This is a genomic window from Bradyrhizobium sp. USDA 3311 (assembly GCF_054062495.1).
Genome location: NZ_JBSSFI010000001.1, coordinates 2784008 through 2892017, shown reverse-complemented (window position 1 = coordinate 2892017; position 108010 = coordinate 2784008). Strand labels below are relative to the sequence as shown.

The window sequence follows — 108010 nt, the reverse complement described above, 5'->3', positions numbered from 1 at the left end:
GCATCCTGGTCGACGTCTCCAAGCGCGACACCTCGACCACGATCCTCGGCGAGACCTCGACCATGCCGCTGGTGCTCGCGCCCGTGGGCCTGCTGGGCATGCAGCATGGCGACGGCGAGATCCACGCCTGCCGCGCCGCACAGGCCGCCGGCATCCCGTTCACGCAGTCGACGATGTCGATCTGCTCGATCGAGGACATCGCCGCCAGTGTCGAGAAGCCGTTCTGGTTCCAGCTCTACGTGATGAAGGACCGCGGCTTCATCAAGGCGCTGATCGAACGCGCGATCGCGGCGAAATGCTCGGCGCTGGTGCTGACCGTCGATCTCCAGGTGATCGGCCAGCGCCACCAGGACATCAAGAACGGCATGACCGTGCCGCCGGAATGGTCGCTCTCGAAGCTGATCGATTTCGCCACCAAGCCGGCCTGGGTGTCGGGTGTGTTGCAGGGCAAGCGCCGCACCTTCGGCAATCTCGCCGGCCACCTGAAGGTCAGCGACGACATCACGTCGCTGTCGACCTGGATCAACTCGCAGTTCGACACCTCGCTGAACTGGAACGACATCGATTGGATCCGCAGCATCTGGCCGGGCAAGCTGGTCCTGAAGGGCATTCTCGATGTCGAGGACGCCGAACTCGCCGCGAAGACCGGCGCGCAGGCGATCGTGGTCTCCAACCATGGCGGCCGGCAGCTCGACGGCGCACCGTCCTCGATCGAGGTGCTGCCCGAGATCGTCGATGCTGTCGGTGACAGGATGGAGATCATGTTCGACGGCGGCATCCGCTCCGGCCAGGACGTGATGCGCGCGCTCGCGCTCGGCGCAAAGTCCTGCATGATCGGCCGCGCCTATGCCTATGGCTTAGGGGCCGGCGGCCAGGCCGGCGTCGCCAAGGCGATCGACATCATCCAGAAGGAACTGCTGACGACCATGGGCCTGTGCGGCGTCAACAGGATCGAGGAGATCGACGATCACATCATCGCGGTGTGACCGCAGCGTCGGTGCCGTAGGGTGGGCAAAGCGAAAGCGTGCCCACCATCCTGCAGGTCTGCGGATCGATGGTGGGCACGGCGCAGGCACACCTTTGCCCACCCTACGATTCCGAGGCGCTCGAAAGCCTCCACAATCTCGGCTGTCGTCCCGGCGCAGGCCGGGATCCATAACCACAGGCAGGCGCGGTTACGGGGACTCGGAGTGACCTGCTTCGCGCAACAACTTCATCTTGTGGTTATGGATCCCGGATCTGCGCGCGCCTAAGGGCGCGCTTGTCCGGGACGACGGAATTTGTGGCAGTAGTCGCGCCTCATATCTCGCCCCCTCACATCGGCGGCGTAATCCCGTCCCTGCCGACGTTGACGCGGTTCGCTTCCAGCGAGCCGTCCTCCTTCTTCGCCGCGCCGAAGATGATCAGCTTGGCGCCCGGCTTGATCTCGGACCTGTCGCTGGCGACGAAGCTGACGATCGGGGTATCCGGCGGCACCACGACTTTCTTCTCGCCGTCCTTGTATTTCACCGTGATGTTCTGACCGTCGGTGCCCTTCACGGTCTGCGTCACGGTGGCATTGGTCATGGTCGAGTTGGCGCGCGCGTCCCAGGGCCGAAAACCTTCGGCCGCGCCGCGCTGGTTCTCCGGGAAGATATGCACCGCGATCGCCCTCTGGGTGCCGTCGGGCTCCGGCATGGCGGTGACGCCGATATAGGAGCCTTCCTTGATCTCCGACAGCTCCGTCTTCACCACGGCGAAGACCGCGACGTTGTCGGTCATGCGCACATTCACGTCGCTGCCTTCACGCGTCTTGATGTCGAGCATGTTGCCGTCGACGTTCGCGATGGTGCCGCGGATGCGCACCGTCGGCGCCTGCTGCGCCGAGACAGAGGAAACAGCGATAAAGGTCGCGAAGGCTGCCGCGACGGCACGCGGCATCCAGGTGTTCAGCTTCGGCATGATTATCCCCTCCAGGGAGTTGCGACGGTCAAACACGGCAACCCCGTGTGACCGCCGCTATTCCCGGCCGTGACGATCACATCGGCGGCGTGAGGCCGTCGCGCCCGACGTTGACGCGGTTGGTCTCGAACGAGCCGTCCGGCAACTGCTTCATGAAGGCGATCACCTTGGCGCCGGCCTTCAGGTCGGTCTTGTCGCCGGGCACGAAGGTCACCACCGGCGTGTTGTCGGGGACGAACACCTTCTTCTCGCCGTCCTTGTACTTGACCAGCAGCGTATGGCCGTCGCTGCCGACCACGCTCTCCGACACCGTGGCGTTGGTCATGCTCGAGTTGGGCTTGAGGTCATAGGGGCGCGAGCCTTCGCCGGTGCCGCGCATGCTCTCCGGAAACACATGCACCTCGACGGCATTGTCGCCGCCGTCAGGTCCCGGCACGGTGGTGGCGCCGACGAAGGAGCCGGGCTTGATGTCGGCGAGTGAAATTTTGGTAATGCCGGACACGCGCACATCGGAGGCGATGTGGAGCTTGACGTCCTCGCCGCTGCGCGACTTGACCTGCAGGATGTCGCCGTTGACGCTCTCGATCGTGCCGCGCACCCGCGTCGGCACCGGCGCCCTTTGCGCGAAGGCATAGAGGGTGGAAGCGGCCACCATCGCGACGGCGATGAGCGGACGTGTGAAAGTTGCACGTTGAACAGACATGATGGTCTCCGATTGTCCCCACGGATAGAGAACTCCGAAGACCGCGCGCTATTCTTTCAAGACTTTGTGAGATCGGCCTCGACCAATGCGCGCAGCTCGGCCGTGACCCGCGGCCGCCGGCCGAACCACAGCTCGAAGCCGCGCACGGCCTGGTGCAGCAGCATGCCGAGACCGTCGGCGGTCCTGAGGCCGCGTGCCTTTGCTGCGGCGAGCAGCGGCGTCACCAGGGGAACATAGACGAGATCGGCGACGACGGCCGCCTGCGGCAGGCGTGCAACATCAACATCGAGTGAAGGCTGACCGCGCATGCCGAGCGAGGTCGTGTTCACGAGAAGTTTTGCACGCGGCAGCACGTCGTCGATCCCGTCCCACGTAACGGGCTGCACGTTCGGCCCGAACTGCTTCGCCAGCGTCTCGGCCCGCGCGATGGTGCGATTGGCGAGATGGATGCGTTTGATGCCGCGCTCGCGCAGGCCGAACACGACCGCGCGCGCGGAGCCGCCGGCCCCGAGCACCAGCGCCTCCTCGGCCGTGTCCCAGCCGGGCGCGCTGGCATCGAGATTGTTGATGAAGCCCTCGACGTCGGTGTTGGTCGAGCGCAGCTCGCCGTCCTCGAACCACAGCGTGTTGGCGGCGCCGACGGCCTTGGCGCGCGCATCTGGCGTCGACAGCGCCAGCACGCCCTCCTTGTGCGGGATGGTGACGTTGGCGCCGACGAAGCCGCGCAGCGACAGCCGCAGCACGAAATCGCGGAGATCCTCGGGCGGGACGGCCTCGATGACATAGCCGCCGGCGATACCGAGCGTGCGCAGCCAATAATGATGGATCAGCGGCGAGCGCGAATGCGCGGCGGGCCATCCGATCAAACAGGCTGCGGGAGCCTTGGTCACGGTCATCTTCTCCCCGGATCGTATCGGAGGCGATCCATTTCGCGTCCCGCGGGCTCTGTCAAGCGCGCGGGCACGATTCCCGCACAGCGCTTCCGCAAGGCCGTGATGCGGCGCCGGCTTGAGAAGGTGCGCGCCGTCAGGTCGCGGCCATATCATCGGCCGCGGACAGAGCCGCGCCGCCCTTGATGTCGGCGACCGCGCGCGCGATGGTCACGCGATAGCGCGCGCGGGGCGGGGTGACGCCAAGGGTGAGCAGCGCGCGGCGGACGGCGGGCGAGGCGCCGGTGATGAGCAGCCGGATGCCCCGGCGGTGGGCCTTGGCGGCGACGCGACCGAGCACGTTGGCCGCCGTCGAATCCAGGAACGGCACCGCGGCGAAATCGACCACCAAGCCCTTGCGCTTGTCGGCGATGCCGTCGAGCACGCTTCCGATCGCGGAGGCGGCGTCGAAGAGAAACGCGCCGGTGATGCGATAGACCAGCACGTCGCGATCGACCAGACAGTCTGGATTGCTTCGCTGCGCTCGCAATGACGGAGAGGAGGAGGCTGCGTGAGTCCAACTTTCGCCGTGCGCGTGGATACAGCCCCTCACCCCACCTCTCCCCGTAAGAACGGGGAGAGGGAGTGAGAGAGCGTGCTTCCCTCACTGCGCGAGAGACAGAGTCACGCCGCGTGCTGATGCGCGGCGATGATCTGGTCGGCGGCGCGGCCCGTGACTTCGGCCATGTGGTCGAACGTACGGGTGAAGCTGCCGGCGCCAGCCGTGGCCGAGCGCAGCTCGACGATCAGCTCGCCGATCTCGGCTTCCGGCATCATGGCGCGGACGCAGTCCCAACCGCTCCAGCCGTCGCGGGTGTCGAAGCCGAGGATCTGGCCGCGCCGCGCCGACAGGATCGCGTTGATCTTGGCGGTGGCATCCGTCGGGCAGACAATCTCGACCACGTGGATCGGCTCCAGCAATACCGGCTGGCATTGCGGCAGGCCTTCATTAAGTCCGACCCGCGCGGCGGTGCGGAAGGCGAGATCGGAGGAATCGACGCTGTGATAGGAGCCATCGGTCAGCGTCACCTGCACGTCGGTAACGGGGAAACCGAGCGGACCGCGCGTGAGCCCGTCGACGACACCTTCTTCCACCGCCGGGATGTAGTTGCGCGGCACCGCGCCGCCCACCACCTTCTCGGCGAATTTGAAGCCGTCGCCACGCGGCAGCGGCTTGATGTCGAGCACGACATCGCCGAACTGGCCGTGGCCGCCGGACTGCTTCTTGTGACGCCCGCGCTGGGTGATCGGCTTGCGGATGGTCTCCTGATAGCCGATCGCGGGCGGCTGCGAGGTGACCTTGACGCCGAAGCGATCGCGCAGGCGTTCGCTGGCGACGCGCAGATGCATCTCGCCCTGGCCCCACAGCACGGTGTCGTGGGTCTTTGCGTTCTGCACGACCATGAGCGAGGGATCCTCCTCATGCAGCCGCGTCAGCGCCTGGCCGAGCTTGACGTCGTCCTTGCGGTCGGTGGCCGCGACCGAGATCGCAAGCACTGCCGATGTCGGTTCTGCCGTGACCAGCGCCGCCGGCTGGGTCTTGCCGCTCGAGACCATGTCGCCGGTCTTGACCGGATCGAGCTTGGCGAGCGCGACCGTGTCGCCGGCTTCCGCCGCGGCGCGCTTGGTGTCGTAGGCACCGTTGACGGCGAGGATGCCGGAGATGCGCCCCGCGCCGCCGGAGGAGGATTGCAGCGTGGCACCGTCGTCGAGATGGCCGGCGAGCAGCCGCGTCAGCGACAGCTTTCCGCCATGCTGCGAATGCAGCGTCTTGAAGACGTAGCCAAGCGCGTCCTTGCTCTCCGGTGCGCCGAGACGCTTTGCAGTCTCCGCAACACCCGGCGCCTCGTGGCGCAGCGCCTTCATCAGGCGCAGCACGCCGTTTTCGCGCGCCGCGGCGCCGAGCAGCACCGGGCAGATCAGCCCTTCGCGCAATTCGCGGGCGAGATCGTCGAACACGGCGTCGCGCGGCGGCTGGATGTCTTCGAGCAGTTGTTCCATCAGCGCATCGTCGTGGTCGGCGAGCTTCTCCAGCATCGAGAAGCGGGCCTCCTTCTCGCGGTCGCGATCGCCGCCTGCGAGCGCGATGACCTCGGAGGCCTTGTGCTCGCGATAGATGAAAGCGCGCTCCAGCGCGAGATCGACGAAGCCCTCGATCAACTCGTCCTTCCAGATCGGGATCTGGCGCAGCACCAGCGGCACGCGCGAGGCGGGCTGGAGCGTTGCGAGCGTCTCGCGGATGCGCTTGTTGGCGCGGTCGATCTTGTTGAGGAACAGGAAACGCGGAATCTTCAGCTCCTCCAGCTCGCGCAGGATGATCTGAAGCTGGGGCAGCTTCTTCTCGTCGGCTTCGCAGACCACGACCGCGGCATCGACCGCGGGCAACGCGGCGCGCATGTCGTGGGCGAATTCGACGGAACCGGGACAGTCGAGGAAGGTGTAGCTGTCGCCCATGAAACTCGTGGTGGCGGCAGTGAGGCCGACGGTCATCTTGTGATGACGGGCCTCGGGCGTCGCGTCGCCGACGGAAGTTCCGGCATCGACGCTGCCGGCACGCGGGATTGCGCCCGTTCGTGCCAATATCGCTTCAAGAAGTGTGGTTTTACCGCTTTGGAATGGGCCCACCAGCGCAATGCACCGTGGACCTCGGGGACTTCTGACGTCTTGTCCCATTCGCCGCCTCCTTGGTGTGGAGCTCGGCCCATGATTGGGTCGGCAAACGCGGATGCTCTGCCCGTCCCCGAGATTTGGCAAGCGTCAAACGTCGCTGCGGTGCGTCCTTGTGATCGCGCCGGTGGAACGGCGCGATCACACGCATAATTGTTAACGGCCGGGGCGGAGTTCCAGGCTTTCGAGGCCGGCGGCGACGTTGAGTCCGACCTGGCCCTGCACGCTGAGCGGCTGGAGCGCGATCGAATTGTTGGAGCCGCCGACCAGCGCATTGCCACCGATACCGACGCCGACCGAAGCGCTGCCCTGCGCGCCGGCATAATTGCCGGAGAGATCGCCGGGGCCGAGCCGGTCGACCGGCGCGAACACGCCCCAGGCCAGCGTCGTCTCCTGGGTGATGCCGATGTCGAGACCGACTTTGCGGATGGTCGCGACATAGCGATCCTCCGGCAAACCGTCGGCACGCAGGACGCAGCCGAGATTGGTCACCGATCCCACGATGAAGCCAACGCTGGCACCGCCGCGGCATTCGAGCACGCCAACCCGGACCATCCGCTGCTGCTGAGCGTCGCTGTTTGCGACGGAGGCAACGAGGCTGGCGGCAGTGAGCCCGGCGAAGATGAACGAACGGCGCATGAATGTCTCCGGCGATGAATGTGATGCGAGCAGAGAGTCGCGCCTGCAAGCGAGGCGCGACGTTCTATGCCACAAGAGTCGTAGTGGTGCCAGATCACGCGTGACGATAAGCGTGCAAACAATAAAAAGGCCCGCCAGAGGCGGGCCTTTTCGATAGGTATTTGCGACAGGCTCAGCGGAGATTGCCGCAGAAGCGCTGGATGCGCTTGCAGGCGTCTTCGAGGTCCGAGGTCTTGGTCGCGTAGGAGATGCGGAACGCCGGGCCGAGGCCGAAGGCCGAACCCTGCACTACGGCGACGCCTTCGGTCTCCAGCAGCTCGGTGACGAACTGCTCGTCGTTGGAGATCACGTTGCCCGACGGCGCTTTCTTGCCGATCGTGCCGGCGCAGGACGGATAGACGTAGAACGCACCCTCGGGGCGCGGGCACTCGATGCCGTTCGCCTGGTTGAGCATGGAGACGACGAGGTCGCGGCGCTCCTTGAACACCTTGTTGTTGGCGGGGATGAAGTCCTGCGGACCGTTCAGCGCCTCCACCGAGGCCCACTGCGCGATCGAGCACGGGTTCGAGGTCGACTGCGACTGGATGGTCGCCATCGCCTTGATGAGCTGGGCAGGGCCGCCGGCATAGCCGATGCGCCAGCCGGTCATGCAATAGGCCTTCGACACGCCGTTCACGGTGAGCGTGCGGTCGTAGAGGCTGGGCTCGACCTGCGCGACCGTGGTGAACTGGAAGTCGTCATAGACGAGGTGCTCGTACATGTCGTCGGTCATCACCCACACATGCGGGTGCTTGACCAGCACGTCGGTGAGCGCCTTCAGCTCGGCCCTGGTGTAGGCAGCGCCGGTCGGGTTCGACGGCGAGCACAGGATCACCCATTTGGTCTTCGGCGTGATCGCGCGCTCGAGCGCTTCGGCCCCGAGCTTGAAGCCGGTCGCCGCGGTGCAGACCACCGGCACCGGCTCGCCGCCGGCGAGCGCCACCATCTCGGGATAGCTGACCCAGTACGGCGCCGGGATGATCACCTCGTCGCCCGGATTGATGGTCGCCATCAGCGCGTTGTAGAGCACCTGCTTGCCGCCGGTGCCGACGATGACCTGGTTCGGCTTGTTAGACGACGCCGTTCTCGCGCTGAAACTTCGCGATGATGGCTTCCTTCAGCTCGGGGATGCCGTCGACCGCGGTGTACTTGGTCTTGCCGGCTTCGATGGCGTGGATCGCCGCCAGCTTGATGTTGGCGGGCGTGTCGAAGTCGGGCTCGCCGGCACCTAAGCCGATGACGTTGCGGCCCGCCGCTTTCAGCGCGCGTGCTTTATCCGTGACCGCGATGGTCGCGGACGGCTTCACACGGTCGAGCGCAGCGGCAAGGAAGGACATCGTCATCTCCTGACAAGCGTCGTGACCCATGGGTCGTCACGACTCTGATTGTGGGAATGAAGCCACCCTAAAACGTGTGCCGCTGCGCCGCAAGAAACTTCGGCCCGATCTCGAAAAAGTTTACGGATTCCGGCGTTTCGAGGCGGGATTTCCCGCAATATTCCGTAACTTTGCCGTCCGAATCCCTCATATCCGGCAAGGCCTGTCCTCGGAGCAATTTTGCGTGTTTGCCGTCGCCAAACCAGACCGTCGTCATGCCCAGGCTTAGCCGTCCGAAGGACCCGGGCATCCACGTTCTTTCTGCCGTGCGGCGAGGCGTGGATGGCCGGGACATAGGCGAGCGAAAGCGACGCCGTCCTTCGGACGGCTATGCCCGGCCATCACGATGTGGAAGCATGGCGCCCTGAACCGATCGCCCCTCTCGCGGAGCAACGCATCCACACGTTGACGCAAGCGTGATCTGATTTGCATCGTCGCGTGGAAATGATCTTCCGTGGCGTTGCAGTGCGGTAGGGTTTTCGAGTTTTTCTATTGGCTGGCTCTTGCGGCGGATTCGCATCGGCATCATTGTTTAGCCGCGTTGCGGGGCAACAAGCGCCGCGCCTTCCCGTCCTCGGTTTAGAACTCCCAGAATGTACAAGCTCTATTCGATGCAACGCTCCGGCAACAGCTACAAGGTCCGCCTTGCGCTGGCGCTGTTGAACTTGCCTTACGAAGCGGTCGAGGTGGACATTCTGCGCGGCGAGAGCCGGACGCCGGACTTTCTGTCCAAGAACCCGTCAGGCCAGGTGCCGCTTCTCGAGGTCGACGGCAACCGTTATCTCGCCGAGTCCAACGCCATCCTCTGGTACGTCGCCGTCGGCACGCCGCTCGCGCCGGAGAACCGCATCGATCGCGCCGAGGCGCTGCAATGGATGTTCTTCGAGCAGCACGCGCTCGAGCCGAACATCGGCGCCGCCTATTTCTGGCTGTCGCTGGTCAAGGGCGGCCGCGACCTCCAGACCCATTCGCTGGAGGACTGGATGGAACGCGGCTATGGCGCGCTCCAGGTGATGGAGAACCATCTCAAGACCAACGCCTATTTTGCCGCGCGCCAGCTCACGGTCGCCGACATCGCGCTGTACGGCTACACCCATCTCGCCGACCGCTGCGATTTCGACCTTTCGACCTTCCCGGCGATCCGGGACTGGCTGAAGCGCGTCGAGGCCGCGCCCGGCTTCGTCGCGATGGACTGGCGGCCGGCCGACATCGACGACCCCGCCAGCATCGCCGCCAGCGCCTGATGGCGCGGGCCCGGGCGAATAGCGGGCATAAGGGTCGTCTTTGCCGCAATCCCGCCATTTTCGTTGCGGCAGCCGCCGCAATATTGCCGGTTGAAACTGGGAAATTCTGGAACGTCGCGGGTGATTCGCTCGCACGTTGAAGGATTTAGACCCATGATTCGGGCGTCCGGCACGGCAGGCTTTCAGGGCCAACCCGCTACCGTTTCGTCTTCCCGGCTGACCAACGCGGTCGCGGCCTCGCTCGCCGTCGCCGCGCTCTCGCTGTGCCTGATCGTCACCCTGACGGTGCTGTCGACCAAGGCGACCATGGCGATGGGCCTGCCGGTCTGATTCCCGTTTCATCCTGGACCAGCCTTCAGGGCGCCGCGTGACCCGCGCCGACCGGCATCGCGACAGGACGTCGATGAAGTCACCTGTGGTAGTCGTTGCAATCACCCTGACTGCGGCCATCCTGGTCGCGGCGTCGCTGTTGATTTTCACCGGCATGCGCAAGAGCTCGGGCACCTCGACGCTGAATGCGCCCGCGTCGCAGCAACGCGTCAGGCACGCGCACTTGGTCTAAAATCATCCGAAAGCTTTGCGCACCGCCGCAAGCCGCCCTTAAGCACTTCGCACGAATTCGCACCGCACCGGTGCAACCATCAGTCACTGTTGCCGCCTTACCTCGTTCAGGGAGGAACGAGACAGGCCCATGCGATACGGATGGCGTGCGATCTGTGGTCCGGTGCTGACAGCGGCGACCCTGCTGCTGGCGATCCTTTTCGATCGCGCCATCCCCTCGCCCGCACCGCTGCTCGTCTGCATCGTGGCGCTTGCCGGCGCGCTGTCGGGTTTCGCCTCCGCCATCACCAGCGCAGCCCTCGCCGTGACCGGCACGGTGCTGCTCCTGTTCTTCCACCGCGCCATGCCCTTGGCGACCGCGGATCTGGCGCAGCTCGGCCTCCTCGCGGTGACGACCGCCGGCACTGCCGCGATCAGCGGCCTGATGCGCGAACGGCTGCTCGGCACCTTTGCCGCCGAGCGCCAGAGCCACGCCACCGCCGCGCGGCTGTCGGCCGCGCTCGACCAGGTCGATATCGGCATCGTGCTGCTGGATGCCGAGACGCGCGCCGAATTCATCAACTGCGCGTTCCGCGATTATTTTGCGGTGCCGGACGACATCGCCGACGGCAAGCCGCCCTTCGTCGCGCTGATGTATCACGGCCGCGACACCGGCGCGTTCGAGCTGCCGGAGGACGAGCTCGCCACCTTCATCGCGCAGCGCATGGAGATGGTGCGCATCGGCGATGCCACGCCGATCAACATCGCCTTGCGCAGTGGCGAGGTGCTGCGCTTCGTCTGCGCCGCGCTGCCCGATGGCGGGCGCATGCTGAGCTACACCCCGGTAACCGACCTCGTGCGCCACACCGATGCGCCCTCGCGCGCCGACTATTACCGTTCGCTGCGTGACCCCACCGGCCGCAGGCTGATCCGGCACCTGCGCGCCGCGGAATAGCGTCACAGCACGATTGATCGACGCGCCCTTCATCACGTATGAAGGTTGCTTCATCGATCGCGGAATTTCCAGATGTCGCTCACCGTTCGCTCCGTCACCAAGCAGGACTACGATCAATGGCTGCCGCTGTGGGACGGCTACAACGCCTTCTACGGCCGTTCGGGCCCGACCGCGCTCGCGCCCGAGATCACGCGGATGACGTGGCAGCGCTTCTTCGATGCCTATGAACCCGTGCATGCGCTGGTCGCCGAAAGCGACGGCCGGCTGCTCGGGCTGACGCACTACCTGTTCCATCGCAGCACCACCGCGATCGAGCCGTCCTGCTATTTGCAGGATCTGTTCACGCTGGAGGCCGCGCGCGGCAAGGGCGTCGCCTCGGCGCTGATCCATGGCGTGTACGAGCGGGCGAAACTGGCGGGATCGCCGCGGGTCTACTGGCAGACGCACGAGACCAACGTCACGGCGCAGCGCCTGTACGACAAGGTCGCGGAGCGGTCCGGCTTCATCGTCTATCGCAAGCTGTTCTGATCCTCGCACGCAGCCTGTGGATAACTCCCGCTGTCACCTACGCGTTACATAGCGGGACTAGGCTCCACCTGCGTCTGATCAGGCCCCCCGTCACCGATCAAGCGCCCCAAAGCGGTCCCCGTCAGTCGCCGCGTCTGACAGGGGCCGCATTTTTTTGTCCGCTCTGCCGGCATGGCAGCAGCGCGGCGAGCAGCTTGCTGGCGCGGTGCACCGCGGTCACAATGTGCTGCTGCTCGTCTGACAGGATCTCCCATGGAAATTCGCAATCTCGGCGCCTCCGGCCTTCGCGTGTCTGCGGTCGGGCTCGGCTGCAACAATTTCGGCCAGCGCACCGACCTCGAGACCTCGCGCAAGGTGATCCATCGCGCGCTCGACCTCGGCATCACGCTGTTCGACACCGCCGACATCTATTCGAACATGGGCGGCTCGGAAAACGTGCTCGGCACTGTGCTGGGCGATCGCCGCAAGGACATCGTGCTGGCGACGAAATATTCCAAGCCGATGGCGGAGGACGGAACCAAGCAGGGCGCCTCGCGCCGCTACATCATGGCCGCCGTGGAAGCGAGCCTGAAGCGGCTGAAGACCGACTACATCGATCTCTACCAGCAGCACGACTATGACCCGCTGACGCCGATCGAGGAGAGCTTGCGCGCGCTCGACGATCTCGTCCGGCAGGGCAAGGTCCGCTACATCGGCAATTCGAACTTTCCGGCCTGGCGGATCGCCGAGGCCGAGTACGTCGCACGCGCGATGAATGTCAGCCGCTTCGTCTCCTGCCAGGACGAATATTCCCTGGTGGTGCGCGACATCGAGAAGGACTTGCTGCCGGCAGCAACGGAATACAAGCTCGGCCTGTTGCCGTTCTTCCCGCTCGCCAGCGGACTCCTGACCGGAAAGTACCGGAAGGGCGAGAGCGCGCCTGACGACACCCGCTTCGGCAAGGTGCCGCGGCTGCGCGACCGCTACGTCACTCCGCGCAACGAGGACATCGTCGAGAAGCTCCAGGCCTTCGCCAAGGCGCGCGGCCACAGCATGCTCGAGCTTGCCTTCTCCTGGCTCGCCGCGCGCCCGCAGGTGTCGAGCGTGATCGCCGGCGCCACCCGCGTCGAGCAGATCGAGGAAAACGTCAAGGCGATCGCGTGGAAGCTCAGCACTGATGATCTTGCCGAGATCGACACGATCACCCTGGGCTGACGTTTGAAGCGCGGCGCTATTTCGCGCCGCGCCCCACCGTCTGCATCACTTCGAAGCCTTCGAATTGCGGATGGCCGAGATAAAGCGGCTTGTTGTCGCCGGCCTTGTGATGCGCGGCCCGAAAAGCCTCCGACTTGGTCCACGCCTCGAACGCCGCGTGGTTCGCCCACACGGTGTGCGAGGCATACAGCGTGTGGTCCTCGAGCTCGGGGCCGCGCAGCAGATGGAATTCGACGAAGCCCGGCACCTTGTCCAGATGCGTGTCGCGCGAGAGCCAGACCTGCTCGAAGGCGGCCTCGGAGCCCTTGGCGACGCGGAAGCGGTTCATGGCGATGTACATGGGTGGTCTCTCCTGATGCTCAGGCGATTATCTCGTCATTCCGGGATGCGCCGCAAGGCGCAGGCCCGGAATCCATAACCCCGATCGGGAGTATGGATTCCGGGCTCGCGCCAAGAGGCGCACCCCGGAATGACGGCGTTTGTGGATTAGGCCACCAATCCCTTCATCGGCCTTGCGCTTGCGCTGTCCGGGAACACCGTCTCGGCCAGCACGCGATCGGACAGGCCAAACTGGCCTTGCAGCACGCCCTTGATCACGGAGCGCAAGTCCGTGGTGGGCTTGAGGTCGCGGGCCTCATAGAGGTTGGCGGGCTTGAGGCCCGGCCAGTCGGAGATGACGCGGCCGCCCTTCACCGCGCCGCCGGCGAGCAGCGCGACGGTGGCGGTGCCGTGATCGGTGCCGTCGGTGCCGTTGATGCGCGCGGTGCGGCCGAATTCGGTTGCGACGACGACGACGGTGTCGCGCCAGCGCTCGCCGAGGCCGCTCTCGAATTCGGCGAGCGCGCCGTCGAGCCCGCCGAGCAGGAAGGCGAGACGCCCGACCGGGCCGCCTTCATTGGCGTGCGTATCCCAGCCGTCGAAGGCGAGCGCGGCGATGCGCGGGCCGTCGTCGGCCGCCATCAGCTTGGCTGCGCCGCGCGCGACCTGGCGCATCTGCGCGACCTGATTGCCGCCCTTCGGCTTCATGTCGTCGCCGCTTGCGGCCTTCTCCAACTGGAGGCCCTGCGAGAGGGCCATCGCCAACGCGGGATCGCGGTGACGGTAGAGATCGACGAGCCGCATCGCGGTGTCGTCGTCGGCCTGCGGCAGCGCCACCGGCGCCCAGCCGACGGTGGGCGCATTGCCGCGCAGCACCAGCGGCGTGGTCGGCCCGACCGCAAGGCCGCTCGAGACGCGCTCGCCGCGCGGCAGCGCTTCCAGCGCGCGGTTGAGCCAGCCGGACTGCACCCGGCCGGGGCCGGCATAGCCGCTTTCGAGCACGTCCTGGCCGTCGAAATGCGAACGGTCGCGGTAGGGCGTCGCCACCGCGTGGATCACCGCGCCATGCATGTCGCGATACATGCGCGCGAACTCCGGCATAGCCGGATGCAGCGCGAAGAAGGAATCGAGCATGATCGCGGGATGCGCGCCGTCCGCCGCGAGCGCGATCGACCCGTGCAGGCCGGCATAATCGGGGTCGCCGACCGGCGCGACGGTCGAGAGCCCGTCGAGCGCACCGCGCAGGATCACCACGATCAGCCGGGGATCGCGACCGTCGGCCGCGCGCGCGAATTTCGGCAAATAGGCCCAGGCCGCGAAGGAGGCCCCGCCGAGCAGGAGGCCGCGGCGCGAGGTGAGGAGCCGGTTCTCGACGCAGTCGATCATCATCATCTCCTCTGCATTTCCGGCGACATCAGCAGCAGCGCCAGCGCCTGCTGGCGCGATTCCGCGCGCTCGATGGTCCTTCGCGTTTCGATCGACGCCGCGTCTGCCGCTGCGAATTCCAGCAGGTCGAGCGGGTCGATGTTGTTGCCGAGCCGCGCGCCCATCTGCGCGGCGATGTCGAGCCGCAGCTTCATGCCTTCGGGCGCGGCCCAGGCCGCAACGGTGTCCGGGAAACCGTTGGGACCGGACGGCGACCACAGCGGCTGGCCGAGCAGATTGAGACCGTTCAGATAGGCGCCGGGATCCTCCGGCACGCGCGCGAGCAGCCGGCCGCTCGCGACCAGGAAATCGTAAGGGCTGCGCATCTTGGTCAGCGGCGCCTTCCAGACCTCGTCAGAATCGACCAACGCGGTCGCCATGGCCTTGAGATCACCGTCGGTCTTGACGAAGACGTCGCGCAGGCGCGCGACCAATGCCTGAGGCGGATCGTCGGCGACAAAATGACTGACGAGCTTGGTCGCGATGAAATTCGCGGTCGAAGGATGCCGGGCGATGTCGGCGAGCGCCGCCTCGCCCTGCGCCAGCCCCGTCGGCTCGTAGGTCTTGCCGAGCAGCACTTGCGGCCCGGGCTGGTGTGCATTGACGTTGAAGGCGAAGGAGCCGGGTGTGCCGAGCCCGCCTTGCCTTCCGGCAAAGGTCCAGCCCGTGATGATGCGCGCGAGCGAGGTGACGTCCTCCTGCGTGTAGCCGCCGCCGACGCCGAGCGTATGCAGCTCCATGATCTCGCGCGCGAGATTTTCGTTGAGCCCGCGCTTGCGGTTCTGCCCCGCCCGCGAGTCCGGCCCGAGCGATTGCTGGTTGTCGAGGAAGAACAGCATCGCCGGATGCTGCTCGACCGCCTTGAGCATGTCGGCGAAGCGCCCAAGCACGTGCGGCCGGATCGCCTCGCGCTCGAACGCGCCGGCCCAGATTCGCGCCAGCTCGCCCTTGCTCGCGGAGATGCAGAAATGGTTGGACCAGAACACGACCAGCCGCTCGGTGAAGCCGCACTCGACCAGCGTCGCACGCTGCAAGCGCGCCAGCGCTTCGGCACGAAAGGTTTTCTGGATCACGTTGAGCGGCTGCGGTGCAGGTTTTGCGGCCGGCGGTGCAGCCATGTTCGGCTGCATGGTCTCGGGCTTCGCCGCAGCGTCGGCCGGCTTGGCTTCGGCCATCTGGCCGGCGATCTCGGTCGCAGCCGTGTTCAGCGAGAGATTGCGGCGGGGCCCGGGCTTCTGATCGGCCGGCGGCTGCGGCGGCTGTGCTTCGGGCGGCGTGCCGGCCTTGGCGGCGGCCTCGCGCGCCTGCTTGACCTCGTCCTGATAGGCGAACACGGCCTGGCCGAGTTGCGGCGTCGATAGCAGGCCGGGCGCTTCCAGCAGCACGCCGTTGGGGCGCGCCAGTTCCGCCTTCACGAAACCGCGCGGATCGGACGCCGCGTTGATCAGATCGCCGGATGCCCCGCCGCGGGCGCCGAAGCCGAAGCGGTTGAGCGCGACGAGGGCGGCTTGCGAATCGCGGGCCATCGATTTGTCCTTCGCGGATTGCCAACCGCTTTCCTGGTCTGTGCGCGGCGGATAATATACCGCGGCGGGAGATGAACCCGACATGAAAATGACGGCACAGCTTTTGCGCAAATCATGACAATTCCGAAAGAATCCTCAATGCAGGAACCGCGCCGTCTCACCTGCTCCCGCTGCGGCACCGAGTTCGGCTGCGACCTCTCAGGCACCTGCTGGTGCGCGGAGGAAACCGCGCGACTGCCGATGCCGGTCAAGGGCGAGGACTGTTTGTGCCGGGACTGTCTGCGCAAGGCGGCGGCGCGTAGCCCGGATGGAGCGCAAGCGTAATCCGGGCTACGGCAGTATCGTAGGGTGGGCAAAGCGAAGCGTGCCCACCATTTTCATTGCGCGTGTGGGGAGATGGTGGGCACGGCGCTTTGCGCCTTTGCTCACCCTACGAAGCGACAAAACTTACACCGCATGCCCCGGCGAGGTCCGCGCCATGCCGTCGAACGCATCGAGCAGCTTCTCGCGCCAGGCGTAGACCGGATCATCCGCCTCCAGCAGCTTGAACGGGCTCGTCACGCGCGCCCACTGAAAACCGCCGAACACGATGTAGTCGGCATAGTTCGGCGCGCCGCCGCCGATGAAGGGCTGCTTCTTCAACGTTTGCCGCATCATCTCCAACGATTTGCGGAAGGCGACCACGCCGGCATCGCGGCTGGCCATGATCTCTTCCAGCGTCTTGCCGCCAAAGCGCGCCTCGCGCGATTGGCGGAAATAGGCGGCATCGACGTCGGCGAGATTCTTCGCGATGTCGGCGATGATCAGCGGAAAGATGCCGCCGACGATGGCGATGTCGCCGAAGGCGTTGATCATGCGCGCCATTGCGCGGCCGCCCTCGCCGCCGAACAGCGACGGGCGATCCGGAAACCTGTCTTCGAGATAGTTCGCGATCGTCCAGGAATCGACGACGGGCTTGTCATCATGCAGGAGCACCGGGACCTTCTCCGAGCCGTGCGGCGCGATCGCGCTCTTCTCGGTGAAGCGCCAGGGCAGTGATTCCGCCGCCAGCCCCTTGTGCGCCAGCGCCATCCGCGTGCGCCAGCAATACGGGCTGAAGGGACGCGAGGCGTCGGTGCCGACGAGTTCGAACAGTTTGAGCGACATGGCCGGTGCTCCGTCATCGCGAACGCAGCGAAGCAATCCAGACTGCCGCCGCGGAGACATTCTGGATTGCTTCGCTGGCGCTCGCAATGATGATGTGGAGACCTCACCGCCCGTGCGTGCGCAAGAACCTCTCGCCTTCCTCCGTGACCGCGATCACCAGCCCGAGGCCTGCAACCGTCTCGCGCGCGACGTAGCCGCGGTCGGCGGCGTCTTCCCAGATGGTGAGGCGCGGGCACGAGGTCTTCCAGGTCGAAATCACCTCGGCATAGGCGCGCGGCTCGCGCGCGACCCATTCGACGAAGTCCAGCACCAGCGGATCGGCAGTCTCGCTCATTGCAAACCTCCCTTGTCGAAGGCCGCCAGCACCGGGGTGCGAACCAGGAGCCAGCCGCCATAGGCGACGTAGTAGCAGGCGATGGTGGTGATCAGCTTGTTCGACCAGACGATGAATTGCTGGTCGGTCATGGCTTCGAGAATGCGGCGCGCGAGCGTGGTGCCGAGCATGGATGCTGCGATCGCGACGCCGGCGAGCACGGGATCGAGGCTCGCGGCCTGGTCGATGATGCCGCCGAAATAGATCAGCTTGGTGAAGTGGCTGACGAGCTGGCACATCGCCTTCGTCGCCACCTTCTCGCGCCGGCCGGAATCGCCGCCGAGGAAGAAGGTGTCGAGCAGCGGCCCCGACACGCCGGTCATCAGCATCAAGCCCATGCAGATCGTGCCATAGACGGTGCCCTGCCAGAGCCTATCAGGGTCCGGCTTGATGTTCGTCGGCAGCAGCCGCGCCATGAACGGGGTGATGCCGAGCAGCAGCAGCGCCATCGGCTTGTCAGGCACGTAGCGGGTGAGCGACCAGGCCGCGAGCGCGATGGTCGCGCCGACCATATAGTTCGCGACCGGCCGCCAGCGGATATGCGCCCGCCACAGGAACGCACGCCAGCCGTTCGAGGCCATCTGCGTGATCGCATGCAGCACCATCGCGGTCGGCAGCGGCATCAGGGCCAGCAGCACGCCGATCAGGATCAGCCCGCCCGCCATGCCGAACAGCCCCGACAGGAACGCGGTGGCGACCATCAGCAATCCAAGGGCAGCGATCATCATGGGCGTCACGCGGGGTCTCCGTGGCAAGTGAGGGACGCAGACTCTGCGCTCTCCCTCGCCCCGCTTGCGGGGAGAGGGTGGGGTGAGGGGGAGCCTCCACAAGGGAGGTGGCAGTTGGACTCGCGGAGACTCCCCCTCACCCGGAATTTGCTGTCGCAAATTCCGGCCTCTCCCCGCAGGCGGGGAGAGGCGAAGAAGCAGCCTCCCGCTCGACAAAATCAGCGTGGATTACGCTGATATTTCTGCCTCGCTTGCTCCCCTCGCGCAAACTGAGTTATCTTGCCCTGGCATCAGCTTTCCTGAGGGTCGGTCATTTGCGGCGGCTGCTCTTTCTCAACGGCATCAAGGCATTCGAGGCGGCGGCGCGGACCGGCAGCTTTGCTGCGGCGGGCGTCGAGCTCAACGTGTCGGCGGCCGCGGTCAGCCGCATGGTGCATCTGCTGGAGGAGCGGCTCGGCGTCGCGCTGTTCGAGCGCAAGGCCAACAGGCTGGTGCTGACGCAGGCGGGACGCGCCTATCAGAGCGGGCTGACGCCGATCTTCGATGCGCTCGCCAGCCTGACCGCGCAGGTGACGGCCCCCTCCAGCGTCCGCGTGCTCACCATCGGCGTCGGCCACACCTTTGCGATGCGCTGGCTGATCCCGCGCCTGTCGGAGTTTCGCAACGAGGAGCCCGACATCGAGGTGCGCTTCACCACCGGCGGCGCGTCGGTGCCGTTCGGCGAGGACTGGAGCTGCGGCATCAAGCTCGGCACCGGCGACTGGCCCGGTCTCGTCGCCGAGCCGCTGTTCGCCGGCGACCTCACGCCGGTCTGCGTGCCCCGTCTCGCCGCGAGCCTGAAGCGCCCGGCCGATCTCAGGGGACCCAGCCTGATCCGCGTCGCACATTCAGCCGAGGACTGGCCGATCTGGCTGAAGGCCGCCAACCTCGCGCGCATCAATGCGCGCGGGCCGGAATTCCAGTTTTACGGCCAGGCGCTCCAGGCCGCCGCCGACGGGCTCGGCATCGCCATGGGCATCCGGCCCTACATCGACGACGATCTCGCCGCCGGGCGCCTGGTAGCGCCGTTCGACCTCTCGGTGCCCAAGGGCATGCGCTGGTATCTGGTCTATCGCAGCTTCCAGACCGAGCAGCGCGACTTTGCCGCGTTCCGCCGCTGGATCATGCGGGCGGCGTCGGAACCCGCCGCCCGTCCGGCGAGGCGCACCGGCCGCACCACCGCGCGGAACTGAAATTCAGCGGTTCCGCGGGCAAAAAACCCCGTCGCATGTGAACCGCTTCACATCCTGAAATCCGCAAACGTGGTCCCCTGACCCTCCAACAAGGCGCTCGAGCAACAGACTCGACCAAGACACTCCGGGGACTACCAATGACGACCATCTACGACGGCTTTGACATCGAATCCTTCGAAGCTGGCAAGGGGCTGTGGCACGCCCGCATCCGGCGCGCCGATTTCAGCCTGGTTGCCATCGACGGCGTGCTGTTTCCGGCCATGGAGGTCGGCTTCGCCTGGCCCGATCGCGACGCCGCGATTGCCGATGCCAAGCACCACATCGATCGCTTCCGCCGGCGGGCCGACAGCGACGACGAATAATCGGTCAGGGACGGCGAAGGGGAACCGGTCATGTCAATCACCGAATTCGACGACGGAGCGCGGCCTCGGATCTACAACCGCGCCGTCCTGTCGAATTGTCCCGAATGCGACGGCGATCTCACGGTGCTCCGCGTGATCGGCGGCCGCGCCGGGTGCGAGTACTGGACCATGCGCTGCACCGATTGCGGCGGGATCCACCTCGACATCCTCAAGCCGCATGGGACGGCCGAGGACAACGAGGGCCCGCTGCCGGCGGCGTGACGTTTCGGCCTGCTGCCAACCTGCTGTCAGCAGCCTGCGCACGGACGGGCATTCGCCCTTTCCTGAGGGGCGGACTCGTCCCATATTCGCCTCATGGCGAAGAAACCTGCATCCTCCGAAAAATCCGGCAAATCCCCCAAGTCCAAGGCTCCGTCCAAGGCCCCGAACTCGAAGGCGCACCGCCCTGACGTGCAGCCGATCGGGCCGGCGCTGGCCGAGCTGCTCAATCCCGCCATCAACCGCGGCGATGCCGGGCTTGGATCGGGCACCGGCCTGCAGCCGCCGCCGGATAATTCGCGCGACCGCCGCGCCGGGGGCGAGGCCGCCGCGCATCGCGCGCGCGCCTCGACGCCGAAGGACTTTCCCAGTGACCGCCCGGCGGGACTCGACGAGGCGCCGCAGGCCAATTACGGCACCGCGGCCACGATCCCGACGCTCGATCCGGAACTGGCGCGGCAGCTCGGGCTGCCCACCGAGGAGGACGATGCCGAGGCGCTGGCGCGTCCGCCGCGCAGCAAAATGGAGGCGCTCGGCGTCAAGGCGACCGCGGATGCGCTGGAGTCGCTGATCCGCGAGGGCCGGCCGGAGTTCCGCAAGGACGACGGCTCCACGAAGGTATGGACCCCGCATCGGCCGCCGCGCCCGGAAAAGTCCGAAGGTGGCGTGCGCTTCGAGATCAAGTCGCACTACGAACCGCGCGGCGACCAGCCGACCGCGATCGCCGAGCTGGTCGAGGGCATCCAGCGCAACGACCGCAGCCAAGTGCTGCTCGGCGTCACCGGAAGCGGCAAGACCTACACCATGGCCAAGGTAATCGAGGCGACGCAGCGCCCCGCCATCATCCTGGCGCCGAACAAGACGCTGGCCGCCCAGCTCTATGGCGAGTTCAAGAACTTCTTCCCCCACAACGCGGTCGAATATTTCGTCTCGTATTACGACTACTACCAGCCGGAAGCCTACGTGCCGCGCACCGACACCTATATCGAGAAGGATTCCTCCATCAACGAGCAGATCGACCGCATGCGCCACTCGGCGACGCGCGCGCTGCTCGAACGCGACGACGTCATCATCGTCGCCTCGGTGTCCTGCATCTACGGTATCGGCTCGGTCGAGACCTACACCGCGATGACCTTCGCGCTGAAGAAGGGCGAGCGCATCGACCAGCGCCAGCTGATCGCCGACCTCGTCGCGCTCCAGTACAAGCGCACCCAGGCCGATTTCACCCGCGGCACCTTCCGGGTCAGAGGCGACGTCATCGACATCTTCCCGGCGCACTATGAGGACCGCGCCTGGCGCGTGAACCTGTTCGGCGACACGATCGAGACCATCGAGGAGTTCGATCCGCTCACCGGCCACAAGCAGGACGAGCTCGAATTCATCAAGATGTACGCCAACTCGCACTATGTGACGCCGCGCCCGACGCTGGTGCAGGCGATCAAGTCGATCAAATCGGAATTGAAGCAGCGGCTCGATCAGCTGCACGACCAGGGCCGCCTTTTGGAAGCGCAGCGGCTGGAGCAGCGCACCACCTTCGACCTCGAGATGATGGAGGCGACCGGAAGCTGCGCCGGCATCGAGAACTATTCGCGCTATCTCACCGGACGCCTGCCCGGCGAGCCGCCGCCGACGCTGTTCGAATACGTGCCCGACAACGCGCTGGTGTTCGCCGACGAAAGCCACGTCACCGTCCCCCAGATCGGCGCCATGTTCAAAGGCGACTTCCGCCGCAAGGCGACGCTCGCCGAATACGGTTTCCGCCTGCCCTCCTGCATGGACAACCGCCCGCTCCGCTTCGAGGAATGGGACATGATGCGGCCGCAGACCATCGCGGTGTCGGCGACGCCGAGCGGCTGGGAGCTGAACGAGAGCGGCGGCGTGTTCGTCGAGCAGGTCATTCGCCCGACCGGGCTTATTGATCCTCCGGTCAACATTCGCCCCGCCCGCACCCAGGTCGACGATCTCGTCGGCGAAGTCCGCGCCACCGCGCAGGCCGGCTATCGCTCGCTGATCACGGTGCTGACCAAGCGCATGGCCGAGGACCTCACCGAATATCTGCACGAGCAGGGCATTCGCGTCCGCTACATGCACTCGGATATCGACACCATCGAGCGCATCGAGATCATCCGGGATCTCCGGCTCGGCGCCTTCGACGCGCTGGTCGGCATCAACCTCCTGCGCGAGGGCCTCGACATTCCCGAATGCGCGCTGGTCGCGATTCTCGACGCCGACAAGGAAGGCTTTTTGCGCAGTGAAACGTCCTTGATCCAGACCATCGGCCGCGCCGCGCGCAACGTCGACGGCAAGGTGATCCTCTATGCCGACCAGATGACCGGCTCGATGGAGCGCGCCATCGCGGAGACCAACCGCCGCCGGGAGAAGCAGGTCGAGTACAACACCGCCAACGGCATCACGCCGGAGAGCGTGAAGAAGCAGATCGGCGACATCCTCAACTCCGTCTACGAGCGCGACCACGTGCTGGTCGAGGTCGGCGGCCACGACATGACCGACGACGTCATCTCGATCGGCCACAATTTCGAAGCCGTGCTCGCCGATCTCGAAACCCGCATGCGCGAGGCCGCGGCCGATTTGAACTTCGAGGAAGCCGCGCGCCTGCGCGACGAAGTCAAGCGCCTGCGCGCCACCGAACTCGCGGTGGTCGACGACCCCACCGCCAAGCAGCGCACCGTCCAGGGCAAGGCCGGCGCCTATGCCGGCACCAAGAAGTACGGCGACGCGGCGAACCTGCCCGTCAGCGCGATGAAGAGGAAAACCGTGAGCTCCGCGCTGAAGGCCAGCGGCGTCGGCAGCGGCTCGAAGGTGCACAAGCCGCATCTCGACGAGATGCACGGCCCGGAATCGCTGCCCTACCGCGAGAAGCCGAGCCTGCCCGCAAAGCCGTTCGGCAGCACGAGCCGGATCATCCAGCCGACGGACTCGCGACAGTCAGGACCGGAGTTCGGCCCCACCCCGCGCTCCAGCGGCGGCGCGCCGGGGCATCGCGGCGGGTGGAAGAAGAGGTAGGGGGCGCGGGGTCATCCGCGTTGTTCGTGGTTATGGATTCCGGGCTCGCGACTTCGTCGCGCCCCGGAATGACGAGGGAGAGATATCTCCCTCACCCCACGCTCGCCGTCACCACGGCCATCACCGACAGCAGCAGCACGATGGTCACGGGCTGGAGCGAGGCGACCGGCTGGGTGCGCCAGGCGGTGATCTTCTCAGCGAGCGATAGGTGGGCCTCGAAGAACTTTGGTTCGTAGACGGTCTTGAAGAAGGCGGGGAAGCTCGGACCCACGGCCACCGCGAGCAGCGCGTGGGCGAGCGAGGCGATTGCGACGAAGATGGCGACGCCGGGGTCGCCGACGAGGTCGTGGTTGCCGAGCAGCTTGAGCAGCATCGCGGCGGTGGCGAAGGTCGGGAAGCTCTGGAGGGTCGCGGTCAGCGCGAGGCCCTCGATCGCGTTGTGCAGGCGGGACTTTGGGGATGACGTTAGTCGCGATGCCGCGCGGGTGATGTGAGTTGGGTCACGCGCCTTTTTGGCGCCGGAACAAGAGGCGAGATGGATTCCGGGTTCGCGCCAAGTGGCGCGCCCCGGAATGACAGGGAGCTACAGCTTCCCCTGCCCGTTCACCTGGCCCTGCTGTTGCCGCTGCCTTTCCTGTTCCTTGGCGTGGTGCCGGCCGTAGAGGCAGCCGGCGGCGGCGCCGAGGACGCCGTGATGGCCGGCATAGTGGCCGGCGACGCCGCCGACGACGGCGCCCTTGATGCAGCCCTTGGCGTTGGCGGTGGAGGTCGCACCACAGATGAGAAGCGCGGCAGTGACGGCGAGAAGGAGGGATTTCATGGATCGATGTCTCCGGATTCGGTGTCGGCGTCTCAACGGGCGCGGGCGCATCGCGGTTCCACGCGCCTGCGCGGCCCCGGCATTGCGCAAGGCGATTTCGTGCAGGCGCACGGGCGCTCAACCCATAATTGCAGCCATGAACCTGGCATTGCGCTTGCGCGTCATATCGACTGCAACACTCCTGTGGTTTCGCGGATTGCCGGTGCGCGAAACCGCGCGTTAGCGTTGCGCAACGCCATGCGGCCAATGAGGACGGGCGGAATGACAGTCGAGAAGCTCAATCGCCAGCGCGTCGTGCATCTGCTCGACGCCTTCGCGCGCGGCGACATCGAGGCCGCGCTGTCGTGCTGCACCGACGATGTCGACTTCCTCACCCACGCGCCGATCGACATCCTGCCGCACATGGTGCCGCGCCACGGCAAGGCCGAATTGCGCGCGCTCTGGCAGACGGTCTGGGTGCGCTATTCGGAGATCCGCTACAAGGCGCCGCATATCGTCGCCGAGGGCGACGAGGTCGCCACCTACATGCAGACCTATTTCAGGAAGCGCAGCAACGACCGCGTCGTGCAGTTCGACATGGCGGTGTTCTACACCTTCCGCAACGGACAGGTGGCGCAGATCCGCGAGATCATCGATTCCTACGATCTGGTGCAGCAGGTGCTGGAGCGCGAGATCGGACCGCTGATCGTGGGGGCGCGGGTGGACGGGGGTTAATCCCGACCGCGCTCTTCGCGACGTCGTCCTGGCGAAAGCCAGGACCCATTACCCCGACTGCCGATATGGTGGCACCTTGCTAACCGCTAGCGTGCCCATTGCAGGATTCGGTGGCTATGGGTCCTGGCTTTCGCCAGGACGACACCGAGAATGCGGGAACCAGCGCTCGTACGCTTGAGCCCCCCGGAAGATTACGGGGTTCTGTTGTAAATCTCACAAAACGCGATCAATTGTGCATTGCGAAAACGTGAATTGCGTTTTGGCCGAAATTCCGTATTTTGTTCGCATACAAACGAGTTGAGCGGCCCCGCGGCACGTTTCCTGTGCATCGGGCTGTTTTCCGTTTTTTTGCAAGCCAGCTTCAGGACTGCCCAAAATGACAGAGCACAGCCTCTGGCGTTTCTCGCGCGCATTGCACCGCGCGATCAACGACCGGCATTTCGAGGATATCGAGGCCCTGATCGACGAGGACGTCGAGTGGGCGCTCTATGGCCCGATCGACATGTTTCCGTTCCTCGGCGCACGCCAGGGCAAGGACGCCGTGCTCGACGTCATCCGCCAGCTCGCCGACAATTTCCAGGTCCGCCGCTTCGATCGCGAGAGCATCATGCTCGGCGTCGATTCCGCCGCCTCGATGCTGCGCTATTCGCTGACGGCGCTGGATTCCAACAAGCCGATTTCCTTGCGGGTCGCGCAGTTCGCCCAGTTCAGGGCGGGCAAGCTCGTCAGCTTGCGCGTGCTGATCGACACCTTCGACCTGGTCGAGCAGGCACTCGGCCGTGCCATTCATCTGCCGAAGATGAGCAGCGTCGGCTGAGGGGGGACGCCAACGGGCCCCGCTCTTCGGGACCGATGACGATGCGTGGTGCGACGTCCTGGCCTCCAGCCCCGCCGGATGCCGTCGTGCCGGAAGCCCGTCGTCGGGCGCGCGCCTCTCGCGCGGCCCGTTGGTTCGCCATTCCAGTTGTTTGAGCATGTTTTTTTGGAAAACCGCTGCACACTTTGCCGGATCATGTTCTGGGCGAGGCGAGTCGCCATAATTTCGCAACGATAGATCAGCATCCTTTGCGCGGAATGGCGCATGCTCACTGCGGAAGGCCGATATATATTATCGGACAGCATGCGCCGGGGTTCGCGGGCAGGACGATGGAATTCTCAACAGGTTTTGGCTGGACCAGGCTGCCGGTGCTGGCGGCCGCGTTCATTCTGGGCTCGGTGCTGACGGTCTCGGCGCAGATCATCCCGCCCTTCTCCGCGGCCACGCCCGACGAGGACGCCGAGGCGGCCGAAGCCCCCGACGCCAACGACCCCGACGTGCTCAAAGGCATCGACGTCGACAAGCTCGACTGGGGCCAACTCGCGATCGACGCCGGCACGCTCAACGACCTCATCGCCGCCAAGAAGCGCGCGCAGGCCGCCGCCAATGACGGGATGAACTGGGCGTCGAACGCCAATGCCAACGGCTCCTCGGCGGTGACGGTGAAGCAGTCGGTATCCTCGTTCTGGGACGCCCGCATCGGCGCCGACATGACGGTGACGAGCGAGCCGCGGACGATGTCCGAGCTCTTGGCGCAGAAGGCCGCCAATGGCGGCAACCTGCCGCAATCCTCCGGCAGCGCCTGGGCGGCGGCGACCGCGCCCGGCGCGGGCCCGATCTGGGACAAGACGGCGGTGGAAGCCCGCGTCGACCCCGGCGCCGAGCAGAGCAAGCTCGGCGCGTCGCTGACCAAATCGGTGCCGCTGTCGGGCGACACGTCGCTGACACTCCAGAACGGCTACAGCGTCAACCAGCAGGGCACGACCGCGGTCCCCGGCATCGGCGGGCACATCACGCGCAATTACGAGACCGACCAGTCCGCCAAGGTCACCCTCACCGACACCGGCACCAGCATCACCGCCGGCCAGACGCTCTCGACCACCGACGACAAATGGCTGCGCAAGTTCGGCGCCGAGCAAAAGCTGTTCGACAACGTCACCGTCTCCGGCTCGGTCGGCGAGACCTCGCAGGGCGCGATCAACAAGAGCCTGACGGCGGGGTTCAAGAAGAGCTGGTGAGTGTGTTTTCGCCTCTCCCCGCAAGCGGGGCGAGGGAGTCAGACACCGGCCGTGCCGCGAAGGCACTCCGCCGCAGTCGCCGTTCAGACATTCCTAACCATACGCCACGGCAAAACCCCCGAATGGTCCGCCCTTGCCGCATCTCGGCCTAGTTACGGTCAAAATCCGACGCCCTGATGGGGATCGCCTTACAGACGTCGTCGTGCGGGGGACACTCGCGCTGCGCTCAACGCGAACAGGGGAACAACGATGAACGCCATTCGTCCGGAAAAGATCGAAGCCGCCGAGACCGAGACCGTCGACAGCAATCTGGCCGCGGTGACCGAGGTCGAAGCCGGCATCCGCGACTTCGTCCGCAACGACATCGCCTATCTGCGCCGGCCTGCGGCGACGAGCGCCGACGCACCGCCGCTCGATCCGAGCGCGGAGGCCACCGTCACCAACGTCAACTCGCTGATCCAGCGCGTCGCCGGCACCTCGCTCGCCGAGATCGAGAATCTGATCTCCGAGCTCGAGAGCCTGCGCGACCTGCTCCATGCCGAAGGCCAGCGCGTCCAGCGCGAGATCTCCGGCTACGCCCAGCTCAGCCAGGCCGCGATGAAGTCGACCCGCATGATCGCCGACAACGTCGCGCAGTGGAAGCGCGCCGCCGACGGCCTGCGCAACAGCTGATCGGTCAGCCACCCGGCATCACCGGCCGCCGCGTTCCGAAAGGGGCGCGGCGGTTTTGATTCATGATGTGTGTGATGGGTGCACACTCTCCTCAACGAAGGTGTCATCGCCCGGCTTGACCGGGCGATCCAGTACTCCGAGACGGTGAGGCAAGAACCGACAGGCCACGGCGTACTGGATGCCCTGGTCAAGCCTGGGCATGACAGCGGAGGGCTTGGCAGGCGGCCACGCAAGGACGTCGGCCACAGCCCCCTTTGAACCCTCCACCCCTCCCCGGCGACCAATGCCAGGCGCCCGTCGGTTTTACGCGGGCTCAGGGGGACATTTCATGGAAAGCATTCGGCCCGACACCACGGAGCCCATACCGCTGCGACCCGCGCCGAACCAGTTCGGCACGATCATGCTGCGCTTCGTTGGATTATTGGCGGTTGCGATCGCGGTGCTGGCGTTCGTCTATAGCCGCTGAGCGGAAGCCGGACACCGGCCCCGAAACGTTAACGAGCTCTTACCGGGCGGCTTCCACGGTCGAGGCTTCCAGGGTGTAGGCGCCATCGGCATAGCCCTTCACCACCATGCCGGCGACCAGCATCACGGCCAGCGTCGCGGTAGCAAAGATAAATCCGACAAACTTGAGTGCGCCGCGGTCTGCCATGGTCCTCGTCCCCTGTACTCTGCCCAATTCGTTTCAATTAGACAGCGACAGGTTCATAATTGGTTAGCAACTCGATGGTTCCCCCAACTGCTTCGCGGGTAACCATGTTGCGCAGGCTTATGGCAGCCGCCCGGAATCGCGTCCATAGCGCGCGGGCAACACTCGCGCTCTTTTCAGCCCTTCATCTTGGAACTGATCTAACCGCCCTTCCGCATCGGCACGAAGGCTGAGGCGGTGATGGCGTAGACCTCTTCGCCGCGCTGGTTGGTGCCGGTGGTGCGGGCCGTCAAAATGCCCCAGCCGGGGCGCGAGGCGGAGCTGCGCTTGTCGATGACGACATTGGCGTAAGAAACGGTATCGCCGGCGAGCACCGGCCGGATCCAGCGCAGGTCGCGAAAGCCCGGTGACGGGCCCCACACCGCGACCTCCTCGCCGCGCGCTGCGGCCTCTCGCGCCAGACGTTGGCCGTCCGCGACAAGCAGGCTCATGCAGGCCGAGCCGACATGCCAGCCCGAGGCCGCGAGCCCGCCGAACAGCGAGTTCTTGCCTTCCTCCTCGTCGAGGTGAAAGCGCTGCGGATCGAATTTTTGGGCGAATGTCTTGATCGACTCCGCGGTGAACGTATAGGCGCCGATCTCACGGCGATGGCCGATCTCGATCTCCTCGAAAAACGGCATCAGACCGCCCCCTCGCGCCGCTCGATCAGGATCGGCGAGGTCATCTCGCACAGCACCTGCCCCGCCGCGTTGCGCACGGTGCATTTGAACTTGACGATGCCGAGGTCGGGGCGGCTCTTCGAGGCGCGCGCCTCCATGACATCGACGTCCAGCATGAGGTCGTCGCCGGGCCTGAGCGGCGACAGCCAGCGCACCTCGTCAACGCCGGGGGAGCCGAGCGAGGCGGCGCGGGTGATGAAGCCGTCGGCCATCATCCGCATCATCAGCGAGCACAGGTGCCAGCCCGAGCCGGACAGGCCGCGCAGCATGCTCTTGCTGGCGGCGTCCTCGTCCAGGTGCATCGGTTGCGGATCGAACTCGGCGGCGAAGGCCAAGATCTCGTCGCGGGTGACATGGCGCGGGCCGAACGTTCCGAACCGGCCGGGCGGGAAGTCTTCAAAGGTCAGGGTCATCTTGGGATTGCTGGCGGAAATGACAGATTGTGGCCGCACTTTGCGGCAATCTCAACCCGCCGGCCCGCATGGCTCGTGCTACATTCGACGCGGCGATTCTGGCCTTGAGTCGGGTCAACCGAGGGCCGAAGCCCGATTTGACAAGGCCCGATTTGTCCGGGGGAGAGCGATGTTTTCATTCAGCGACCTGTTTCAGTGGGACCGCTTTATCACGCCGACGATCATCAAGACCTTCTACTGGCTGGTGATCGCGCTGATCTGCCTGTTCGGCCTCTCCGGCATCTTCTCCGGCCTAGCTGCGATGGCGATCAGCCCGTTCGGCGGCTTCCTGGTGCTGCTGTCGTCGATCGCGAGCGTCGTCGTCGGCATCGTGTTCTCGCGCATCGTCGCGGAACTGATCCTGATCGTCTTCCGCATCAACGAGCATCTCGGCGCGATCCGGGACCAGGGCGGCGGGATGCGGTAGCCCATCATTCCGGGGCGCGCGCAGCGCGAACCCGGAATCCATCGGGCCTCAGAACAAGTGGATGAATGGATTCCGGGCTCGCGCCAAGAGGCGCGCCCCGGAATGACAGCTCCGGCTTACGTATTGAACCGGAAATGCATCACGTCGCCGTCGGCGACGACGTATTCCTTGCCTTCGAGGCGGAGCTTGCCGGCATCGCGGGCGCCGGCTTCGCCGCCGAGCGCGACGTAGTCGTCAAACGCGATCGTCTCGGCGCGGATGAAGCCTTTCTCGAAATCGGTGTGGATCACGCCGGCCGCTCCCGGCGCCTTGGTGCCGCGATGGATGGTCCAGGCACGCGCTTCCTTCGGGCCCACCGTGAAATAGGTGATGAGGTCGAGCAGCGTGTAGCCGGCGCGGATCAGGCGGTCGAGGCCGGCCTCTTCGAGACCCAGCGTCTCCAGGAAGTCGGCGCGTTCTTCGCGCGAAATGGTGGCGATCTCGGATTCGATCTTGGCCGAGATGACGACGGCGACGGCGCCTTCCTTGGCGGCCTGCTCCTGCACCGCCTTGGAGAACGAATTGCCGGTCGCGGCCGAACCTTCCTCGACGTTGCAGACATAGAGCACGGGCTTGGACGAGAGCAGGCCGAGCATCCCGAAGGCGCGCTCCTCCTCCGCCTTGCGCTCGACGAGGCGCGCGGGCTTGCCCTCGCGCAGCAGCACCAGGGTGCGGTTGACGAGGTCGAGCTGCTCCTTGGCGTCCTTGTCGTTGCCCTTGGCCTTCTTGGTGAGGTTGTCGACGCGCTTCTCGAGGCTGTCGAGGTCGGCGAGCATCAGCTCGGTCTCGATGGTCTCGATGTCGGCGAGCGGGGCGATCTTGCCCTCGACATGGGTGATGTCGGAGTCTTCAAAGCAGCGCACGACATGCGCGATGGCGTCGACCTCGCGGATGTTGGCGAGGAACTGGTTGCCGAGGCCTTCGCCCTTGGAGGCGCCGCGCACGAGGCCCGCGATGTCGACGAAGGTCAGCCGGGTCGGAATGATCTGGCCGGACTTGGCGATCGCCGCAAGCTTGTCGAGCCGCGGATCGGGCACGGCCACCTCGCCGACATTCGGCTCGATGGTGCAGAACGGATAGTTCGCAGCCTGCGCCGCGGCCGTCTCGGTCAGCGCATTGAACAAGGTCGACTTGCCGACATTGGGCAATCCGACGATCCCGCATTTGAATCCCACGAGCGTTATTCCTTGCCGTTGTCGTCCTTGGTCAAAAACCCCTTCGCCTGCATGGCAAGATGCACCCTGTTGGCGAAGGTCGCGTCCGTGCCCTTGGCGATCAGCGCCGCGTGCTCGGCGACCGCGTCGCAGAGCGTCGCCACCCAGTCGTTGTCGGCCTTGGCGAAGTCCGACAGCACGTGGCCGTGCACCAGTTCCTTGACGCCGGGATGACCGATGCCGAGCCTGACACGGCGGTAGTCGTTGCCGATATGCGCCGAGATCGAGCGCAGACCGTTGTGGCCGGCGATACCGCCGCCGACCTTCACCCGCACCTTGCCCGGCGGCAGCTCGAGCTCGTCATGGAACACGGTGACGTCGCCAGGGGCGATCTTGAAGAAGCCTGCCGCCTCCTGAACGCTCCGGCCGGAATCGTTCATGTAGGTCGTCGGCTTGAGCAGGATCACGCGCTCGGTGCCGAGCGCGCCTTCCGAGGTCTCGCCCTGAAACCTGCGGCGCCATGGCGAGAAACCATGACGCCGCGCGATCTCGTCGACGGCCATGAAGCCGATATTGTGCCGGTTACGTGCGTATTTTGCGCCGGGATTGCCGAGCCCAACAAAGAGTCGCATGACGCGGCGCGCCCCTCGCTCGGCGCGCGGGTCACAGGACCGCGCGCCAGCTCTTTGAGAGATTACTTCTTCTTGTCGCCGCCGGCGGGAGCCTTGGCAGCCGCTGCCGGAGCAGCAGCGGCCGGAGCAGCCGCACCAGCCGCAGGAGCCGCCGCAGCCGGAGCCGCGCCACCAGCAGCTGCCGCAGCAGCAGCCTTCTGCTCTTCGGCGTAGCCGGACGGCGGCACGATGGTGACGAGGGTCGCGTCCTCGCGGGTCAGCGCCTTCACGCCGGCCGGCAGCTTGACGTCCGACAGATGCAGCGAGTGACCGATTTCGAGCGAGCCGACGTCGGCCTCGATGTACTGCGGGATGCTCTCGACGCCGCATTCGAGCTCGATCGCGTGGGCAACGATGTTGACGGTGCCGCCGCGCTTCACGCCCGGGGAGGCTTCCGACTTCACCACGTGCAAGGGAACGCTGATGCGGATGGTGGCGCCTTCGCCGAGCCGCATGAAGTCGACATGGATCGGGAAGTCCTTGACCGGATCGAGGTGATAGTCGCGCGGAATCACGCGGTGCTTCTTGCCCTCGAGGTCGATGTCGACCAGCGTGGTCAGGAACCGGCCGGCCAGGATGCGCTGGCGCAGTTCGCGATCTTCAATCGAGATCGTGACGGGGGGCTGGTTGTTGCCATAGATCACTCCGGGCACTCTGCCGGCGCGACGCTCAGCCCGGGCGGCCCCCTTGCCGCTCTTCGGACGTGCGGTCGCCTTCAATTCCTTGACGGTCGTCGCCATAACGTTAAGTCCTTGTTTTTGCAAAAGTTAATGGGCCGCAGCGCGGCCCATGGCATCGTCCACAGCAAGCCTCCAGGGGTGCGGGGGCCGCGAACGTGGCGGGCTTTTACCCGGAAGATGCGGAAATGACAAGAAGAATGGGCTGGCGGACCGCGCCGGACTAGCCGTCATTCCGGGGCGGTCGCGACAGCGACCGAACCCGGAATCTCGAGGTTCCGGGTTCGATGCTGCGCATCGCCCCGGAATGGGTACGGTTACCCGCCCAGCTTCGCCTCCAGCGCCGTGATGCGCGCCTTCAGGGCTTCGTTCTCCTCGCGCGCCAGGCGGGCCATGTCCTTGACCGCCTCGAACTCCTCGCGCTTGACGAGGTCCATGTCGCGCAGGAATTTTTCGGCCTGGGTCCGCATCACCGTGTCGAACTCGCGCTTGACGCCCTGAGCCGCACCGGCGGCGTCGTTCATCAGGCGGCCGATCTCGTCGAAAAACCGGTTGTTGGTCTGGGTCATGTCGGTCTCCTGGCGGCCTGCGATAAACTTTGCGCGAACTCTCGGAAAGACAATGGCAATCCGATCGGGCCGGATCAAGGGCCGATCGGCCGTATCCTTGTCATGCCCCGGTTTCCTTGCAATCGTATTCAACGTCCCGGCATAAGAAGAATCACAAGGCGCACGAGATGATCGACCAGCAGATCGCGATTCCCACCAAGGACGGCCACACCGCAACCTTCATCAGCCATCCCGAGCGTGGCGGGCCGTTTCCGGTCATCCTGTTCTACATGGATGCGCCGGCGATCCGCGAAGAGCTGCGCGACATGGCGCGCCGGCTCGCGACATCAGGCTATTACGTGATGCTGCCGAACCTCTATTACCGCTCCGGCGTGATGGAGCTGGGCGCGCTGCCGGCCGACCCGAACGCACCGGAGCGCAAGCGCATGTTCGCGCTGATGAGCTCGCTCACCATTCCCATGATCATGGACGACACACGCGCGCTGCTCACTTACGCCGAGGGCCAGGCCGCCGCGAACACGAAGATTGTCGGCACCGTCGGCTACTGCATGAGCGGCCGCTACGCGGTCAACGCCGCCACGCATTTCCCCGATCGCGTCAAGGCCGCCGCCTCGGTCTACGGGGTGCAGCTCGCAACCGACCAGGACGACAGCCCGCATCTGGCCCCAGCCAAGACCAGGGCCGAGCTCTACTTCGCCTGCGCCGAGACCGATGTCTACGCGCCGCCGGAGATTATCGAAAAGGTCAAAGAGGGCATGAAAGGTGCCAAGGCCGAGGTCGAGATCTATCCCGGCACGCATCACGGCTTCGCCTTCCCCAAGCGCCCGGTCTATGACCGCGACGCCGCCGAGCGGCACTGGGAGCGTCTGCTGGCGCTCTATCGCCGCAATCTCGTGTGAGCAGCAGTATGATCGGCCTGTCCGCGAACTCGGTGCACCTCTCCCGCTTGCGGGGGAGGTCGGCGCGAAGCGCCGGGTGGGGGTTCTCTCCACACGGAGATTATCTCGATTGCGGAGACACCCCCTCCCCAACCCTCCCCCGCAAGCGGGAGAGGGGGCAAAGCTCCGTCGGGGCCGCAGCTTGCCCATCAAACTCTAGAAACAAGGCGTGATGCCCTTTCTTCTCATCGACTTTCCCGCCTTCAAGCCGATCGCGATCGAGATCGGTCCGTTTGCGATCCGCTGGTACGCGCTGGCCTATATCTGCGGCATCGTGTTCGGCTGGCTCTATGCGCGCTCGCTCCTGAAGAACGAGCGCTTGTGGGGCGGGCCGGCGCCGATCTCGCTGGTGCAGGTCGACGACTTCATCCTGTGGGTCACGCTCGGCATCATCCTCGGCGGCCGGACCGGCTACGTGCTGTTCTACAATCTGCCCTTCTTCATCGAGCACCCCGCCGCGATCTTCCGACTGTGGGAGGGCGGCATGTCGTTCCACGGCGGCTTCCTCGGCTGCGTCGTCGCGGTGATGTGGTTCGCCTACCGCAACGGGATCCCGATCCTGTCGCTCGGCGACATCACCACCGCGGTCGCGCCGGTAGGGCTGCTGCTCGGGCGCATCGCCAATTTCATCAACGGCGAATTGTGGGGCCGTGCCACCGATGCGAGCCTGCCCTGGGCGATGGTCTTCCCCAACGATCCGACCCAGCTGCCGCGCCATCCGAGCCAGCTCTATGAGGCCGGCATGGAGGGCATCCTGCTGTTCACGGTGCTTGCGATCATGATCCGCCTCGGCGCCCTGAAGCGGCCCGGAATGATCCTCGGCGCCTTCATCCTGATCTATGGTCTGACCCGGATCGCCGGCGAGCATTTCCGCGAGCCGGACGCCCAGCTCGGCTTCCTCTGGGGCGGATTAACCATGGGCATGCTGTTGTCGATCCCGATGCTTATTGTAGGTCTCATACTTATTGTATTGGCTATCAGGCGCGGTGCGCCGAGGCCGATCGAGGCCATTCGTTAATTCCTTTCGAGAAGAAGGCCGTGACCGAACAGCCGCTACTCAACGAGATCAAGGCGCTGATCAAATCCTCAGGCCCCATGCCGGTCTGGCGGTACATGGAACTGTGCCTGATGCATCCGCGCTATGGCTATTATGTCTCGCGCGATCCGCTCGGGCGTGAGGGCGACTTCACCACCGCGCCCGAGGTCAGCCAGATGTTCGGCGAGCTGCTGGGCCTGTGGACCGCCTCGGTGTGGAAGCAGATGGGCTCGCCGCAATCTTTGCGGCTGGTCGAGCTCGGCCCCGGCCGTGGTACCATGATGGCGGATGCGCTGCGCGCGCTTCGCGTGCTGCCGCCGCTCTACCAGGCGCTTCAGATCCACCTGGTCGAGGTCAATCCCGTCCTGCGCGAACGGCAGAGTGCGACGCTGTCGGGCGCGCGCAACGTCGCCTGGCACGACAGCATCGACGACGTGCCCGAAGGCCCGAGCATCATCCTCGCCAACGAATATTTCGACGTGCTGCCGATCCACCAGATGGTGAAGCGCGAGAACGGCTGGCACGAGCGCGTGATCGAGATCGATCCCAACGGCAAGCTTCAGTTCGGCGCGGCCTCCGAGCCGACGCCGCGCTTCGACGTGCTGCTGCCGCCCCTGGTGCGCGCCGCGCCGGTCGGCGCCGTGTTCGAATGGCGTCCCGACGGCGAGGTCATGAAGCTCGCCACGCGCGTGCGCGACCAGGACGGTGCGGCGCTGATCATCGATTACGGCCATTTGCGCAGCGATGCCGGCGACACCTTCCAGGCGATCGCGCGCCACACCTTCACCGATCCCTTGAAGGCGCCGGGCCAGGCCGACGTCACCGCCCATGTCGATTTCCAGGCACTGGCGCGCGCAGCCGAGGACGTCGGCGCCCGCGTGCACGGGCCGGTGACGCAGGGCGACTTCCTCAAGCGCGTCGGCATCGACACCCGCGCGGCCGCCTTGATGCAGAAGGCGACGCCCGAGGTCGCCACCGACATTTCGGTGGCGCTCAAGCGCCTGACCGACACCGGGCGCAGCGGCATGGGCTCGATGTTCAAGGTGCTCGGCATCTCCGAGCCGCGGCTAATTGGCCTTGCCGGCCTCAGCGATCTCGAACACGCCGGAGGGAACTGATGACCGTCGCTTCGTCACTGCTGTCGGCGGTGCCAGGGCTGCGCCATTCCTTCTTCACCCGTGAAGGCGGCGTCTCCGGCGGCATCTACTCGGCGCTGAACGGCGGCCTCGGCTCCAACGATGATCAGGCCCTCGTCGCCGAGAACCGCCGCCGCATGGCCGAGCATGTCGGCGTGGCGCCGGAACGTTTCCTCAGCCTGCACCAGATCCATTCGCCCGACGTGCTCATTGCCGAGACGCCGTGGCCGAGCGGGCCGCGGCCGAAGGGCGACGCGCTGGTCACCAGGACGCCCGGCATCGCGCTCGGCGTCTCCACCGCCGATTGCGGGCCGGTGCTGTTCGTCGATCCCAATGCGCGCGTGATCGGCGGTGCCCATGCCGGCTGGAAGGGCGCGCTGACCGGCGTGCTGGAGTCCACGATTCTAGCGATGGAAAAGCTCGGCGCCACGCGCGGCGGCATCATCGCCGCGATCGGCCCGCTGATCCGGCAGGAGAGCTACGAGGTCGGCAACGAGTTCGTGGCGCGCTTCATCGAGGCGGACGCGGACAACGCGATGTTCTTCATCCCGTCGGTGCGCGAGGGCCACGCGATGTTCGACCTCGCCGGCTTCATCCGGACGCGGCTGGAGGCCGCCGGCATCCTGATGATCGACGACCTCGGCCTCGACACCTATGCCGACGAGCGCTTCTTCAGCTATCGCCGCTCGGTGCATCGCAAGGAGCCGGATTACGGCCGCCACGTCCACGCGATCGCGCTCGAGGGGTGAACACACAGGCAACACGCCGTCATTCCGGGGCTCGCGAAGCGAGAACCCGGAATCATCGTGCAGCAATTTATGCGGAGAAATGGATTCCGGGTTCGCGCCAAGTGGGCGCGCCCCGGAATGACAGTGGGATGTGTCGCCCCTGCCCTAGACGTTAATGCGTTTTAACGATATCGCTGCCCTCCATAATGAGGGACGCGTCATTCATCCTGGGCCGCGCGGGTTCGCGCGTGCTGGCGGTCATGCTGCTGGCAGCGGCGACCGCGCTTGGCGGTTGCGCCGGCGGCGGCGGTGCCGCCAACTCCTATGCGATGGCGCCGAGCGCCGGCAGTGGAGCGACGGTGGCGTTCGAATCCATCGACGGGCCGCCGCCACAGGTGTTCGACCGCATGGTCGGCGTGCTCGACAGCGAATCCAAGCTGCGCAGCCTGTCCGTGGTCTCCCGCGAGGGGACGGCTGCCTATCGCGTGCGCAGCTACCTCTCCGCCCAGATCGTGCGCGGCAGGACCGTGATCGCCTGGGTCTGGGACGTCTACGACGCCAACCAGCAGCGGGCGCTGCGCCTCTCCGGCGAGGAACCCACCTCGGCCAAGGGTGGCCGCGATGCGACGCGCGATCCGTGGAGCGCCGCCGACGACCTGGTGCTGCGGAAGATCGCCCAGGCCGGATTCAGCGGACTTTCCAACATGATCAACGGCACGCCGGAGGCGCCAAGCGCTGCTCCGGGCCTGCGGGGACCTGCGGTGGCAAGCGTCACCCCGGAGGCTCCGGCACCGGAGATGCCGGCCTCGGCGCTCGGCTACGCCGAGCGATAACCCCCGCTAAACCACGGCCTCAAGTTGCGGCCAAACCGTTGGCCCGACTCAGGATTTTCAAAGGGAAAACGTAGCATCCCGGGTTGCCATTGCAGCCCCCGGCCTGATATTTCCTCGCCCGTCGTAACCGTGCTTCGAGTGGGTATTCCCAGATGTTGAACGTCCTATCCAGCAAAGCGCGGGAGGAAGCGTCCATGTCGGCCAAGAACGGCTCCATCAAGCTTGTCGCCGGCAACTCCAATCCGGCTCTCGCCCAGGCCATCGCGCAAGGCCTCCACCTGCCGCTGACCAAGGCGGTGGTCCGGCGCTTCGCCGACATGGAGATCTTCGTCGAGATCCAGGAGAACGTCCGCGGCTCGGATGCCTTCATCATCCAGTCGACCTCGTTCCCGGCGAACGACCACCTGATGGAGCTCCTGATCATCACCGACGCGCTGCGCCGCTCCTCGGCGCGCCGCATCACCGCGGTGCTGCCCTATTTCGGCTACGCCCGGCAGGACCGCAAATCGGGCTCGCGCACGCCGATCTCGGCCAAGCTCGTCGCCAACCTGATCACGCAGGCCGGCGTCGACCGCGTCATGACGCTCGACCTGCATGCCGGCCAGATCCAGGGCTTCTTCGACATCCCGACCGACAATCTCTACGCGGCACCGCTGATGGTGCGCGACATCAAGGACAAGTTCGACCTGTCCAAGACGATGGTGATCTCGCCCGACGTCGGCGGCGTGGCCCGCGCGCGCGGCCTCGCCAAGCGCATCAACACCCCGCTCGCCATCGTCGACAAGCGCCGCGAGCGGCCGGGTGAATCCGAGGTCATGAACGTAATCGGCGACGTCGCCGGCTACACCTGTATCCTGGTCGACGACATCGTGGACTCCGGCGGCACGCTGGTGAACGCGGCCGACGCGCTGATCGCCAAGGGCGCCAAGGACGTGTACGCCTACATCACCCACGGCGTGCTCTCCGGCGGCGCGGCCGCCCGTATCACGAACTCCAAGCTGAAGGAGCTCGTGATCACCGACTCGATCCTGCCGACGGACGCGGTGAGCAAGGCGCCGAACATCCGCACGCTCCCGATCGCCAGCCTGATCTCGGACGCGATCGCGCGCACCGCCGCGGAAGAGTCGGTGTCGAGCCTGTTCGATTGATTTTTCTTCGCCTCTCCCCGCTTGCGGGGAGAGGCCGGAATTCGAAGCGCGGATTCCGGGTGAGGGGGACTCTCCGCGAGTCTTCACTCTCACCGTCCCTGTGGAGACTCCCCCTCACCCCACCCTCTCAGCGCGAGCGAAGCTCGTCGCGGCCCCGCATCCGCCTCGCCAAGGCTTCGGCGGGCAAGAGCGGGGCGAGGGAGCGCGCGACGCTTGCGTCCCTTACGACCTAGTCCCACGGGTTGTTGCCAACCGCGGCCCATGACATCATCCGGACGCCGAGTCATCTCTGCCCTCTGGATGCCTGATGCCACGCCGGAAATTTGCCTGGGAGAAGCTGTCGGACGACGAATTGCTCGAGCAACGTCTCAGCAGCCTGAGGGTTACGGTCGAAGGCACCTGGCTCGAGGATTGCGTCGCCACCCTCCACGAGGAGCTCGAAGAGCGGGGCATCCGGCTGCGGCCGCACACATGGATCTCGAGCGAATGGTTCAGTCCGGGCGATGTACCCGGCATCGCCATCCCATTCTATCTCGCCCATCCCCGCCTGATGAAGCTCGAGAAGAAGATGATGTTCGACGTCGAGGGCGGAACCTGGCGCGAGTGTATGGCCATCCTCCGTCACGAGGCGGGCCATGCCATCCAGCACGGCTATCAGCTGCAGCGCCGCCGGCGCTGGCAGCAGCTGTTCGGTCCGTCGTCGAAGCACTATCCGCGCTACTACCGGCCCAATCCGGCGAGCCGGCGCTATGTCCAGCATCTCCGGCTCTGGTACGCGCAGAGCCATCCTGACGAGGATTTCGCCGAGACTTTTGCGGTGTGGCTGCGGCCGCGTTCGAACTGGCGAACACGATATGCCGGCTGGCCCGCACTGAAGAAGCTCGAATATGTCGACGAGCTGATGGGCGAGATTGCGGGAAAGCGGCCGCTGATCACGACACGGGAGCGTGTCGACCCGTTGAGCAAGCTCGGCCAGACGCTCGAAGACCACTACAAGAAGAAGCAGGCGTTCTACGCCTTCACGCCGCCGAAGACCTACGACCGCGACCTCTCGAGGCTGTTTTCCGCCGATCCACGGCATCACCGCTCAAAACCGGCTTCGAGCCTGATCAGACGGCACCGCGCCCAGATCAGGCAATTGGTCGCGCGGTGGACGGGCGAGAACCAGCTCACGCTCGATGCCGTGCTTGACGACATGATCTCCCGCTGCCGCGAGCTCGATCTGCGCGCGGTCGGCCCCGAACAGAAGCTCGTTCTCGATTTCACCGTCCTCGTGACCGCCAAGACGATGCACGCGCTGTTTGGCCCGTCTCGGCGCAAATGGATCGCGCTATGAGACGCTTGCGTATTCTGGTCCTGATGCATCCGGATTTCATGCCTCCGGATTCAAGCGACGGATACACCGCGCAGGAAATCAACGCGTGGAAAACGGAATACGACGTGGTGAGCACCTTGCGCGCGGCCGGCCACGAGGTTCGCGCCCTCGGCGCGCAGGACGAAATCAAGCCGGTGCGCGAGGCGATCGAGGAGTTCAAGCCGCACGTGGTTTTCACGTTACTGGAGGAATTCCACAACAACGTCGCCTACGACCAGCACATCGCCAGCTATCTCGAGCTGATGAAAGTCCCTTATACCGGGTGCAATCCGCGCGGCCTGATCCTGGCGCGCGGCAAGGATTTGTCCAAGACGCTGGTGCATCACCGTCGGATCGCGGCGCCGGCCTTCGCCGTCTTCCCGATGCGCCGCAAGGTGAAACGCCCGACGCGCCTTGCGCTGCCGCTGATCGTCAAGAGCCTGAACATGGACGGGTCCTTCGGCATCTCGCAGGCATCGATCGTCGATACCGACGAGAAGCTCGCGGAACGGGTCGCCTTCATCCACGAGCGGGTCGAATCCGCCGCGATCGCCGAGCAGTTCATCGAGGGGCGCGAGCTTTACGTCGGCGTGCTCGGCAACAACCGGCTGCGCGTCCTGCCGATCTGGGAACTGAAATTCGGCAGCATGGGCGGGCGCAGGTCACGGCACATCGCCACGGAGAAAGCCAAGCACGACACCGACTATCAGGAGAAGGTCGGCATCGTCGACGGGCCGGCGAAGGACCTCGCGCCCGAAGTCACCGCGCGCATCCAGCGCGCCGCGAAACGCATCTACCGAGCGCTTGGCCTCGACGGCTACGCCCGTATCGATTTTCGTCTCGCCGCCGACGGCACGCCGTATTTCATCGAGGCCAATCCCAACCCCGAGATCGCCAGGAGCCAGGAGTTCGCCACGGCGGCTCAACATGCCGGGCTCAAATATCCGGATCTCCTGCAGCGCATCCTGGCTCTCGGAATAAGCCGGGCCAAGGCGGGGGTGTCGCTGGGGTGATGCAAGATGGCAGCGATCATAGAGTAACCCCTCATCCTTCGAGACGTGCTACGCGCTCCCTGGGATGAGGGGTGATAGTCGTTGCGTTGGGTTAGGCAATTCCCGCCGCGACCTGGCCGCGCAAACGCTCCAGGCCTAGCAGCGTGTTGGCGCAGGCTTCCGCGACCTCGACGCCCTTGATCGCAAAATGCCTGCGGAAGAAATCGTAGTGCACTTCGGTCTCGTGGAATTGCTGCGGCGTCAGCACCGCCGAGAACACCGGCACCTCGGTGCGCAGCTGCACGTCCATCAGCGCCTTGATCACGGTGTCGGCGACGAACTCGTGGCGATAGATGCCACCGTCGACGACGAGGCCGGCCGCGACGATCGCGGTGTAGCGCCGCGTCTTGGCGAGGATCTGCGCGTGCAGCGGGATCTCGAACGAGCCCGGCACCTCGAACACGTCGACATGGGTGAGGTGGCGCGCCTCGGCCTCCTTCATGAAGGCGATGCGGGCCTCCTCGACCACGTCGCGGTGCCAGCAGGCCTGCACGAAGGCCACCCGCTGCGGCTTTGCAAAACGCGGATGTTCGATTGCCGGCGGATCCACGGGAACCGGCGGCTGGGTTGTCTCGGCAGTTTCGGCTTTGAAAGTTTCGGCTTGGGAAGTTTGGACTTGGGGATCTTGCAACATCTGATTCATGGCTTTCCTCAGTTAAGGACCAGAATCAGGGCACACGGAACGACAAACAGCCGCACCTTGCGATGCGTCTGCCACCGACCGTTCTCTTTCATCCGGACTTTAACCGTCGGCTTCGGAGTTGCACCGAATCTGCTGACCCTTCCCTCCGAGGGGTCCCGAGGGAATCCCTATCAAGGAGAAGGCGCTCGCGGGCTTAGGCCTTTCGGCCCTTACCGCCGGTGGGGACTTTCACCCCGCCCTGAGAACTTATCCACCCGATATGGGTGGACTATTCCGAATTATGACGAACCGGGGGACGGCCAGCAAGAACCTTCCTTATGGGTACTACGCATGTGCCTATGACGTCAGGGCGAAACTCTGCGAAAATCCTGCGGGGCAGAAGGTCGAACAGGGCGGGACCGATCCGGACCCGCAAGGAGGGCACCGGCACATGGAACGCAGCAGGCGCCGGCCGATCCGATTCCGGTTTGTTCTCCTCCGTTAAGAATTGTGGCGGAGATGAGCTGTGGACGAACGAGTCCTGACTTGTGGACGGACTCGGCAGCCAGTTGCGCAGATTCCGCAAATCACATCAGTTGATCCGCGACAAGCCCGCGCTGATCCCGGGATCGCGAGAGCGACGCCAAGGGGATCGCCTTAGCAATATTAAGGGAGCGCGCGCCGGACCAACCGCGTGCGTATCAAAGACAACAAGAAGGCAAGAGGTCGAGACGGCATGTCCCTGCTCGAAGGCGCTATCGATTCCAGAAATCACCCGCTCGCGGTGGTCGAGGATATCGCTGCCAGCAACAACTGGCCGTTCGAACGCTCCGGCGAAGACGAACTCACGATTGTCTCGAAGGGACAATGGACCGACTACCAGCTCTCCTTCACCTGGATGGGCGGGATCGAGGCGCTGCATCTGGCCTGCGCGTTCGACATGAAGATTCCGGTCGCACGGCGGAGCGAAGTGCAGCGGCTCGTCGCCGCCGTCAACGAGCAGTTGTGGGTCGGCCATTTCGACCTGTGGACCAACACCGGCATGGTCATGCACCGCCAGGCCCTGGTGCTGCCGGGCGGACTCACCGCTTCGACCGCGCAATGCGAAGCCATGCTCGCCGGCGCCATCCACGCCTGCGAGCGCTACTTCCCGGCGTTCCAGTTCGTGGTGTGGGCGGGCAAGACCACGACGGAAGCGATGGACGCGGCGATGTTCGACACGGTGGGAGAGGCGTAGGGCCTCTCGTGACGTAAGGGCGCTCCCTCCCCACGTCATCCCGGACAAGCGCGCCCAAAGCGCGCGCAGATCCGGGATCCATACCGCGTGATTTCGTTTGTGGCACGCGGCTTGTTGCCAACAGCTGCATCCACTAGAAACATTCGTGGTTATGGGTCCCGGCCTTCGCCGGGACGACACCGAATTTGTGGTGACCACAGTGGCGAACAGCACTCTTCAAAACATCACCGGCACCATCCTTCTCGCCGGCGCCGGCAAGATGGGCGGCGCGATGCTGACCGGATGGCTGGCGGGCGGACTCGATCCGCGCCGTGTCGCGGTGGTCGACCCGCACATCGCGCCTGAGATCAGCGCGCTTGCCGCCAAGGGCGTGGCGCTCAATCCCGATGCGAAGGCGGCAGGTCAGGTCGAGACGATGGTCGTCGCGGTGAAGCCGCAGATGTTCCGCGAGGCCGGCGCGAAGCTGAAGCCCTTCGTCTCGGAGAAGACCTCCGTGGTCTCGATCATGGCGGGAACCACGATCGCCTCGCTTCAGGAGGTCTGCGGCGGCGCTGTCGTGCGCGCGATGCCGAACACGCCGGCCGCGATCGGCCGCGGCATCACGGTGGCGGTTGCGGCGAACAACGTCAGCACCGCGCAACGCGCGGTGGCCGACGCGCTGCTGCGCGCCACCGGCTCGGTCGAATGGGTCGAGGATGAGAGCCTGATGGATGCGGTGACCGCGGTGTCCGGCTCGGGACCGGCCTATGTGTTCCTGCTCGCCGAGGAACTTGCGCGCGCCGGTGTCGAAGCGGGATTGCCCGAGGCGCTGGCGACGAAGCTCGCGCGCGAAACGGTGGCAGGCTCGGGCGAGCTGCTGCATCAATCCGAGCTGCCCTCCGGCACGCTGCGCCAGAACGTCACCTCGCCCGGCGGCACCACGGCCGCAGCGCTCGGCGTGCTGATGGGCGAGCCCGGCCTGCGCGACCTGATGATCCGTGCAATCGCAGCGGCGACGCAGCGGTCGAAGGAATTGGCGAAGTAGCAAGATGCCGTAGGGTGGGCAAAGCGAAGCGTGCCCACCACATCTGTCTTGCACGCTGAGCAATGGTGGGCACGGCGCTTCGCGCCTTTGCCCACCCTACGATTTCGAGCCTGCCCCGAGCCGCTTGTTGAACATCTCGACATTGACGAGCCCGCGCGCGTGGCGGCCCTCGCCGAGCTTGCGCGTGCCCTCGAACGCCTCGACTTCGAAACGGATGACGCGGCGCTCGACCGCGACCACCTTCGCGGTGGTCCGCACCGTCGCGCCGACCAGGGCGGCTGCGAGATGGCGGATGTCGACCTCGGTGCCGACCGTGACCCAGCCCGGCTGAAGCGCAGGGCGGATCGCATCGCCCGACGTCATCTCCATCTCGAGGATCATCATCGGCGTCGCATAGACAAAAGGCATGCCCGGCACGAAGTGCCCGACCGTGCGCTCCACTGGGACCACCAGCGTGCGCTCCGCGCTCATGCCTGTCGTGATGAAGTCGCGTGCGTCCATGACTTCTCGCTCGTCATTCCGGGGCGCGCGAAGCGCGAACCCGGAATCCAGAAGTTTACAGCTCGAGATTCCGGGTTCAGCCCTGACGGGCTGCCCCGGAATGACGCTAACGCGTCACTTCTTCGCAGCCGCCGCGCGCTCCACGAACGTCTTGCCGCCCTTCATCTTGTGGCGGAGCGGGGCTTCGTTGATCTGGATGACGACGGCATCGGCGTCGACGCCGAGATTCTTCACCAGGGCCTGCGTGATGTCACGCATCATGCCGGCCTTCTGTTCATCGGTGCGGCCTTCGGCCATGCTGACGGTGATCTCAGGCATCGTTTTCTCCCTGCTGCTGTCGTCATGATCGGGCTTGTCCCGATCATTCAAAGTCGTGTGCATCAAACAGGACGTGGATGCCCGGGACAAGCCCGGGCATCAGGCGATGCGCGAATGGCTAGCCCCAGCTCACGTCATGGCGCGCCAGCACCTCGCGCACCTTTGCGACGAGGTCGGCTTCGCCGCACGAGAACTGCGCCGGGCGGCTCTCGCGCCATTCCTGGTTCGAGGCGATCGCGGCAGCCGCCTTCGCGCCCTCGATCAGGTCCTTGATCTGCACCTCGCCGCGCGCCTTTTCATCCGAGCCCTGGATGATGACGCAGGGCGCGTTGCGGCGGTCGGCATATTTGAGCTGGTTGCCCATGTTCTTGGGATTGCCGAGATAGAGCTCGGCGCGGACACCAGCGGTGCGCAGGCTTGCCACCATCTTCTGGTAGTCGGCGACGCGGTCGCGGTCGAACACGGTGACGACGACGGGACCGAACTCGGGCCGCGTGTCGAGCTTGCCGAGCAGCGTCAGCGCAGCCTGGAGCCGCGAGACGCCGATCGAGAATCCGGTCGCCGGCACCGGCTCGCCGCGGAAGCGCGAGACGAGGCCGTCGTAGCGGCCACCGCCACCGACGGAGCCGAAGCGTACCGGGCGGCCCTTCTCGTCCTTGGTGTCGAGCAGGAGTTCGACCTCGTAGACGGGGCCGGTGTAGTATTCGAGGCCGCGCACGACGGAGGGGTCGATCTTGATGCGGTCCGCACCGTACCCCGACGCCATGACCAGCTTGGCGATCTCTTCCAGCTCGCTCACGCCGGCCTGACCAACTTCGCTCTTGGCGAGGTAAGCTTCCGCCGCGGCAATGGCTTCTTTCCAATCGTCGCGCGGTTTGGTGATGGCCAGAACAACGTCGGCCTCCGCCGCGCTCAAATTGGCGCCTTTCGTGAAGTCGCCCTTGCCCTCTTCGCCACCATCCCACCTGCCGGGACCGAGCAATTTGCGCACCTCGTCGGCGGGAAACTTGTCGAGCTTGTCGATTGCGCGCAGCACTGTCAGCCGACGTGCGGCATTCTCGTCGCCGGCAAGTCCAATGGCTTCCAGAACACCGTCGAGCACTTTTCGGTTGTTCACCTTCACCACGTACTGGCCGCGCTGAACGCCAAGCGCCTCCATCGTGTCCGCAGCCATCATGCAGATCTCGGCATCCGCCGCCGGCGTTGCCGAGCCGACCGTGTCGGCATCGAACTGCATGAACTGGCGGAAGCGGCCGGGGCCGGGCTTCTCGTTGCGGAAGACGTAGCCGACGCGGTAGCTGCGGTAGGGCAAGACCAGACCGTTCGTCCCGTAGCGCTCGCCGACATAGCGGGCGAGCGGCGCGGTCAGATCGTAGCGCAAGCTAATCCACTGCTCGTCGTCGTCCTGGAACGAGAACACGCCCTCGTTCGGGCGGTCCTGGTCGGGCAGGAACTTGCCGAGCGCGTCGGTGTATTCCATCGCCGGCGTCTCCACCGGCTCGAAGCCGTAGAGCTCGTAGACGGCGCGGATCTTCTCGACCATCTCGCGCGTCGCCCGGATCGCGGCGGGATCGCGATCCTCGAGCCCGCGCGGCAGGCGCGCCTTCAGTTTCTGGGGTTTTTTGGGTTTTTCGGCCATGCGCGGCGTTTACCAGCCGACGCGCGAGGCGGCAACCGGGGCGGCAAGCCGGGGGCCCCAAGTCCGCCCGCCTCGGCGTCATTCCGGGGCGATGCGCAGCATCGAGCCCGGAATCTCGAGATTCCCCGGTGCGCAACTGCGCACCTCAGGTCTGGTCCTTCGGACCATCCCGGAATGACGACCCTACCTCTACGGCTGCTCCATGCGCGCCCGGAGGGCGTCCGCATCCGCCTTCGGCAGCGACTTCAGCGTCGGCTTGATGGTTTCGCCGCCGACGATCTTGCCGTTGCGCATGAACATCCAGTCCGAGATGTCGGCTTCGCTGAATGTGACCTTATCGCCTGCCCGCTTGCCGGGCAGATCACGCGGTTCGTTGGCGAACACGCCCGAATAGGCCCCGTTCGGCAGTTTCTTCACCTCGGCGATCCAGATGTGCTCGCCGCCTTTGCGGGTGAAAAAGCGCACTTTCAGGGCGTGCCCGGTTTCCGACGGCTTGGGCGCCTCATAGGACGCCCAGAAGGTCGGCAGCGTGCCGCGGGCGCGTGCGATCGCGGTGTTCATCTCGGGGTCGGTGGTGCGCACATCGACCACGGGCGAGCGGTCTTCGGCTGCGACCTCCGGCTTGGGGCCGATGGTCAGGATGCCGAAGACGGTGATGCCGGTGATTGCGGCGAGGACGACCCATTTCAGGGGCTGGGAAAGCGTGGATGCCATGATCGCGATGTCCGAATGCCTCGATGTCTCGGGCTTTGTCGCGCGATCATGGCGGGGCGTTCATGATGCCCGCTCTTCGCCTCTCCCCGCTTGCGGGGAGAGGCCGGAACGCGCGGATTCCGGGTGAGGGGGACTCTCCGCGAGTCCAACTGCCAGCGTCCCCGTGGAGACTCCCCCTCACCCCGCCCCTCTCCCCGCAAGCGGGGAGAGGGAGAAAAATCAAAACACCTTGCGGATCCAGTTGTGGGGATCGTTGGTGCGGCCGTACTGGATGTCGACGAGCTGCTTGCGCAGGCCCATGGCGACCGGGCCGGCGACGCCGCCGCTGATCTCGAAATCGCCGCTCACCGAGCGCACCTTGCCGATCGGCGAGATCACCGCCGCGGTGCCGCAGGCGAACGCTTCCTTCAGCTTGCCGCTGGCCGCATCCTTGCGCCACTGGTCGAGCGAGTACGGCTCCTCGCGCACCGTCTTGCCGGCATCCTTCGCCAGCGCGATGATGGAGTCGCGGGTGATGCCGGGCAGGATCGTGCCGAGCGGCGGCGTCGACAACGAGCCGTCCTCGAACACGAAGAAGATGTTCATGCCGCCGAGCTCCTCGACGTAGCGGCGCTCGATCGCATCGAGGAAGACCACCTGATCGCAGCCGTGCTGAATGGCTTCCGCCTGCGCACGCAGACTCGCGGCGTAATTGCCACCGCACTTGACGGCGCCGGTGCCGCCGACCGCGGCGCGCGTGTAGTTCTCCGAGACCCAGATCGACACCGGCGCAGGCCCGCCCTTGAAATAGGAGCCGACCGGTGAGGCGATCACCGCGAAGATGTATTCGGAGGACGGCTTGACGCCGAGGAAGGTCTCGCTCGCGATCATGAAGGGGCGCAGGTAAAGGCTGCCCTCGCCGCCCGGCATCCAGGCGCGATCGATGCGCACGACCTGCTCGACCGCCTCGATGAAGACGTCTTCGGGCAGCTGCGCCATCGCCATGCGATCGGCCGAGTCCCTGAAACGCCGCGCATTGGCGTCGGGGCGGAACAGGTTCACGCCGCCGTCGTCGCGCTTGTAGGCCTTGAGGCCCTCGAAAATTTCCTGGGCGTAGTGCAGGACGGCGCCGGCCGGATCGAGCTGGAAGTTGGCGCGCGCCTCGATGCGCGCCTCGTACCAGCCGCCCTTGGCCTGGTTGTAACGGACGATCGCCATGTGGTCGGTGAAGACCCGCCCGAAGCCGGGGTCCACCAGCTTGGCGACGCGGTCCTTTTCTGGAGTAGGATTGGATGCGGGCTGGATGTCGAATTTCATGCTCATGTCCTTGGCTCCCGCTGCCGGTAGCGGCGCTGTTCTGGCGCCCGCCTGCCCTGTTTCGGGTCCGGCTGGCTTGATTAGAGTTGTGGCCGGGCCACCGCCAGCCTTGTTACGGCCGGTTTCCGTGGCCAGCATGTCGCCGAGGACATGCTTTTGCGGAAGGCGGAAGTCCAGTATGTTTTGTCGAAATGCCGCTCGACAATCGCACGGTAGATCTGATCCGGCCGTCGCTGCCTGTCCGACTCTCTCCGGCCGCCTCAGCTTCGATGCCACCCGACGCGAAACGATCTAAAATTTCGTGCGGGCTGATCGTTTTGTAACATTGAACCCAAGATACGTCAATATGCCTGACATAAATTTCGCGACTCCCCCTCAAGACGCTGCCGAGCCCCGGCCGGCGGCAGGCGATGGAGGCAATTTGCGCTGGGATATCATCGAGCTGCTGTTCTTCGCCTATCGCGACTTCGTCGGCGATCCCGACCAGGAGCTGGAGGCGTTCGGCTTCGGCCGGGCCCATCACCGCGTCATGCACTTCGTCTACCGCTATCCCGGGCTCAAGGTCGCCGACCTCCTCGACGTCCTGCGCATCACAAAACAGTCGCTCGGCCGGGTGCTCAAGCAGCTCCTGGACGAGGGCTATATCGTGCAGAAGACCGGCGACAATGACCGCCGCCAGCGCCTGCTCTACGCAACGCCGAAGGGCGAGGCGCTGGTGCAGAAGCTCGCCGGGCTCCAGACCACGCGGATCACCAAGGCGCTCGCCGAGATGGCGCCGCAGGATGCGGAGACCGTCAAGCGCTTCCTGCGCGCGATGATCGACCGCGACGATCCGGACAAGGTGCTGGAGACGATCTTCGCCTCCGTCAATCAAGACGCAAAGGAGTGACCGTGCCACTCGCTGCCACGCTCGCCCGTCCGCCGGTGCAACCGGCCGACGACGCCCCGCATCTCCTGCTGGTCGACGACGACCGCCGCATCCGCGATCTGCTGTCGCGCTTCCTCGCCGGCGAAGGCTATCGCGTCTCGACCGCGGCGAGCGCCAGCGATGCGCGTTCGAAGCTCATGGGCCTGCATTTCGACCTCCTGATCCTCGACGTCATGATGCCTGGCGAGACCGGCTTCGACCTCGCCCGCTTCATCCGGACGTCCTCCTCGGTGCCGATCGTGATGCTGACGGCGCGCCACGAAGCGGAAGCCCGCATCGAAGGCCTTCAGATCGGCGCCGACGACTACGTGGCAAAGCCGTTCGAGCCACGCGAGCTCGCGCTGCGCATCAACAACATCCTCAAGCGCGCCGCCCCGCCGCCGCAGGCAGCGGTGGTGGAGAAGATCGCGTTCGGCCCCTACGTCTACCATCTCGATCGCGGCGAATTGCGCCAGGGCGAAGAGGTCATTCACCTCACCGACCGCGAGCGCGAGATGCTGCGGATTCTCTCTGAGACGCCGGGCGAGACCGTGCCGCGCAGCGCACTGACCGGCAATGGCAGCGTCAACGAGCGCGCCGTCGACGTGCAGATCAACCGCCTCAGGCGTAAGATCGAGACCGATCCCGCCAATCCGCTGTTCCTCCAGGCGGTGCGCGGCATCGGCTATCGCCTGGTGGCCTCGCCTTAAACCGCAGTGAAACGCGACCGATGAGCACGATCGATACCGGCCTGACGCTGCTGAAGAGCGCCGCCGGCCGCGTCTCCGCCGCCAATGGCTGGATGGGCAATGCGTTCAAGGGCTGGATGCCGACCGGCCTCTATGCCCGCGCGCTCCTCATCATGATCGTGCCGATGGTGATCCTGCAATCGGTCGTCGCCTTCGTGTTCATGGAGCGGCACTGGAACACGGTGACGCGCCGCCTGTCGGCCGCAGTGGTGCAGGACATCGCCGCGCTGATCGACATCTACAAGGGCTATCCGCAGGACAAGGATCGCGACCAGATCCGCCGCATCGCGCAGCAACGCCTCGGACTCGTGGTCGACTTCCTGCCCGCCGGCGACATGCCGCCGCCAGGACCAAAGCCGTTCTTCTCGCTGCTCGACCAGACGCTGTCGGTGCAGCTCGGCCGCCAGATCGGGCGCTCGTTCTGGATCGACACGGTCGGCCGCTCCAACCTCGTCGAGATCCGCATCCAGCTCGACGACGCCGTGATGCGCGTGTTCGCGCAGCGCAGTGCCGCTTACGCTTCGAACTCGGAGATCTTCCTGTTCTGGATGGTCGGCACGTCCTCGATCCTCTTGATCGTCGCGGTGCTGTTCCTGCGCAACCAGATCAAGCCGATCCTGCGCCTTGCCGATGCCGCCGAAAGCTTCGGCAAGGGCCGCGAGGCGCCGAACTTCAGGCCGCGCGGCGCGCGCGAAGTGCGGCGCGCGGCGGTCGCATTCCTGGAAATGAAATCACGCATCGAGCGCACGATGGAGCAGCGCACCGCGATGCTGGCCGGCGTCAGCCACGACCTGCGCACCATCCTGACCCGCTTCAAGCTCGAGCTGGCGCTGATCGGCGACAGCCCGGAGCTCGAGGGCATGCGCAAGGACGTCGACGAGATGTCGATGATGCTGGAGGACTACCTTGCGTTTGCCCGCGGCGATTCCGGCGAGCAGTCGCAGCCGACCGACATGGCGCAGGCGCTCGAGGAGCTGCGCAGCGATGCCGAACGCCACGGCCACGCTGCAACCGTCGCATTCAACGGATTGCCGGTGGTGACGGTGAAGCCGGCCTCGTTCAAGCGCTGCCTCGCCAACCTCGTCACCAATGCGGCGCGCTACGGCAAGAGCATCGCCATCACCGGCCAGCGCGATCACCGTTATCTGACCGTCACGGTCGACGACGACGGCCCGGGCATCCCCGCGCATCTGCGCGAAGAGGTGTTCAAGCCGTTCCTGCGGCTGGACAACGCCCGCAACCAGGACGAAGGCGGCACGGGCCTTGGCCTCGCCATCGCCCGCGACATCGCCCGCTCGCATGGCGGCGACATCACGCTGGGCGATAGCCCGATGGGCGGATTAAGGGCGAGCGTGCGGATACCGGTGTAACTGCCGTAGCCCGGATTTCGCTACGCTCCATCCGGGCTACAATCTCGCCTACTTCGGCAGCAGCGCCTTCAGCTTGTCGACGTCGCGCACGTTCATCTTGAAGCCGCCGGGCATCACGATGTCGCCGGGCTTCTGGTCCGGCTTGCAGGCGCCGAGCCATTTCGCTTCGAGCGTCATGGTGGTGTCGCGCCCCGCCGCGCCGGCGGCGCCGCCTTGCGCGTGCGAGGTGGTCTTCACCGTATAGGCCGAGTTGAAATCGCCCGTGATCTCGGCGTGCGAGGTGGTGCTGATGCCGGCGACGCTGCACTCGGAATCGCTGACATAACCGGTCGCGGTCTTCTTGATGTCCTGCTTGGCGCAGATCTGCTTGGCCATCGGGGAGACGTTGTTGTTCATCTCCTTGTCGACGGTCTCGTCGGTGCAGTGCTGCATGGTCATTTCCGGCATCTGCGAGCCGGTCCTGACCATTTTCAATTCCCACAGGCCGGCCTTGCGCACCGGCAGATCGTCGGCACTGGCGCCGCCTGCCGACACCACAAGGCAAAGGGCCGAGCCGAGCAAAGCAAGTTTGCGCGTCATGTGGGAAGCTCCCGGCTGAGAGATCGCTGCGTTACGAAAACGCCTCAGTACAGCGTGCGGATCGGCTGGTTGGCGGCGCCATAGGGCACCCAGCGGCAGGAGAACGAGATGTAGCCGCCCTCATAGGCCTGCACGCCGAGGAATTTGACGACCTTGCCGTACCGCGCGCAATGATCGACCGCGACCTGCCGCGCATCGACCTGATTGGCCATCGAATAGGCGATGATGCCGCCGGTGTCGTTGCCCTTGAACGGGGGCACAGGAAGGATATCGGCGCGCGCCGACTGGCCCGCCATCATACCCAGGGCAAGAAGGCCCGCGGCCGCAATGATTCGCATTCCCGTTACTCCAATTGGTTGGCGCCAGTTTACGGTGCCGGGACGGAAGTGAAAAGAACTGAAGCCCTGTCGGATGCGACGTTCTGGTCAACTCCTGGCCAAGTGTTGCCGCGCTGCACTTGACCTCACCCGCCCTTCGCGGCACCGTCCGACCTCCGCAGATCATCTGTCTGGATTGCCCATGCGCGCCTCGACCTCCCTGAAATCGCTCCGCTTTGCCGCCGTGCTCGGCCTCATGTTCGGGGCGCTGTCGCTCGGTGAGGCCAGGGCCGCCAATCCGCTGGAGCTGAATTTCTGGCTGAGCGGACCGCGCTATGACGGCAATGTGGCCGATTGCGACAAGGCGCTGCCGACGATCGCCACCCAGTTCTGGGAGAAGGAAAGCGCCTTCTGGAATTCCTCGTTGAAGATCACCGGCTTCTCCGCCGTGCACGAGACCGCGTTCCGACCCTGGCAGTCCGACAATATTCCGCGCCGTTATTGCACCGGCGAGGCCATGCTCAACGACGGCAAGGTGCGCAAGGTGCATTTCTCGATCATCGAGGATGGCGGCTTCGCCGGTTACGGCAATGGTGTCGAATGGTGCGTGGTCGGGCTCGACCGCAACTGGGCCTACAATCCGGCCTGCCGCGCCGCCAAGCAGTAATTCGACAGCCCTGATTCGGACCGAGCCAGCGGCCCGACACGGGCGCCGCCCGAATTTTGTTCTTGAAATGTTCTCATCGCCTGCTAGGCTCGATTGCACAGTCTAGTTGAGGGGCGTCGCCATGTTTCATTCCAGATTGCATTCGTTCTCCCGCCTGATGATCTCGCTGACCTTGGCCTTGACCTTTGCCCTGCCCCTTGCCGCCGGGCTGGTCTTGCCGGCGGGCGTCGCGAAAGCCCAGGACAGGCGGCAGAACGCGCCCGGCGAATTCGATTTCTATGTGCTGTCCCTCTCGTGGTCGCCCTCCTTCTGCGAGGAGGCGGCGGAGCGCGGCGGCCGCTCCCAGATCCAGTGCAGCGGCCGGCCCTATTCCTTCGTGGTGCACGGGCTGTGGCCGCAATATGAGAACGGCTTCCCGGAATATTGCCAGCGGCCGGCGCCGCGGCTGAACCGCAGCATCGTCTCCTCGATGCTCGACCTGATGCCGGCGCCGGGCCTGATCTTCAACGAGTGGGACAAGCACGGCACCTGCTCGGGGCTCGCCGACCGCAGCTATTTCGAGACGATCAGGAAAGCGCGCGCCGCCATCAAGATTCCGGCCGAATATCTCGAATTGTCGCAGGCCAAGACCGTGGCGCCTGCCGACGTCGAGGAGGCCTTCATCAAGGCCAATCCGGGCCTCGGCAGCGCCGCCGTCTCGGTCACCTGCAACCGGACGCGGCTGTCCGAGGTCCGCATCTGCCTCAGCAAGGACCTGCAATTCCGCGCCTGCGAGGAGATGGACCGCCGCGCCTGCCGCCGCGACCAGGTGACGATGCCGCCGATCAGGGGTGGGTAGCTGCTAAATCAGCTCCGTCATTCCGGGGCACGCGAAGCGTGAACTATGGTGCGCAGTTCGGTGCTACGTACCGCCCCGGAATGACGGGAGTTACTTTCATCGCGCGATGTCGTAACTCTCCGCCATGAACTACCGTCACGCCTTTCATGCCGGCAACTTTGCCGATGTCATCAAGCACATCGTGCTGGCGCGCATTCTCACTTATTTGCAGGACAAGCCGGGGGCGTTCCGCGTCATCGACACCCATGCCGGCGCCGGCCTCTACGATCTCGAAAGCGACGAGGCGCGGCGCGGTGGCGAATGGCTGACCGGCATCGCGCGACTGATGCAGGCGCGCCTGTCGAACGAGACCGCGGCGCTGACAAAGCCTTATCTCGACATCGTCCGCGCCTTCAATCCGAAGGGCGAGCTCAAGGCCTATCCGGGTTCGCCGCTGATCGCGCGCGGCCTGCTCAGGCCGCAGGACCGCCTCGTCGCCTGCGAACTCGAGCCGAAGGCACGCAAGGCGCTGATCGACGTGCTGCGCCGCGACGAGCAGGCACGCGTGGTCGATCTCGACGGCTGGGTGGCACTGCCGGCCTTCGTGCCGCCGAAGGAGCGGCGCGGGCTCGTGCTGATCGACCCGCCGTTCGAGGCAAAGAACGAGTTCGAACGGCTGGGCGAAGCCTTCTCGGAGGCTTTCGCAAAATGGCCGACCGGTATCTATGTAATCTGGTATCCGGCCAAGAGTCGGCGCGCCACCGATGCGCTGGCACAGCTCGTGGCGCGGCTCGCAGCCGCAGCAAAGCCACCGGGCAAATGCCTGCGCCTCGAATTCAGTGCCGCGCCGCAAGCGGACGGCGCAGCCCTCACCTCCACCGGACTGCTGATCGTCAATCCCCCTTACACGCTGCACGGCGAGCTCAAGACGATCCTGCCCGAGCTCGAAATGCCGCTCGGCCAGGGCGGCGCTGCCAGATTCCGATTAGAGGTGCCGAGGCCGTAACACTCCGGCATTCTTGGGAAAAATATGCAGGAGCGGTAGTCAATCTGCAAAGAACCGTATTATGCTATTTCTGTGACTGGCTTTACGTTCCGCTTCCGCGAATGGTTGCGGCGGAGTGAAGGCCTAAGAAAGATCCGGCCGGACCGAAAGGTCCGCCCAAGGATGGCCAGCTCCCGGGCTCCGTACGGCCCGGTCATGTCGTGACGTGAGTCTGCGTCACGACGGAGGAGCAATGAGGGGGAGTTTCCCGATGGCCATGACGGGAACGGTCAAGTTCTTCAACGGCGAGCGCGGCTACGGCTTCATCAAGCCGGATGACGGCGGTCGCGATGTCTTCGTTCACATCACTGCTGTGGAGCGAGCGGGACTGAAGGACCTTGCCGAAGGACAGCGTATTACTTTCGAAGTCGAACCGGACAAGAAGGGGAAGGGACCGAAGGCGGTCAATTTGGTCATCCTCTCCTAGCGGGCCTGACGCAAAAAAACCTGGCGCAAAAAAAGTCCCGGCCGCGAGCGGCCGGGAGGTTATTGTCCGGTATTTTCTTATTTGGCTATCAGAAGTGATAGTTGACGCCTGCGCGCACAACGCTGGCGGTATAGCCGTTTGACACGCCTGTAATTGCGAACTGACTCGTCGACAGATCGATGTAGAGATATTCGAGCTTGGCGCTCCAGTTCGGCGCGAGGCCGACTTCCGCACCGGCACCGATGGTCCAGCCGGCGCTGGTGTGCGACTCCGTCCAGCCGAAGGTCTGCGCGCGCAGCTCGCCGAAGGCGAGGCCGGCGGTGCCGTAGAACAGCACGTTGCTGAAGGCATAGCCGGCGCGGCCGCGCAGGGTGCCGAACCACGGATTGGAGAACTTCCAGGGCGCGAAGGTGTCGTCGGCGCCAGCGGCCTGGATGTCGCCCTCGACGCCGAACACCCACGGGCCATTCTGGAAATTGTAACCGGCCTGAATGCCGCCGACGAAGCCGGACGGCTTTGAGGGATTGTTGTCGACCGAGCCCCACTCATAGCCGATGTTGCCGCCGAGATACGGACCGGCCCAGCTATAGGCGTTCAGCGGCTGGTTGACGGTATAGGGGGCACGCTGCCCGTAACTGAGATCGGCGGCCTCTGCCGAAGCTGTCCAGCCGGCGGCAACCAACGCGGCTGCGCCCACAACGAGCCTCTTCATCACACACTCCAACGCAACTGCCGCAACCGGTGCGATGCCGGCGCCGCCGCGCCATGTCGCGTGGTTACGGAACCAAGACTTTTCGCGTAAGATTTATCGAGAGTTTTAAGTTAAAGGGCTGTTAAGACCCGTTACCGCGCGCTTAACAGACTTAAGGAAGCGTTACCGGGAACTGCGCCGCCATCCTGTGCGTGCAGCATGGCCGGAACTTCAAATCGGTCCCCCCAGCGCCTAAATTCGTCCCATGGTTCACGATTCCACCGACGATCCGGACGACACCCGCGTTCGCAAATCAAGGCGCGGCACGGCACCGGACGCCCCGTCCCAGGAGACGGCACCGCCCGACCTCGATCCCGCCACCACGGGCGGCGACGACGAGGACGACGCGCTTCTGCCTGACATCCTGGAAGAGAGCGGCGCAGTCGGCGAAGAGCCGCTGGCGAGCGGCCATGAGGCGATCGAGCGCGCGGTCCGGCTCGCGCCGACCTCGCCCGGCGTCTATCGCATGCTCAACGCGAATGCCGACGTGCTCTATGTCGGCAAGGCCAAGAACGTCAAAAAGCGCCTGTCCAACTACGCGCGCCAGAGTGCGCCGCAACCGGCGCGCATCCTGCGCATGATCGCCGCCACGGTGACCGTGGAGATCGTCTCGACCAACACCGAGACCGAAGCGCTGCTGCTGGAAGCCAACCTCATCAAGCAGCTCCGGCCGCGCTTCAACGTGCAGCTGCGCGACGACAAGTCGTTTCCCTATATCCTGATCACCGGCGACCACTGGGCGCCGCAGATCCTGAAGCACCGCGGAGCGCAGACCCGGCCCGGACGCTATTTCGGCCCGTTCGCCTCCGCAGGCGCCGTCAACCGCACCATCACGGCGCTGCAGCGCGCGTTTCTGATCCGCTCCTGCACCGATTCCTTCTTCGAGAGCCGCAGCAGGCCCTGCCTGCTCTACCAGATCCGCCGCTGCGCCGGTCCCTGCACCCGCGAGATTGATTTCCCCGGCTATACGACCCTGGTGCGCGAGGCGACCGACTTCCTCTCCGGCAAGAGCCATGCGGTGAAGCAGGAGCTCGCCGGCGAGATGGAGAAGGCGGCCAATGAGCTCGAATTCGAGACCGCCGCGCTCTACCGCGACCGCCTAGCCGCGCTGTCGGCGATCCAGTCGCAGCAGGGCATCAATCCGCGCACGGTGGAGGAAGCCGACGTGTTCGCCATCCACCAGGAGGGCGGCTTCTCCTGCGTCGAGGTGTTCTTCTTCCGCACCGGCCAGAACTGGGGCAACCGCGCCTATTTCCCGCGCGCGGAGAAGACCTTTACGCCCGAAGAAGTGCTCGGCTCCTTCCTCGCCCAGTTCTACGACGACAAGCCGCCGCCGAAGAACATCCTGCTTTCGCATGAGATCGAGGAGAGCGAGCTGCTTGCCAACGCGCTGTCGATCAAGGCCGGCCACAAGATCGAGGTCACCGCGCCGAAGCGCGGCGAGAAGAAGGAGCTCGTCGCCCATGCGCTGACCAATGCGCGCGAGGCGCTGGGCCGGAAGCTCGCGGACACCGCGACGCAGGGCCGCCTGCTCGATGCCATGGCGACGACGTTGAGCCTGCCGCATGCTCCCAAGCGCATCGAAGTCTACGACAACAGCCACATCCAGGGCACCAATGCGGTCGGCGCCATGATCGTCGCCGGCCCGGACGGCTTCGTGAAGAACCAGTACCGCAAGTTCAACATCAAGTCGGAAGGGGTCACGCCCGGCGACGACTACGGCATGATGCGCGAGGTGCTGGAGCGCCGCTTCAAGCGCCTCATCAATCCGCCCGAGGAGGGCGCCAAGGTCAAGGACGACGATTTTCCGCAATGGCCCGACCTCGTGATCATCGACGGCGGCCGCGGCCAGCTCAACGCCGTCCGGGAGATCTTTGCAAATCTCGGCCTGACCCGGGTGTCGCTGATGTCGGTCGCCAAGGGGCCGGACCGGGATGCCGGCCGCGAGACCCTGTTCATGCCGGAGCGCGAGGCGATCAAGCTCGAGCCGCGCGACCCCGTGCTCTATTTCATTCAGCGTCTGCGCGACGAGGCCCACCGCTTCGTCATCGGCTCGCACCGCAAGCTGCGCAAGAAGGACATCCGCGAGGCCGGTTTGCAGGAGATTCCGGGCATCGGCCCGTCACGCAAACGTGCCTTGCTGCATCATTTCGGAACCCTGAAGGAGATCGAACGGGCCTCGATCGCCGATCTCGGCAAGGTTCCGGGGGTGAGCGCCGAAAGCGCCCGCAGGATTTTCGAGTATTTCCATCCCCAGCCGGGGTGAACTAAGGGGTCCGCAGTCATATGGTCGTCGCATCCTGCACCCCATTTGGGAGCGGGACGGTTGACCTTCAGGCTTGAGCGGTATTGGTAGGACGGATGAACATCGCCACGACACGAGGGACGACCAGCCGCGCGATGTCCCTCCCGAACATCCTGACCTATGGCCGGATCGCCGCGATCCCGGTCGTGGTCGGGTGCATCTACGCGCAGTCGATTCTGGATCAGCCGTTGTGGCTGCGCTGGGTCGCGGTCGCCATTTTCATCGCGGCGGCAGTCACCGATTACCTCGACGGCTATTACGCGCGGATCTGGAATCAACAATCGGCGTTCGGCCGGATGCTCGATCCGATCGCCGACAAGCTGCTGGTCGCCTCCTGCCTACTGATGCTGGCCGCCGACGGTATCATCCATGGCTGGTCGCTGTGGGCCGCCATCGTGATCCTGTGCCGCGAGATCCTGGTCTCGGGCCTGCGCGAATATCTCGCCGCGCTGCGCGTCAGCGTGCCCGTCACCAAGCTTGCCAAGTGGAAGACCACGGTCCAGCTCGTCGCCATCGGCTTCCTGCTCGCGGGCGAGGCCGGCGACCAGGTCGTGCCCGTCGTAACCCAGATCGGCCTCTTGCTGCTGTGGGCCTCGGCGATCCTCACCATGTACACCGGCTACGATTATTTCCGCTCCGGCATCCATCACCTCATCAAGGAGGATGAGGTATGAAGGTGAAATATTTTGCCTGGGTGCGCGAACGCGTCGGCAAGGCCGAGGAAACCATCGAGCCGCCCGCGACCGTGCGCACCGTCGAGGAGCTGATCGCCTGGCTGTCCGGCCGGAGCGAGGCCTATGCCTATGCGTTCGAGAAGCCGAAGGTCATCCGCGCCGCGATCGACCATGCCCATGTCAAGTCGGACGCCGCAATCGCGGGCGCCCGCGAGATCGCGTTCTTCCCGCCGATGACCGGCGGCTAGGCCCATGACTTCCCCTGCGACCACCGGCCCCGTCACCATCCGTATTCAAGAGGACGATTTCGACATTGCGCGCGAGATCGCGCTCCTGACCAGGAGCCGGACCGACATCGGCGCGGTCGTGAGCTTCTCCGGCATCTGCCGCGGCGACGAGGATAGCGCGAAGATCGCCGCGCTGACGCTCGAACATTATCCCGGCATGGCCGAGGAAGAGATCAAGCGTCATGTCGACGAGGCAACCACGCGCTGGCCGCTCAACGGCGTCACGGTCATCCATCGCGTCGGGCGGTTCATGCCCGGCCAGAACATCGTGCTGGTGCTGACCGCCTCGCAGCATCGTCAGGCCGCATTCCAGGCGGCCGAGTTCCTGATGGACTATCTCAAGACCAGCGCGCCGTTCTGGAAGAAGGAAGAGAGCGCCACCGGCACCGGCTGGGTCGAGGCCCACGCCCGTGATGACGAGGCCGCCGCACGCTGGACGAAATCCTGATGGCAAGAGCTTCGAAAAAGACCGCGCGCGGCCGCGCCGCGCCAAAACTTGCGAAGGTCGGCCGCGGCGAGCTTGTCACGCTCATCGACTACGTCCGCTATGCCGTGAGCCGCTTCAATGAAGCCAAGCTCGCCTTCGCGCACGGCACCACCGATCCGGTGGCGGAAGCGGCCTTCCTGGTCTGCGAGGCCCTGCATCTGCATCCCGACCAGTTCGAGGCCTTTGCCCACGCCCGCGTCACCGCCGCGGAAGGCAAGACCCTCCTCGACCTGATTCATCGGCGCGTGACCACGCGCAAACCGGCCGCCTATCTCGTCAACAAGATCTACATGCGCGGCCTGCCCTTCTATGTCGACGAGCGCGTCATCGTCCCGCGCTCCTACATCGGCGAACTGCTGGATTCGCATTTCGGCGGCGACGGCGAGGCCGGCTCGCTGATCGACGACCCCACGGCCGTCGAGCGCGTGCTCGACCTCTGCACGGGTTCGGGATGCCTTGCCATCCTCGCCGCGTATCACTTCCCGAATGCAACGGTCGATGCCGTCGACATCTCCAAGGGCGCGCTCGAAGTCGCCGCGCGCAATGTCGGGGAGCACGGGCTCGATGAGCGGGTCACGCTCCATCGCGGCGACCTGTTCGCCCCGCTCGGCGATAACAGATACGACCTTATCATCACCAACCCGCCTTACGTCGATGCGGAAGGCATGGCGGCCTTGCCGCCGGAATGCCGAGCCGAGCCGAAGCTTGCCTTCGACGGCGGCGTCGACGGTCTCGACGTGGTGCGCCGGATCCTGCGCGACGCCCCTGAGCACCTGACGCCGGACGGCGGGTTGATCTGCGAGATTGGCCGCGGCCGCGAATTGGTCGACGAGGCCTTCCCGGAACTGCCGCTGCTCTGGCTGGACACCGAAGACTCCGAAGGCGAGGTATTCTGGATCGCGGCCGCCGATCTCGACTGATCGGCCGCCGCGGCGGCACTCCGCGCGGAACAAGTCAAATCCCGTCACGTTCATCCCCGACGAATGTCTCGCTCTCGGAGGATGTCCGCATGCTCGCGCCATCGGGCGAATTGCTGCGCGTCGGCGTGGCGCTGAAACTCAACCATCTCAAGCGTGCCGCCCGGTCCTACTTGCGTGACCGCACCAGCCAGGCCACGGGACGGGCGACGTCCTATGCGGTCGCGGCCGGCCTGTTCGCAGTGGCCGGGCTGTTCCTGATCGCGGCCTTCTTTGTCGGCCTGGTCGCCCTGTACCGCTGGATCGCGATCACCTACGGACAGTTCTGGGGCTTCGGTGCCGTCGGCGCCGTGCTGTTGGTCCTGGCTGCATGCTGCGGCGGCGCGGCTCTGGCCCAGATGAACCGTCGGGACAAGCCGATCGTGCCGCTGGCCAGCCGCCTGCGCGTTGCGATCGCCACCCCGCGGATTCCGCGCGGAACGGTCAAGCAGGCGGTGAAAGAGGTCGCGACGACGATTCCCCTGGCGCCGCTCGCACCCGGCGAACGCAGCCATGGCGGCAACACCCGGCCCGTGCGCGCCAACCGTCCCGTGCAGCTGGGTCTGATGCTCGCAGCCGTCGGGCTGCTGGGCTTCACGGCCGCGCGTCGGAGACGGCACGGGCACGGATTGGACGCTTGAGATGCCCGCGCGGCGCTCAGGGCAGCTCGACTCCTGGCTGCTGATCGCCACCACGGCCGTCTTCGTGCTGACCGCCGAGCGCTACTTCCAGGACCCCGGCGTGGTCCGGCCGGGGCCTCCGCAAGACCACCACAATGGCGAGGCGAATGCACCGGAAACGAGCCCGGCGCGTGCGGCCGTCCAGCCCGGCCATGGCCGCGGTGCGAAGAGTCCCCTCGCTATCCCCTGGGCCGGCTGGAAGGATATCTTCTGGCGTACCTATCAGCGCATCGACGACGATCGCCTGCTCGCCACGGCGGGCGGTGTCGTGTTCTTCGGGCTGCTCGCGATCTTCCCCGCAGTCACCGCGCTGGTCTCATCGTACGGCCTGTTCGCCGATCCCTCGACGATCAGCGCCAATCTGCAAACGCTTGCGACGATGCTGCCCGAGGGCTCGTTCCAGATCGTCGAGGACCAGGTCGCGCGTGTGGTGTCGAAGGGCAATACGACGCTTGGTGTCACCTTCCTGCTCGGCCTCCTGCTTGCGATCTGGAGCGCCAATGCCGGCGTCAAATCGATCTTCGACGCCCTCAATGTCGCCTATGAGGAGCGCGAGAAGCGCAGCTTCATCCGGCTGAACTTGGTGTCGCTGGCCTTCACGGCCGGCGGCATCGTGGCACTGCTGCTGATGGTGGGCGCCGTCGTCGCCTTCCCGCTCGCGCTCGATCATCTCGGCATGGCGCCCGAAAGCAAGCTGATCGTGGCGCTGGCACGATGGCCGCTCCTGTTCCTCATCCTGCTCGTGGCGCTTGCCATCCTCTACCGCTTCGCACCCAGCCGCGATGCGCCGCGCTGGCAATGGCTGAGCCTCGGCGCGGTGGCGGCCGCCCTGCTCTGGATTGCCGGCTCTGCCTTGCTGTCCTGGTATCTGTCCGAGTTCACCAATTACAACGCCACCTACGGCTCGCTCGGCGCGGCGATCGGCCTGATGATGTGGATGTGGATGTCCGCGATCGTCATCATGTTCGGCGCCGAGCTGAACTCGGAGATCGAACGGCAGACCCTGCGCGACACGACCACCGGGCAACCGAGGCCGCTCGGAAGCCGCGAGGCGGTCTCTGCGGATACGGTCGGCGCCGCCGCTCCGGCCTGACCTCGCCGCGAACGGACCGCTATCCCCTCGAATCAACAATGATGTTAGGGTCACGCGGCTTGGGGGAGCATGAGGCGTGACGGGTTCGCACAGTAACCCGTGTTTTCCCGGGTGAGGCAGTCAGCTCTTGAGGCGTAACGCGCGGCATGATTCGCATTTCGACGATCTTCATCGCCATCTGCATGGTTCTGGTCGCGGCCTCGCTCGGGCTGGCGCTCTACGCGGTCGCCGGCATCAGCGGAACCGAATCCGCGATCGTGGCGCTGACCGCGCTGACCTTCCTGATCCTCTACAACGCGGTGTCGATGCGGCTACGCGACCGCAGCGACGTCGGCGGCCAGATCGCCGACCTCTCGCGCGGCACCGCCGACCTCGCCCGCCAGGTGGCGGAATTCGGCCGCCGGTTGGCTGCGATCGAAGGGCGTATCGCCTCGTCCAATTCGACCAATTCCGACCGCATCCAGTCGGTGGTCGGCGAGATCAACGAGCTCGGCGGGCTGGTCAAGCAGCTCGCGTCCACCGTGTCGACCCATGAGGACCTGCTGGCCGGCGCGACGCCGCCCTCTCCCGCGCCGGTCGCAAGGGCGGAACCGGAAGCACCGATCGACCTGATCGCGCCGCTCGGGGAGCGGCCGGTGGCGCCACCACCGCTTCTCGCGGCTCCCCCGCCTCCCGCAGCGCAGCCGCGGCCGGCACCGGCAGCTCAGGCCCAAGCCGCCCATCCGGTTCAGACTGCCAATGGACGCAACCAGACCCAATTGCTGGCGACGCTGCGCAGCGCGATCGACGAGAACCGCGTCGACATCTTCCTCCAGCCGATGGTGACGCTGCCGCAGCGCAAGGTGCGGTTCTACGAGGCGGTGACACGGGTCCGCGACGAGCGCGACCAGTTGATCGCCGCCGAGGAGTTCATCAGCATCGCGGAGGCCTCGGGCCTGATCGGGCGTGTCGACAACATGGTGATGCTGCGCTGTGTACAGGTGCTGCGCCGCCTCATGGTCCGCAACAAGGACGTCGGCGTGTTCTGCAACGTCGCGGCCTCCACGCTCGGCAATTCCACCACCTTCGCGCAATGCCTCGACTTCCTCGAAGCCAACCGGGCGCTGGCGCCCTCGCTGGTGCTGGAGTTCAAGCAGTCGACCTTCCGCAATCTCGGCCCCGCCGAGTCCGAGAACCTCGCCGCGCTCGCCCAGCGCGGCTTCCGCTTCTCGATCGACCATGTCACGGATCTGCGCATCGAGCCGCGCGAGCTCGCCGACCGCGGCGTGCGCTTCATCAAGGTGCCGGCCACGCTGTTGCTCGACCCGAGGCAGGCCTCGACATCGGACATCCACCCGTCCGACCTCTCCGACCTGCTCGGCCGCTTCGGTATCGACCTGATCGCCGAGCGGATCGAAGGCGAGCGCGCCGTGGTCGATCTGCTCGACTATGACGTGCGGTTCGGCCAGGGGTTCCTGTTCGCGCCGCCCCGGCCATTGCGGCCGGAGGGGGCATCTGCTACCGGCGGGGCCTCGCCGAACCAGGCGCAGGACATTCAGGGATCCAATGTCTCCGGCACACCCAGCCCAGGCGCGACGTCAGCCGCTCCTCCAGCACAACGCATCACCGGCAACGCGGCGCTCGCGCGCCGCATCTGATCGGCCGTGCGCATCATGACCACGCTGCATTTCGCCGAAAGCCTGCGCGAGCTCGTGGGCGATGTGGACGTCGTGCTCAGCGACATCTGGGGCGTGGTTCACAACGGCCTGGAATCTTTCCCGGAAGCCTGCGAAGCGCTGCACACCTATCGCAGCCGCGGCGGTACGGTGATCCTGATCACCAATGCACCGCGCCCCGCCGACTCCGTACAGCGGCAATTGCGCAAGCTCGGCGTCGCCGACGAGACCTATGACGCGATCGTCTCGTCGGGCGATCTGACCCGGCTCTACGTCGCCGAGCATCCCGGCCGCAAGATGTTCTGGCTGGGCCCCGAGCGCGACAACTCGATCTATCGCGGCCTCGATGCGGTGACCGCACCGCTGGAAGAGGCCGACTACATCGTCTGCACCGGCCTCTATGACGACGAGACCGAGACGGCGGAAGACTATCGCGGCATGATGCTGAAGGCGCGCGAGCGCAAGCTGACTCTGGTGTGCGCCAACCCGGACATCGTGGTGGAACGCGGCGACCGGCTGATCTATTGCGCCGGCGCGATCGCCGAGCTCTATCGCGAGCTCGGCGGCGAGGTGATCTTCTACGGCAAGCCGCACCGGCCGATCTACGAGCGCGCGATGGCGCTGGCCGGCGAACGCCAGGGCCATCAGATCGACCGCAGACGCGTGCTGGCGATCGGCGATTCCGTCCGCACCGACCTCACCGGCGCGCGCGAATTCGGCATCGACTGCCTGTTCGTCACCCGCGGCATCCATGCCGAGGAGTTCGAAGGTCTCGACCAGCTCGACCCGGCATCCGTGATGGAATTGTTCGGCCACCCGCCGAAGGCGCTGATGCGCGAATTGAAGTGGTGACGGCATAGCCGTCATCCCGGGATGGTCCGAAGGACCAGACCTCAGATGCGCAATTGCGCATCGGGGGATCTCGAGATTCTCAGGTGCGCAATCGCGCACCATAGTTCGGTGCTGCGCACCGCCCCGGAATGACACTCGCAATGCAGAAGGCCCGGGACGAGCCCGGGCCTTGCGAATTCAACCGATAGCCCAGGCGCGCTTACGCGCTCGCCATGTCCGGGAAGACCGCCTCGATCTTGGTCTTCAGCGTCGCCGCGTTGAACGGCTTGACGATGTAGTTGTTCACGCCGGCCTTCTTGGCCGCGATCACGTTCTCGGTCTTCGATTCCGCCGTGATCATGATGAAAGGCGTGGTGGCGAGGTTCGGATCCGCGCGCACTTCGCGCAGCAGGTCGTAACCCGTCATCGGCTCCATGTTCCAGTCGGAGATCACGAGGCCGTACTTCTTGCCGCGCATCTTGTTCAGCGCCGCCGAACCGTCGCTGGCATCGTCGATGTTCTCGAAGCCAAGCTGCTTCAGCAGATTCCTGATGATACGGATCATGGTGCTGTAGTCATCCACCACCAGAACCGGCATCGACAAATCAACCGCCATCTCGACTCCCCCAACGCAAACCCAGGAATATTACGATTGGAGCCGCCAGGCCGGAGGCCCGTGCAGTTCCACGTTTCAAGGACTAGCACCAAGGCGTTAAACAGCGCGTTAACTGCCGCCGCCCCCGAAGAATTGAAATCGCGTTCAATGCCGCCGCCTCCCCCCGCTTGACTTCGCCGGGCGGGTCACGCCACGGTCCCGGCCGGTCCCGCCGGCTCGAGAATTTCCCCTGATGGCCCCGCATTTTACCGTTATCCGCGACACCACGCCGGATTCCGCGATCCCCCGGGGCGCCGTGGTCGCCATGGGCAATTTCGACGGGGTTCATCTCGGTCATCGCGCCGTGATCGCAGCGGCCCTGGAGATGGGCCGGGCGCATGGCCGCCCTGCGCTGGCGTTGACCTTCGAGCCGCATCCACGGCGGTTTTTCAGCCCCAACACCCCGCAATTCCGCCTGACGGACGAGCGGGCCAAGCTGCGGCTTCTGGCCGGGACCGGGCTCTCCGGCGCCGTGGTCATGACCTTCGACAAGGCGAGAGCCGGCACCAGCGCGCAAGATTTCATTCACCATGACCTGATCGGACGTCTCGGCGTCAGCGCAATCGCGGTCGGCTACGACTTCCATTTCGGCAAGGGACGGGTCGGCTCGCCGAGCCTGCTGGTCAACGAGGCGCCCCGGCTCGGCATCGAGGTCGACGTGCAGCCGCATGTCGATTTCGACGAACGGCCGGTTTCCTCCAGCGCCATCCGGATTGCGCTCGCCGAGGGCCAGCTTGACGAAGCCACCACCATGCTCGGCGCCCCCTGGTTCATCACCGGCGAGGTGATCCATGGCGAAAAGCGCGGCCGCGACCTCGGCTACCCCACCGCCAATATCCGCCTCGACGCCAATTGCGGCCTCAAGCACGGCATCTATGCGGTGCGGGTCGGCCGCGGCGCCGAGCGCCTGGACGGCGTGGCGAGCTTCGGCCGCCGCCCGACCTTTGACAATGGCGCCCCGCTGCTGGAAATCTTCCTGTTCGACTTCAAGGGCGACCTCTATGGGCAGGCGCTCGACTGCGCCTTCGTCGGCTTCATCCGCGAGGAGCTGAAGTTCGACAGCCTGGAGACCCTGATCCGCCAGATGGACGACGATTCCGCCCGCGCCCGCGCCATGCTGGCCGCCGCCCCCGACGCATTTCCGCGGCTGGGCGTCATCGATTGAGGCCGAAAACCGGCCTGCCGGACCTTTGCGCTTCCTCCGCCCGGCTGCTATGGAGTGCCCATGTTTGCGCGGCGCATCATAGGGATTAGCGGCCCGGCTTCCGCCTGAGCCTGAAGGCTCGGCGCAAGACCGGGATTTCGTCGTTTCACCCCGCGATTCTGCATCGCCATCCGTTCCCGCGCCCTTCCGAGCCAGTCAGCCTCATGTCCGAAAAGCCGCAAAAGTCCGACGCCCAAAAATCCGACGCCAAGGACTATTCGAAAACCCTGTTCCTGCCGCAGACCGAATTCCCGATGCGCGCCGGCCTGCCGCAGCGCGAGCCGGAGATCCTGAAATACTGGAACGACATCGGCCTCTACGACAGGCTGCGCCAGGAAGCCGAGGGCCGCACCAAATTCGTGCTGCATGACGGCCCGCCCTACGCCAACGGCAACATCCATATCGGCCACGCGCTGAACAAGATTCTCAAGGACGTCGTGACCAAGAGCCAGCAGATGCTCGGCTTCGACTCCAACTACGTGCCCGGCTGGGACTGCCACGGCCTGCCGATCGAATGGAAGATCGAGGAGGAGAACTACCGCAAGAAGGGCAAGCAGAAGCCCGACTTCCGCGACTCCGCCGCGATGGTCGCGTTCCGAAAAGAGTGCCGCGCCTACGCGACGCACTGGATCAACGTGCAGCGCGAGGAATTCAAGCGCCTCGGCATCATCGGCGACTGGGATCATCCCTATCAGACGATGAGCTATCCAGCCGAAGCGCAGATCGCACGCGAGTTGATGAAGTTCGCCGCCAACGGCACGCTGTATCGCGGCTCCAAGCCGGTGATGTGGAGCGTGGTCGAGAAGACCGCGCTTGCGGAAGCCGAGGTCGAGTACGAGGACTACACCTCCGACATGGTCTGGGTGAAATTCCCGGTCACCTCGCCAGCGCACGGCGCGCTCGCCTCCGCCAGCGTCGTGATCTGGACCACCACGCCGTGGACGCTGCCCGGCAACCGCGCCATCTCGTTCTCACCGAAGATCGCCTACGGCCTCTACAAGGTGACGGATGCGCCTGCGGACAATTGGGCGAAGACCGGTGATCTCCTGATCCTGGCCGATGCGCTGGCCGCAGAAGTGTTCAAGCAGGCCCGCGTCACGACCTATGAGAAGGTGCGCGAGTTGCCGGCGGACACGCTCGACGCGGTGGAATGCGCACATCCGCTGAAGGGTTTTAGCGGCGGCTACGAATTCACGGTGCCGCTGCTGCCGGGCGATCACGTCACCGACGATACCGGCACCGGCTTCGTGCACACCGCGCCCGGCCACGGCCGCGAGGACTTTGACGTCTGGATGGCGAATGCGCGCGAGTTGGAAGCGCGCGGCATCAACACCACGATCCCCTACACCGTCGACGAGAACGGCGCTTTCACCGACCACGCGCCGGGTTTTGTCGGCAAACGCGTCATCAACGACAAGGGCGAGAAGGGCGATGCCAACGAGGCCGTAATCAAGGCGCTGATCGACGCCGGCAAGCTGCTGGCCCGCGGCCGCCTCAAGCACCAATATCCGCATTCCTGGCGCTCGAAGAAGCCGGTGATCTTCCGCAACACGCCGCAATGGTTCATCGCGATGGACAAGGACATCAGCGAGAACGGCCATGCGAAGAAGGGCGACACGCTGCGCGCCCGCGCGCTGCACGCGATCTCGGTCACACAATGGGTGCCGCCGTCGGGCGAGAACCGCATCAACGGCATGATCGCCAACCGTCCGGACTGGGTGATCTCGCGCCAGCGCGCCTGGGGCGTGCCGATCGCCGTGTTCGTGCGCGAGAAGAGCGACGGCTCGGCCGAGATCCTGCAGGACGAGATCGTCAACCAGCGTATCGCCGAGGCCTTCATGGAGGAAGGCGCCGACGCCTGGTACATGGACGGCGCCCGCGAGCGCTTCCTCGGCTCCCGCGCGAGCGAGGACTGGAAGAAGGTCGACGACATCTGCGACGTCTGGTTCGATTCCGGCTCCACGCACGCCTTCGTGCTCGAGGATCGCCAGAACTTCCCGCAGCTCGGCAACATCGTCCGCAAGGTCGACGGCGGCAGCGACACCGTGATGTATCTCGAAGGCAGCGACCAGCATCGCGGCTGGTTTCATTCCTCGCTGCTGGAAAGCGCCGGCACGCGCGGTCGCGCGCCCTACGACATCGTGCTCACCCACGGCTTCACGCTCGACGAGAACGGCCGCAAGATGTCGAAATCGCTCGGCAACACGGTCGAGCCGCAGAAGGTGATCAAGGATTCGGGCGCGGACATTCTGCGCCTGTGGGTCTGCGCGACCGACTATGCCGACGACCAGCGCATCGGCCCCGAGATCCTGAAGAACACCATCGAGACCTATCGCAAGCTGCGCAACTCGATCCGCTGGATGCTTGGAACGCTGCATCACTTCAAGCCGAGCGAGAAGGTCGCCTATGCCGAGATGCCCGAGCTCGAGCGGCTGATGCTGCACGAACTGGCCGGCCATGCCGAGACCGTTCGCAACGCCTATGCCGCCTTCGACTACAAGACCGTGGTCGCAAGCCTCGCGGCCTTCATGAACTCGGAGCTGTCGGCGTTCTATTTCGATATCCGCAAGGACACGCTCTATTGCGATCCGCCGTCCTCGCCGGCGCGCAAGGCCGCGCTTACCACGATCGACCTGTTGTGCGACGCCATCCTGAAATGGCTCGCGCCGATTCTGAGCTTCACGACCGACGAAGCCTGGCGGATGTTCCGCCCCAACGCGGAGCCCTCGGTCCATTTGACCCTGTTCCCCGCCGATATCGAAAAGCTCCGCGACGATAAGCTCGCCGCGAAGTGGGAGACGATCCGCAACGTCCGCCGCGTCGTCACCGGCGCGCTCGAACTCGAACGCGCCGCCAAGAACATCGGCTCGTCGCTGGAGGCCTCGCCCGTGATCTATGTCGCCGACCGCGACATGCTGGCGACGCTGTTCGACACCGACCTCGCCGAGGTCTGCATCACCTCGAACTACGAGGTGCGCGAGGGCGAGGCGCCGGCTTCGGCGTTCCGTCTCGATGCGGTGCCAGGCGTTGCCGTCGTGGTCGAGAAGGCGGTCGGCACCAAATGCGCCCGCTCCTGGAAGATCTCGCAGACGGTCGGCGAAGACCCTGAGTATCCCGACGTCACCCCGCGCGACGCCCAGGCGCTGCGCGAATGGAAGGCGCTGGGGGTTGGGGTCTGATAGTCGTCCCGGCGAAAGCCAGGGCCCATCACCACCGCCGTCAAAGGTGAACAGAGATCGATGACCCCGAGTCTTTCAAACGATTACCGCCTGGGGTTATGGGTCCTGGCATTCGCCAGGACGACGGCGGAGTATGCCGCGGCGACGTTGGGTCACGCACGATGACCCCCCTCCGCGCCGGCATCCTCTCGGCCATCGCCACGGTCATCCTCGACCAGGCCTCGAAGCTCTGGCTGCTGAACGGGTTCGACCTCGCCCATCGCGGCGCGGTGCGGGTGACGCCGTTCTTCGACCTGGTGCTGGCCTGGAACATCGGCATCAGCTTCGGCTGGCTCCAGAACGACAGCCAGGCGGCGCAGCTCGCGCTGATGGCGGTCAAGGCCATCGCGGTGGTCGCGCTGGCGATCTGGATGGCCCGCTCCCACACCCTGCTTGCGACCGTCGCGCTCGGGCTGATCATCGGGGGGGCCATCGGCAACGGCATCGACCGACTGGCCTATGGCGCGGTGGTCGATTTCGCCCTGTTTCATCTCGATATCGGCGGAAATACCTATAATTGGTACGTGTTTAACCTCGCGGACGTGGCCATCGTTGCTGGGGTGGCGGGGCTATTGTATGATTCCTTCCTGGGGGTACCCGCCGCAAAAGCGCCCTGATCCCGGCCGATACGGACCGGCAGGTGGAACCCGGCCTTTTGCGAGGGTTGGCCGCGTGCGAGCGGCAATCTGCCACAATATGGAACAGGTACAGTGATGCGCAGCTCGAAGACCAGCGGTTCGATGGTTCGAGACCCCAAATGGGGGTTCATGCGGGCATTGAAATTGTCCGCTGTCGCGCTCGGCATCGGTCTCGTCATGTCGGCAGGCCCGGTCCGCGCCGGTGACGACGGCGACGATGATGACGACATGACCTTCGAAGAGAAGCTCATCGACAATCTGATGTCCGGTATCGGCGCCAAGAGCATGGAGAAGAAAGGTATCGAGTACCGCGAGCGGTCGCCGCTGGTGGTGCCGCCCAAGCTCGACCTGCCGCCGCCCGCCGGCACCGAAGCCAAGAACGCGCCGAACTGGCCGAAGGACCCCGACGAGAAGCGCCGCAAGGAGGCCATCGCTCAGAGGAAAAAGGCCGTCAAGGCGACGGAGAACTGGCAGGCGGCCCAGCCGCTGACGCCCGCCGAGATGAGAGCCGGCACGGCAGCTGCCCCGGAGCGCACCAGCAACGATCCGATTCAGCCGGGCACCAACGGCAACCCGTCGCTCAGCCCCGCCCAGCTCGGTTTCTCCGGTGGCCTGTGGAACATGATGAAGGGCGGCAACAGCTCCGAGGAAAAGCAATTCACGAGCGAACCCCCGCGCCAGTCGCTGGTCGAGCCCCCGCCGGGCTATCAGACGCCGTCGCCGAACTACGCCTATGGCGCCGGTCCGGACAAGTCGCGGCGGACCTATTTCGACATCATGTCGGGCAAGGACAAGGAGCAATAGCCCCCTCGCCCGCCGCGACGTCCTGACATTAGCGAACCTGGCGCCGGCGGCTCATGCGCGCCGGACGCGGCCCTTAAATTGCTTATCAGTAACTTGCCTACGCGTTGAGTTCTCTGCTTCGTGACGCGAAGCCTCAGCCGCACGGTGTAGCATACCGTGCCTCCGAGCCGGACATCCGGGCTCGGCCTTTCACCAGGGATCATAATGTCCGCAAACCGATCGGTTGCCTGCCTTTTTGCCGCGCTGCTTTCGACGAGTGTCCTGACAGCCAACGCCGCCCTCGCCCAGACCACGGTGACATCGGCCCCGCCCGCCAGCTTCACGCTCAGCAACGGCCTCCAGGTCGTGGTGATCCCGGACCACCGCACGCCCGTGGTCACGGAGATGATCTGGTACAAGGTCGGCTCGGCCGATGAGACGCCGGGCAAGTCCGGGCTCGCGCACTTCCTCGAGCACCTGATGTTCAAGGGCACCGAGAAGCATCCGGTCGGCGAATTCTCGCAGACCGTGCTCCGTGTCGGCGGCAACGAGAACGCCTCGACCTCGGTCGACTATACCAACTACTACCAGCGCGTGCCGAAAGAGCAGCTGCCGACCATGTTGGAGTTCGAGGCCGATCGCATGACCGGCCTGATCCTCAAGGACGAGAACGTGCTGCCCGAACGCGACGTCGTGCTCGAAGAGTACAACATGCGCGTCGCCAACAATCCGGACGCGCGGCTCAACGAGCAGATCATGGCCGCGCTCTATCTCAACCATCCCTATGGCCGGCCGGTGATCGGCTGGCATCAGGAGATCGAGAAGCTCGATCGCGAGGATGCGCTGGCCTTCTACCGCCGCTTCTACGCGCCGAACAACGCGATCCTGGTGATCGCCGGCGACGTCGAGGCCGCCGACATCCGCCCGCTGGTCGAGCGCAATTTCGCCTCGATCCCGGCCCAGCCCGCGATCCCGGCACGCCGCGTCCGTCCGCAGGAGCCGGACCCGGCGGCGCCGCGCACCGTCACGCTGTCCGACCCGCGCGTCGAGCAACCGAGCCTGCGTCGCTATTATCTCGTGCCCTCCGCCACGACGGCCGCGGCCGGCGAGAGTGCGGCCCTCGACGTGATGGCCCAGCTGATGGGCAGCGGCAGCAATTCCTATCTCTACCGCGCGCTCGTCGTCGACAAGCCGCTCGCGGTCTCCGCCAGCGCCAGCTATTCGAGCGTCTCGCTCGACCCGACCCAATTCGCGATCTCGGCCGCGCCGAAACCGGGCGTCGGCTTCGCCGAGGTCGAGCAGGTGATCGACGGCGTCATCGCCGACATCGCGCAGAACCCGATCCGCGCCGAGGATCTCGAGCGGGTCAAGACGCAGCTCATCGCGGAAGCGATCTACGCCCAGGACAACCAGGCCGTGCTGGCGCGCTGGTATGGCGGCGCGCTAACCACGGGCCTGTCGATCGAGGACATCAGGAGCTGGCCCGACCGCATTCGCGCGGTCACCGCCGACCAGGTTCGCGCTGTTGCGCAGAAATGGCTGGAGAAGAAGCGTTCGGTGACGGGCTATCTGATCAAGGACACCACCGCCACCAAGCGCGAGGAGAAGCGTTCGTGACCTATCCCTTCCTTCGCACGCGTCGTTTCGCGTTGGCCTTCGTCACCGGCGCTGCGCTCGCGCTCGCCGCGGTCCAGCCGTCGCAGGCCGCTGCAAAGATCCAGCGCCTGGTCTCGCCCGGCGGCATCGAGGCCTGGTTCGTGCAGGACGCCACCGTGCCGCTGATCGCCATGGAATATTCCTTTGCCGGCGGCTCGGCCCAGGACCCCAAGGACAAGTCGGGCGTCGCCAATCTCGTCGGTGATCTCCTCGACGAAGGCTCCGGCGATCTCGACTCCAAGACCTTCCACGAGCGGCTCGACCGCCGCGCCATCGAGCTTTCCTTCAGCGCGACCCGCGACACCTTCCGCGGCAGCCTGCGCATGCTGCGCGACAACAAGGACGAGGCCTTCGACCTGCTCAGGATGGCATTGACCTCGCCGCATTTCGACACCGCCGACGTCGAGCGCATCCGCTCGCAGGTGATCTCGGGCCTGCGCCGCGAGACCACCAACCCGACGTCGCTCGCGAGCCGCAAATTCCTGGAGGTCGCCTTCGGCGATCATCCCTACGGCCGGCAGACCAACGGCACGCTGGACAGCGTGCCGACCGTCACGGTCGCCGACATGAAGGACTATGTCGGCCGCGTGCTCGCCAAGGACGGGCTGAAAGTCGCAGTGGTCGGCGACGTCGATCCGGCGACCCTCGGCAAGCTGCTCGACCACACCTTCGGCAGCCTGCCCGCCAAGGCCAATCTCGTGCCGGTGCCCGACGTCGAGGCAGCCAAGCCGCCGCAGCGCGCCTTCGTGCCGCTCGACGTGCCGCAGACTGTCATCACCTTCGGCGGCCCCGGCGTGAAGCGCAGCGACCCGACCTTCATGGCGGCCTATGTCGTCAACCACATCCTCGGCGGCGGCGGATTGTCTTCCCGGCTCTATCGCGAGGTTCGCGAGAAGCGCGGGCTCGCCTATTCGGTGTTCGAATCCTTGCTCTGGATGGAGCATTCGGCGGTCTTCATCGGCAATACCGGCACCCGCGCCGACCGTGCCGGCGACACCATCGACGCCATCGAGAAGGAGGTGCGCCGCATCGCCGAGGAGGGCCCGACGCAGAAGGAGCTCGACGAGGCCAAGTCCTACCTCAAGGGCTCGCAGATGCTGGCGCTGGATACGTCCTCCAAGCTCGCGCAGGCGCTGCTGCAATACCAGCAGGACAAGCTGCCGATCGACTATATCGAGAAGCGCAACGCGATCGTCGACGCGGTGACGCTGGATGACGCCAAGGCGGCCGCCAAGCGCCTCTGGGGCCAGGGCCTCCTGACCGTCGTCGTCGGCCGCGCCCCGCAGGCCGCCGCGCAGCCGGCGGCAGCAGCGCCCAAGTCGAACTGAGGTCTTCCGTACGTTTTCTGAAATGGCCGGGCTCGCCCGGCCATTTGCGTTTCCACGATGCGCCATTGCCGAACGTGGACGTCCGGGATATGTCCGGACATCACGAATGGTGCCATCATGCTGCGGATATCCCGCGATCTCGTCATCGACGAGGACGACATCGAGATCGGCTTCGTCCGCGCCTCCGGCCCCGGCGGGCAGAACGTCAACAAGGTCGCGACCTCGGCCCAGCTGCGCTTCGACACGCGCAAGCTGACCCTACCGGAGGATGCGACGATCCGGCTCGCCCGCATCGCCGGCCAGCGCATGACCAAGGACGGCGTGATCGTGATCCACGCCCAGCGCTTCCGCACCCAGGAACGCAACCGCCAGGACGCGATCGACCGGCTCGTCGAGATCCTGAGCGAGGCGATGATACGGCCGAAGCCACGGCGCGCGACACGGCCGACCTTTGGCTCCAAGCAGCGCCGGCTCGAAGGCAAGAAGCGTCGCAGCGACGTCAAGGCCGGACGCGGCCGGAGTTTCGACGATTGAATGGGCAAAGACCTCCGGCCGCCGAGCGGCCGGAGGTTTGCAGGTTCACGTTCCGGCGTCAGTAACGCTTGCCGGTGGCGGGGCTGCCCGAAGCGGAATCGTCGACCGTCCCCTTGTGCGCCGCGCTTCCCGTTGTGCCGACCGTGCCCTTCGTCCCCTTGGTCGACTTCATGCCCGTCTTCTCACCCGCAGCTCCCGGCTGCGTAGCGAGATCCTCATCTTCGCCGACTGACGCGCCCCCCTGCATGGGTTTGCTTTGCACGGTGCCGCCAGGCTTGATGCCAGATGACGTGCCTTGCGCGAAAACGGGCGTCGCAATGAGGGCCGCAAGAGCGCATGCGATTGCAGAAGTCTTCACCAACTTCATCCATTTCTCCTGGATTTTTCGCGATGAACGGGTCGGCTGCGTCCTGCGCCGCCCGCCTGCACCGGACCGGTTCATCGCATAGAGAGTTCGAGCGGCGCGAGCGCGATGCAATCCGCCTCGTGTGGTCATCGTTTAGGGATTTCGAGGCGGTTTCGCGGAATTGTGCTCCGCATATGCGGCAGCGCGGAACACGCTCCCCGCGAGCATCTCCGCTTGCAGCGAAACAGCCCGCTACTACCACCGCATGTTTGGCGGCGCCTAGAGTTTGCGCACGTTGAATTTGACGTGGATGGGCGAGCTCTTGGCGATGCGCGCAGTCGTGCTGGGATTGTGCACCGCAGTGGTGCTGGTGGTGCGGGTTGCCGACGCGCAGATGCCCTTGCCGGCCGCAAAGCCGCCGGACGGCGCGACACTGTTCAAGCAGCAATGCGCGGTATGTCACACTTTGAGCCTGTCGGAACCGTTGCGGCAAGGTCCGCCGCTGGTCAAGATCGTGGGCCGGACCGCCGGCAAGGTCGACGGCTTCCGCTATTCGGACGGCCTCGCCAAAGCCGACTTCGCCTGGGACGAGACCCGGCTCGATGCGTGGCTGACCAATCCGCAAGCCGTCATTCCCGGCGTGGTCATGGCCTACCGGCAGGGTAAGCCGGAGACGCGCGCCGCCATCATCACCTACCTCAAGGAGCTGAACTGAATGGCCAAGCCCGTCCATTCCATGATCCGCGTGCTGAATGAGGCGCGCTCGCTCGACTTCTACCAGCGCGCCTTCGGCCTCGAAGTCACCGACCACCTGAAGTTCTCGGACTTCGCCCTGATCTATCTGCGTCACCCCTCCTCACCTTTCGAGGTGGAGCTGACGGTGAATTTCGATCGCAAGGAGCCGTACGCGCTCGGCGACGGCTACGGCCATCTCGCCGTGGTCGTCGACGATCTCGATGCCGAGCATGCCCGCTTCGAGCGCGAGAAGCTCGCACCGGGCCCCTTGCGCGACTTCAAGCACGACGGCAGGACGCTGGCGCGCTTCTTCTTCGTCAGTGATCCCGATGGCTACAAGATCGAGGTGATCCAGCGGGGCGGACGTTTCAACTGATCAACTCACAAAGATCCAAATCACAAAAATACGGAGGAATGCCATGAGAGAAGTCGATCGTCGAAGCAAGCACAGCCGCCGCGTCTTTCTCAAGGGCGCGGCGACCGCCGTGCCGGTCGTCGCTGTCGCGACCAGCGTCGCCGTCAGCATCGAGGACGCATGGGCTGATGATTCCAGCGCGTTGTCCCCGGCGACAATGAAGACGCTGCTGAAGGTCGCGCGCGACATCTATCCGCACGATATTCTCGGCGACAGCTACTACATCACCGCGATCAAGCCATGGGACGGCAAGGCGGCCAAGGACCTTGCCGTCAAGTCGCTGATCGGCGACGGCATCGCGCGGCTCGATCAGAACGCGCGGGATCGCCACAAGGTGGCTTACGCCGAAGTCCCCTGGGAAGCCGACCGCGTGGTGCTGCTGAAGGAGATCGAGCAAAGCGACTTCTTCCAGAAGGTGCGCGGCGACCTCATCGTCTCGCTCTACAACCAGAAAGAGGTCTGGCCGCGGTTCGGCTACGAGGGCTCCTCCGCCGAGCACGGCGGCTACATCAACCGCGGCTTCGCCGACATCGACTGGCTGCCGAAGGCTTAAATCGCCACCCAACGGTTCAGGAGAACGCATATGGCAAAATTCGATCTGAACGACTCCAGCGTTGTGGTGATCGTCGGCTCCGGTGCCGGCGGCGGCACGCTGGGCAACGAGCTCGCGCAGAAGGGCGTCAAGGTGGTCATTCTCGAAGCAGGGCCCCGCATCGAGAACCAGGACTTCATCAACGACGAGTGGGAGAGCTTTTCCCAGCTCGCCTGGACCGACGCCCGCACCACGTCGGGGACGTGGCGCGTCGCCAAGGACTTTTCGGGCCTCCCCGCCTGGATCGTCAAGGCGGTCGGCGGCTCGACCGTGCATTGGGCCGGCGCCTCGCTGCGCTTTGACGAGCACGAGTTCAGGGTGAAGACCGCCTACGGCAATATTCCCGGCGCCAATTTGCTCGACTGGCCGGTGACGCTGGCGGAGATGGAGCCATGGTACGCCAAGGCCGAGAACAAGATGGGCGTAACCCGCACCAACGGCATTCCCGGACTTCCCGGCAACAATAACTTCAAGGTGCTGGAGGCCGGCGCGAAGAAGCTCGGCTACAAGACCGTGCACACCGGCAACATGGCGATCAACAGCCAGCCGCGCGATGGCCGCGGCTCCTGCCAGCAGATCGGCTTCTGCTTCCAGGGCTGCAAGTCCGGCGCGAAATGGTCGACGCTCTACACCGAGATCCCCAAGGGTGAGGCCACCGGCAATCTCGAGGTGCGGCCGAGCAGCATGGCGGTCAAGATCGAGCATGACGCCGGCGGCAAGGTCACCGGTGTCGTCTACGCCGACGAGGCAGGCGCAATGCAACGCCAGAAGGCGCGCATCGTCGCGGTCGCCGGCAATTCGATCGAGAGCCCGCGGCTGCTGCTCAACAGCGCCTCGACCATGTTCCCGGATGGCCTCGCCAATTCGTCGGGACAGGTCGGCCGCAACTACATGCGGCACATGACCGGCAGCGTCTACGCCGTGTTCGAGAAGTCGGTGCACATGTATCGCGGCACCACCATGGCCGGCATCATTCGCGACGAGGCCGCCAACAATCCGAAACGCGGCTTCGTCGGCGGCTATGAGATGGAGACGCTGTCGATCGGCCTGCCGTTCATGGCGGCCTTCCTTAATCCCGGCGCCTGGGGCCGTCCGTTCACGTCAGCGCTCGACGGTTATCCCAGGATGGCCGGCATGTGGCTGGTCGGCGAGGACATGCCGCAGGAGACCAACCGCATCACGCTCGACCCGGTCGTGAAGGACAAGTTCGGCCAGCCGGTCGCGAGCGTGCATTTCGACGACCATCCCAACGACGTCGCGATGCGCGCACACGCCTACAAGCAGGGCGCCGCGGTCTACGACGCCGTCGGCGCCACCGTGACCTATCCCACGCCGCCCTATCCGAGCACGCACAATCTCGGGACCAACCGGATGAGCGAGAAGCCGCGCGACGGCGTGGTCAACAAGTTCGGGCAGAGCCACGACGTCAAGAACCTGTTCGTCTCCGACGGCAGCCAATTCACCAGCGGCGCGGCCTGCAACCCGACCCTGACAATCGTCGCGCTCGCGATCCGGCAGGCGGATTACATCGCCGGCGCGATGCAGAAGAAGGAGATCTGAGGTCAGATAGGCAACCGCTCTCTCCCCCGTCATTGCGAGCGGAGCGAAGCAGTCCAGACTGCCGACGCCTAAAGATTCTGGATTGCTTCGTCGCAAGCGCTCCTCGCAATGATGATGTGGAGGCAGTTGCGAAGCCCGGATGGAATCTCGTAGCCCGGATGGAGCGAAGCGTAATCCGGGGCGCGGACGGATGACCAGAACCCGGATTGCGCTGCGCTCCATCCGGGCTACGCACTTTTGTTGGGACAGCTATTCGGCCGCATCGAGGATCGGCGCCACCGTGGCCTTGAACTGCTGCACCGTCGCCATGTTCCTCGACCGGTAGATCAAACATGAGCAGCGCAGCAGCGAGGCGAAATTGTTGACCTCGCCGTGATGGTCGAGCACCTCGTTGTAGAGCGTGGTCAGGAACTTCCCGAGGCTCATGTTCTCCCTGGCCGCGATCTCCTCCAACGTGTCCCAGAACGCCATTTCCAGCCGGATCGAGGTGCAGTGGCCATCGATCCGCAAGGAGCGGGTCTGGGATTCGTAGTCGCGTTGGGGCTGGTGCGCGAAGAGATGGCACATGGCGTCCTCCCGTCCTGTTGCCGTTTTTTCACGATGCTACACCGCGGCCCGGCACCCCACAATCAGGACTGCAGCCGGAGATCGGTCCGTCCCGCCTGCGCGATTTTCTCGAACGTCCAATGTCTTCAATGTGATAGATGTCCCTCTTCCCCAGCCCGCCACGTTCCTGTTGCTCAACACATGCTTTTGACGCAACACGGCTTAAGATAACGCCGTTCGCGAATCCAAGACCCGAGCCCATGCCCGTCCGCCAATTGCCAGAGCAAGTCGTCAACCGCATCGCCGCCGGCGAGGTGGTCGAACGGCCCGCGAGCGTGGTCAAGGAACTGGTCGAGAACGCGATCGATGCCGGCGCGAGCCGGATCGACGTCTTCACCGACGGCGGCGGCCGGCGGCGGATCGGCATCACCGACGACGGCAGCGGGATGACGGCGAAGGACCTCGCGCTCGCGGTGGAGCGCCACGCCACCTCCAAGCTCGACGACGAGGACCTGCTCCAGATCCGCACGCTCGGGTTCCGCGGCGAGGCCCTGCCCTCGATCGGCTCGGTGGCGCGTCTGTCGATCACCACGCGCCATGCCAGCGAGCCGCACGCCTGGGCACTCACCGTCGAGGGCGGCGAGAAATCGGAAATCATGCCGGCGGCGCTGGCCCACGGCACGCGCGTCGAGGTCAACGACCTCTTCTACGCGACGCCGGCGCGGCTGAAGTTCTTGAAGACCGACCGCACCGAGGCCGAGGCGATCCGCGAGGTGGTGCGGCGGCTCGCAATGGCGCGACCGGACGTCGCCTTCACGCTTGCGGGCGAAGAGCGCGCGCCCGTGACCTGGGCCGCGGCGCTACCCGGCGCCGCCGGACGGCTGACGCGGCTCGGCGACATCCTCGGCGCGGAGTTTCGCAGCCACGCCATCGAGGTCCATGCCGAACGCGAGGGCATCGTCGTTTCCGGCTATGCCGCAGCCCCCGCGCTGACCAAAGCCAATGCGCTCGGGCAGTATCTCTTCGTCAACGGCCGCCCGGTGCGCGACAAGCTGATCCTCGGCGCCGTGCGCGCGGCCTATTCCGACTATCTGCCGCGTGACCGCCACCCCGTGCTGGCGCTGTTCGTCACGCTCGATCCGCGCGAGGTCGACGCCAACGTGCATCCGGCCAAGACCGAGGTCCGCTTCCGCAACGCGGGCCTCGTGCGCGCGCTGATCGTCCATGGATTGAAGGAGGCGCTCGCGCGCGAGGGCCGCCGCACCGCCGCCAACAGCGGCGAGAGTGCATTGTCCTCGTTCCGGCCCGCCTTCACGCCGCGCCCGGCGAGCTGGGACTGGCGGGCCTCGCCGTCCGCGCCGGTCGCACCGATGCCGTCATTCGATGGCGCGGCGGCGCCCGCCTTCACGGAGCGCGCCCAGGCGGCGTTCGATGTCGGCGCGCCCAGTGCAGACGTGCGGTTCGAGACGCAGCCCGTCAGCGACCTCGTCGACCGCCCGCTCGGCGCAGCGCGCACGCAGATCCACGAGACCTACATCGTCTCGCAGACCCGCGACGGCCTGATCATCGTCGATCAGCATGCCGCGCATGAGCGCATCGTCTATGAGCGGCTGAAGGCCTCGCTCGCCGCCAACGGCGTGCAGCGGCAGATCCTCTTGATCCCCGAGATCGTCGAGATGGACGAGGCCACGGTGGAGCGCCTGCTCGAGCGCAGCGACGAGCTGGCCTCGTTCGGGCTTGCGATCGAATCCTTTGGCCCGGGCGCGGTCGCCGTGCGCGAGACGCCGTCGCTGCTCGGCAAGACCAATGCGGGCGGGCTCTTGCGCGACCTCTCCGAGCATATGGCCGAATGGGACGAAGCGCTGCCGCTCGAGCGCCGCCTGATGCACGTCGCCGCCACCATGGCCTGCCACGGCTCGGTGCGCGCCGGCCGCAGGCTGCGGCCCGAGGAGATGAACGCCCTGCTCCGCGAGATGGAGGAGACGCCGAACTCCGGCCAGTGCAATCACGGCCGGCCGACCTATGTCGAGCTGAAGCTCTCGGATGTGGAGAAGCTGTTCGGGCGGCGGTAATTTAAGCGTTGCGCTTCAAAAACACGAACTCCGTGTCGTCATAGGCGCGCCGCTCCAGCTCCTCGAAACCTTCAGGCGCCGTAAACTGCGCGGCCTTGGCCTCTTCCACCACCAGCAGCGCGCCCGGTGTCAGCCAGCCGCCGTCGCGCAAGCTCACAAGCGCCTTCTCCGCAAGTCCCCTGCCATAGGGCGGATCGAGGAACACCAGCGAGAACGGCTCGACGGGATGCGCCGGGCCGAGATCGGTCGCATCGCGGCGATAGACTTTTGTCACCCCGCCGAGGCCGAGCGATTCTACATTGTTGCGCAACAACGCCCGCGCCTCCGCACCGTTGTCGACGAACAGCACGAACTTCGCGCCGCGCGAAGACGCCTCGATGCCGAGCGCGCCGGTGCCCGCGAAGAGATCGAGCACGCGCGCGTCCTCGATCGGATCGTCATAGGCGTGCACGAGGATGTTGAACACGGACTCGCGCAGGCGGTCCGCCGTGGGGCGGATGTCGCGCGAGGACGGTGAGGCGAGATTACGCCCCTTCAAGCGACCGCCGACGACGCGCAATTAGTCCTCCCGCGGCGTCAAATCGCGCTTGCCGTGATAGCCGCGCTTGGGACGGCGCGGGGGGCCATAGCCGCTCGCCTCCGCCTCGTTGCGCTCGCGCGCCTCCTCGCTGCCGGTGCGCTGCACCAGCACGCGGCGGCCCTTGCGGTCGTTGATCACGGCGCGCTTGCTGGCGGGCTTCTTCTCGTGCGGCGCGCCGTCATCGGTCGCAGCGGCCTTCTGCGGCACGTCGAACTGCGCACCCGACTTCTCGATCACCTTGTCGCCGAGCTGCTCGCGCAGCACGCGCGACTTGATCTCCTCGACCTGGCCTTCGGGGACCTCGCCGAGCTGGAACGGGCCGTAGGACACGCGGATCAGCCGGTTCACCTCGAGCCCGAGATGGGCGCAGACGTTGCGCACCTCGCGGTTCTTGCCTTCACGGATCGCGAACACCAGCCAGACATTGGCGCCCTGGTCGCGCTCGAGTGTCGCATCGATCGGGCCGTATTTGACGCCCTCGACCTCGATGCCAGCCTTGAGCTCGTCGAGCTGGGCCTGGGTGACGTCGCCATGGGCGCGGACGCGGTAGCGGCGCAGCCAGCCGGTGTCCGGCAGCTCGAGCGTGCGCGCGAGGCCGCCGTCATTGGTGAGCAGCAACAGGCCTTCGGTGTTGAAGTCGAGCCGGCCGACGCTGATCAGGCGCGGCAGACCTTCGGGCAGATTGTCGAACACGGTCGGACGACCCTCGGGATCGTCATGCGTGGTCATGAGGCCGCGCGGCTTGTGATAGAGGAACAGCCGCGTGCGCTCGCGCGGCGGCAACGGCTTGCCGTCGACAGTGACGACGTCGTTCGGTGTGATGTCGAGCGCCGGCGAATTGATGACGCGGCCGTTGACGGCGACGCGGCCCTGCGTGACCATCTCCTCGGCGTCGCGGCGCGAGGCAAGCCCCGCGCGCGCCAGCGCCTTGGCGATGCGCTCGCCGGCCTTCTTCGGCTTCGGCGCTTCTTCGCGGCGCGGCCGCCCCTCGAAATCCCGATCGCGCTCGCGATAGGCGCCGCGGCCGCCGAAGGCCGGGCGCTTCTCGAAGATCCGGCTCTCGTCCTCGTTTTCGCGGCGCGGACGATCACCGAACCGGCCTTCGCTGCGCGGATGCTCGTGCCAGTCGGAGCGGCCTTCCGAGCGCTCGCGCGGGCGATTGAATTTCGGGCGGTCGCCGCCGCGCTCGCCATCGCCGTCACGACGGGGACGATCGAATTTTGGACGATCATCGCGCGGGCGATCGAACTTGGGACGATCAAACTTGGGACGGTCGAATTTGGGCCGCTCGCGGAACGGACGATCGCCCGACGGACGATCGTCGCGCGAACGCGAGAACCGCGGACGGTCGTCGCCGCCTTCGCGCTTCTGCCAGGGCTTGTCTTCGCTCCGATCGCGGCCGCCAAAATCCTTGCGCGGACCCTTGCTGAAATCCTTGCGCGGCGGCCGGTCGCCGCGCGGACCCGCATCGCGCTTCTGCCACGGCTTTGAATCGCTGCGCTCGCCACGATCGCGCGGGCGGTCGCTGCGGTCCGGCGCGCCGCGCGAGAATTTCCGCTCGCCGTCGAACTTGCGCTCGGGACGGTCGCCACGCGGCGCGTAGGGCCGCTTGTCGCCGAACTTCTTGTCACCGGTCCGGCCGGCGGGGCGGGAGTCGTCCCGATCCCTGCGCGGCGGACGGTCGTCACGGCCGTAGGACGGGCGATCGCCGCGCGGCTTGAACGGGCGCTTCTCGCCGTCGCGCGCGCCGCGATCCGAAAACGGACGGTCGCCACGCGGCTTGAAGCTGCGCTCGCCGCGCTCCTCCCCACCACGGTCGTCGCGCTTGAATTTCGGGCGGTCGCTGAAATCGCGGCGCGGGGCATCGCCCTCTTCGCGGCGGCGGAACGGACGGCCCTCGCGGTCACCGCGGGGTGGGCGGCTGTCGCCCTTGCCCTCAAAGCCGCGCTTGGCGAACTTCTTCTCGGGGCCGCGCGCCTTGCCGGACCGGCCCTTGGGCGGGCCTCCCCTTGCCGGGCCTCGCCGGCCGCGGGAATCGTTGTCTTTGTCGCTGTCGCGAGGCATGAATAATCTCACTCAGGGGGTGGCCAGAGGGCAGTGTGCGCGCTCGTTCCGAGCCGCATGCTCAGGCAAAACCGGTATTCACTCTTGCTGAAGGCGGAGCTACTAGCAGGTTTCTGGCGATGATACGAGGCTTGAAAGCCCCCTCTTTCATGGATTTGGCGCTCAAAACGGCCGAAAATGCCGGAAAGGCGGGCGAAGTTCCGATCGGATGCGTGGTGGTCCGCAATTACGAGGTCATCGCCACGGCCGCCAACCGGACGCTGACCGATTACGACCCCACGGCCCATGCCGAGATCGTTGCGCTGCGCGAGGCCGCGAAAAAGATCGGCAGCGAGCGCCTGGTCGACTGCGACCTCTACGTGACGCTGGAGCCCTGCACCATGTGTGCGGGCGCGATCTCTTTTGCAAGGGTCAGGCGACTCTATTACGGCGCCGCCGACCCCAAGGGCGGCGCGGTGGAATCAGGCGTGCGCTTCTTTGCCTCGCCGACCTGCCATCACGCGCCGGACGTCTATTCCGGGGTCGGCGAGAGCGAAGCGGCGCGGCTGCTCAAGGAGTTCTTCCGGGAGCGGCGCTAGGGCGCGAGGAAGAACTCGCGCAGCGCCTTGGCGGTAACGTCAGGGTTCTCCTCGGTGAGGAAGTGCCCCGAGTCCACCGGCATGCCGTCGACGTTCGTGGCCCATTGCTTCCACGTATCCAGCGGTGTCGCTGCGGCCTGCGCGACGCCGGCGTTGCCCCACAGCGCCAGCATGGGAATGGTGATCTTCTTGCCGGCCTCGAAATCGGCCTTGTCGAGGTCGTAGTCGAAATAGGCACCGGCGCGGTAGTCCTCGCACATCGCGTGCACGCGGGCGGGATCGCGGAACGGGGCGATGTAGTGTTCGAGCGCGCGCTCGTCGATGGCCTCCAGCGTCTTCGATTTGGTCTGGCTCGCCATCTTGAAGCGCAGGAAGAACTCGCCATTGCCCGAGATCAGCGTCTCCGGCAGCGGGGCGGGCTGTGCCAGGAAGGTCCAGTGATAGATCTTCAGCGCGTAGGCGCGGTTCATCCGCTCCCAGTAATTATAGGTCGGCAGGATATCGAGCACCGCGAGCCGCGACAGCCGGCCGGGATGGTCGAGCGCGAGACGGTAGGAGACGCGGCCGCCGCGGTCGTGGCCGGCCAGCGCGAAGTGCACGTGGCCGAGGCGCTCCATCGCCTCCACCATGGCCTTGGCCATCGCGCGCTTGCTGTAGGGCATGTGCAGCGCGTCGCTCTCGGGCATGTCGGACCAGCCATAGCCCGGCAGGTCGGCGATGATCAGCGTGAACTTGTCGGCAAGCTGCGGCGCGACGCGGTGCCACATCACATGCGTCTCGGAGAAGCCGTGCAGCAGCAGGAGCGGCGGGCCCTTGCCGCCGACGCGGGCAAAGATGCGGCCGAGGGAGGTGTTGATCCACTCGGAGGCGAAGCCGGGATAGAGGTCGGCGAGATCGGACATCTTTCTGCATCCTTGTCTGGTCAGTCCTGGAGCTGCTCCCAACAAAAATGTCGAAAACAACCCCATGCACAGTAGCACGCGTCCTCGGCGAAGGGCGCTAAGCCCAACAGCCGACTACGCATTTTTGAAATGTCGATATGGCGGCGCGATGGCGCAAGGTTTTTTGCGCGCGCAGCGGAAAAACCGCTGTCAGCCCCTGGCCTTCTCGGCTTCCACCGCCTGCCAGCCGATGTCACGGCGGCAGAAGCCTTCCGGCCAGTTGATGCGGTCGACGGCCTGATAGGCGCGGCCCTGCGCCTCCGTCACGGTCGCCCCCAGCGCACAGACATTGAGCACGCGGCCGCCATTGGCAAGGATCGCGCCGTCCTTCTCAACCGTGCCGGCGTGGAAGATCTCGACGGTATCGACCTTGGCGGCCTCCTCCAGCCCCTCGATGCGCGTGCCCTTCTGGTAGTCGCCGGGATAGCCCTTTGCCGCCATCACCACGGTGAGCGCGGATTCCGGATACCAGCGCAGATCGAAATGCTTCAACTCCCCGTCGCAGGCGGCAACGAACGCCGGCACGATGTCCGACATCATGCGCAGCATCAGCACCTGGCACTCGGGATCGCCGAAGCGGACGTTGAACTCGAACAGCTTTGGCCCCTGCGTCGTCAGCATGATGCCGGCATAGAGCACGCCGCGGAACGGCGTGCCGCGCTGCTTCATGCCGGCGACCGTCGGCAGGATGATCTTGGCCATGATCGCGTCATGGATCGCCGGCGTCACCAGCGGGGTCGGCGAATAGGCGCCCATGCCGCCGGTGTTCGGGCCGACGTCATGGTCGAACACGCGCTTGTGGTCCTGAGCGGAGGCCAGCGGAATCGCGGTCTCGCCGTCGCACAGAGCGAAGAAGCTGATCTCGCGGCCCGGCAGAAACTCCTCGATCACGACCTCAGTGCCGGCTTCGCCAAAGGCGCCCTCGAACATCATGGCGATGGCGTCCTCGGCCTCGCGCACGGTCTTGGCGACGACGACACCCTTGCCGGCGGCAAGACCGTCGGCCTTCACCACGATCGGCGCGCCCTGGCTCTGGACATAGGCGCGCGCATCATCGGCGTTGGTGAAGCGCTTGTAGGCGCCGGTCGGAATGCCGAATTCGGTGCACAGCGCCTTGGTGAAGCCCTTGGAGCTTTCGAGCTGGGCGGCCGCCCCGCTCGGCCCGAACGCCTTGATGCCGGCGGCGGTGAGGTCATCGACGATGCCGGCCGCCAGCGGCGTCTCCGGGCCGACCACCACCAGCTCGACCGCGTTCGTCTTGCAGAAGTCGATCACGGCAGCATGGTCGGCAACATCGAGCGCCACGCACTCCGCCTCGCGCGCGATGCCGGCATTACCGGGCGCGCACCAGAATTTCGTGACCAGGGGGGAGGCCGCGATCTTCCATGCGAGGGCATGTTCGCGGCCGCCGGAACCGAGCAGGAGAATGTGCATCGAAGGCTCGAAAAGAGGGGTTTGCTGGGGGCGGAGGTCGCACGAATCGGAGCGCGTCTCAAGGGGAAACGCCTCGCACTCCCCGTCATTCCGGGGCGCGGCGAAGCCGCGAGCCCGGAATCCATAACCACCATCGTGAGTATGGATTCCGGGCTCGCGCCAAGAGGCGCGCCCCGGAATGACGGTGGAGAGAGGAACGCCTCGAAATGACGGTGGGGCTAAACCTGCTTCCCCGCAATGATCTCCTGCAACGTCGCCACATGCCGCGCGAAGGCGCCGCGGCCGGTAGCGGTGGCGGTGACCGTGGTCTGCGGCTTCTTGCCGACGAAGGCCTTCTCCACGGACACATATCCGGCCTTCGCCAGCGTCTCGATATGCGCGCCGAGATTGCCGTCGGTGGCGCCGGTGAGCTTTTTCAGCCGCGCGAATTCGAGGCCAGCGGACACAGGCAGCGCATTCAGCGCCGCCATGATCTTGAGCCGCAACGGCTGGTGGATGATGTCGTCGAGCTCGGCCATCAGATCCGCCGCATCCAGAGGCCGCCGAGGATCAGCCCGCCGCCGTTGACGAAAGCCATCCAGAGCGGGAACGCCTCGCCGATGAAGAAGAAGCCGATCAATGTCAGCGCGGAGATGCCGAGACCGATCGCCACGAAGGCATAGCCGAACCAGAGTCCGGCCAGCGTATAGAACAGCATGAAGTAGAGCGGCCAGAACGCGCCCAGCTGACGCGGGCCGAAATGGCCGATCACGTTGGTGCAGAGATAGCCGAATGCGAAGAACAGCACGAACACCAGCAGCAGCCTGATGTCGAAGGCTGTTCCCCGGGGATGATGCGGCGGATTGAGCAGGCGGAGTGCAACCAGGCCGCCGACACCGAGAACATCGACCGCGACCCACGCGTAGACCGCGTAGATCGGCCAGAGCCAGGTCACGAGATTGCCTGCGAACACCAGGACGCCCCACCAGATGGCCGCAAGGCTCGCCAACTCGTAGAGCTGCGATTGCTTCACGCGCTGGACGATGTCGTCGATGTCGGCGAGTGCCGCGGCAGCCTGTCTGCTGTCGATCATGTCATCCCTTCCAGTCCAAGGCTATCGCGTTTGACACCTGGGCAAGCGCCTCGTCCTTCGAGACGACCCCTTCGCGGTCTCCTCAGGATGAGGCTCAGCTGCATTGGTCCCCGTTGAAGCGACCGCCGCAAACTCCGCCCTCATCCTGAGGGTCCGCCGCAGGCGGGCGTCTCGAAGGATGGCCGCGGGGAAGCCGCTCCCATATGCGCTTGCCTTGCCATCAGCGGATCGCATCATGACTGCCCCGCCCCGCGCGTTGCCACGTCCTCGGCGATCGCCGAGATCGCCTTCGGGCTGGTGACGATGCCCATGTGGTTGATGCCGTCGATGATCTTGACGTCGACCGACGGTTTGATCGCCTGCACCGCCTCCGCATATTTATCCGAGATCATCATCTCGTCCTCGGCACCGCCGAAGATCGTGACGGGGCGTGTCGTCGCCGCGAGATCGAGACGATAGCCGCGCGTCGCGAAATTGCGCATCAGGCGGTCGGAATAGGTGGAGACGAGATACTTCGCCGAATTCGCAGGCACGGCCAAAGCAAGCACCGGAAGCTGCGAGCAGCAGTCGATGCCGAGCTTGCGGAGGGCGGTGAGGCCGAGGAGGCGGGGAACGTCGGCATTGGCCCAGCCGCCGGAATGCGGCTTGTTGGTCGGCGCGTCGTAACCGAGATAGGGCGCGAGCAGCACGGTGCGCACGAACATGTCCTGCATGATCGGCGTCGCGGCAACACGCAGCGAGAAGCCGGCGCCGGCGGAATGGCCGATCAGGGTCAGCGGCAGATCGGGCGCAGCCTTGCGGACATGCGCGACGAAATCGACCAGATCGTCCTCGAGCTGGCCGACATAGCCGATATCGCCGCGCGTGCCCGAGGCGCCGTGGCCGCGCATGTCGAGCGCCCAGGTCTCGACGCCGCGCAAGGCGATCGCATGGGTCAGCGCGTGGTTGACGGTGCCGCTGGAGCCGGAGGAGCCGTGGATGAAGATCGCGCCACGGCCGCTCGCCGGCCCGTTCGGGACATAGTGACGAAAGCCGAGCCAGCTGCCGTCACGGGCCTGAAAACGCTCGAGCGGCGGCATGGTCGAGAAGTCGACAAGCTTCACCGACTCCGAGACCGACCGCATCTCGGGCGGCCGCTCCGGTGGCGTTGCGATCATCGCGACCAGGATCAGCGCCACGGCGCCGACTGCGCACAGGGCCCATTTCAGTCCGTTCAACACGCCGTGCAGCAGCTGCTTCGCCATGGCTCAACTCCATTGAACTCACTATCAATAGAGAACTCTATATTACAGAGTACTCTCCCAATCAATCCCCGGATTGGCGCCGCGCGGCGAAAATCCTTAACGTCGGGTCTGACCCCAAAATGCCGAATCGTTTGCCGATGCCGCCCGCGGAACCCCTGCTCAACGCCCCCGAATTCACCGTCTCCGAGCTTTCACAGTCCCTGAAGCGGACGGTGGAGGATGCCTTTGGCCATGTCCGGGTCCGCGGCGAGATCTCGGGCTTTCGCGGCGCCCACTCCTCCGGCCACTGCTATTTCGCGCTCAAGGACGAGAGCGCCAAGATCGAGGCGGTGATCTGGAAGGGTGTGCACGGCCGGATGCGCTTCAAGCCCCAGGAGGGGCTCGAGGTCATCGCCACCGGCAAGCTCACGACCTATCCGGGCTCCTCGAAATACCAGATCGTCATCGAGGCGCTGGAGCCGGCCGGCATCGGCGCGCTGATGGCGCTGATGGAGGAGCGCAAGAAGAAGCTTGCCGCCGAGGGCCTGTTCGACGAGGCGCGTAAGCAGCTGCTGCCTTGGCTGCCGGAGGTGATCGGCGTCGTGACCTCGCCGACCGGCGCTGTCATCCGCGACATCCTGCACCGGCTGGAGGACCGCTTCCCCCGCCATGTGCTGGTGTGGCCGGTCAAGGTGCAGGGCGAAGGCTCGGCCGAGCAGGTCGCGGCCGCGATCCGCGGCTTCAACGCGCTGCCGGAGGGCGGCAAGATTCCGCGGCCCGACGTCTTGATCGTCGCGCGCGGCGGCGGCTCGCTGGAGGATCTCTGGTCGTTCAACGAGGAGATCGTGGTGCGGGCAGCGGCCGAAAGCATGATCCCGCTGATCTCCGCCGTGGGCCACGAGACCGACATCACGCTGATCGATTTCGTCGCCGACAAGCGCGCGCCGACGCCGACGGCGGCGGCCGAGATGGCGGTGCCGGTGCGCAGCGATCTGTTCGTCGAGGTCGCCGATCTCGCACGGCGCACCCGCGCCTATTGGCAGCGCGCCCACGAAAGCCGCCGCAGCGAATTGCGTGCGGCTGCGCGTGCGCTGCCGGCGGCCGGAGATCTGCTGGCGATCCCGCGGCAGCGGCTGGATTCGGCGGGCTCCGCCCTGCCCCGCGGCTTGAAAGCCAACACGCATGCGCATTTCCGCAGGTTTACTGCGGCGGGCGCAAAGCTGACGCTGCGGGTGCTGCACGGGCAGATCGCGCAGGCCGACCACCGGCTCACCGTGTGCGGCGAGCGGCTCGGTCTCTCCGCGCGGTCGCTGTTGCGGCAGCGGCGCGACCGCTTTGCCGGTCTCGAGGTGCGGCTGCGGGCCTCAAAACTCTCCAACGCGCAGGCGCAGCGCAACGCGATTGCCCGCCAGCGCGAGCGCACGCATCGTCTGGCCGAGCGTGCCAACCGTGCGCTGGTGACGCTGCTGCAACGGCTCGACGCCCGCGTCGAGGCCAGCGGCAAGCTACTCTCGGCGCTGTCGTACCGCGGCGTGCTCGCGCGCGGCTTTGCGCTGGTGCGGGACGAGGCCGGCCATCCCCTGCATTCGGCCGACAGCGTCGGTCCCGGCGCACGCGTCGAGATCGAGTTCGCCGACGGACGCGTCGGCGCGACGACGGACGCGGATCGCCCTGCCGCCAAACGCGCACAGCAACCGAAGCCGGCCGCGCAGGAGACCAAGCCCGCGCCGAAGCGCGTCGGCAAGCCGGTGGATCAGGGCAGTTTGTTCTGAGTTGGCGGCTCACTCTCCGTGTCGTCCTGGCGAAAGCCAGGACCCATTACCCCAGGAAGTAGTTTGGCGAAGACTGATCGTTCGGGACTAATGCCGCGTACAATCGATAGATTCCGCGGTATGGGTCCTGGCTTTCGCCAGGACGACGTTGGGGAGAGTTGGTCGCCCTCTCAATACATATCAGCGCGGAAGGGTAGGAGTCGCAACAGCCCGCCTAGCGGCAGGACAATCCCGCGTCGATCGTGGTCCAGAAGCCGCAATGTTCAGGCGCGAGCATTGGCGCGCCGGCGTGGGCTTCGAACAGGAAGATCGCGACGGTGAAGACGATCAGTGCGGAGGAAAAGAGGACGATGCGGTTGCGCATGTGGGATGCGTTTAACTGACATCGTGGTCGAATGATGGCACCGTCCCGTGCTGAAACCGCAGCCATGCGCGATCCGTAGATTCACGGTCGGCCACTCTCCGTGCAGGGCGGTGGTCGATGCGGGGCTGTCCGCCTCAAGTTGTTCCTCGGGCGGCCCCGCTTGGGAATCCGTAGCCCCCTAGCCCGCATGAGCGCAGCGATATCCGGGCTTCTGGATCTTCATCACCGCGCCAGCCACTCCGCGACGTCCTTCTGCGACTCCGCGCGCGCGACCGCATCGGTGCCGAGATGGCCGTGCTCGGGCGCGGCGGCGTCGCTGCTGCCGCTAGCTGCGTGCAGCGGCGTGTTGGCGCGGTCGAAGTCGTGATAGGCGCCGGGATAGACCACGATGCGCGCGAGCGCGCTGCGGCCATGCGCACCCTCGACCATCTGGCGGCAGGCCGGCGGCGACGACACGTCGTCATTGGCGCCGATCAAAACCAGCGTCGGCACCCGCGTACTCCAGCCGAGGCCGGCGGAGATGCGGCAATCCGGATAGAACGCGATCGCCGCGCGGAAATCCGGACCTGCGTCGCGCGCCGCGTTCTGCGGGCGCACCGCCCACAGCAGCGTGCTCGCGCCGTTGGCCCAGCCGATCAGGCTGACGCGGTCGCGCGCGACCCAGGCCTGCTTCATCAGCCAAGCGCGCGCGGCCGCGACGTCGGCGACACGCTCGCGCCGCGCCTTGACGTGCGTCTCCTTGACGCGGCATTGCGGCCCGAGCTCGCGCGAGCCGTAGCTGTCGGGCAGCAGCACCGCGTTACCGGCCTTGAGCAGCCGCTCCGCCCAGTCGCGATAGCGCGGCAATACGGGATCGGCATGGCCGCCGAGGCCGCCGCAGCCATGCAGCGCGATCACGGTCGGAAACGGCCCGGCGCCCTCGGGCTTGTAAAGCTGGGCATGCAGGATTCCGGAGCCGAGCGGAATCTCGACCTGCTGCGGCGCAGGCGCAGCGCACGCGGCCGACATCAGCAGCATCAGGAACAGGGCGGTCAATCGAAGGCGCATCGGGCTCTGCCGTATCAGGTGCCGGCCGCTTGCGCCGGGACGATCCTTCGCCCGAAGCACTATCATGCGAAAACGGCGGCAAAACATCACAAACCGGTCGGTTTACCGGGCGGACAGGCCGCCCTATCTATGCTACATCCCGTCCAACACATCGTGCCCTCCAGGGTTTTTTACGGAGAGGCCTTCCACGGAGACTTTCGACCGTGCTGAACAAGTTCGGCTCTTCCGGCAATGGCGAAGCGCAGGTGCAATATCTCGACGGCGATTTCCGCGTGATCTCGCCGGGGACCTATGTGCGCTGCGCGATCACCGACACGCGGATCCCGCTCGACGAATTGAAGTACTGGAGCGTGGACCTTCAAGAAGCCTACGCCACGCCGGCCGCGGTGCTGCAGCGGCATTTCCCCGGCGCGCCAAAGCCGCAGCCGTGAGGCCGCGCCTGCGCTGCTATTGCTGCTCAGTGGCATCCCCGCCCACGCAGGTCTTGATGAAGGTCTTCCTGGGCTCGCCGACGACCTTCTGATCGATCGCCTGCTTGAGGCAATCGACCCGCGCCTGCGCCATGCAGAGCTGCATCTGGTCGCGCTTGTCCTGTCCCTTCAGGTTTTGCGTCGTGCCGAGACACGTCACGCGCCTGGTCGCGGGAACCGGCACCGTGCCGGTCGAAGCGGCGGGCGGCGTCGTTTGTGCAAACACGGGCGCAATGATCAGACACACGAGGCTGGCGGCGACAGTCGCGGACGGCAATTTCATCGAATTCTCCTGATCGGTCCCGGACCGATAGGCGTTTTGCGATGAATGTCGCGTGAATGGCGAACTGCCGTAGGGTGCGGCAGAGCACAAGCGTGTGCCATCGCATCCATCGCCTCATAAAGCCACAAGGTTAATGGCGGCTCGCTATTCCAACCAACGTGGCACGGGCAGATTCTTCTTGCGCAGGAATTCCGGGTTGAACAACTTGGATTGATAGCGCTGTCCACCGTCCGCGAGGATGGTCACGATGGTTTTGCCTGGACCGAGGTCGCGCGCAAGCCGCATGGCGCCGACGATATTGATGGCGCTCGAGCCACCCAGCACCAGTCCTTCATGCTCGATCAGGTCGAACAGGACGGGCAAGGCCTCCTCGTCCGTGATCCGATAAGCCGTGTCGATCGGCGTGCCTTCCAGATTCTTGGTCACACGTATCTGCCCGATCCCTTCAGTGATGGAATCGCCTTCTGTCGTCAGCTCGCCTTTGGTGAACCAGTTGTAGAGAGCGGCGCCCATGGGATCGCTGAGCGCGATCTTCACGTCGGGATTGCGCTCTTTGAGCGCCCGCGCGATCCCGCCCAAAGTGCCACCGCTGCCGACGGCACAGGTAAAGCCGTCGATCCGTCCCTCCGTCTGCGCCCAGATCTCCGGACCGGTTGTGCGATAATGGCCATCCCGATTGGCGACGTTGTCAAACTGATTGGCCCAGAAGGCGCCGAGCTCCTCGGCGAGCTGACCTGAATAGCGCGCGTAATGACCCGGATTGGAATACGGCACGGCGGGCACCAGGCGCAGGTCGGCGCCGCAGAGCCGCAACATGTCCTTCTTCTCCTGACTTTGCGTGTCGGGCATCACGATCACGCTGCGATAGCCGCGTGCATTGGCCACGAGCGCGATGCCGATGCCGACATTGCCGGCCGTTCCTTCGACGATGACACCACCTGGCCTGAGCTTGCCCGATCGCTCGGCGTCGTCGATTATGGCGAGGGCCGCGCGATCCTTGATCGAACCACCGGGGTTGAGAAATTCGGCCTTGCCATAGATCTCGCAACCTGTGGCCTCTGACGGCCTTCGCAGCCTGATCAATGGCGTATTGCCGATGGAGTCGAGGAAACCCGTTCGAACACTGCTCATCGCCCACCCACCCTTGCGCTCTCGCAACTTTAGGCTGGCCAGCGGGCAATTCGGTTCTCTAGTTCGGGCGAAGCGTGCAACGTTTTGGATGCCCGACACAGCCAATCGGAAATTCCATGCTTGAGGCGCGTTGACAGACCTGCTGCCCCTCATCTTGGTGTGTCGGCGTCCCGACGATGTTCGCGCGCACCTCGACTGCGGGTCTCACAGCCAAAATGATCTCCGTCGTGCCGATCTGCGTTGCATCGAACAGCGCTTGCACTCCTTGGTGAGTCATTTCGCGCTGTGGTTGGATTCTTTGGTGCGACTTGGCGCCCTTAAGTTGTTTGACGAAGTTTTTGTGAAACAGAGGGCTGCTATAGTGCGTGTTAGGTAACTGGCCCTGCTCTTTTTATCGCGCAGACAATCAAGTCAACCAAACGGCCATCGAGCTTTGGAATTGGCGCAGTCTGTGAACGGGCTCATATCGAAGAGCCATCTGGCGGGTTACGATCACCTCGAAAATTTGCGGTGAAATATTTGTAAATCGAAAGTCAAACGATGGGGGTGATCATGCCCACCATACTGGACCTGCTCTATCGTGAATATTGCCGCGCCCGCCTCGCTGAAATGCGGAAACAGCTGCTGATCGCCGCTGAACGCTCTGAAGCTCTCGAAGCGCATTATCATCCTGCGGACCAGGGTGACGATGAGAGGACGGTCGTACAACGCAAGACCGGTCGCGGCGTGCCGACTTGAAGCGGCACCAAGACCGGCGATCTCTCCCGCGTAGCAGTGACCAAGCAATTGGCAGCAGTTTGGGAGCAAGCAATGAATACACCCGAATGCTATACTGTCATGGTGGCCTGCGCCTCGTGCCTGACCATCATCGGAATGATTGCCGTTGGAGCCTGGTGAGGGGGCCTGACCGCCGAGCCGGGATTGCACGCCGTTAGCGGGCCCGCTGCCAAGCACGTTCAGTCGGACCTAGGACGCCGGACGCAGCACGCGCCGTCCCGCATCGTCCGTCAACGGACACCGCAAGGCCTTCGCCGCGCCTCAGCGTGCAGACCTGCTTCTTGCTGTGAGAAAAGCGTTGCCGCCGCTTGATGCGATTGCGGCGGCATCGCTCGAGATCCGGATATCAGCCTCCGGGCGGAGTATACGAAGAACGCAGCTTCGCCGCGTTCTGGCGGACCTGCTTGATCTCGTCCTGCGTGAACAGCCGGGTCAGCTTCACGTTCTGCAGGGTGCCCGCCGTGACGGTCAGGCCGGAAATCGCCGGAGCCGCACTCGGATCAGGCACATCGAAAATCACCAGAACGCCTGGACCGTCGGCCGCAACGCTGTACATCGAAATCAGCTTGCCGCCGGCCGCTTCGATGAGTTTCCTCGCCGCCTCCTGGCGATTGGTCGTGGGGTTTTCCAAAATGGCGTTGAGAGCGCGTGGTGTGTATTGTCCAGTGAGGCAAAAATGCATGGCATGTTCTCCTCTGAGCTTTTGGCAATGACTCTCCCGGCCGTTCCGAACTTATCGGTACGGTCTCGCATCTGAAATGATGAAGGTACGTTGCCCGCCGTGGGCATAAACGCCGCCGATGATTGCCGGGAGTTCGGCACGTCCCGGTGACGGCTCTCATCGAAGGCTACATCAACTCCCGAACCTGCGGAAGAGAATTCATCCGCCGCGACATGTCGCCCCGGTGTCGCACGCGATCAACGCCTGCCGAACCGCCGCTCGCGCGCCTTGTAGAGATGATCGCTGATCAATTGCCGCAACTTTGCCGGGTCATCGAATTCGAGCTGCACCGCGAACGGCACGATGCCGTTGGGCACGCCCTCGCTGCCGCGCAGGCGCGCGAGATCCTTTTCCGTAGTCACAAGCGTCAGCTGCTCGCGCTGTGCTTCCGCCGCGAGCGCGGCGATCTCCTCGGGCGAGAACATGTGGTGATCGTCGAAGCGACGCGTGCGCGCGACATCGATGCCGCTGGCGCGCAGGGTGCGGAAGAAGCGTTCGGGATCGCCAATGCCGGCGAACGCGAAAACCCGTTTGCCGAACAGCTGCGCGACCGAGGCTGCATCCGGCTTCAGGCGCGCGCGCAGCTCCGGCTTGTTGCGCTTGGCAAGCTCGGCGGCGACGTCGTTGGCGGCGCGGCCGTCGCCGATCAGCACCAGCGCGTCGGTACGCGCGAGCTGGGCCTTCAGCGGCGCGCGCAGGGGACCGGCCGGAAACACCTTGCCGTTGCCGATGCCGCGCTCGCTGTCGATCACGATCAGCGAGGCATCCTTGAGCAGACGCGGGTTCTGGAAGCCGTCGTCCATCAGGATCACGGTCGCGCCTTGTGATTTGGCGAGCGCGACGCCGTCGAGGCGGTCACGCGCGACGACGACAGGGACGTCGCGCGCCATCATCAGCGGCTCGTCGCCGACATCGGCTGCGATGTGACGCGCGCCGTCGACCATCACCGGGCCCTGCAGGCGCCCGCCATAGCCGCGGCTGAGCACGACAGGCGTCTCACCGAGCTCACGCAGGAGCTTCGTCAGCGCCAGCACGGTCGGCGTCTTGCCGGCGCCGCCGACATGGTAGTTGCCGACGCAGATCACGGGGATGCCGGCGTCGAATCCCTCGAGCGCCATGCGACGCCCCGTGATCGCGCCATAGAGCGCGCCCAGGGGACGGAGGATTTGGGACTCTGGGGAACGCGGCCGGTACCAGAAGGCCGGCTCACGCATTGGCGGCTCCCATCTCGATCCGCAATTGCAGCAGATACGGCTCGAGCGCGGTCATGGTGCGCTCCAGCGCGCCGCCGAGCTGCTCGACCACGCTGCTGCCTGCGTGCTGTATCTTGTCGCGCACGGCGGGATCGGCCAGGAGCTGGCCGAGCTGCTTGACCAGGATCTCCTGCGTGTCGGCCTGGCGCGCGCCGCCGCTCGCATCGAGCGCTTCGTAGACGTCGGCGAAATTGAAGACGTGCGGACCATGGACGATCGCCGCACCGAGCTTGATCGCTTCGATCGGATTCTGGCCGCCATGGCGGATCAGCGACCCGCCCATGAACACGATCGGCGAGAGCCGGTAGAACAGGCCGAGCTCGCCCATGGTGTCGGCGACATAGACATCGGTCGCGGCCGTCGGCAGCTCCTCGCGCGAGCGCAGCGCCGGCTTCAGGCCCGACGCGGTGATCAGGCCAGCGATCGAGGAGCCGCGATCCGGATGGCGCGGCACGATCACGGTCAGAAGCTGCGGGAAGAAACCGACGAGGCTGCGATGCGCCGCCACCAGCATCTCGTCCTCGCCCGGATGGGTCGAGGCCGCGACGATGATCGGACGCCCGCGCGTCATCGCCATCAGCCGTTCGAGCTTGGCGGGATCGGCCGGCGGCGCCGGCACGTCGAGCTTGAGATTGCCGGTGGTGAGGACGTCGCGGCCGCCGAGCGCGGAGAAGCGTTCGGCATCCGTCTTCGACTGCGCCAGGCAGATGTCGAACCGCGACAGCAGCGCCGAGATGGTGCCGTACATGCGCTGCCAGCGCGGAAAGGAGCGCGGCGACATCCGACCGTTGATCAGCACCATCGGCACCCGCCGCGTTGCGCCCGCCAGGATCAGGTTCGGCCACAGATCCGATTCGATGAACAGCGCCAGCGACGGCTTCCAGTGGTCGAGGAAGCGCGCGACATAGCGCGGGGAATCATACGGCACGTATTGATGGATGACGTCGGGTGGAAAGCGTTTTGCGACGACGGCGGCCGAGGTGACGGTGCCGGATGTGAGCAGGATGCGCAAATTGAGATCGCGCAGCCGCCCGATCAGCGCCGCCGCGGCCAGAACCTCGCCGACGCTGGCGCCGTGGATCCAGACCAGCGGACCATGCGGCCGCACGTCCCGGGACAGGCCGCGCCGCTCGCCGACACGCGCGGGGTCTTCCTTGCCCTGCTTCAGCCGCCGCTTGATCAGAGCAGGCGCGAGCGGCACCAGGCCGGAAGCCAGGCGCTGGTACATCCGCAGCGTCATCGGCAGCGCTCTGGGCAGCGAATTAGGCATCTTGCGGCCCCGGGCGGCCGAGCTGCGCATAGGCGCGCCGGGTCGCTTCGTTCAACGTCTCCTCCAGCTCCAGCCGCAACGCTTCCATCATGGCGGCGTCGGCGTCCGGCGGAACGTGGATTTCCTTGATGCCGACCAATGCGCCCCGCCCGAACGGCAGGTTGATGGTGGTGCGGTCCCAGTTCTTGAGCCGGATGAAACGGCTGGTCGCCATCGCGAAAGGCATGATCGGCCGCCCCGATTCCCGTGCCAGCATGATGATGCCGAGCCCGGCCACGCGCGCGCGCTTGGGGACATCGGCGGTCAGCGCGACATTACAACCGTCCTGCAACGTCCGCACCATCTCCTTGAAGGCGCCGACGCCACCTTTACGGTGGAAGGCACTGCCATGATCCCCGGAACCGCGGATGAGGCCGATGCCGAGCCGCTCCACCGCGATGGCGTTGAACTCGCCGTCGCGGTGCCGGGAGATCAGGACCTTGGCCCGGTAGGAGTCCTTGTTCTTGATGAACGGGGTGAGGAAATGCTGGCCGTGCCAGAAGGCGAAGATCGCCGGGATCTGCGGTTCGACGATGTCATAGACGTCGGGCGGATCGAACGTGAATTTGTTGGTCCGCCAGACCAGACGCAGATATTCGGCCGCCAGGACCCCGACGGCACGCTGAAACCAGCTGCTTCGCAGCGTATTGCGAAGCAGCTTTTTCAACGCGCCTTCGTTTCTTGATTCGGGTCGAGCAGCCGGTGGAGATGGACGATGAAGTAGCGCATCTGCGCATTGTCGACCGTGCTCTGCGCCTTGGCGCGCCAGGCGACGTGGGCGGACGCATAGTTCGGGTAGAGGCCGACGATCTCGACGTCGTCGAGGTTCTTGAAGGTGTTGTGCTCGAGATCGAGCAGTTCGCCTCCGATGACGAGATGGAGCAGTTGTTGCGGGGCACTATCTGGCATGTGTTCTCTTCCTAACGGACTGCCCGGCAAAGCAGTGTTCGACAAGCACAGCGAAAGCGCTCAGGGCAAGGGACGATTTCGAAAATGCGCGACAATGCTCGCATGACGATCGCGACCCGCTGCCACCAGCACCCCGTGCGCCACTTCCCGGCGGTTATAGAGGATGGGATCTCCGGAGAGGTCGCTCATCCTACCATCCGCTTCCTGCACGATCAAATCGGCCGCCGCAAGATCCCAATCATGGCTGTTGCCGCCCGCAAAAGCCGCATCCAGCGCGCCATGGGCGACCCGGCAGAGCCGGAGCGCGAGCGAGCCGATTCGCGGGTGCAGCTTGATGTCGCCGCCGGCGGTATTGAGACGCTCGACCATCGGCTTGGGGCCGGCCATGCGGGAGAAATCCAGCGTGGACCCGGGCGTCGCCCGCACCGGCTTGTCGTTGAGCAGCGTACCCTGGCCGCGGGCCGCGAAGAAGAACTCGCCGCTGGCCGGCGCGAACACCGCGGCCAACAGCGGCGCGGCGCCCTCGACCAGCGCCACGCTGACGCACCATTCGTCGTGGCCGCCGAGATAGTTGCGCGTGCCGTCGATCGGATCGACCACCCAGACCAGCCGCCGCGACAGCCGCGTGGAATCGTCGGCGCTCTCCTCCGACAGCCAGCCATAGTCGGGCGTGGCACTGCGCAGGCGCGCTTCGAGCAGGTCGTTGACGGCGATGTCGGCTTCCGACACCGGCGAGGACGCGCCCTTGGTCCATGTCTTCAGCTCGGTGCGGAACATCGACTGCGCGAGCGCGCCCGCTTCCCGTACCGTGTCTTTCAGCAGCGCCGCGTCGCGCGTCAGGATCGTCGCGTCGAGCGAGTTCGCGTCAGCGTCCGCCAAGCGTCAAACCCTCGATACGCACCGTCGGCGCATTGATGCCGTAGCGGAATTCGAGATTGTTGGCGGGCTGCATCGACTTGAAGATCTCGAACAGGTGGCCAGCGATCGTCACCTCGCTGACGGGATAGGTGATCTCGCCGTTCTCGATCCAGAAGCCGGAGGCGCCGCGGCTGTAATCGCCGGTGACGCCGTTGACGCCCGAGCCGATCAGGTCGGTGACGTAGAAACCCTGCTTGATGTCGGCGATCAGCTCGGCCGGCGTCGGCGTGCCGGCTTCGAGATGCAGATTGTACGGCCCGGGCGAGGGCGAGGACGAGACGCCGCGATGGGCGTGGCCGGTGGTGGCAAGGCCCAGCTCCCGCGCGGTGGCGCAGTCGAGCAGCCAGGTCGTCAACACGCCCTCGTCGATCAGCGCGATCTTCTTCACCGCGACGCCCTCGGCATCGAAGGTCTGCGAGCGCAGGCCGCGCTTGCGCAGGGGATCGTCGATGATGCGGATGTTCTTGGCGAACAGCTGCTGGCCGAGCTTGTCCTTCAGGAAGCTGGTCTTGCGCGCGATCGAGGCTCCGTTGATGGCGCCGACGACATGGCCGACCAGCGAGCCCGCAACGCGCGGATCGAACACGACCGGCACCTTGCAGGTCTCGACCTTGCGCGGATTGGAGCGCGCCACGGTGCGCTCGCCGGCGGAGCGGCCGACGATCTCCGGCGACAGCAGGTCGGCGCCATGCGGCGCCGAGGTGAAGTCGTAGTCGCGCTCCATGCCGGTGCCTTCGCCTGATATCGCGGTCGCCGAGATGCCCTGGCTGGAGCGCAGGTAGGAGCCGTGGAAGCCGGTTGAGGTGACGAGCACCATGCCGCCCATGCCGGCGGAGGCCGAGGCGCCGCCGGACTTGGTCACGCCCTTCACCGCGAGCGCCGCGGCCTCGGCTTCGAGCGCGCGGCGCTCGAGCTCCGAGGTTGCCGGAATATTCGGATCGAGCAGATCGAGATCGGGGAAATCGCGCGCGAGCAGCGCGGGATCGGCGAGGCCGACATATTTGTCGTCGGGTGCGACCTTCGCCATTGCGACCGCGCGTTCGGCGAGCTTGGTCACGGCATCGCCGCTGACGTCGTTGGTCGAGACCACCGCCTGGCGCTGGCCGACCAGCACGCGCAGGCCGACATCGTCGCCCTCGGACCGCTCGGATTCCTCGACACGGCCGTCGCGCACCTCGACGCCTTGCGAGACGCCGCGCACTGCGACCGCATCGGCCGCATCCGCGCCGGCGCGCCTGGCCGCCTCGACCAGCCGCTGCGCGAGATCGGACAGCGCGGACTGATCGAACAGGTCGCGATTGGCTTTGGGCGAAAGCGTCGAGCTTGGTGAAGGGTTCACAAACGAAATCCTGTTGGGGCGGGGTTCGGGACCGGAACCCACAGATGTGCCCTGATAGCGCGGACTTCAAGCATTTTCAGTCCGCTAAAAGCTCAGATTCGCGACTTCGGCGCAACGTCTCGTCAATCATGCGCGCCAAGGTCTTGTCAATCATGAGCCGCGGTGACGCTGGGTTAACCAGCCTTTTTAAGCGGTTTCGGAAGCCGCCGCGCTAAGGTCCTCGCATCGACCGGGAACATAATCCTGGCGGGGAGAACTAAAGCCGTGAGGCGTCAAACAGCAACAAGCGGGATCGCTCCCGCCGGGTCGAGCCGCTCTCTGCGGCTCGACCCTCTTTCCCTTCCGGTCCGCTTCGATGCGCATGATCCGCGCGCCGACGGATACACAAGGCAGATCGAGCTTCATCGCGAGCGTGTCGTGCTGCGCCGTGCCGTCCGCGGCATGCGGATGGCGATCAACGTGCGCGTCAGCGACTTCTCCGGCGTCGCGCTGCGCGGCAACGACGCGGCGCAGGCCCTCGTCCTCGTCCATCGCGATCCCTCGCTCTCCGTTCCGCTGCTGGTCGGCGCCGACGGCGACGAGCTCACCGAGGCCTGGGCGGTCTGGAGCGAGATCTTCGCGCTTCCGCAGCTCGACGAAGGCGCGCGCAAGCCCGCACCGCGCCGCCGCCGCGCCAACGCGATCCGCGCCCGCCGTCCGAAATTCCTGATGCGCCGGCGCACCGCCATGGCGCGCGAGCTGTCGGTTCATCACGGCGAGCGCGAGATCATCGCGAGGAACTAAAGGTGCCGTAGGGTGGGCAAAGCGAAAGCGTGCCCGCCTATTTCCATCTCAATCTCGGCAAGATGGCGGGCACGGCGCAACAGCGCCTTTGCCCACCCTACGCATTTGCGTCACGCCGCGCGCATCACTGCGTCCGCGAACAATCCCGCAAACAACAGCAGGCCCGCATCCCGGTTCGACTTGAACAGGCGCAGGCAAAGCGCGGGATCGTCGATCCTCAAGCGCACGATCTGCGAGGCCAGATGCGCGGCGAAAGCGGCAAGCCCGAGCCAGGCGGGCCAGCGCACATCGCCTGACGCCAGCGCGACGCCGATCAGCACCACCGCAAGCCCATAGAACAGGATCAGCGCCTGGTGCGTGTGCGCGCCGAACAGGCGCGCGGTGGACTTGATGCCGATCAGCGCGTCGTCCTCGGCATCCTGATGCGCATAGATCGTGTCATAGCCGATCACCCAGGCGATCGATCCGCCATACAGCACGAGCGCGGTGACGTCGATGCGGCCGAAGGTGACGGCAAAACCCATCAAGGCGCCCCAGGAGAAGGCGAGGCCGAGCACGATCTGCGGCCACCAGGTGATGCGCTTCATGAAGGGGTAGATCGCGACGATCAGAAGCGAGACGATGCCGGTCAGGACCGCGAAGCGATTGAATTGCAGGAGCACCACGAGACCGATCAGGGCCTGCGCGACCATGAAGGCCAGCGCCTGCTTCGTGGTCACCTGCCCCGACGGCAGCGGCCGCGAGCGGGTGCGCTCGACCTTGTCGTCGAGATCGCGGTCGGTGATGTCGTTCCAGGTGCAGCCTGCCCCGCGCATGACGAAGGCGCCGATGAAGAACAGGACGATGGTGAGCGGCAGGCGGCCGGAATCGTGCGCGATGCCGGCGGCGAGCGCCGCCGACCACCAGCATGGCATCAGGAGAAGCCAGGAGCCGATCGGACGATCGAAGCGGGACAATCGCAAATAGGGCCGCGCCCATGGCGGCGCGAGCGTATCGACCCAGTTGCCGGTGGAGTCGGCAACGCGGGCGGATGTGTCGCTCATCGCGTGAGGACGTTGCCGTTGAGCGTGTCGAAGGTGCTGCCGCCCTTCTTGCCGGCATTGGCTTCAGGGGCCGAGCCCGAACCCAGCACCTCGCTCAGCGACGGGCCGGCCGGACCGCGCGGCTGGTTCTGCATCTGCTGCGCGACGTTGCAGACCTTCGTGGTCATGGCCTCGGTGTTCTTGTGGCCGTCCTTCATCTGCGCGCCGACCTGCGGCGGGATTCCGCATTTTGCAGCGTTGGTCTCGACGTACTTGATCATCTTCATTTCAGCCTGGCCGAAATTGCGGATCAGCTTGCACGCCTCGTCCGGCGGCGCGTGGCGGTCGCTCGCGGCCTTAATCGCCTTGCCGCGCTTCTCGGCCTCCTCGCGCAGGGGAATGAAGGCCTTCATGCAGTCCTCACCCGGGGCTTGCGTCGGCGGGGCCGCGCTGAAAGCGCCGGCGCCGCCGACCGGCGCGGCGCCGTTCACCGGAAACGAGGATTGCGGCGCCGTGCCGACGGAGGCTGTCGGCGCCGAGCCGTTCACGGGCGGAAACGCCGAGCTGCTCGCGGCCTGGTTCGGCAGCGGCGCCGGGAAGGCGCTTTGCGCATAGGCGCCAGCGGCCCCCATGGTGATCATGGCGGCGGTGATCGGAACCATCAAATGACGGATCATCAAGGCAGTCTCTCCGGCAGGAGCTTACGGGGTTCGGCGTCTTCCCAATTGAAGCGCAACCAGCGTGTTCGCGTTTTTACGATTCCCGCCGGCCCTTAACAACCCGTCGAATAGGGCAAGAGCGCGGCGCGCCGACGCACCAGTTTGGCAATATTTACCCCCGAAATGGCGGCTTTCGGTTAATAACGGCGGCAAATCGGACCTGAATGATGCCTTCCCACGATTTCCGCGCCCCCCGCCTGTTCGTCGATGCCCCCCTGGCCCAGGATGCCAGGGTCCCGCTCGACCGCGACCAGAGCAATTATCTCGGCAATGTGCTGCGGCTTGCCGCGGGGGCCGAGGTCCTGGCCTTCAACGGCCGCGACGGCGAATGGCAGGCCGCGATCGAAGGCCGCAAACGGCCGGATGGCCTCGTCATCCTCCAGCAGACCCGGCCGCAGGACCGGCTGGCCGACCTCACTTACGTCTTCGCCCCGCTCAAGCACGCCCGGCTCGATTACATGGTCCAGAAGGCCATTGAGATGGGCGCCGCCGGCCTGCAACCGGTCCTGACCCGGTTCACCCAGGCCTCCCGGGTCAACACCGAGCGGATGCGTGCCAACGTGGTCGAGGCCGCCGAGCAATGCGGCATCCTGAGCATCGCGACCGTGGCCGAGCCGGTGCCGCTGGAGCGCTTCCTCAGCCAGCGCGCCACCGGTCGCCTGCTCATCTTCTGCGACGAGGCCGCGGAGGTCGAAAACCCCGTTCAGAGCCTGCAAGCCGCGCGCGAGGCGGGACAAGGTATCGACGTGCTGATCGGCCCCGAAGGCGGCTTTGCCGAGGAAGAGCGGGCGCTGCTGCTGCGACAGCCGAAGATCCTGCGGCTCGCCCTGGGTCCCCGGATCATGCGGGCCGACACCGCCGCGGTGGCTGCGCTGGCGCTGGTGCAGACGGTGCTGGGCGATTGGGGCGGCAAGACTCCCTGATGCTGCGCATTGGCCGGCCGTTAAGCGATTGATCCTTTGGAGGTCGAAACCGCTTTCCGGCCATGCTAAGGGCTGCGCCAACTGGCTTGCCTCCACTTGCCTCCCCTTGCACTGCCCGGTTCCACCGGGACGATGGACCCCTGAGATGACCGCGACCGCCACCTCAAATGCTGCCGGCTCCGCCGCCTGGGCGGATACGCTGCTCTTGTCGTTCGCGCAGGCCGGCTATGTCAGGGCCGAGCCGGCGATCCTGCAACCGGCCGAGCCGTTCCTGGACCTTTCCGGCGAGGACATCCGCAAAAGCCTGTATCTGACCACGGACCTCACCGGCGAGGAGCTCTGCCTGCGCCCGGACCTGACCATACCGGTGGCGCGCGATTACCTCGCCTCCAGCCGCGCCGGCCAGCCGGCCGGGTTCAGCTATCTCGGTCCGGTGTTCCGCTACCGCAGCGGCCAGGCCAGCGAGTTTCTTCAGGCCGGCATCGAATCGTTCGGCCGCCAGGACCGCGCCGCGGCCGATGCCGAGATGCTGGCGCTGGCGCTGGAGGCGACGGGCGCCTTCGGCGTCCGCGACGTCGAGATCCGCACCGGCGATGTGGCGCTGTTCAACGCGCTGCTCGACGCGCTCAACCTCTATCCGGTCTGGCGGCGCCGCCTGGTCAAGGACTTCAACCGCAAGATCAGCCTGGAGCAGGATCTGGAACGGCTGGCGGCCGCGACGACCGCCACCCGCAGCGAATATGAGGGCGTGCTGGCGGCGCTGGCCGGCTCCGACCGCAAGGCGGCGCTCGCCTTCGTCACCGATTTGATGTCGATCGCCGGGACCACCAATGTCGGCGGCCGCACCACCGCCGAGATCGCCGACCGCTTCCTCGAGCAATCGACGCTGAAGGGCGGCGCGCTGCCCCGCGAGGCGATCACCGTGCTCAAGCGCTTCCTGTCGATCGCAGGCAATCCCGACGACGCCGTCGCCGAACTGCGTGCGCTCACCACCGACGCGAGGCTCGACCTCACGGCTGCGATCGATCAGTTCGAGAGCCGGGTCGGCTTCATGGCTGCGCGCGGCATCGACGTGAAGCAGACGCGCTTTTCGACCGCGTTCGGACGCGGGCTCGACTATTACACCGGCTTCGAATTCGAGCTGCATCACCGCGGCAATGGCGCCGAACCGCTGGTCGCCGGCGGACGCTATGACGGGCTGATGACCCAGCTCGGTTCAGCCGAGCCGATCGCCGCTGTCGGTTTCTCGGTCTGGGTGGACGCGCTGACCCGGATCGGCCGCAAGGTGGGAGCCTAAGTCATGAGCGCGCCATTCGTTCTGGCCGTTCCCTCCAAGGGCCGCCTCCAGGAAAACACCGAAGCCTTTTTCGCCCGCGCGGGCCTCAAGCTGTCGAAGGCCGGCGGCGCACGCGACTATCGCGGCACCATCGCGGGCCTCGACAATGTCGAGGTCGCCTATCTGTCGGCGAGTGAGATCGCCGCGCAGCTGTCGCGCGGCTTCGCCCATCTCGGCGTCACCGGCGAGGACCTGGTGCGCGAGAACATCGCGGACGCCGACAAGCGCGTGTCCCTGATCGAAGGCCTCGGCTTCGGCTATGCCGACGTCGTCGTCGCGGTGCCGCAGGCCTGGATCGACGTCCGCACCATGGCCGACCTCGACGACGTCACCACCGGCTTCCGCGAGCAGCATCACATGCGGATGCGGGTCGCGACCAAGTTCGTCAATCTCACCCGCGCGTTCTTCCAGAACCACGGCATCACCGATTACCGCATCGTCGAAAGCGCAGGCGCGACCGAAGGCGCGCCGGCAGCCGGCAGCGCCGAGCTGATCGTCGACATCACGACGACCGGCGCGACCCTCGCCGCCAACGGCTTGCGGGTGCTCGACGACGGCATGATCCTGCGCAGCCAGGCCAATCTGGTCGCCTCCAGGGATGCCGACTGGTCGCCGCAGGCGCGGGAGACCGCGCGCGTCATCCTCGACCACATCGCGGCGCGGGCGCGGGCCAACAAATACCGCGAGGTCCGGACCCGATTCCGGCAGTGCGACGCCGCCCTGCTCGGCGAGGCCCACAGCCGGTTCGGCGTGGAGGCCCCGTTCGGCGGGCCGACCTCGTCGGGCATGCTGACGCTGCACTGCCCGCCGGGGCAGCTCTATGCGCTCGCGAGCTTCCTGCGCGAGCATGGCGCCGAGACCGTCTCGGTGGTTTCGCTCGACTACGTGTTCGACCGGGAGAACCCGCTGTTCGCCAAGCTCGAGGCGTTCCTGCGGCGGTGAGCCTCAGGTCCGTTCAGCGTAGCGACAGCAAACGGCAGCTACCATATGCTGTTGAGATGACCTTGAACGCCTCTGGAACCTTGATCGATGACGCTGGGCTCTGATGTTTCCGGCCTGACGACCACCGCGGCCAACGCCGCCGCGAAGGGACTGTCGATTGTCGTCCCCGTCTACAACGAGGCGGCGGGCCTTGCCGCCCTGCACCAGCGCATCTGCGATCTCGCAAAGACCCTGCGGCAGCGCCATCGCCTCGCTTGCGAGGTGGTCTATGTCGACGACGGCAGCGCGGACGCGACGCTGTCGATCGCGCGCAGCCTGCCGGCCGACGCGATCGACGTCCAGGTGGTCTCGCTGTCGCGCAATTTCGGCAAGGAGGCGGCGCTGATGGCCGGCCTCGACCATGCCCGCCTCGGCGCCGTGATGTTCATGGACGGCGACGGCCAACATCCGCCGGCGCTCGTCGAGCAGCTCGTGGGACACTGGATCGATGACGGCTACGACGTCGTCTATACCGCCAAGGCGCATCGCGACAACGAAACCTTCCTGCGTCGGCTCGCCGTGCATGGCTTCTACGCCCTGATCAACTGGGGCGCCCGCCAGAAGATTCCGGAAGACGCCGGCGATTTCCGCCTGCTTTCGCCGCGCGCGGTCACGGCGCTTCGGCAACTGCCGGAGCGCAACCGCTTCTTCAAGGGCCTGGCAAGCTGGATCGGCTTCCGCCAGATCCGCGTCGACTACGAACCGTCGCCGCGCGCCCATGGCGTCACCACCTTCAACGCCGCGCGCCTGCTCGGCCTGTCGATCGAAGGCCTGACCTCGTTCTCGGTGGCACCACTGCGTTTCGCCAGCCTGCTCGGCGTCGTGCTCGCCGGCATCGCCT

118 protein-coding genes, 2 pseudogenes and 1 riboswitch (2 of these 121 cut by a window edge) are annotated in these 108010 nt (G+C 65.8%); of the genes and pseudogenes, 65 read left to right on the top strand and 55 right to left on the bottom strand.

The window, feature by feature from the left end:
* A protein-coding gene (locus ACVWW6_RS13710; RefSeq protein ID WP_011090144.1) for an alpha-hydroxy acid oxidase crosses the window boundary here: on the top strand, positions 1-986 show its 3' portion. It extends 151 nt beyond the left edge of the window; the window shows 986 of its 1137 coding nt (coding positions 152-1137); its start codon lies off the left edge, out of view; it ends in the stop codon at positions 984-986.
* 328 nt (positions 987-1314) lie between these two features.
* Here ACVWW6_RS13710 and ACVWW6_RS13705 read toward each other — a convergent pair whose 3' ends face one another.
* The 8 genes and pseudogenes from ACVWW6_RS13705 to ACVWW6_RS13670 all read right to left on the bottom strand — a co-directional run bounded on the left by ACVWW6_RS13705 (position 1315) and on the right by ACVWW6_RS13670 (position 8511).
* Positions 1315-1920, bottom strand: a complete 606-nt coding sequence (locus ACVWW6_RS13705; RefSeq protein WP_162185899.1) for a single stranded DNA-binding domain-containing protein — start codon at positions 1918-1920, stop codon at positions 1315-1317.
* Positions 1921-2017: 97 nt separating this feature from the next.
* A complete protein-coding gene (locus ACVWW6_RS13700; RefSeq protein WP_456680866.1) occupies positions 2018-2644 on the bottom strand; it encodes a hypothetical protein in 627 nt (208 codons plus the stop codon).
* Between the two features lie 56 nt (positions 2645-2700).
* Positions 2701-3540 (bottom strand): shikimate dehydrogenase, encoded by an 840-nt coding sequence (locus tag ACVWW6_RS13695; RefSeq protein WP_456680865.1) that lies wholly within the window; start codon positions 3538-3540, stop codon positions 2701-2703.
* 130 nt (positions 3541-3670) lie between these two features.
* Positions 3671-4045 (bottom strand): annotated as a pseudogene (locus ACVWW6_RS13690) (sodium-independent anion transporter); the annotation flags it as partial.
* Between the two features lie 152 nt (positions 4046-4197).
* Positions 4198-6246: an elongation factor G gene (locus tag ACVWW6_RS13685; RefSeq protein ID WP_011090149.1), complete on the bottom strand. Its 2049-nt coding sequence runs from the start codon at positions 6244-6246 to the stop codon at positions 4198-4200.
* Positions 6247-6396: 150 nt separating this feature from the next.
* Positions 6397-6879, bottom strand: a complete 483-nt coding sequence (locus ACVWW6_RS13680) for a DUF992 domain-containing protein (RefSeq protein WP_456680864.1) — start codon at positions 6877-6879, stop codon at positions 6397-6399.
* Positions 6880-7051: 172 nt separating this feature from the next.
* Positions 7052-8255, bottom strand: a pseudogene (locus tag ACVWW6_RS13675) (pyridoxal phosphate-dependent aminotransferase).
* Positions 8256-8322: 67 nt separating this feature from the next.
* A complete protein-coding gene (locus ACVWW6_RS13670; protein WP_038965400.1) occupies positions 8323-8511 on the bottom strand; it encodes a hypothetical protein in 189 nt (62 codons plus the stop codon).
* A gap of 376 nt (positions 8512-8887) precedes the next feature.
* On the opposite strand from ACVWW6_RS13670, the gene ACVWW6_RS13665 reads away from it, so the two are divergent.
* The 6 genes from ACVWW6_RS13665 to ACVWW6_RS13640 all read left to right on the top strand — a co-directional run bounded on the left by ACVWW6_RS13665 (position 8888) and on the right by ACVWW6_RS13640 (position 12755).
* On the top strand, positions 8888-9538 hold the full coding sequence (locus ACVWW6_RS13665) for a glutathione S-transferase family protein (RefSeq protein WP_011090153.1): 651 nt from the start codon (positions 8888-8890) through the stop codon (positions 9536-9538).
* Positions 9539-9691: 153 nt separating this feature from the next.
* The gene (locus ACVWW6_RS13660) at positions 9692-9868 is read left to right on the top strand and encodes a hypothetical protein (RefSeq protein ID WP_007596747.1); all 177 of its coding nucleotides are present in this window, start codon (positions 9692-9694) and stop codon (positions 9866-9868) included.
* 37 nt (positions 9869-9905) lie between these two features.
* Positions 9906-10100, top strand: a complete 195-nt coding sequence (locus tag ACVWW6_RS13655; RefSeq protein WP_074077493.1) for a hypothetical protein — start codon at positions 9906-9908, stop codon at positions 10098-10100.
* Between the two features lie 129 nt (positions 10101-10229).
* Complete coding sequence (locus ACVWW6_RS13650) at positions 10230-11033, top strand: PAS-domain containing protein (RefSeq protein WP_028174692.1); 804 nt, start codon at positions 10230-10232, stop codon at positions 11031-11033.
* Positions 11034-11105: 72 nt separating this feature from the next.
* Positions 11106-11561 carry a GNAT family N-acetyltransferase gene (locus ACVWW6_RS13645; RefSeq protein ID WP_027548413.1) on the top strand — a complete coding sequence of 152 codons (456 nt, stop codon included), beginning with the start codon at positions 11106-11108 and terminating at the stop codon, positions 11559-11561.
* A 252-nt stretch (positions 11562-11813) separates the two neighbouring features.
* Positions 11814-12755, top strand: coding sequence for an aldo/keto reductase (locus ACVWW6_RS13640; protein ID WP_161536689.1), 942 nt, complete (start codon positions 11814-11816; stop codon positions 12753-12755).
* Between the two features lie 16 nt (positions 12756-12771).
* On the opposite strand, the gene ACVWW6_RS13635 is transcribed toward ACVWW6_RS13640, so the two are convergent.
* The 3 genes from ACVWW6_RS13635 to ACVWW6_RS13625 all read right to left on the bottom strand — a co-directional run bounded on the left by ACVWW6_RS13635 (position 12772) and on the right by ACVWW6_RS13625 (position 16024).
* Positions 12772-13095 (bottom strand): antibiotic biosynthesis monooxygenase family protein, encoded by a 324-nt coding sequence (locus ACVWW6_RS13635; RefSeq protein WP_008544592.1) that lies wholly within the window; start codon positions 13093-13095, stop codon positions 12772-12774.
* Between the two features lie 146 nt (positions 13096-13241).
* On the bottom strand, positions 13242-14459 hold the full coding sequence (locus tag ACVWW6_RS13630) for a DUF1501 domain-containing protein (RefSeq protein WP_456680863.1): 1218 nt from the start codon (positions 14457-14459) through the stop codon (positions 13242-13244).
* 2 nt (positions 14460-14461) lie between these two features.
* Complete coding sequence (locus ACVWW6_RS13625) at positions 14462-16024, bottom strand: DUF1800 domain-containing protein (RefSeq protein ID WP_456680862.1); 1563 nt, start codon at positions 16022-16024, stop codon at positions 14462-14464.
* A gap of 114 nt (positions 16025-16138) precedes the next feature.
* Here ACVWW6_RS13625 and ACVWW6_RS13620 point away from each other — a divergent pair, with 114 nt between their 5' ends.
* Positions 16139-16348, top strand: a complete 210-nt coding sequence (locus tag ACVWW6_RS13620; protein ID WP_053815149.1) for a cysteine-rich CWC family protein — start codon at positions 16139-16141, stop codon at positions 16346-16348.
* 123 nt (positions 16349-16471) lie between these two features.
* Here the strand turns inward: ACVWW6_RS13620 and ACVWW6_RS13615 are convergent, their stop codons facing one another.
* The 3 genes from ACVWW6_RS13615 to ACVWW6_RS13605 form a co-directional block, all read right to left on the bottom strand.
* Positions 16472-17170, bottom strand: coding sequence for a glutathione S-transferase family protein (locus ACVWW6_RS13615; protein ID WP_271555172.1), 699 nt, complete (start codon positions 17168-17170; stop codon positions 16472-16474).
* 103 nt (positions 17171-17273) lie between these two features.
* The gene (locus ACVWW6_RS13610; RefSeq protein ID WP_060910469.1) at positions 17274-17504 is read right to left on the bottom strand and encodes a hypothetical protein; all 231 of its coding nucleotides are present in this window, start codon (positions 17502-17504) and stop codon (positions 17274-17276) included.
* A complete protein-coding gene (locus ACVWW6_RS13605) occupies positions 17501-18280 on the bottom strand; it encodes a TSUP family transporter (protein ID WP_456680861.1) in 780 nt (259 codons plus the stop codon). The genes ACVWW6_RS13610 and ACVWW6_RS13605 overlap by 4 nt, the downstream gene beginning before the upstream one ends.
* Positions 18281-18585: 305 nt before the next feature.
* Between ACVWW6_RS13605 and ACVWW6_RS13600 the strand changes: the two genes are divergently transcribed.
* The 4 genes from ACVWW6_RS13600 to uvrB all read left to right on the top strand — a co-directional run bounded on the left by ACVWW6_RS13600 (position 18586) and on the right by uvrB (position 23147).
* A complete protein-coding gene (locus ACVWW6_RS13600) occupies positions 18586-19503 on the top strand; it encodes a LysR substrate-binding domain-containing protein (protein WP_028174686.1) in 918 nt (305 codons plus the stop codon).
* A 137-nt stretch (positions 19504-19640) separates the two neighbouring features.
* The gene (locus ACVWW6_RS13595; protein WP_028174685.1) at positions 19641-19865 is read left to right on the top strand and encodes a hypothetical protein; all 225 of its coding nucleotides are present in this window, start codon (positions 19641-19643) and stop codon (positions 19863-19865) included.
* A 30-nt stretch (positions 19866-19895) separates the two neighbouring features.
* Positions 19896-20126 carry a hypothetical protein gene (locus tag ACVWW6_RS13590; protein WP_060910467.1) on the top strand — a complete coding sequence of 77 codons (231 nt, stop codon included), beginning with the start codon at positions 19896-19898 and terminating at the stop codon, positions 20124-20126.
* A gap of 93 nt (positions 20127-20219) precedes the next feature.
* Positions 20220-23147, top strand: a complete 2928-nt coding sequence (gene uvrB / locus ACVWW6_RS13585) for an excinuclease ABC subunit UvrB (protein ID WP_456680860.1) — start codon at positions 20220-20222, stop codon at positions 23145-23147.
* Between the two features lie 91 nt (positions 23148-23238).
* Here the strand turns inward: uvrB and ACVWW6_RS13580 are convergent, their stop codons facing one another.
* Positions 23239-23520: a hypothetical protein gene (locus tag ACVWW6_RS13580; RefSeq protein WP_456680859.1), complete on the bottom strand. Its 282-nt coding sequence runs from the start codon at positions 23518-23520 to the stop codon at positions 23239-23241.
* A 210-nt stretch (positions 23521-23730) separates the two neighbouring features.
* On the bottom strand, positions 23731-23967 hold the full coding sequence (locus ACVWW6_RS13575) for a hypothetical protein (protein ID WP_304548405.1): 237 nt from the start codon (positions 23965-23967) through the stop codon (positions 23731-23733).
* A gap of 261 nt (positions 23968-24228) precedes the next feature.
* Here ACVWW6_RS13575 and ACVWW6_RS13570 point away from each other — a divergent pair, with 261 nt between their 5' ends.
* From ACVWW6_RS13570 to ACVWW6_RS13550, 5 genes are all read left to right on the top strand, one after another.
* On the top strand, positions 24229-24681 hold the full coding sequence (locus ACVWW6_RS13570) for a nuclear transport factor 2 family protein (protein ID WP_456680858.1): 453 nt from the start codon (positions 24229-24231) through the stop codon (positions 24679-24681).
* A gap of 376 nt (positions 24682-25057) precedes the next feature.
* Entirely contained in the window at positions 25058-25498 is a 441-nt protein-coding gene (locus ACVWW6_RS13565) for a nuclear transport factor 2 family protein (protein ID WP_011090168.1), read from the top strand.
* Between the two features lie 329 nt (positions 25499-25827).
* Positions 25828-26736 (top strand): hypothetical protein, encoded by a 909-nt coding sequence (locus ACVWW6_RS13560; protein WP_456680857.1) that lies wholly within the window; start codon positions 25828-25830, stop codon positions 26734-26736.
* A 249-nt stretch (positions 26737-26985) separates the two neighbouring features.
* Positions 26986-27408 carry a hypothetical protein gene (locus tag ACVWW6_RS13555; protein ID WP_060910463.1) on the top strand — a complete coding sequence of 141 codons (423 nt, stop codon included), beginning with the start codon at positions 26986-26988 and terminating at the stop codon, positions 27406-27408.
* Positions 27409-27736: 328 nt separating this feature from the next.
* The gene (locus tag ACVWW6_RS13550) at positions 27737-27874 is read left to right on the top strand and encodes a hypothetical protein (protein ID WP_165448177.1); all 138 of its coding nucleotides are present in this window, start codon (positions 27737-27739) and stop codon (positions 27872-27874) included.
* Between the two features lie 39 nt (positions 27875-27913).
* Here the strand turns inward: ACVWW6_RS13550 and ACVWW6_RS13545 are convergent, their stop codons facing one another.
* The 3 genes from ACVWW6_RS13545 to ACVWW6_RS13535 all read right to left on the bottom strand — a co-directional run bounded on the left by ACVWW6_RS13545 (position 27914) and on the right by ACVWW6_RS13535 (position 29189).
* Positions 27914-28060, bottom strand: coding sequence for a hypothetical protein (locus ACVWW6_RS13545; RefSeq protein WP_027545961.1), 147 nt, complete (start codon positions 28058-28060; stop codon positions 27914-27916).
* A 197-nt stretch (positions 28061-28257) separates the two neighbouring features.
* Complete coding sequence (locus ACVWW6_RS13540) at positions 28258-28737, bottom strand: MaoC family dehydratase (RefSeq protein WP_060910462.1); 480 nt, start codon at positions 28735-28737, stop codon at positions 28258-28260.
* On the bottom strand, positions 28737-29189 hold the full coding sequence (locus tag ACVWW6_RS13535) for a MaoC family dehydratase (protein ID WP_456680856.1): 453 nt from the start codon (positions 29187-29189) through the stop codon (positions 28737-28739). Before ACVWW6_RS13535 ends, ACVWW6_RS13540 begins: the two co-directional genes overlap by 1 nt.
* Positions 29190-29358: 169 nt before the next feature.
* Here ACVWW6_RS13535 and ACVWW6_RS13530 point away from each other — a divergent pair, with 169 nt between their 5' ends.
* The gene (locus ACVWW6_RS13530) at positions 29359-29655 is read left to right on the top strand and encodes a DUF4282 domain-containing protein (protein ID WP_018648333.1); all 297 of its coding nucleotides are present in this window, start codon (positions 29359-29361) and stop codon (positions 29653-29655) included.
* A 116-nt stretch (positions 29656-29771) separates the two neighbouring features.
* On the opposite strand, the gene ychF is transcribed toward ACVWW6_RS13530, so the two are convergent.
* The 4 genes from ychF to ACVWW6_RS13510 form a co-directional block, all read right to left on the bottom strand.
* Complete coding sequence (gene ychF / locus ACVWW6_RS13525) at positions 29772-30869, bottom strand: redox-regulated ATPase YchF (RefSeq protein WP_011090173.1); 1098 nt, start codon at positions 30867-30869, stop codon at positions 29772-29774.
* Positions 30870-30874: 5 nt separating this feature from the next.
* Positions 30875-31480 (bottom strand): aminoacyl-tRNA hydrolase, encoded by a 606-nt coding sequence (gene pth / locus ACVWW6_RS13520; protein ID WP_011090174.1) that lies wholly within the window; start codon positions 31478-31480, stop codon positions 30875-30877.
* A 62-nt stretch (positions 31481-31542) separates the two neighbouring features.
* Positions 31543-32259: a 50S ribosomal protein L25/general stress protein Ctc gene (locus ACVWW6_RS13515; protein ID WP_011090175.1), complete on the bottom strand. Its 717-nt coding sequence runs from the start codon at positions 32257-32259 to the stop codon at positions 31543-31545.
* A gap of 254 nt (positions 32260-32513) precedes the next feature.
* Positions 32514-32765: an accessory factor UbiK family protein gene (locus ACVWW6_RS13510; protein WP_011090176.1), complete on the bottom strand. Its 252-nt coding sequence runs from the start codon at positions 32763-32765 to the stop codon at positions 32514-32516.
* 167 nt (positions 32766-32932) lie between these two features.
* Between ACVWW6_RS13510 and ACVWW6_RS13505 the strand changes: the two genes are divergently transcribed.
* The 8 genes from ACVWW6_RS13505 to ACVWW6_RS13470 all read left to right on the top strand — a co-directional run bounded on the left by ACVWW6_RS13505 (position 32933) and on the right by ACVWW6_RS13470 (position 40951).
* Complete coding sequence (locus ACVWW6_RS13505; RefSeq protein WP_304548430.1) at positions 32933-33664, top strand: dienelactone hydrolase family protein; 732 nt, start codon at positions 32933-32935, stop codon at positions 33662-33664.
* Positions 33665-33875: 211 nt separating this feature from the next.
* Positions 33876-34721 (top strand): prolipoprotein diacylglyceryl transferase, encoded by an 846-nt coding sequence (lgt, locus tag ACVWW6_RS13500; RefSeq protein ID WP_404524055.1) that lies wholly within the window; start codon positions 33876-33878, stop codon positions 34719-34721.
* A 20-nt stretch (positions 34722-34741) separates the two neighbouring features.
* The gene (locus ACVWW6_RS13495) at positions 34742-35857 is read left to right on the top strand and encodes a class I SAM-dependent methyltransferase (RefSeq protein ID WP_456680855.1); all 1116 of its coding nucleotides are present in this window, start codon (positions 34742-34744) and stop codon (positions 35855-35857) included.
* Positions 35857-36624 (top strand): peptidoglycan editing factor PgeF, encoded by a 768-nt coding sequence (gene pgeF, locus ACVWW6_RS13490; protein WP_456680854.1) that lies wholly within the window; start codon positions 35857-35859, stop codon positions 36622-36624. Before ACVWW6_RS13495 ends, pgeF begins: the two co-directional genes overlap by 1 nt.
* A 185-nt stretch (positions 36625-36809) precedes the next feature.
* On the top strand, positions 36810-37436 hold the full coding sequence (locus ACVWW6_RS13485) for a hypothetical protein (RefSeq protein WP_011090181.1): 627 nt from the start codon (positions 36810-36812) through the stop codon (positions 37434-37436).
* 194 nt (positions 37437-37630) lie between these two features.
* A complete protein-coding gene (locus ACVWW6_RS13480) occupies positions 37631-38584 on the top strand; it encodes a ribose-phosphate pyrophosphokinase (protein ID WP_028174674.1) in 954 nt (317 codons plus the stop codon).
* 307 nt (positions 38585-38891) lie between these two features.
* Positions 38892-39920: a putative zinc-binding metallopeptidase gene (locus ACVWW6_RS13475; RefSeq protein WP_028174673.1), complete on the top strand. Its 1029-nt coding sequence runs from the start codon at positions 38892-38894 to the stop codon at positions 39918-39920.
* Positions 39917-40951, top strand: a complete 1035-nt coding sequence (locus ACVWW6_RS13470; protein WP_161536708.1) for a D-alanine--D-alanine ligase family protein — start codon at positions 39917-39919, stop codon at positions 40949-40951. Before ACVWW6_RS13475 ends, ACVWW6_RS13470 begins: the two co-directional genes overlap by 4 nt.
* Before the next feature lie 91 nt (positions 40952-41042).
* On the opposite strand, the gene ACVWW6_RS13465 is transcribed toward ACVWW6_RS13470, so the two are convergent.
* A complete protein-coding gene (locus ACVWW6_RS13465) occupies positions 41043-41633 on the bottom strand; it encodes a 6,7-dimethyl-8-ribityllumazine synthase (RefSeq protein WP_028174671.1) in 591 nt (196 codons plus the stop codon).
* Positions 41634-41709: 76 nt separating this feature from the next.
* A riboswitch (FMN riboswitch) is annotated at positions 41710-41883 on the bottom strand.
* A 465-nt stretch (positions 41884-42348) separates the two neighbouring features.
* Here ACVWW6_RS13465 and ACVWW6_RS13460 point away from each other — a divergent pair.
* Both ACVWW6_RS13460 and proC read left to right on the top strand, forming a co-directional pair.
* Positions 42349-42849, top strand: coding sequence for a type III secretion system chaperone family protein (locus ACVWW6_RS13460; protein WP_028174670.1), 501 nt, complete (start codon positions 42349-42351; stop codon positions 42847-42849).
* A 151-nt stretch (positions 42850-43000) separates the two neighbouring features.
* The gene (gene proC / locus ACVWW6_RS13455) at positions 43001-43873 is read left to right on the top strand and encodes a pyrroline-5-carboxylate reductase (protein WP_456683155.1); all 873 of its coding nucleotides are present in this window, start codon (positions 43001-43003) and stop codon (positions 43871-43873) included.
* A gap of 96 nt (positions 43874-43969) precedes the next feature.
* Here proC and ACVWW6_RS13450 read toward each other — a convergent pair whose 3' ends face one another.
* The 5 genes from ACVWW6_RS13450 to ACVWW6_RS13430 form a co-directional block, all read right to left on the bottom strand.
* Positions 43970-44374 (bottom strand): thioesterase family protein, encoded by a 405-nt coding sequence (locus ACVWW6_RS13450; protein WP_011090189.1) that lies wholly within the window; start codon positions 44372-44374, stop codon positions 43970-43972.
* A 114-nt stretch (positions 44375-44488) separates the two neighbouring features.
* Positions 44489-44755, bottom strand: a complete 267-nt coding sequence (locus ACVWW6_RS13445; RefSeq protein ID WP_011090190.1) for a tautomerase family protein — start codon at positions 44753-44755, stop codon at positions 44489-44491.
* 55 nt (positions 44756-44810) lie between these two features.
* A complete protein-coding gene (hisS, locus tag ACVWW6_RS13440) occupies positions 44811-46331 on the bottom strand; it encodes a histidine--tRNA ligase (RefSeq protein WP_456680853.1) in 1521 nt (506 codons plus the stop codon).
* Between the two features lie 189 nt (positions 46332-46520).
* Complete coding sequence (locus ACVWW6_RS13435; protein WP_011090192.1) at positions 46521-47045, bottom strand: YegJ family protein; 525 nt, start codon at positions 47043-47045, stop codon at positions 46521-46523.
* A gap of 219 nt (positions 47046-47264) precedes the next feature.
* Positions 47265-48347, bottom strand: a complete 1083-nt coding sequence (locus ACVWW6_RS13430; protein ID WP_011090193.1) for a branched-chain amino acid aminotransferase — start codon at positions 48345-48347, stop codon at positions 47265-47267.
* Between the two features lie 340 nt (positions 48348-48687).
* On the opposite strand from ACVWW6_RS13430, the gene ACVWW6_RS13425 reads away from it, so the two are divergent.
* The 3 genes from ACVWW6_RS13425 to ACVWW6_RS13415 are packed head-to-tail and all read left to right on the top strand — an operon-like array spanning position 48688 to position 51367.
* Entirely contained in the window at positions 48688-49230 is a 543-nt protein-coding gene (locus ACVWW6_RS13425) for a MarR family winged helix-turn-helix transcriptional regulator (protein WP_051000365.1), read from the top strand.
* Positions 49227-49958, top strand: a complete 732-nt coding sequence (locus ACVWW6_RS13420) for a response regulator (RefSeq protein WP_028174665.1) — start codon at positions 49227-49229, stop codon at positions 49956-49958. Before ACVWW6_RS13425 ends, ACVWW6_RS13420 begins: the two co-directional genes overlap by 4 nt.
* Before the next feature lie 20 nt (positions 49959-49978).
* Positions 49979-51367, top strand: coding sequence for an ATP-binding protein (locus ACVWW6_RS13415; RefSeq protein WP_011090196.1), 1389 nt, complete (start codon positions 49979-49981; stop codon positions 51365-51367).
* Between the two features lie 48 nt (positions 51368-51415).
* Here the strand turns inward: ACVWW6_RS13415 and ACVWW6_RS13410 are convergent, their stop codons facing one another.
* Positions 51416-51946 carry a DUF3617 domain-containing protein gene (locus ACVWW6_RS13410; RefSeq protein ID WP_011090197.1) on the bottom strand — a complete coding sequence of 177 codons (531 nt, stop codon included), beginning with the start codon at positions 51944-51946 and terminating at the stop codon, positions 51416-51418.
* 44 nt (positions 51947-51990) lie between these two features.
* On the bottom strand, positions 51991-52284 hold the full coding sequence (locus ACVWW6_RS13405; RefSeq protein ID WP_011090198.1) for a hypothetical protein: 294 nt from the start codon (positions 52282-52284) through the stop codon (positions 51991-51993).
* Between the two features lie 181 nt (positions 52285-52465).
* Between ACVWW6_RS13405 and ACVWW6_RS13400 the strand changes: the two genes are divergently transcribed.
* From ACVWW6_RS13400 to ACVWW6_RS13385, 4 genes are all read left to right on the top strand, one after another.
* Positions 52466-52930: a hypothetical protein gene (locus tag ACVWW6_RS13400; RefSeq protein ID WP_028174664.1), complete on the top strand. Its 465-nt coding sequence runs from the start codon at positions 52466-52468 to the stop codon at positions 52928-52930.
* Positions 52931-53051: 121 nt separating this feature from the next.
* Positions 53052-53768, top strand: coding sequence for a ribonuclease T2 family protein (locus ACVWW6_RS13395; RefSeq protein WP_456680852.1), 717 nt, complete (start codon positions 53052-53054; stop codon positions 53766-53768).
* 124 nt (positions 53769-53892) lie between these two features.
* Positions 53893-54753: a 23S rRNA (adenine(2030)-N(6))-methyltransferase RlmJ gene (locus ACVWW6_RS13390; RefSeq protein ID WP_271555209.1), complete on the top strand. Its 861-nt coding sequence runs from the start codon at positions 53893-53895 to the stop codon at positions 54751-54753.
* Between the two features lie 250 nt (positions 54754-55003).
* Complete coding sequence (locus ACVWW6_RS13385) at positions 55004-55219, top strand: cold-shock protein (protein ID WP_008544396.1); 216 nt, start codon at positions 55004-55006, stop codon at positions 55217-55219.
* An 88-nt stretch (positions 55220-55307) separates the two neighbouring features.
* Here the strand turns inward: ACVWW6_RS13385 and ACVWW6_RS13380 are convergent, their stop codons facing one another.
* Positions 55308-55931: an outer membrane protein gene (locus tag ACVWW6_RS13380; RefSeq protein WP_028174662.1), complete on the bottom strand. Its 624-nt coding sequence runs from the start codon at positions 55929-55931 to the stop codon at positions 55308-55310.
* Positions 55932-56175: 244 nt separating this feature from the next.
* Between ACVWW6_RS13380 and uvrC the strand changes: the two genes are divergently transcribed.
* The 9 genes from uvrC to ACVWW6_RS13335 all read left to right on the top strand — a co-directional run bounded on the left by uvrC (position 56176) and on the right by ACVWW6_RS13335 (position 64959).
* On the top strand, positions 56176-58236 hold the full coding sequence (gene uvrC, locus ACVWW6_RS13375) for an excinuclease ABC subunit UvrC (protein ID WP_456680851.1): 2061 nt from the start codon (positions 56176-56178) through the stop codon (positions 58234-58236).
* Positions 58237-58331: 95 nt separating this feature from the next.
* Positions 58332-58949 (top strand): CDP-diacylglycerol--glycerol-3-phosphate 3-phosphatidyltransferase, encoded by a 618-nt coding sequence (gene pgsA, locus ACVWW6_RS13370; RefSeq protein ID WP_011090204.1) that lies wholly within the window; start codon positions 58332-58334, stop codon positions 58947-58949.
* Positions 58946-59197: a molybdopterin converting factor subunit 1 gene (gene moaD, locus ACVWW6_RS13365; protein ID WP_011090205.1), complete on the top strand. Its 252-nt coding sequence runs from the start codon at positions 58946-58948 to the stop codon at positions 59195-59197. Before pgsA ends, moaD begins: the two co-directional genes overlap by 4 nt.
* Before the next feature lie 4 nt (positions 59198-59201).
* On the top strand, positions 59202-59684 hold the full coding sequence (locus ACVWW6_RS13360; RefSeq protein ID WP_011090206.1) for a molybdenum cofactor biosynthesis protein MoaE: 483 nt from the start codon (positions 59202-59204) through the stop codon (positions 59682-59684).
* Entirely contained in the window at positions 59684-60643 is a 960-nt protein-coding gene (gene prmB, locus ACVWW6_RS13355) for a 50S ribosomal protein L3 N(5)-glutamine methyltransferase (protein ID WP_456680850.1), read from the top strand. The genes ACVWW6_RS13360 and prmB overlap by 1 nt, the downstream gene beginning before the upstream one ends.
* An 89-nt stretch (positions 60644-60732) precedes the next feature.
* Positions 60733-61320, top strand: a complete 588-nt coding sequence (locus ACVWW6_RS13350) for a phage holin family protein (protein ID WP_011090208.1) — start codon at positions 60733-60735, stop codon at positions 61318-61320.
* A 1-nt stretch (position 61321) separates the two neighbouring features.
* Positions 61322-62452 carry a YihY/virulence factor BrkB family protein gene (locus tag ACVWW6_RS13345; protein WP_456680849.1) on the top strand — a complete coding sequence of 377 codons (1131 nt, stop codon included), beginning with the start codon at positions 61322-61324 and terminating at the stop codon, positions 62450-62452.
* A gap of 146 nt (positions 62453-62598) precedes the next feature.
* Positions 62599-64089, top strand: coding sequence for an EAL domain-containing protein (locus ACVWW6_RS13340; RefSeq protein ID WP_456680848.1), 1491 nt, complete (start codon positions 62599-62601; stop codon positions 64087-64089).
* A 15-nt stretch (positions 64090-64104) separates the two neighbouring features.
* Positions 64105-64959 (top strand): TIGR01459 family HAD-type hydrolase, encoded by an 855-nt coding sequence (locus ACVWW6_RS13335; protein ID WP_028174657.1) that lies wholly within the window; start codon positions 64105-64107, stop codon positions 64957-64959.
* Between the two features lie 199 nt (positions 64960-65158).
* Here the strand turns inward: ACVWW6_RS13335 and ACVWW6_RS13330 are convergent, their stop codons facing one another.
* Positions 65159-65554 carry a response regulator gene (locus ACVWW6_RS13330; protein WP_008567674.1) on the bottom strand — a complete coding sequence of 132 codons (396 nt, stop codon included), beginning with the start codon at positions 65552-65554 and terminating at the stop codon, positions 65159-65161.
* 232 nt (positions 65555-65786) lie between these two features.
* On the opposite strand from ACVWW6_RS13330, the gene ACVWW6_RS13325 reads away from it, so the two are divergent.
* From ACVWW6_RS13325 to arfB, 7 genes are all read left to right on the top strand, one after another.
* Positions 65787-66758 carry a bifunctional riboflavin kinase/FAD synthetase gene (locus ACVWW6_RS13325; RefSeq protein WP_028174656.1) on the top strand — a complete coding sequence of 324 codons (972 nt, stop codon included), beginning with the start codon at positions 65787-65789 and terminating at the stop codon, positions 66756-66758.
* A gap of 203 nt (positions 66759-66961) precedes the next feature.
* On the top strand, positions 66962-69976 hold the full coding sequence (gene ileS, locus ACVWW6_RS13320) for an isoleucine--tRNA ligase (RefSeq protein ID WP_456680847.1): 3015 nt from the start codon (positions 66962-66964) through the stop codon (positions 69974-69976).
* 161 nt (positions 69977-70137) lie between these two features.
* On the top strand, positions 70138-70632 hold the full coding sequence (lspA, locus tag ACVWW6_RS13315; protein ID WP_060910439.1) for a signal peptidase II: 495 nt from the start codon (positions 70138-70140) through the stop codon (positions 70630-70632).
* A gap of 96 nt (positions 70633-70728) precedes the next feature.
* The gene (locus ACVWW6_RS13310) at positions 70729-71457 is read left to right on the top strand and encodes a hypothetical protein (RefSeq protein WP_028174653.1); all 729 of its coding nucleotides are present in this window, start codon (positions 70729-70731) and stop codon (positions 71455-71457) included.
* A gap of 204 nt (positions 71458-71661) precedes the next feature.
* The gene (locus ACVWW6_RS13305) at positions 71662-73053 is read left to right on the top strand and encodes a M16 family metallopeptidase (protein ID WP_456680846.1); all 1392 of its coding nucleotides are present in this window, start codon (positions 71662-71664) and stop codon (positions 73051-73053) included.
* The gene (locus ACVWW6_RS13300) at positions 73050-74420 is read left to right on the top strand and encodes a M16 family metallopeptidase (RefSeq protein WP_028174651.1); all 1371 of its coding nucleotides are present in this window, start codon (positions 73050-73052) and stop codon (positions 74418-74420) included. Before ACVWW6_RS13305 ends, ACVWW6_RS13300 begins: the two co-directional genes overlap by 4 nt.
* A 117-nt stretch (positions 74421-74537) precedes the next feature.
* Positions 74538-74954, top strand: coding sequence for an alternative ribosome rescue aminoacyl-tRNA hydrolase ArfB (gene arfB, locus ACVWW6_RS13295; protein WP_011090218.1), 417 nt, complete (start codon positions 74538-74540; stop codon positions 74952-74954).
* A gap of 58 nt (positions 74955-75012) precedes the next feature.
* On the opposite strand, the gene ACVWW6_RS13290 is transcribed toward arfB, so the two are convergent.
* A complete protein-coding gene (locus ACVWW6_RS13290; protein WP_028174649.1) occupies positions 75013-75321 on the bottom strand; it encodes a hypothetical protein in 309 nt (102 codons plus the stop codon).
* 373 nt (positions 75322-75694) lie between these two features.
* Between ACVWW6_RS13290 and ACVWW6_RS13285 the strand changes: the two genes are divergently transcribed.
* The 4 genes from ACVWW6_RS13285 to ACVWW6_RS13270 are packed head-to-tail and all read left to right on the top strand — an operon-like array spanning position 75695 to position 78602.
* Positions 75695-76015, top strand: a complete 321-nt coding sequence (locus ACVWW6_RS13285; RefSeq protein ID WP_038967308.1) for a c-type cytochrome — start codon at positions 75695-75697, stop codon at positions 76013-76015.
* Positions 76016-76411: a VOC family protein gene (locus tag ACVWW6_RS13280; protein ID WP_028174647.1), complete on the top strand. Its 396-nt coding sequence runs from the start codon at positions 76016-76018 to the stop codon at positions 76409-76411.
* 43 nt (positions 76412-76454) lie between these two features.
* Complete coding sequence (locus ACVWW6_RS13275) at positions 76455-77003, top strand: gluconate 2-dehydrogenase subunit 3 family protein (RefSeq protein ID WP_456680845.1); 549 nt, start codon at positions 76455-76457, stop codon at positions 77001-77003.
* A gap of 30 nt (positions 77004-77033) precedes the next feature.
* Positions 77034-78602, top strand: coding sequence for a GMC family oxidoreductase (locus tag ACVWW6_RS13270; protein ID WP_304548520.1), 1569 nt, complete (start codon positions 77034-77036; stop codon positions 78600-78602).
* Between the two features lie 249 nt (positions 78603-78851).
* Here the strand turns inward: ACVWW6_RS13270 and ACVWW6_RS13265 are convergent, their stop codons facing one another.
* Positions 78852-79169, bottom strand: coding sequence for a ribbon-helix-helix domain-containing protein (locus ACVWW6_RS13265; RefSeq protein WP_456680844.1), 318 nt, complete (start codon positions 79167-79169; stop codon positions 78852-78854).
* Positions 79170-79408: 239 nt separating this feature from the next.
* On the opposite strand from ACVWW6_RS13265, the gene mutL reads away from it, so the two are divergent.
* A complete protein-coding gene (mutL, locus tag ACVWW6_RS13260; RefSeq protein ID WP_304548521.1) occupies positions 79409-81220 on the top strand; it encodes a DNA mismatch repair endonuclease MutL in 1812 nt (603 codons plus the stop codon).
* Between the two features lies 1 nt (position 81221).
* Here the strand turns inward: mutL and rsmD are convergent, their stop codons facing one another.
* Positions 81222-81779, bottom strand: coding sequence for a 16S rRNA (guanine(966)-N(2))-methyltransferase RsmD (gene rsmD / locus ACVWW6_RS13255; RefSeq protein ID WP_011090226.1), 558 nt, complete (start codon positions 81777-81779; stop codon positions 81222-81224).
* Complete coding sequence (locus ACVWW6_RS13250; protein WP_456680843.1) at positions 81780-83864, bottom strand: pseudouridine synthase; 2085 nt, start codon at positions 83862-83864, stop codon at positions 81780-81782.
* 119 nt (positions 83865-83983) lie between these two features.
* Between ACVWW6_RS13250 and ACVWW6_RS13245 the strand changes: the two genes are divergently transcribed.
* The gene (locus tag ACVWW6_RS13245) at positions 83984-84442 is read left to right on the top strand and encodes a nucleoside deaminase (protein WP_011090228.1); all 459 of its coding nucleotides are present in this window, start codon (positions 83984-83986) and stop codon (positions 84440-84442) included.
* On the opposite strand, the gene ACVWW6_RS13240 is transcribed toward ACVWW6_RS13245, so the two are convergent.
* The 5 genes from ACVWW6_RS13240 to ACVWW6_RS13220 all read right to left on the bottom strand — a co-directional run bounded on the left by ACVWW6_RS13240 (position 84439) and on the right by ACVWW6_RS13220 (position 89133).
* Positions 84439-85344 (bottom strand): alpha/beta fold hydrolase, encoded by a 906-nt coding sequence (locus ACVWW6_RS13240; RefSeq protein ID WP_456680842.1) that lies wholly within the window; start codon positions 85342-85344, stop codon positions 84439-84441. The genes ACVWW6_RS13245 and ACVWW6_RS13240 overlap by 4 nt on opposite strands.
* Positions 85345-85533: 189 nt before the next feature.
* Positions 85534-86817, bottom strand: a complete 1284-nt coding sequence (purD, locus tag ACVWW6_RS13235) for a phosphoribosylamine--glycine ligase (RefSeq protein WP_456680841.1) — start codon at positions 86815-86817, stop codon at positions 85534-85536.
* Positions 86818-87035: 218 nt separating this feature from the next.
* Positions 87036-87335 carry a winged helix-turn-helix domain-containing protein gene (locus ACVWW6_RS13230; protein WP_060910428.1) on the bottom strand — a complete coding sequence of 100 codons (300 nt, stop codon included), beginning with the start codon at positions 87333-87335 and terminating at the stop codon, positions 87036-87038.
* Entirely contained in the window at positions 87335-87889 is a 555-nt protein-coding gene (locus ACVWW6_RS13225) for a hypothetical protein (protein ID WP_456680840.1), read from the bottom strand. The genes ACVWW6_RS13230 and ACVWW6_RS13225 overlap by 1 nt, the downstream gene beginning before the upstream one ends.
* Before the next feature lie 233 nt (positions 87890-88122).
* The gene (locus ACVWW6_RS13220; RefSeq protein ID WP_456680839.1) at positions 88123-89133 is read right to left on the bottom strand and encodes an alpha/beta hydrolase; all 1011 of its coding nucleotides are present in this window, start codon (positions 89131-89133) and stop codon (positions 88123-88125) included.
* Between the two features lie 119 nt (positions 89134-89252).
* Here ACVWW6_RS13220 and xseA point away from each other — a divergent pair, with 119 nt between their 5' ends.
* Positions 89253-90884 (top strand): exodeoxyribonuclease VII large subunit, encoded by a 1632-nt coding sequence (xseA, locus tag ACVWW6_RS13215; RefSeq protein WP_456680838.1) that lies wholly within the window; start codon positions 89253-89255, stop codon positions 90882-90884.
* Positions 90885-91098: 214 nt separating this feature from the next.
* On the opposite strand, the gene ACVWW6_RS13210 is transcribed toward xseA, so the two are convergent.
* On the bottom strand, positions 91099-91314 hold the full coding sequence (locus ACVWW6_RS13210) for a hypothetical protein (protein WP_456680837.1): 216 nt from the start codon (positions 91312-91314) through the stop codon (positions 91099-91101).
* 156 nt (positions 91315-91470) lie between these two features.
* The gene (locus ACVWW6_RS13205; RefSeq protein ID WP_456680836.1) at positions 91471-92295 is read right to left on the bottom strand and encodes a dienelactone hydrolase family protein; all 825 of its coding nucleotides are present in this window, start codon (positions 92293-92295) and stop codon (positions 91471-91473) included.
* A 203-nt stretch (positions 92296-92498) separates the two neighbouring features.
* Here ACVWW6_RS13205 and ACVWW6_RS13200 point away from each other — a divergent pair, with 203 nt between their 5' ends.
* Positions 92499-92726 carry a DUF2093 domain-containing protein gene (locus ACVWW6_RS13200; RefSeq protein WP_011090242.1) on the top strand — a complete coding sequence of 76 codons (228 nt, stop codon included), beginning with the start codon at positions 92499-92501 and terminating at the stop codon, positions 92724-92726.
* A 16-nt stretch (positions 92727-92742) separates the two neighbouring features.
* On the opposite strand, the gene ACVWW6_RS13195 is transcribed toward ACVWW6_RS13200, so the two are convergent.
* Both ACVWW6_RS13195 and ACVWW6_RS13190 read right to left on the bottom strand, forming a co-directional pair.
* Positions 92743-93048, bottom strand: coding sequence for a hypothetical protein (locus ACVWW6_RS13195; RefSeq protein ID WP_161536737.1), 306 nt, complete (start codon positions 93046-93048; stop codon positions 92743-92745).
* 144 nt (positions 93049-93192) lie between these two features.
* Positions 93193-94179 carry a cysteine synthase A gene (locus ACVWW6_RS13190; protein ID WP_456683154.1) on the bottom strand — a complete coding sequence of 329 codons (987 nt, stop codon included), beginning with the start codon at positions 94177-94179 and terminating at the stop codon, positions 93193-93195.
* Between the two features lie 552 nt (positions 94180-94731).
* Between ACVWW6_RS13190 and ACVWW6_RS13185 the strand changes: the two genes are divergently transcribed.
* The gene (locus ACVWW6_RS13185; protein ID WP_456680835.1) at positions 94732-94917 is read left to right on the top strand and encodes a hypothetical protein; all 186 of its coding nucleotides are present in this window, start codon (positions 94732-94734) and stop codon (positions 94915-94917) included.
* 385 nt (positions 94918-95302) lie between these two features.
* Here the strand turns inward: ACVWW6_RS13185 and ACVWW6_RS13180 are convergent, their stop codons facing one another.
* The 7 genes from ACVWW6_RS13180 to ACVWW6_RS13150 form a co-directional block, all read right to left on the bottom strand.
* Positions 95303-95638 carry a GYD domain-containing protein gene (locus ACVWW6_RS13180; protein ID WP_011090245.1) on the bottom strand — a complete coding sequence of 112 codons (336 nt, stop codon included), beginning with the start codon at positions 95636-95638 and terminating at the stop codon, positions 95303-95305.
* A 236-nt stretch (positions 95639-95874) separates the two neighbouring features.
* Entirely contained in the window at positions 95875-96891 is a 1017-nt protein-coding gene (lpxK, locus tag ACVWW6_RS13175; RefSeq protein ID WP_456680834.1) for a tetraacyldisaccharide 4'-kinase, read from the bottom strand.
* Positions 96884-98230, bottom strand: coding sequence for a 3-deoxy-D-manno-octulosonic acid transferase (locus tag ACVWW6_RS13170; protein WP_456680833.1), 1347 nt, complete (start codon positions 98228-98230; stop codon positions 96884-96886). The genes lpxK and ACVWW6_RS13170 overlap by 8 nt, the downstream gene beginning before the upstream one ends.
* Complete coding sequence (locus ACVWW6_RS13165; RefSeq protein ID WP_028174623.1) at positions 98193-98906, bottom strand: lysophospholipid acyltransferase family protein; 714 nt, start codon at positions 98904-98906, stop codon at positions 98193-98195. The genes ACVWW6_RS13170 and ACVWW6_RS13165 overlap by 38 nt, the downstream gene beginning before the upstream one ends.
* A complete protein-coding gene (locus ACVWW6_RS13160) occupies positions 98903-99148 on the bottom strand; it encodes a DUF4170 domain-containing protein (RefSeq protein WP_011090249.1) in 246 nt (81 codons plus the stop codon). Before ACVWW6_RS13160 ends, ACVWW6_RS13165 begins: the two co-directional genes overlap by 4 nt.
* Before the next feature lie 60 nt (positions 99149-99208).
* Positions 99209-100027 carry a 3'(2'),5'-bisphosphate nucleotidase CysQ gene (locus tag ACVWW6_RS13155; RefSeq protein WP_456680832.1) on the bottom strand — a complete coding sequence of 273 codons (819 nt, stop codon included), beginning with the start codon at positions 100025-100027 and terminating at the stop codon, positions 99209-99211.
* A complete protein-coding gene (locus tag ACVWW6_RS13150; RefSeq protein ID WP_456680831.1) occupies positions 100014-101405 on the bottom strand; it encodes a TldD/PmbA family protein in 1392 nt (463 codons plus the stop codon). Before ACVWW6_RS13150 ends, ACVWW6_RS13155 begins: the two co-directional genes overlap by 14 nt.
* Before the next feature lie 264 nt (positions 101406-101669).
* On the opposite strand from ACVWW6_RS13150, the gene ACVWW6_RS13145 reads away from it, so the two are divergent.
* Positions 101670-102188, top strand: coding sequence for a DUF6101 family protein (locus ACVWW6_RS13145; protein ID WP_011090252.1), 519 nt, complete (start codon positions 101670-101672; stop codon positions 102186-102188).
* Positions 102189-102298: 110 nt separating this feature from the next.
* Here ACVWW6_RS13145 and ubiA read toward each other — a convergent pair whose 3' ends face one another.
* Positions 102299-103231 (bottom strand): 4-hydroxybenzoate octaprenyltransferase, encoded by a 933-nt coding sequence (gene ubiA / locus ACVWW6_RS13140; protein WP_456680830.1) that lies wholly within the window; start codon positions 103229-103231, stop codon positions 102299-102301.
* Positions 103228-103887, bottom strand: coding sequence for a hypothetical protein (locus ACVWW6_RS13135; RefSeq protein ID WP_161536742.1), 660 nt, complete (start codon positions 103885-103887; stop codon positions 103228-103230). The genes ubiA and ACVWW6_RS13135 overlap by 4 nt, the downstream gene beginning before the upstream one ends.
* Before the next feature lie 209 nt (positions 103888-104096).
* Between ACVWW6_RS13135 and ACVWW6_RS13130 the strand changes: the two genes are divergently transcribed.
* The 4 genes from ACVWW6_RS13130 to ACVWW6_RS13115 all read left to right on the top strand — a co-directional run.
* On the top strand, positions 104097-104852 hold the full coding sequence (locus tag ACVWW6_RS13130) for a 16S rRNA (uracil(1498)-N(3))-methyltransferase (protein WP_028174618.1): 756 nt from the start codon (positions 104097-104099) through the stop codon (positions 104850-104852).
* A 145-nt stretch (positions 104853-104997) separates the two neighbouring features.
* Positions 104998-106149, top strand: coding sequence for an ATP phosphoribosyltransferase regulatory subunit (locus ACVWW6_RS13125; protein ID WP_011090256.1), 1152 nt, complete (start codon positions 104998-105000; stop codon positions 106147-106149).
* 3 nt (positions 106150-106152) lie between these two features.
* Positions 106153-107130: an ATP phosphoribosyltransferase gene (gene hisG, locus ACVWW6_RS13120; protein ID WP_060910417.1), complete on the top strand. Its 978-nt coding sequence runs from the start codon at positions 106153-106155 to the stop codon at positions 107128-107130.
* Between the two features lie 87 nt (positions 107131-107217).
* Positions 107218-108010, top strand: partial view of a glycosyltransferase family 2 protein gene (locus tag ACVWW6_RS13115; protein WP_011090258.1) — the 5' portion only. Its footprint extends 254 nt past the window's final position; the window shows 793 of its 1047 coding nt (coding positions 1-793); its start codon is at positions 107218-107220; its stop codon lies beyond the right edge, outside the window.

Bases quoted from the DNA above. Each gene is read 5' to 3' on its own strand.
- ACVWW6_RS13705 (WP_162185899.1), bottom strand. From the start codon at position 1,920: ATGCCGCGTGCCGTCGCGGCAGCCTTCGCGACCTTTATCGCTGTTTCC.
- ACVWW6_RS13700 (WP_456680866.1), bottom strand. From the start codon at position 2,644: ATGTCTGTTCAACGTGCAACTTTCACACGTCCGCTCATCGCCGTCGCG.
- ACVWW6_RS13695 (WP_456680865.1), bottom strand. From the start codon at position 3,540: ATGACCGTGACCAAGGCTCCCGCAGCCTGTTTGATCGGATGGCCCGCC.
- ACVWW6_RS13685 (WP_011090149.1), bottom strand. From the start codon at position 6,246: ATGGGACAAGACGTCAGAAGTCCCCGAGGTCCACGGTGCATTGCGCTG.
- ACVWW6_RS13680 (WP_456680864.1), bottom strand. From the start codon at position 6,879: ATGCGCCGTTCGTTCATCTTCGCCGGGCTCACTGCCGCCAGCCTCGTT.
- ACVWW6_RS13670 (WP_038965400.1), bottom strand. From the start codon at position 8,511: ATGACGACGGTCTGGTTTGGCGACGGCAAACACGCAAAATTGCTCCGA.
- ACVWW6_RS13665 (WP_011090153.1), top strand. From the start codon at position 8,888: ATGTACAAGCTCTATTCGATGCAACGCTCCGGCAACAGCTACAAGGTC.
- ACVWW6_RS13660 (WP_007596747.1), top strand. From the start codon at position 9,692: ATGATTCGGGCGTCCGGCACGGCAGGCTTTCAGGGCCAACCCGCTACC.
- ACVWW6_RS13650 (WP_028174692.1), top strand. From the start codon at position 10,230: ATGCGATACGGATGGCGTGCGATCTGTGGTCCGGTGCTGACAGCGGCG.
- ACVWW6_RS13645 (WP_027548413.1), top strand. From the start codon at position 11,106: ATGTCGCTCACCGTTCGCTCCGTCACCAAGCAGGACTACGATCAATGG.
- ACVWW6_RS13640 (WP_161536689.1), top strand. From the start codon at position 11,814: ATGGAAATTCGCAATCTCGGCGCCTCCGGCCTTCGCGTGTCTGCGGTC.
- ACVWW6_RS13635 (WP_008544592.1), bottom strand. From the start codon at position 13,095: ATGTACATCGCCATGAACCGCTTCCGCGTCGCCAAGGGCTCCGAGGCC.
- ACVWW6_RS13630 (WP_456680863.1), bottom strand. From the start codon at position 14,459: ATGATCGACTGCGTCGAGAACCGGCTCCTCACCTCGCGCCGCGGCCTC.
- ACVWW6_RS13625 (WP_456680862.1), bottom strand. From the start codon at position 16,024: ATGGCCCGCGATTCGCAAGCCGCCCTCGTCGCGCTCAACCGCTTCGGC.
- ACVWW6_RS13620 (WP_053815149.1), top strand. From the start codon at position 16,139: ATGACAATTCCGAAAGAATCCTCAATGCAGGAACCGCGCCGTCTCACC.
- ACVWW6_RS13615 (WP_271555172.1), bottom strand. From the start codon at position 17,170: ATGTCGCTCAAACTGTTCGAACTCGTCGGCACCGACGCCTCGCGTCCC.
- ACVWW6_RS13610 (WP_060910469.1), bottom strand. From the start codon at position 17,504: ATGAGCGAGACTGCCGATCCGCTGGTGCTGGACTTCGTCGAATGGGTC.
- ACVWW6_RS13595 (WP_028174685.1), top strand. From the start codon at position 19,641: ATGACGACCATCTACGACGGCTTTGACATCGAATCCTTCGAAGCTGGC.
- ACVWW6_RS13590 (WP_060910467.1), top strand. From the start codon at position 19,896: ATGTCAATCACCGAATTCGACGACGGAGCGCGGCCTCGGATCTACAAC.
- uvrB (WP_456680860.1), top strand. From the start codon at position 20,220: ATGGCGAAGAAACCTGCATCCTCCGAAAAATCCGGCAAATCCCCCAAG.
- ACVWW6_RS13580 (WP_456680859.1), bottom strand. From the start codon at position 23,520: ATGCTGCTCAAGCTGCTCGGCAACCACGACCTCGTCGGCGACCCCGGC.
- ACVWW6_RS13575 (WP_304548405.1), bottom strand. From the start codon at position 23,967: ATGAAATCCCTCCTTCTCGCCGTCACTGCCGCGCTTCTCATCTGTGGT.
- ACVWW6_RS13570 (WP_456680858.1), top strand. From the start codon at position 24,229: ATGACAGTCGAGAAGCTCAATCGCCAGCGCGTCGTGCATCTGCTCGAC.
- ACVWW6_RS13565 (WP_011090168.1), top strand. From the start codon at position 25,058: ATGACAGAGCACAGCCTCTGGCGTTTCTCGCGCGCATTGCACCGCGCG.
- ACVWW6_RS13560 (WP_456680857.1), top strand. From the start codon at position 25,828: ATGGAATTCTCAACAGGTTTTGGCTGGACCAGGCTGCCGGTGCTGGCG.
- ACVWW6_RS13555 (WP_060910463.1), top strand. From the start codon at position 26,986: ATGAACGCCATTCGTCCGGAAAAGATCGAAGCCGCCGAGACCGAGACC.
- ACVWW6_RS13550 (WP_165448177.1), top strand. From the start codon at position 27,737: ATGGAAAGCATTCGGCCCGACACCACGGAGCCCATACCGCTGCGACCC.
- ACVWW6_RS13545 (WP_027545961.1), bottom strand. From the start codon at position 28,060: ATGGCAGACCGCGGCGCACTCAAGTTTGTCGGATTTATCTTTGCTACC.
- ACVWW6_RS13540 (WP_060910462.1), bottom strand. From the start codon at position 28,737: ATGCCGTTTTTCGAGGAGATCGAGATCGGCCATCGCCGTGAGATCGGC.
- ACVWW6_RS13535 (WP_456680856.1), bottom strand. From the start codon at position 29,189: ATGACCCTGACCTTTGAAGACTTCCCGCCCGGCCGGTTCGGAACGTTC.
- ACVWW6_RS13530 (WP_018648333.1), top strand. From the start codon at position 29,359: ATGTTTTCATTCAGCGACCTGTTTCAGTGGGACCGCTTTATCACGCCG.
- pth (WP_011090174.1), bottom strand. From the start codon at position 31,480: ATGCGACTCTTTGTTGGGCTCGGCAATCCCGGCGCAAAATACGCACGT.
- ACVWW6_RS13515 (WP_011090175.1), bottom strand. From the start codon at position 32,259: ATGGCGACGACCGTCAAGGAATTGAAGGCGACCGCACGTCCGAAGAGC.
- ACVWW6_RS13510 (WP_011090176.1), bottom strand. From the start codon at position 32,765: ATGACCCAGACCAACAACCGGTTTTTCGACGAGATCGGCCGCCTGATG.
- ACVWW6_RS13505 (WP_304548430.1), top strand. From the start codon at position 32,933: ATGATCGACCAGCAGATCGCGATTCCCACCAAGGACGGCCACACCGCA.
- lgt (WP_404524055.1), top strand. From the start codon at position 33,876: ATGCCCTTTCTTCTCATCGACTTTCCCGCCTTCAAGCCGATCGCGATC.
- pgeF (WP_456680854.1), top strand. From the start codon at position 35,857: ATGACCGTCGCTTCGTCACTGCTGTCGGCGGTGCCAGGGCTGCGCCAT.
- ACVWW6_RS13485 (WP_011090181.1), top strand. From the start codon at position 36,810: ATGAGGGACGCGTCATTCATCCTGGGCCGCGCGGGTTCGCGCGTGCTG.
- ACVWW6_RS13480 (WP_028174674.1), top strand. From the start codon at position 37,631: ATGTCGGCCAAGAACGGCTCCATCAAGCTTGTCGCCGGCAACTCCAAT.
- ACVWW6_RS13475 (WP_028174673.1), top strand. From the start codon at position 38,892: ATGCCACGCCGGAAATTTGCCTGGGAGAAGCTGTCGGACGACGAATTG.
- ACVWW6_RS13470 (WP_161536708.1), top strand. From the start codon at position 39,917: ATGAGACGCTTGCGTATTCTGGTCCTGATGCATCCGGATTTCATGCCT.
- ACVWW6_RS13465 (WP_028174671.1), bottom strand. From the start codon at position 41,633: ATGAATCAGATGTTGCAAGATCCCCAAGTCCAAACTTCCCAAGCCGAA.
- ACVWW6_RS13460 (WP_028174670.1), top strand. From the start codon at position 42,349: ATGTCCCTGCTCGAAGGCGCTATCGATTCCAGAAATCACCCGCTCGCG.
- proC (WP_456683155.1), top strand. From the start codon at position 43,001: ATGGGTCCCGGCCTTCGCCGGGACGACACCGAATTTGTGGTGACCACA.
- ACVWW6_RS13450 (WP_011090189.1), bottom strand. From the start codon at position 44,374: ATGGACGCACGCGACTTCATCACGACAGGCATGAGCGCGGAGCGCACG.
- ACVWW6_RS13445 (WP_011090190.1), bottom strand. From the start codon at position 44,755: ATGCACACGACTTTGAATGATCGGGACAAGCCCGATCATGACGACAGC.
- hisS (WP_456680853.1), bottom strand. From the start codon at position 46,331: ATGGCCGAAAAACCCAAAAAACCCCAGAAACTGAAGGCGCGCCTGCCG.
- ACVWW6_RS13435 (WP_011090192.1), bottom strand. From the start codon at position 47,045: ATGGCATCCACGCTTTCCCAGCCCCTGAAATGGGTCGTCCTCGCCGCA.
- ACVWW6_RS13430 (WP_011090193.1), bottom strand. From the start codon at position 48,347: ATGAGCATGAAATTCGACATCCAGCCCGCATCCAATCCTACTCCAGAA.
- ACVWW6_RS13425 (WP_051000365.1), top strand. From the start codon at position 48,688: ATGCCTGACATAAATTTCGCGACTCCCCCTCAAGACGCTGCCGAGCCC.
- ACVWW6_RS13415 (WP_011090196.1), top strand. From the start codon at position 49,979: ATGAGCACGATCGATACCGGCCTGACGCTGCTGAAGAGCGCCGCCGGC.
- ACVWW6_RS13410 (WP_011090197.1), bottom strand. From the start codon at position 51,946: ATGACGCGCAAACTTGCTTTGCTCGGCTCGGCCCTTTGCCTTGTGGTG.
- ACVWW6_RS13405 (WP_011090198.1), bottom strand. From the start codon at position 52,284: ATGCGAATCATTGCGGCCGCGGGCCTTCTTGCCCTGGGTATGATGGCG.
- ACVWW6_RS13400 (WP_028174664.1), top strand. From the start codon at position 52,466: ATGCGCGCCTCGACCTCCCTGAAATCGCTCCGCTTTGCCGCCGTGCTC.
- ACVWW6_RS13395 (WP_456680852.1), top strand. From the start codon at position 53,052: ATGTTTCATTCCAGATTGCATTCGTTCTCCCGCCTGATGATCTCGCTG.
- ACVWW6_RS13390 (WP_271555209.1), top strand. From the start codon at position 53,893: ATGAACTACCGTCACGCCTTTCATGCCGGCAACTTTGCCGATGTCATC.
- ACVWW6_RS13385 (WP_008544396.1), top strand. From the start codon at position 55,004: ATGGCCATGACGGGAACGGTCAAGTTCTTCAACGGCGAGCGCGGCTAC.
- ACVWW6_RS13380 (WP_028174662.1), bottom strand. From the start codon at position 55,931: ATGAAGAGGCTCGTTGTGGGCGCAGCCGCGTTGGTTGCCGCCGGCTGG.
- uvrC (WP_456680851.1), top strand. From the start codon at position 56,176: ATGGTTCACGATTCCACCGACGATCCGGACGACACCCGCGTTCGCAAA.
- pgsA (WP_011090204.1), top strand. From the start codon at position 58,332: ATGAACATCGCCACGACACGAGGGACGACCAGCCGCGCGATGTCCCTC.
- moaD (WP_011090205.1), top strand. From the start codon at position 58,946: ATGAAGGTGAAATATTTTGCCTGGGTGCGCGAACGCGTCGGCAAGGCC.
- ACVWW6_RS13360 (WP_011090206.1), top strand. From the start codon at position 59,202: ATGACTTCCCCTGCGACCACCGGCCCCGTCACCATCCGTATTCAAGAG.
- prmB (WP_456680850.1), top strand. From the start codon at position 59,684: ATGGCAAGAGCTTCGAAAAAGACCGCGCGCGGCCGCGCCGCGCCAAAA.
- ACVWW6_RS13350 (WP_011090208.1), top strand. From the start codon at position 60,733: ATGCTCGCGCCATCGGGCGAATTGCTGCGCGTCGGCGTGGCGCTGAAA.
- ACVWW6_RS13345 (WP_456680849.1), top strand. From the start codon at position 61,322: ATGCCCGCGCGGCGCTCAGGGCAGCTCGACTCCTGGCTGCTGATCGCC.
- ACVWW6_RS13340 (WP_456680848.1), top strand. From the start codon at position 62,599: ATGATTCGCATTTCGACGATCTTCATCGCCATCTGCATGGTTCTGGTC.
- ACVWW6_RS13335 (WP_028174657.1), top strand. From the start codon at position 64,105: ATGACCACGCTGCATTTCGCCGAAAGCCTGCGCGAGCTCGTGGGCGAT.
- ACVWW6_RS13330 (WP_008567674.1), bottom strand. From the start codon at position 65,554: ATGGCGGTTGATTTGTCGATGCCGGTTCTGGTGGTGGATGACTACAGC.
- ACVWW6_RS13325 (WP_028174656.1), top strand. From the start codon at position 65,787: ATGGCCCCGCATTTTACCGTTATCCGCGACACCACGCCGGATTCCGCG.
- ileS (WP_456680847.1), top strand. From the start codon at position 66,962: ATGTCCGAAAAGCCGCAAAAGTCCGACGCCCAAAAATCCGACGCCAAG.
- lspA (WP_060910439.1), top strand. From the start codon at position 70,138: ATGACCCCCCTCCGCGCCGGCATCCTCTCGGCCATCGCCACGGTCATC.
- ACVWW6_RS13310 (WP_028174653.1), top strand. From the start codon at position 70,729: ATGCGCAGCTCGAAGACCAGCGGTTCGATGGTTCGAGACCCCAAATGG.
- ACVWW6_RS13305 (WP_456680846.1), top strand. From the start codon at position 71,662: ATGTCCGCAAACCGATCGGTTGCCTGCCTTTTTGCCGCGCTGCTTTCG.
- arfB (WP_011090218.1), top strand. From the start codon at position 74,538: ATGCTGCGGATATCCCGCGATCTCGTCATCGACGAGGACGACATCGAG.
- ACVWW6_RS13290 (WP_028174649.1), bottom strand. From the start codon at position 75,321: ATGAAGTTGGTGAAGACTTCTGCAATCGCATGCGCTCTTGCGGCCCTC.
- ACVWW6_RS13285 (WP_038967308.1), top strand. From the start codon at position 75,695: ATGCCCTTGCCGGCCGCAAAGCCGCCGGACGGCGCGACACTGTTCAAG.
- ACVWW6_RS13280 (WP_028174647.1), top strand. From the start codon at position 76,016: ATGGCCAAGCCCGTCCATTCCATGATCCGCGTGCTGAATGAGGCGCGC.
- ACVWW6_RS13275 (WP_456680845.1), top strand. From the start codon at position 76,455: ATGAGAGAAGTCGATCGTCGAAGCAAGCACAGCCGCCGCGTCTTTCTC.
- ACVWW6_RS13270 (WP_304548520.1), top strand. From the start codon at position 77,034: ATGGCAAAATTCGATCTGAACGACTCCAGCGTTGTGGTGATCGTCGGC.
- ACVWW6_RS13265 (WP_456680844.1), bottom strand. From the start codon at position 79,169: ATGTGCCATCTCTTCGCGCACCAGCCCCAACGCGACTACGAATCCCAG.
- mutL (WP_304548521.1), top strand. From the start codon at position 79,409: ATGCCCGTCCGCCAATTGCCAGAGCAAGTCGTCAACCGCATCGCCGCC.
- ACVWW6_RS13250 (WP_456680843.1), bottom strand. From the start codon at position 83,864: ATGCCTCGCGACAGCGACAAAGACAACGATTCCCGCGGCCGGCGAGGC.
- ACVWW6_RS13245 (WP_011090228.1), top strand. From the start codon at position 83,984: ATGATACGAGGCTTGAAAGCCCCCTCTTTCATGGATTTGGCGCTCAAA.
- ACVWW6_RS13240 (WP_456680842.1), bottom strand. From the start codon at position 85,344: ATGTCCGATCTCGCCGACCTCTATCCCGGCTTCGCCTCCGAGTGGATC.
- purD (WP_456680841.1), bottom strand. From the start codon at position 86,817: ATGCACATTCTCCTGCTCGGTTCCGGCGGCCGCGAACATGCCCTCGCA.
- ACVWW6_RS13230 (WP_060910428.1), bottom strand. From the start codon at position 87,335: ATGGCCGAGCTCGACGACATCATCCACCAGCCGTTGCGGCTCAAGATC.
- ACVWW6_RS13225 (WP_456680840.1), bottom strand. From the start codon at position 87,889: ATGATCGACAGCAGACAGGCTGCCGCGGCACTCGCCGACATCGACGAC.
- ACVWW6_RS13220 (WP_456680839.1), bottom strand. From the start codon at position 89,133: ATGGCGAAGCAGCTGCTGCACGGCGTGTTGAACGGACTGAAATGGGCC.
- xseA (WP_456680838.1), top strand. From the start codon at position 89,253: ATGCCGAATCGTTTGCCGATGCCGCCCGCGGAACCCCTGCTCAACGCC.
- ACVWW6_RS13210 (WP_456680837.1), bottom strand. From the start codon at position 91,314: ATGGCTGCGGTTTCAGCACGGGACGGTGCCATCATTCGACCACGATGT.
- ACVWW6_RS13205 (WP_456680836.1), bottom strand. From the start codon at position 92,295: ATGCGCCTTCGATTGACCGCCCTGTTCCTGATGCTGCTGATGTCGGCC.
- ACVWW6_RS13195 (WP_161536737.1), bottom strand. From the start codon at position 93,048: ATGAAATTGCCGTCCGCGACTGTCGCCGCCAGCCTCGTGTGTCTGATC.
- ACVWW6_RS13190 (WP_456683154.1), bottom strand. From the start codon at position 94,179: ATGAGCAGTGTTCGAACGGGTTTCCTCGACTCCATCGGCAATACGCCA.
- ACVWW6_RS13185 (WP_456680835.1), top strand. From the start codon at position 94,732: ATGCCCACCATACTGGACCTGCTCTATCGTGAATATTGCCGCGCCCGC.
- ACVWW6_RS13180 (WP_011090245.1), bottom strand. From the start codon at position 95,638: ATGCATTTTTGCCTCACTGGACAATACACACCACGCGCTCTCAACGCC.
- lpxK (WP_456680834.1), bottom strand. From the start codon at position 96,891: ATGCGTGAGCCGGCCTTCTGGTACCGGCCGCGTTCCCCAGAGTCCCAA.
- ACVWW6_RS13170 (WP_456680833.1), bottom strand. From the start codon at position 98,230: ATGCGCAGCTCGGCCGCCCGGGGCCGCAAGATGCCTAATTCGCTGCCC.
- ACVWW6_RS13160 (WP_011090249.1), bottom strand. From the start codon at position 99,148: ATGCCAGATAGTGCCCCGCAACAACTGCTCCATCTCGTCATCGGAGGC.
- ubiA (WP_456680830.1), bottom strand. From the start codon at position 103,231: ATGAGCGACACATCCGCCCGCGTTGCCGACTCCACCGGCAACTGGGTC.
- ACVWW6_RS13135 (WP_161536742.1), bottom strand. From the start codon at position 103,887: ATGATCCGTCATTTGATGGTTCCGATCACCGCCGCCATGATCACCATG.
- ACVWW6_RS13130 (WP_028174618.1), top strand. From the start codon at position 104,097: ATGCCTTCCCACGATTTCCGCGCCCCCCGCCTGTTCGTCGATGCCCCC.
- ACVWW6_RS13125 (WP_011090256.1), top strand. From the start codon at position 104,998: ATGACCGCGACCGCCACCTCAAATGCTGCCGGCTCCGCCGCCTGGGCG.
- hisG (WP_060910417.1), top strand. From the start codon at position 106,153: ATGAGCGCGCCATTCGTTCTGGCCGTTCCCTCCAAGGGCCGCCTCCAG.